This is a genomic window from Paenibacillus sp. S25 (assembly GCF_019454085.1).
In the GTDB taxonomy this organism is placed as follows: Bacteria; Bacillota; Bacilli; order Paenibacillales; family Paenibacillaceae; genus Paenibacillus; species Paenibacillus polymyxa_B.
Genome location: NZ_CP073683.1, coordinates 2,010,931 through 2,126,273, shown reverse-complemented (window position 1 = coordinate 2,126,273; position 115,343 = coordinate 2,010,931). Strand labels below are relative to the sequence as shown.

The window sequence follows — 115,343 nt, the reverse complement described above, 5'->3', positions numbered from 1 at the left end:
AATCAATAGATCAAACTGTCTGGCTGCTCTTTGAATAATATCCTGGTGCCCCATCGTCACGGGATCAAAGGTTCCCGGATATACGGCAATACGTAGTTTGTGCTCAATCATGATGGTCCTCCCCGTCTGATTCGCTGATGCCGAATTTGACCCCTCCGGCTTCTGTATGTTCTACGACATCCGACAAAGCATCGGCTGCAAAATGATAAATAGATAACGCCGTTTCGCCATAGACTGCTTTTCTGACCTGTTCGAACGGCCCGAAGCTTTCCGGATATTCATGCCCCGATTCATACTCCAGCACGATGATTGCATCTGAACGAAGCAAGTTCAACTCAGCCATACGGCTCATTAATTCATCTCCGTGTTTGAGACGATAGGGTGGGTCCAGAAAAACAGCATCAAAAAGAGCTCCACGTTTTGCCAGCACCTTGAGCGCTCGTCCGGCATCATTGCGGAACACTTCAGCCTGTCCGTCCAATCCAGTTTTTCGCAAATTTTCTTTAATGACATCAATGCTTTTGGATTCCATATCAATAAAAACAGCCTTGTCCATTCCCCGGCTAAGCGCCTCTATACCTAGGCCACCACTGCCAGCAAACAGATCAAGTGCGACTCCCCCATCAAAATAAGGACCTATCATGCTAAATAGCGCTTCCTTGACCTTATCCGTGGTCGGCCGCGTCCCTGTGCCGGGAACTGCCTTTAACGGCCTTCCTTTGGCACTACCCGATACCACTCTCACGATGAAACTCACCTATTTTCTATATGTGTTCATAACCATATAAGATTATGACGCTATCGTACCACATGCACCGCCGTTTGAAAAACTTAGGATGAGGCAGGTATAAAAAACCATTCCCTGGGCATCCTTAGGATATCGGCATTCAACCAATGTCGTAGACAACCGCGGAGAAGACTTACGTTTCCCCATAAGCTCTTCGTCCGGTTTCTCCTCTCCCATTCGGGCGCTCTTTAATGGAGCGCCTGATTTTTTTTGCATAAAAAGAAGCTGCTTAATAGCAGCTCTATGTATCATTTTTCTATTTCGGCATTTTGTTTATTTCAGCAGTTCCTCGGGTGTATCCCCTTGATAAACATACACGTAACTCGCCACTGATACAGCAAATGTTGCAAACATAGACAACGATGTAGCTAATCCATATACCATTTTCCTCATCATTCCACTCACCTCCTTCCCCGGATCAATGTTAGGCTTTGGACCAAAAAAGCAACAGCCACTACAGAAGAACCGATTACAAAATTAGTACATACAAGCAGGGAGGATAACAGTCGCAAGAGGGGATAAAACCGTACTGGAATGCGCGACTGCTTTTCAATTCTGGACGGAGCAAAACATAAAACGAGAATGAGAGCTATTCCGGTAAACAGGTTTGTCCACCAACTATTTAAGGCAATGCAGGATATGTAAGTAAAAGCTGCTGAGGTCACCAACACACATGCCATGCCCGTTTTCAAATGAATGCCTCCTGATATTTGGCGCAGTAGGGCGAAAGCGACGAGAATCGTTACAGCCTCTACCATCCGCCCCGTGAAGATTGAGGCGAATAGTGTTAACACGATGATCATGGATGCATTCAGAATGAGAGCAAGTGCATATTTAAGGACCGCGACAGAGGCCGGATGATCAGGCACAGTACGTTTGATCTGGTTAGCAAGTTTGAAAGCCATCGCTTCAATCATCCCGGTATTCCTTTCCGATTGCATAATAGATGAAAAATCCCGAAACCAGTGCAAAAAATATCATATTTAACCATACCTCGTTATAGTAGAGCACAATAGAAGTTGAAATGAGAGACAGGATAATCAGCGTGATGACAATTCCATATTCCTCTTTGAACTTTAGCTTCTTGAAATTAGGGGAAAAGCCTATCCCTTTTCGATACAACATCAATGAAATAAGCAGTCCTACTGCCGCGCTTACCACTTGTAGCAGATAGCCCTTCAAGGACCCATCCTGCAGCTCAGAAACCGGAAGGTTGCCGAACATGACTTTTAGGAATACCGACTGAACAACGGCATATGCAAAATAACCTGTAACCGTCATAATACCGGACCACACAATCGGAATCTTCACGACCGTAGCGAGTAAAAAAATAAAAAGCAGCATATTTACGACAGGCACCAAATACGAAAAGGAAAACTCCTCTCGGAGCATATAACTTTGCAAATTCATAATCAGGTTAACAAAAATGGCCTGCCATAGATAAGGGGTCATTTTAACTTTAAAAATACTCAAAATCAGCGCAAAAACAGCTACTCCCTCAAGCGTGGAGAAAAGCAAAAAGCCGATTGGCTTCAAAAGCATGCGTGCATCTCCTTTACAATTCCAACAAACCTCATCGGTGTATTCAAAAACTTGGATGTACATCGAATATAAAGGGCTGGGAGCTACTTTTCAAGAGGTCTTTTCAATTATTTCATAGATTTATTCAAGCACTTCAACCGAATGTTATCGGATGCTGTTTCAAGTTGCAGCTTAGGCAACACTTTCTTTGACCGAATCTCCCTGCTTGTGCACAGGCTTCATACGTGATATAAGCTTTTTCCCCCAACGGATACCGGGCTGTTCAATCCACGAGTAGGTAAACCAGGATAGTCCAATGGTGAATAGCAACGTTATGATAAACATAAGTGTGAGGCTGACTAGGGGAGCAAAAGGTAGTTTAACCTGTACGATTAGTCCCAGAACCAGCATATGCGTCAAATACATGCTGTAGCTAAGGCGGCCGATCCATGACCACACCCGATTAAGCAGCCACATCGGCTGCCAGTGATACAAAGCATACGCCCCCAGCAGCAACCCGACACCTATGAGATAATCGGTCATGCCTCCAAAAAACGCAAATAGCACAGAAACAAGCAGCAAACTTCCACTGACCCGGTCTATACTTTTCCAATGCCGTTCGTCTTTCCAAATGAAAAACAACAATATACCTAGCCCAAAGACAGGCAATTGATTCGGAAACCATAAATACAGATAGTGCCCCCATAAAGAGTGATTACTAATCCATGGATATTGAACAAATACCGTATTTAACCCGAAGCTTACCACAAGCGCCATCACAACAAACCAGGTCGCATGGCGGACTGATCGGATCAGCTTAAATAATAGGGGGATAAACAGATAAAACATACATTCCACCGCAATAGACCATTCCACACCAATAATGCTGTTGATCCAGTACGGATTCAGACCATTCAAAAACAGGACATGAGCTGCGATATTGGCGGCAGTGACTCCCTCCTGATCTCCAAGCCAGAATCGTGGACCTGTCCCGTTCACAACTAAATAGATTCCTAACATCACGTAATACAAAGGAGCAATTCGAAAAAAACGACGCAACAGGTAAGCTGAAATTCTTTCCCTCTTGTCACCCGAACGTCTGCTCAAGGATAAAAATAGCGTAAAAGCGCTGGCCATATAAAATAAAGCGACACCTTTAGCTCCTATACTCAAGCCTTTTTGCAACCATCCGTTTAATCCGTCCACATGCTGGCTGACATGCACAAGTAATACTCCGATAATAGCCAGCGCCCTCAGCGTATCTACAAATTGCAGCTTGTCATCTTCCATTTTCCCCTTGGCTTCGGGCATCGTATCCCTCCATAACAATCTCGAATGATACATTTTGTATCTATAATACACAAAATGTATCACTAAAGTAAATATCTCTGTTATGCAAAAAAACACCCTCCGTCCGCAAAGAAATGCGGCCAGAAGATGTTCATTTTGTCCTTGCTTAGTCAGCTCACGCAAATGAGTATGGGCCAATTGGCAGTGACTTTATTTCAGGATTTTGCAAAATTCGATTCCAGTCGCTCCGAAGTGCAAGATATAGACAAAAAGCATTTCGATCTATATCTTGTTCATCGGAAGTCGCTTATGGGATTTTTGCAAAATCCTCATTTGTTTAAATGAAAAGGGACGGTCGTTACGATCACGTCTTTATAATTAATCAAATAAGCTCTCATCAGTAAGCTGGTCTGATTGTGTAGAATATTTTCCCACCAGTGCTTGGTGATGAATTGTGGAATGAGAACAGTGATATGGTCCTCGTCTGCTTTTTTCCACTCTACTGTATCGATGAACTTGCGGAGCGGATTAATGATGCTGCGATAACGGGATCTCAGCACTACCAAACGTATGCCCACATCCCACTCTTCCCACTTCTGTTCCATTTTTTGAATCGCTTCATCATCCACACCCACATATACGGCAACCACATTGTCCGACAAGGTTTTGGCATAGCTGATCGTATTCATAACGACTCGCGTAATACCTGCCACCGGAATAATAATCGTATTGCCTTTCACCATAGGTTTATCCTTGGTAATATCAATGCGCAGTTGTTCAGCCGTATTTTTGTAATGCCCGTTGATCTTCATAAAGAAATACAGTACCAAAGGCAGAAAGATAAAGACTACCCACACCTGGCTAAACTTAGTAAAGATAAAAATGAGCGTAATCGACAGCGTGGTCAGCATCCCAACCGTATTAATAGCAAGCTTGACGATCCAGCCTGGCGGTTTGAGCCGGATCCAGCGAATCATCATGCCAAGTTGCGAGAGCGTGAACGGAATAAATACCCCTACGGCATAAAGCGGGATCAGATTTTCTGTGTTGCCGCCAAATACGATGACCAGCAATGCCGAGAAGATACTCAGAAACAGGATACCATTAGAGTATCCGAGTCGATCTCCACGAACCATGAACATGTGCGGCATGTATTTGTCCTTCGCGAGCATAAAAGCAAGTAATGGAAAGGCCGAATAGGCTGTATTCGCCGCCAAAAACAAGATGAGCGCCGTTACGCCCTGAATGATGTAATACATCACACCACGCCCGAAAGTGGCGTTTGCAATTTGCGAAATGACCGTTTCATGCGGATTAGGACGAACACCGTACCAATAAGCCAGCAAACTAATTCCGATAAACATACATCCGAGAATCAAACCCATCATCATTAGTGTAGTTGCTGCATTTTTGGCAGCTGGCTTGCGGAAATTCGGAATGGCATTCGAGACAGCTTCTACCCCAGTTAACGCCGAGCAACCCGAGCTGAACGCCTTCAGTAACAGGAACAGGCTGACGTTAGATACCGTAGCTCCAAATTGCGGTGCTGCAGCATGAGCTCCCCCTGCCACGTAATGAATGATACCGCTAATAATCAAGACAAAAATGGCAACAACAAATAAATAAATCGGTACAGCCAGCACCGAGGCAGATTCTGTCACTCCGCGCAAATTCATAATAGTCAAAAAGATAATCATAATCAAAGCAATGGCAATCCGATGATCATGTAACGACGGGAACGCAGATGTAATGGCATCTGTACCTGCCGATGAGCTAACCGCTACCGTCAGAATATAATCGACCAACAAAGACCCACCTGCAATCAGGCTGGGACTCTTTCCCAAATTATCCTGTGCAACAATGTACGCTCCTCCGCCACCAGGATAGGAAAATATGGTCTGTCTATAGGACAGGATCAGAATGATCAGCAAACCCAATACCGCAATGGATATAGGAATGGAATACCATAGGGCAGCGAAGCCAGCTGTAATTAAAACCAGCAGAATTTGCTCCGTTCCGTAAGCTACAGAGGACAAGGCATCTGAGGACAGAATGGCCAGTGCCTTGAGCTTATTCAGTTTCTCATCTTCAAGGGCCGTCGACTTTCGCGGACGACCGATTAATAATCTTTTGACTTTACTCAGCATTTCGTTGACTCCTTCTTTGGATGAGGGTTTTGCAAAAGAACTATGGATCTTATGTTTATTATGTCACCTACACATCAGATTGATGAAACAAATGAACTATTATTTTATACTCCCTCATCCTGAAAAAAACAATAAGGAATGCTCCCTAAAAAGAGCATTCCCGAGTAAGAAAGAGTATTTCGATAAAATACCCTTATGAATACAGTAATTTGAACCTTTCCGGGGTAATTCCTTCAGCACGGCGAAAAGTTGCCACAAAATGACTGGCATCTCGGAATCCTACTCGCTCCGAAATCTCCTTTACTGTTAATTGCGGATATTCCGTCATCATTTCCTTGGCCTTCCGCAGCCGAATTACAATCAGATAAGCATAAGAAGTCACACCAAACGCTTGCTTAAATAATGTATTTAAATGGCGGGAGCTGACATTCATCATAACTGCCATATCACCCAGGCCCACATCAGGACTGGCATAATTTTGCTCCATAAAGGCCAGTACAGGGGTTAAACGTTCCACATTATGGGATAGGGAAGGCATCGAGCTATGTTGTCCATGTTTACGCAGTAGAGTCAGAAAACGATACATATTGGCCGAAGCATCTAATCCAGACAAATCACGTTCACTAACCATGGAATGGAGCATAGTTTCCCCATAGCTGTGCAGCTCGCTATCCGGGTCCCAATGATACCCACGCGTATGCTTCAATCCCAGTGCAGTCAATACAGCAGCGGCGATGGGGCCGTCAAATGTAATGTATAACGTTCGCCATACCTTGGTCGCCCGTCTGTATGCATGGGATTCCCCAGGTAGCAGCAGAACCCCGGACTGCTCTCCCAGACGGAAGGTCCCCCCTTTAAATGTAAACATCCCTTCACCGGACACCGTCTGAATCCAGTGAAAGCACGGATAGCCCTCTGGACGGGACACATCCTCCTGCCTGCTGTTAAATCCGATACTTTCAATAAAAAGGGGTAAAGAGTGCTCACGCGTAGTCAGGAAAAATCTTAAATGATGGGGAGTTAAAATCATAAAAAGCACCTCCGGCGTATGCGGGTATGTATTTCACATGTAGATCCATATTGTTATATACACGTTCATTTTATTATATTTAAAAGCAGTTATTTGTATTATAAGATAGAATTATTCTTATATACAGAGGTGATTGACATGATAAGCAGCAAACTTCCTAAAGTATTTTACGGTGGAGATTATAATCCTGAGCAATGGGATGAGGCCACGCATCAGGAAGATTTACGGATGTTCAGGCAAGCAGGGATTGATATCGCCACGGTCAACGTATTCTCATGGGCCAAAATTCAGTCCGATGAAATCACATATCATTTTGAATGGCTGGATCAATTGATTGACAGTCTTTATGAAAGCGATATCTTCGTTTGTCTAGCTACTAGCACGGCAGCGCACCCTGCTTGGATGGCTACCCGCTATCCCGACGTTCTCCGGGTGGACGCTGACGGACGGAAGCGGAAATTCGGTGGCCGCCACAACTCTTGTCCGAACAGTCCAACGTATCGAAAATACGCGGAGCAGATGGCTGACCGAATTGCAGAACGATACAAAAACCATCCCGCGATCCTCGTGTGGCACGTGTCCAATGAGTACGGCGGGGATTGCTATTGTGATAACTGCGCGGCCGCATTCCGGGTGTGGCTCAAGCAAAAATACGGATCACTGGAAGAGCTAAACCGGGTGTGGAATACTTCCTTCTGGGGTCACACCTTCTATGATTGGGATGAAATTGTACCGCCAAATAATCTGAGCGAGCATTGGGGAGAAAATCACTCCTGCTTTCAGGGCATATCCCTCGATTATGCGCGCTTCAATTCAGACAGTATGCTGGATTGCTACCTACTGGAATATAACGCGATTAAAAAACATGTTCCCGATGCCGTGGTAACAACCAATCTGATGGGCTTTTTTAAGCAACTGGACTATTTTAAATGGGCTAAGTACATGGATATTGTATCTTGGGACAGCTATCCCGGGGCCAATACTCCGATAAGCTATACGGCGATGGCGCACGATCTGATGCGCGGCTTGAAGGATGGTCAACCCTTTATGCTGATGGAGCAAACACCGAGCCAGCAGAACTGGCAGGCGTATAATTCGCTTAAACGGCCCGGCGTTATGCGGTTATGGAGTTATCAGGCAGTCGCGCATGGCGCGGACACGGTCATGTTCTTCCAGCTTCGCCGCTCGATCGGCGCTTGTGAGAAATTCCACGGGGCCGTCATTGAGCATGCCGGGCATGAGAACACACGTGTATTTCGCGAGGTGGCACAGCTTGGCAGTGAGCTTAGCGCATTAGGCAACACGCTACTTGACGCGACCGTTAATGCAAAAGTAGCCATTTTATTCGATTGGGATAATTGGTGGGCTTTGGAAAAATCAAGCGGCCCTTCTGTCGCCTTGAAGTATATGGATCAGGTACACAAGTATTATGCTCCCCTCTTCCGGCGGAATGTACAGGTAGACCTGGTTTCTGTTGATGCAGATTTCCAGAAATATGATCTCATTATCGCGCCTGTACTCTACATGGTCAAGCCGGGTACCGCCGAGAAGCTGGAACAATTCACAGAGCATGGCGGCACCTTCGTAACGACCTTTTTCAGTGGCATTGTAAATGAAACCGATCTGGTCACAACCGGAGGATATCCTGGTAAACTGCGTAACTTGCTTGGGATCTGGGTGGAAGAAATTGACGCGCTTCTGCCGGAATCACACAACCGCATTGTATTGAAAGAAAAGATGGGGGTATTACAAGGTGAATATAAATGCGGTCTGCTCTGCGACTTGTTGCATAGCGAAGGCGCCGAGGTACTGGCCGAATACGGCGATGATTTCTATCAGGGCATGCCAGTGCTGACACGCAATCGCTTCGGTCAAGGTGAGGCATGGTACGTTGCTTCAGATCCTGAAGAGACTTTCCTTGATGGCCTGCTGGACTACATTTGTGAGCAAAAAGGGATTCCATCCCTGCTGCGCGCTCCTGCGGGTGTAGAAGCCACTGTACGGACCAAAGATGGAAAATCATATCTATTCGTTCTGAATCATAACGCCCAGACGCAGCAATATCATTTGGATGATCAGAAAGGGAATGAGCTGATCAGTGGTAAATACCTGGAAGGAGATATTTCTATTGAAGGCTACGGCTTTCAAATACTGGAGCTATCATAATCACTCAGATTTGACTCATGCAGTTCAGCTTGCTGCATAAGTCAAATCTAGGTATCAAAGGAGTTCATCATGAAACGACTGCTATGGATCGGCAGCTTATCTTATTTTTTAATCGGCCTGGCACACGTGGTTGTAGGCTCCCTACTGCCTGTGTTGTTAGAGCATTACGGTAGAAATTATACGGATGGCGGAAGTCTAATCTTCGCTCAATTTTCCGGTTTTCTGGCTGGAGTCCTGCTGTCGCCGTGGCTTGCCCGGAGTTTCGGCAAACGCCGAAGTCTGGTATTCGCCCTGCTCCTGCTGTGCGCGGCGGAAGTGCTCTACTCATTGTTGCCGCCTTGGGGTTGGCTATATGCCGTCGGGGCAGCAGCCGGGTTTGGCTTCGGTATGGTAGAAACACTCATTGGCACTATTATTATTAGCGGTATTACTCAAGGAACGGGCGCGGCTATGAGCCGTCTGGAAGTCTTTTTTGGGATTGGTGCTTTGGCTATGCCCGCTATCGCCAGCCAGCTCATTGCTCTCGGTTGGTGGCGATTGGCCTTTCCCATCATTTCCATGTTTGCAGCCGTCACCGTCATAGCTTGGCTGCGCGGGTCCTTCGGCACGCTGGACGCTGTATTAGACCAACAGGAACACCAAGGTGATAACCATATGCGTTCCACTAACTCACCCAAATCCCCCACGGTGGAGGCTTCTAAGGGTAGCCCTATAGGCAATTGGAAGCTACTTGCACTATTTATCGTCTTTTTCTTTATCTATGTAGGGACAGAGATGAGCCTGGCTAATTTCCTGCCCTCCATGTTCATCGAACGGCTGGGTCTCACACAAGCCGAAGCAGCACTTAGTGTCACCTGCTTCTGGTTAGCAATGGCTACCGGCCGGTTATTCACAGGCTACATTGCCGATCGATACGGCTACGGTGTCTTTGTCGCCCTGAGCTCGCTGGCAGCGACCGTGCTGCTGTGCGTGTTCCCACTGATCAAAGGCACTGCCGGCGCCTTTATCCTTATTGTACTGCTGGGGCTGGGCATGTCCGGCATCTTCTCCATCGCACTTGTTTTTGCCAGCAAAATGATGCCGGGTACAGAAGAATCTACCACTAGCCTGCTTATCGGCGCAGGTGGAGTTGGGGGAGCTCTGCTGCCATTATGGCTCGGAAATAGCATGGATCGTGGTGGAGCAGTCTCTTCGGCGTGGTTGCTGGCAGGCTTCGCCTGTATCCTATGCCTGCTTGGGGGCATCTTGTACGCCCTATATGTGCGCAAAAAACGGCTTCATACCGCTTCATCATGAGACACGTCTCTACGGGCGCCTTTGTCTGTTCCTTGGTTGTCATCCAAGTGCACATTCAAAGGTGCTTTTTTACATACTAGACGAATGCACCTTGTACAGTAGCCCGTTTTTAGTCAAAATAGATCGTTTCCTATGAATCACAGGACAGATATCCATGCCTCCTCTAGATGAATGGAGTAGTATACAACAAACCATATGGAGGTGTTTGTATTGGGTCATCCTGAATTAAAACGGAAAAAAGGCCGTAAAAAAAATGTTTTTGTCCGTGCCTGGTTTGATAAGTTAGAAAAAAAGTTTGAGGAGAAGCCCCCAAAGAGAAAAGTCCGCTCGAAACGGAAAGGGGTTGGAAAAGATATCATCGTCAAAAAGCAACTTGTAAGTGTGAATATTAATCATGGCGCTTTAGGGGCTGAAGGGGATCCTGGAACCATAGGTGATTTAGCACAGTTTGGTTATATTTATAACGTGAAGCCCCAAGTTGTTCCGATTGAAGGGGATGTCATTTTGGATACGAACGGTATACTTACACCTGGAATTGCTCATGTTCCAGGAACTACACAGATTGCTGTATCCGATGCTGGAAAATATGAAGTTCACTTTTCGGTGTCCGGTGTGGAACCTAACCAATTCGCCATCTTTATTAATGGCGCACTGGCTGTGGGAACTGTATACGGCTCAGGAGCCGGGGCACAACAGAACACAGGGCAAGCCATCCTCGCTCTGGCATGCGGTGACGTCCTTACTCTGCGAAACCATAGCTCTACTACTGCTGTTACCCTGCAAACACAAGCCGGAGGGACTCAAGCCAGCATAAACGCTTCTGTCCTCATTAAAAAATTGAGATAGGCGTGAACTCCCGCAAAGTCTCAGTGTACTAAAAAGGGTTTATCCATACAGCGAGGATAAACCCTGAATATTTTTTAAAAGGCCATAATGATCCCTTTGTCATTGGCATACATTGAACTAATCCCTCTGGTGGACACAATATGAATATCTTTAAATTGATAGCGTTTCTTCAGCGCATTCATTAATTTTTCCGCCAGCCCAGGATTATTGCAGTGAGTAATGACGATGCTTTCTCCTTCGGTAGCCCGGCCACTTTTTTCAATAGTATCTGCCAGCTTTTCGATAATTTGATTCTGACCGCGTGCTTGAGTAAAAAATGCAATATTCCCGTCACCATCCGAGCCTAAAATAGGCCTGATATGCAAGAGTGAAAGTATCTTTCCAGTGATTTTATTCATTCGTCCGTTCTTAACCAAATTATCCAGATTTTCTAAAACAAAGTACGTTTTCATCTTGCTGATAAAGCTCTCCAAGGAAGAAATAATTTCGCTTTTATGATACCCCTCGTCAATCAACTTGCGTAGTTTTAGAGCTAACAAGAGCTGTCCAGCCGAAGCGCTTTTCGAATCAAATACATGAACATCCGCCCCCTCTTCTTCCGCCATATCTTTTCCTACCAATGCACTGGAATACGAACTGGACAGGTTGCTGGATAACGTGATGGCAAAAGAAGTATGCGCACCTTGAAAGGCTTCCTTATACAGCATAGGTGACGGTGATGCGGATCCAATTTTGGTTGTACAGGCTTTCATTTCTTCCATAAACTGAGGCAAGTCCAATGTGTCATCATCTACGAAGCATTTATCTCCCAGCGTCATATTTAACGGAATCGTAATAACTTGCATCTCTTCTCTAAGCTCTCTCGTTAAATCACAGCAGCTGTCTGCTATTATTTTATATCTCACCCGGTACACCCTCACATTATGTTATTTTTCAATAGAACCCGCATTCATAATACTCAAAGAAAGCTCAATTAACCGTATAAATTCCTTCACATTCTTCTCACCCAGACCTACTACAAGCGCTTCAAAATAACCTTCAATTCTCTGTTGCTTCTGTTTGATCAAGGATTCACCATCTACTGTGAGCCTTACACACATTCGTCGTCTGTCATGCTCAGACATTTCCATAGTCACATAGCCTTTTTTCCTTAATCCCGTAAGCGTTGCCGTAATTCTTGATCTGGATACATGCAGATGATCGCTGAGTAAGGAAGGATTAATTTCATCATCCCGATGCTGAACTAAATATTGAAGCACATGGTTTTCCCCCTGAACAAGCTCCGTCAGGCTACTGAATAATTCCATGTCATAAATCCGGTTAACGGATTCTCTCAATTCTTCCCTTAGTTCATAATCTTTCATAGTGAACCTCCGCAAAACACATAATACATACAGTTAACTATTAATACTATGTACTATAATGAATTGCCCACAATAATAACAATGAAATATTTGTGAATTTTTATACTTTATGCCCCCTTGAATGTCCAGTAGCAGGAGGTTTTATACTGTGGACTGTAAGACAACCAGAGGAAACAACAAGGAGGGTTTAATTTTATGAGGTTTTTGGAAATGTGTTATATTATCATGAATATTATCATGCTCGGTTGGTTTCTATTTGCTCCAAAGAAATCACCGCGAGGATTATGGGCTGGTGTCGGCCTCTTAATTCTATTCCTGCTGGCACATGGACTAATTGAAGGTTTGCGTTGGCCCATGATTCCAGCCTATCTGATGACGTTATTCTTCGTTGTGTGGATTGCTGTACATCGCAGAGCTCTTTCTCATTGGGTACGAAATGCTTTAATTACGACACTTGCAGCTTTTTATGCGGTTATCACCGTCGCTTCTCCTCTCCTATTTCCCGTTTTCGCTTTCGAGAAACCTACAGGTCCATACCCCATAGGAACGGTATCCTACCATTGGACAGATGATACACGTGAGGAAACCTTTACTTCTGCACCTGGCGATAAACGTGAACTCATGGTACAAATCTGGTACCCAGCCAGTTCGACCAGCAAGGGAAGCATAGCTCCGTATCTGTTGCATTCGGATGTGTACGCACAGGCGCTGCATAACGTTTTACATCTGCCCAAGCTACTGTTTACAAATTTGGAGTTCGTTAAAACACATTCTGTTGAAAAAGCCCCCCTGGCTGATGCGGAAGGCAAATATCCGGTACTTGTTTTTTCACATGGATTACACGGGTACAAAAATCAAAATACCTTTCAGGTCGAACAACTGGCTAGTCACGGCTATATTGTGGTAGGAATTGATCATACGTACAACAGCGTGGCTTCCGTGTTTCCAGATGGTCATATCGCGAACTTTGAATCTCAAGGAAAAGAAGGATTTGAGCAGCTCCAATTTACTCATATGGATAAACTCAATCAAGGTTGGGTGAAAGATGCTTCATTTGTAGTCGATCAAATCGAAAAGCTATCCAAGCATGATCCAGATCAGCGTTTTACAGGACGTATGGATCTTGAACGTATCGGCATGTTCGGCCATTCTTTCGGTGGAGCTACTACGGTGCAAATGCTGATGAACGATCCAAGAATTAAAGTGGGGATCAACATGGACGGCGTGCTATATGGCCAACAGCGAATCCCGATTGACGGACTGAATAAGCCCTTTCTGATGATGAGTGCAGAGGACACACTGAATGGCGCTACCACTCTGAGTGATGCATATATTGCTTCGATGGGTACAGACAGAACACAGGTCACCAACTATTACAAAGAGGTCGATGCCCGATATTATTCGGTAGCCGCAGGCGGGAATTACTGGTTGAAGTTAAAACAGGCTAAGCATTTAAGCTTTTCAGATATGTATTTGATTTCACCCTTATTTGAATGGATGGAGGGTGTCGATGTACGCAGTACGCACCGACTGATTAATACTTATACACTCGATTTCTTTAATCACTATCTAAAACAGCAACCCTTCGAACGAATAGAGCAAGACATAGGTGACCATCCTGACTTCACGTTAGAGAAAGGCTGAATAACTGTTCAGCCTTCATCCATGTGCTCAAGCTTCCACTTCATTCCTTGAAGCAATAGAGCAATGCCTTCAACAATTAAGCTCCATTTCGGATTTAAGATTAAGCAAAGTTTATTAAAACGCTGAATGGGTTCAGGTACAGCATCCAGTGCATGTGTGGCATAATGACGGAAAAACGACGTTTTATCCTTAACTTGCTCTGTATTTGCATACAACATGACATAATCTTCGACTATGGCTTGTACGACAGAACTATTCACAGCTAACTGCTGTTCCAAAGCAGCCTCTACCCGAATCCGAATGTTCTCCATGTTTTTGACCCATGTGGCAGCATGAACTCGTGGCTGATGCACCATATTAAAAAAAGGAAGCTCGCTGCGTTCCAAATCCGCCAAATACTGAGGATCGTTAATCAGCTCCTGTAATTCATTCCAAGCTACTGTCTGCTTTGCCGATATTTTCACTTCATTTAAAATATACTTATTAAAAAAATACAAAAACGTGTCCCGCCATTCCGGTGGGACTTTATCCAAAAAGCCGGGCTCCTCCATTTTGTCCAATATAAATTGACTTCGCCTTTGCGCATTAATCGTCAAGGAGTCTACCAGATCGTTCATAAAACGTAATGAATCGCCTGTACGTCCATCCACTTCATGTTCTTTAGCTTGTCGCAAAATGGATATCATATTTGTATATGTTGCAACCTGTGTTTCCAAAGCCTCGATTTGCCAGTCTAGTGCCTGGGCAATATGTATTTCTCCAGATATCATTTGTCGTATATCTTCAACAGCAAAATCCAAGTAGCGCAGGGTTGTAATCAGCTTCAAGCGCCATATATCTTCCAGCGTATATAGTCGGTGTCCTCCTTCCGTATACTCTGAGGGCTTAAGTAAACCAATCTCATCATAGTAGCGAACCGTTTTCACAGTCGAACCAATCATTCTAGCGACTTCCCCAATGGAATGCACATGTTCACCTTCCTGTCTCATCAAGTTTGGCTCATTTCAATTTAAATCGTATATTCTACCTATCCCAATTGACCCTAAACAACATTTCTCTAAGCAAAAATATTGCAGACATTGATTTAACTGCTTATAGAAAGAACCCGGATTTTAACGATAAGCACTACACCATAGTATATTATGACAAAATAAATCGTATAAAGGCTAGTTTTGTATATCCCAATAATAACAAGCAGGATCAGATTGTTGTTTGGACTATATTAGAGAAGTATTAACATTTACAAGAAAAGGCCAACCACTAAATACGGGTTGACCTCATCATTTAAAGAATGACTTACGTTTCTAAAAGAATATGAACTGACTTTACAGCACCGTTTTAACCGTGTCTTGGACTTGTTTTAGCAGTCCTTTATAGCCATCTTCATCAAGGTAGCCGATACTTCCAAGCAGCAAGTGACCGACAGATTTAATTCCAACGAAATCAAAAATTCCCGTATCTGATGTGATCTTCAATCCTGCGGTCATACCGATTTCATCGTAGATCGCGTTGGGAGTACCATGTGTATTCACGATAAAACCTTTTTTACCTGTAAGCAGCTTATTAATCCCTTCCGCACCAGCCGTATATGCAAATCCGTATGCAAATACACGGTCAACGTAACCTTTCAGGATGGCAGGAAGACCTGTCCACCAGATGGGAGAAATAAAAATAATCGTATCCGATTGTGAGATGTATTCCTGCTCCACTTTGATATCAGCCGGAGTTTTCCCTGCTCTCATAGCGGCAGTATCCTCAGGTTTTAACACAGGTTGAAAATCAAGGGCATATAGATCACGTACAACGACTTCGTCACCTTTTTCTTTCAGAGTATTTACAACCGTTTCGAGTATCGCGTGATTAAAGCTTTCTGCGTTAGAGTGAGCATAAATAATAAGATGTTTCATTTTAATAACCTCCAGATGTTTTATTGTTATTTTGATATTAATATAGATATCTATACATTTACTTAAAAAATTTATAATCTGTTTTTTACATGCTCCAGCAAATATTCCAGTTGTTCTTTTTCTTCATCTTTGAGACCACCATAGATGGTTTCTTGCAATCTATTGGAGATCATCTCAAATACAGGCTCTATCTCTCTTCCCTTATCGGTCAGAAATATCAGGGTAACTCGACTATCTTCCCTTTCTTTTTTTCTTTCGACATACCCCAACTTCACTAGCTTGTCGATCAAAACAGTGACAGTGGGTTGCTGACGAGAAATTTTTTGCGTCAATTCCTTAATGGAAAGCCCGTCCTTTTGATAAAGGAACATTAGAATTCCACCATGAGTAGGAACAATTCCTTCAATTCCATTCGATTCGAGCTCAGACACAATCAATTTATTGATCGAGTCTCTAATGGTTCCTATCAGTGCAGCTGCATTATTTTTTAACATACAAGCATTATTACATAGACATCTATATATATCAAGTGTTGGTTTCAGTCTGATCTGGTTTTAGCATATGAATGATTCAAAGAACTAGGATTAAAACACTTGAGTGCCCAAGAAAAGAAAACTTTAGAGCAAATATGACTTAATCTAAATGGTTCATGGTGGACTACTATCAGACGCATAAAAAAGCCAAAACACCAAAGTTCCTTACCTGACTTTGAGTATTTTGGCTTACAGTGTTTATTTATGAAATAAAGAGGTATTCGAAGTATGATATGTTTTAGTTGAGCGTTTGAAGTACCTCAGGTGTAAAGGTTTGAAGATCATGAATTCGGCCTTCACGTATTTTCGTAGCCCATGCAGGATCGCCCAGAAGCGCACGCCCAACAGCTACCAGATCAAATTCATTGTTGTCGAGCCGTTCCAGAAGTTCATTAATATCTTGGTGTCCTGCCCCTTTCCCTTCCGTATAACTTACAAAATCCTCATCCAGACCTACAGAGCCAACCGTAATCGTAGTTTTTCCAGTCAGCTTCTTCACCCATCCGGCAAAGCTCAAATCGGAGCCTTCAAATTCAGGTGCCCAAAAGCGACGTGTCGAGCAATGGAAGATGTCCACGCCCGCTTGTACCAACACATTCAGGAATTGCCCCAGTTTATCCGGTGTATCGAACGGTTTTGCGTTGTAATCATTCATTTTCCATTGGGATAGGCGCATGGCAATAGGGTAGTCAGGGCCAACCTCAGCACGAATAGCTTCCACAAGCTCAATGGCGAATTGAGCACGTTTTATGATATCGCCACCATAGCGATCCGTACGTTGGTTCGTTCTCTCCCAAAAGAATTGATCAACCAGATAGCCGTGTGCTCCGTGAATTTCAACGCCGTCAAAGCCTAGTCGTTTTGCATTCGCAGCTGCATCGACATAGGCGCGAATGACCTTGGCGATTTCTTCTTCTGTCATCGGCTCGGTTACTTTTTTTCCTTCCAGGTTCAGCCCTGATGGACCAATCGATAGCGCTTCGGGATTCGGCTGAGATCCCAAAGGACGAGCCATCCCCATATGCCAAAGCTGTGGAAAAATTTTGCTACCGACTTCATGAACCTGTCTGACCACTTCAGCCCAACCGTTTAAAGCCGCTTCTCCATAAAAATTAGGTATCCTCGGCTCACTTGTTCCAGCCGGATGGTCAATTACTGCACCTTCAGTAATAATAAGACCTACATCATTCTCAGCACGACGGCGATAATAAGCGGCTACATCCGGTCCTGGCACACCATTTGGTGAAAAAGCGCGGCCCATTGCCGGCATTACAATACGAGTCTGCAGGGTCAGATTATGAATGGTATAAGGTTGAAATAAAGCTTCTGTTGAATGGACATTTTGCGGTTGATTACTCAAGGATTGTACCTCCTCATTTTCTTTTATCGCTTTTTAGCAATTCTATAAAAGGCTCGTGCACCATCAAACGGGGTGCAAGTGAAATGTTAGCAATGTTTAATTTATCATTCAACCGACAAAATGTTCATTCTGTTGCTTAACCAAAAGGGTTATAAAATTGTTGTATAACTAAACTCACTTGTTGACAAAACAACACATGTTTATAATGGGGGAATCATTTAATTTACCTGAAAGGAGTGTCTTGAGGATGCCTGGTGTAACCTCACCCAACCCAAACGATCCGCGCGTCATTCGAACACGTAGATTAATTCTCGACGCATTCGTTGACCAATTAAATAAGAAAGACTTCTACACGATTACGATCAATGACATTACCCAAAAAGCCACCATTAACCGTGCCACGTTCTATGCACATTTTCAAGATAAATATGCACTGCTTGAAACCCTTTTGTCAGATGCATTTTTGGAGTATGTTATCAAGAGGATTGATGCTGAGGCACGTTTGTCGGAGGAGATCATTCAGAAACTTATTCTTTCGTTATGTGACTATCACGACTCAAGTAACCAATGCGTTCATAAATATAATTCAGTGGCACCGATCCTGGAAGAACATATTAAGAATCAATTAGAGCAATTCATACTTCAACTCATAACAAGAGAAGCCAATAATACAGACCAAAGAACGTTAGAACTTGCCGCGACCATTCTAAGCTGGTCCATTTATGGTGTAACCTTTCGCTGGAATGTGGAAGGAAAAAAAGAGTCTCCTACAGATTTAGCCGAGAGAGCTGTGCCTTTAATCTTCAATGGGGTTGTCTTATCTCTAGTCTCACAAATCTCTTAGCAGAAAATGCGAATAAAAAGGGCCGTTCCCAGTGTACTTCGATCAGTTCCTGGGACAGCCCTTATAGTATTTAGTAAAATAATTGCATCTTTTATTTAAAGAATTTTCTTAAACATCTCGATAACTTGTTCTTTGCTAGGTATGAACGGATTGCCCGGAGCGCAAGCATCCTTCATTGAGTTCTCGGCAAGCAGATCCAAATCCACTTCATTTACACCTAGTTCAGAAAGTTTGGAAGGAATCCCTACTTCCTTCGACAGGTCTTTGATTCTTTGGATTACATAGTCTGCGCATTCCTTATCGGTTTTCCCCTTATCTTCAAAACCGATGACCTTAGCGATGGCACGAAACTTCTCTGGTACATGCTTGGCATTCTCCTCCTCCACAATCGGCAGCAGCATGGCATTACAAACACCATGAGGCAAATCGTATACGCCGCCAAGCTGATGCGCCATCGCATGAACATAACCCAATCCGGCATTATTAAATGCAAGTCCTCCCAAGAAAATAGCGTATACCATTTGCTCACGTGCTTCTATATCATGACCGTTGCTCACTGTACGAGCCAAATGATTAAAAATAATCTCTACTGCTGCCAACGCAGTCGCATCCGTTACAGGATAGGAACCTGGCGTAACCAAAGCTTCAATAGCATGGGTCAAAGCATCTAGTCCTGTAGCTGCCGTTAATGCGGCGGGTTTGTCTACCATCAGCTCAGGGTCGTTGACCGAAATCGTAGCTACACTATTCTTATCAACCATAACCATTTTGACCTTGCGCTCTTCGTCCGTAATGACATAATTGATCGTGATTTCAGCCGATGTTCCTGCTGTGGTATTAATAGCCACAATAGGAAGCGATTTATGCTTGGATTTATGAACGCCCTCATACTCGGTTATATGTCCCCCGTTGGTAGCAATAATGCCGATTCCCTTAGCCGTATCCTGTGGTGATCCTCCGCCAATCGAAATTAAAAAGTCACATCCGTTTTCTTTCAGAAACTGAACACCATCATGTACATTTTTACAGGTCGGATTTGGTTTTACTTCATCGTATACCGCATAGTTCAATCCAATATCATCCAGCAAAGATGTAACCTTGCCTGCAATGCCACTCTTCATCAAAAATTTATCCGTAACGACTAGAGCTTTGTTTAAATTCAGTTCTTTTATATACGGCCCAACTTCATGCAAACAGCCTGTTCCCATAAGATTGATAGATGGTACAAAAAATACATGTGCGCTCATATAAAATCGGCCTCCTAAAGGATTCACTTCTTGTTGCCTCGCTAACTACGGAATTATTCTCCAAAGTGAAACATTTCACATTTATAATGTTATCTTTATTTTATTTTGGTGTCAATAATAAAACACAGATATTTGTTTGTTTTATTTTTGTTTGTTTTGTTTTTTTAAATGAATCCAATATTTGGTACACAACTAATCGGAGGAAGCCTCGTACAACTTAGATGAACACATTAACAACGAGGTGATGACAGCATGACAATCAACAAGGGAGTATTGCTGGCTCTGCTGGCAGTATCGCTGCTCCAAGCAAACCCGTCTTATGCGAAGTCGGTACCGCTGACTCCGGTGACGACCGTTTATGTGGATGACCACCCGCTTCAGCTTGTCGCCCAGCCGCTGCTGCTAGACGGGACAACGCTCGTCCCCATGCGTCAGTTGTTTGAGGCGCAAGGAGCTGTGCTTTCCTGGAACAGATTCAGCAAAACCGTAACAGCAACCAAAACCGACACGGTGCTGACCTACCACATCGGGGAACTCGCTGCCACCCTAAACGGCAAAACGCTGTCCCTGAATGTTCCGGGACAGATCGTTGAGGGCAACACGATGATTCCACTGCGTTTTGTGAGCGAAGCACTTGGGAGCACAGTGAAGTGGGATGCCCTTACCCGGACAATCCGGATTGCCTCCAGAGACGATTTTTTCACAACAGTTCTTTCCAGGGTCAACCTGCGCAGCGAACCAGATTCATCGGGAGCTTCCCCTTCCCTGCGGCTTATTCCAGCCAGCGAAAAGGTTCACGTCATCCGCGAAGTCAATGCTCTCTGGCTGGAAGTGCGCACTAAAGACAACCTGACTGGATACATATCGGCAAAACCAAAATACAGCGACTATTCCAGCCCATCCCTGGCGGAACGGCAGGGAGATGAACTCATCGCCTACGGAGAGAAATTTCTCGGTACCCCTTATGAATTCGGCGCAGCAACCGGACAGACTTCGACCTTTGATTGTTCTTCTTTTGTGGGGGAAGTGTTCCGGCATACGCTCTCTATCGACCTCCCCCGTGTCTCTTACGATCAGGCTAAAGAAGGGCGGGAGGTCGGGCTGAACGAGCTGCGCAAAGGCGACCTGCTGTTCTTCAGCGCACGCGGGCTAGAGATCGGCCATGTGGCTCTCTATGCAGGGAACAACAAATTGCTGCATACATTCTCCAAAGAACGCGGCGTTCATTTTGACACGCTTGACGATAAATGGAAGAAACGTTTCGTAACAGCGCGCAGGCTGTTTTAGGACGAACCAGATAGTCAATAACAGTATGCTATTCCAGTCCACATTCATTATCTTCTAATTGCCTTTTGCCGGACGCTCCCTTGTGGATTGCGTTCAGGCGGCAAAAGGTCGGGATTCATTGTAAAATGGAGGTCATAACGTTTAAAGGCTACGATCGCTTAAAAAATTGGAATGAGGTATTAATCGTTTTGAAATACTAGGCAGAGTCTTCTTTTGACTATAGACAGGAGGAATAAATAATTATGCAATTTGAGACAAACCGGCTCATTATTCGTGATATTTGCAGATCTGATTGGGAAAGTATACATACGTACACGTCATTGCCTGAAGTTACTAGATATACAGCCTGGGGACCGAATACAGAAGAAGATACAAAGGCATATATAGAACAAGTTCTAGCTTCACAGCAGGAACAGCCACGACAAGACTACGAACTAGCCGTTTGTCTGAAAAATAATGGAATCCTGATCGGCGGTATGGGTATTCATGTCAAAGATACTAATGCAGAATTGGGTTACGTTTTGAATCCAGATTATCAAGGGAAGGGTTATGCAGCAGAGGCAGCACGAGCGTTACTAGACTTTGGATTTAGCACACTTGCTATCCACCGTATTTATGCAACATGTCGACCAGAAAACACGGCTTCTGAGAAGGTTATGCAACAGATCGGAATGCAACGTGAAGGTTTGATGCGTGAACACTGGTATTACAAAGGCGAATTTCATGATTCATATCTGTACTCTATTCTTGCTGCGGAATATAGCAGGACATAAAAGGTATTTTTTATATCTAAATATATTATTGTATTTTTCAACAGACAATTACTCCTTGAGAAACATGTTGCTGCGATAAAATGATAGTTAAATCATTTAATGACAAATAGGTTTGAGGAACTTTTCTGAACGATATAATTTTTATTAAGGAGGGAACAACATGGAAGCTTTTGCAGAATATTTAGCGCATATTGATAACCCCCAACATCGGGCCCGAACGCAAGAGGTTTTGGCTTGGGTAACCAAGAAGTTTCCAAATTTAATGGCAAAAATTGCGTGGAGTCAGCCTCTGTTTACGGATCACGGCACATTTATTATTGGCTTTAGCGTAGCCAAACATCATTTGGCCGTTGCCCCTGAAAAGGCAGGGATTAATCATTTTTCTGAGTTAATTGTACAGGCTGGCTATGATCACACCAAGCAGTTGGTACGTATCCAGTGGGATAGTCCGGTTGATTTCTCATTACTTGAGAAAATGATCGAGTTTAATATTTTGGATAAGGCAGACTGTTCAACCTTTTGGCGGGAATAAAAAAAGGTTCCTTTTCTCGTAAAACTATACATCGAGCATCACAAATAAGTATTTTTCTTCTCGCCCCCTCTACCATCCTTCCAAATCTCATCATGCTAATGACCCTTAAAGTGACCCTATGCTATAATGTGGAAAGTATGGATTGTTACATGCACAGGAGGATTGGAGCAGAATGATTGGGAAATTTTTAATTTTCTCTCTACTATGGAGTTTGCTAGGCAACCCGTTTTTGGCGATGCTCGTACTCCTAATTGTGATCTATATATTGGATCGCAGCTTTGTCGGTGTATTGCCCAGCATCAGCAAACCATGGAAAAGAAGACGCAATGCCGCTCGATTGCGCCAACAGATTGCGCTAAACACCAACGATGTGGCTGCCAAGTTCGATTTGGCTCGTATCTGGATCGAAAGCAAGAAATATCCTCAGGCTTTGGAGCTGTTATTGGAAATTCAATCCCGTTACGAAGAATCAGCAGACTATTGGAACGCACGGGGAACGGCTGAAGTACACACAAACCATCTGGAGGATGGAGAACAGGATTTACTGAAAGCACTGGACATTAACCCGCGGGTGCAATACGGTGAGCCTTATTTGCATTTAGCCGCTGCTTTCAAAGAACGTGACGTAAATAAGTCACTTCATTATCTGCAGCAATTTCAGGAGATTCAGTCTTCTTCCAGCGAGGGCTATTATCTGACAGGCTTGATGTACCGTATGCTGGGACGCAAGGATGAAGCCACTGTAGCCTTTAACCAGTCCATTGCCGTCTATCGTTCCCTGCCCAAATACCGCAAACGAAATGAGCGCAAGTGGGCTGCGCGCAGCTTATTCCGTAAAATAATCGGCTAAACAGCACGCCTACTAATGCAAAGAAAGAGGTTCATGATGGTCAGTTGCTACTGCCATGATGAACCTCTTTCTTTTAATATACTTTGTCCGATCCAAAGCATCCTCTCACGCTCACCGTAACGGCGCATAACCAAGCCGATTCAGCTCTTCCGCAATCACGCGATAACCACGACTGTTCGGATGCACCCGGTCTAACGAAAGCAGTGCCCGTTCATAGCCCTCAAATGCGGGATAAATGTTCGCCACCCGGTAATTGGGTCCGCCCAATGTATAGAGAAACGAGTTGTACTGGCGCACATATACTCCCGCCTCCCTTACCTCTGGAAAAGGATTATATAATCCCACCATTCGGATGATAAATGGCTCACGCTGACCAGACTTTATCTGATACAGGGCATGTACAATTTGGCGTACATGTTCTTTTGTGTGATTCAGCGCTTGCGGAATGGAGGAACCCGACAAGCCGGAACCTCCAGCAAGTGCGCTGATGTATGGGCGCAGATCATTCCCGCCGATCGTTACCGTTATAAGTTCAGCCCGGCTGAGCGCCGACCGAAAAAGCGGATTGTTGCGGACCATTGACAGCAACTCCTGCGATGTCAGTCCGTTGATTCCCAGATTCTCGTAACTGACTGGCGTACGGAGATGTCTTTCTGCCATTCGCCGATAGATAGGTACAAATCCGCCGCTCAGCAACGTCCCCGCACCTGTTGTTAAAGAATCTCCAATCGCTGTATAGTGGTACGCCAATGAAACCCACCTCCCTCTTTCTACATAACATATCTTATGTAGAAAGAGGAACGCAGGACCCGGAGATTCGCTTATTCTTCGTCTATTTCATATATACAATGGAATTGCCCACCATCCGGCAAATCCTCTGATCCATATACGGCAAAGCCCACATTGCGGAAGAAATCTGCCCCCTCCGCATCCGTGTCCACAGTAAGCCGTTTCGGATTACGCTCCTGAATAAGCGTAAGCAGCATACCTCTGGCATATCCTCTATGACGGTTTTCAGGCAACACGGCCAGATGGCGAATTACGGTTGTTCCATCCTCCTGCTCCTCAAAACCAACAATACCTACAATAAGTCCTTCATCTTCTACACCGAACAGCTTCCAGTCATCCGAGGCTTGATAGGTACGTAAAGCTGCTTCTCCGCGTTCAGGATGATCCAGCACAGCGTAGGTTAACAGCTCCAGAACCTCCTCACGATCTGAATCTGTTTTTATATTTTTAAACATTGTTTGTCGTCTCTCCTTAATATCCTGAAATTAGGATTACCTCTAATTCTCCATAATAAGCAACGGCCAGTTATCAAGCCACTGCTTCTCAAACACACGCTGACGAAAAGCCGTTGTGTGACGAAACAAAGGGCTTTGCCGTACCCGCATATCCAGCAGATCTTCCAATCCATGCGGACAAATGACCTCTATTTGATCCTTGTCATTCAATCTAACCGCCACAGCCGTTGCCGTCTCTGGCCAGCGGCTCATCGCATCCTCTATCGAGGAATAAGGAGCCTCTCCGTTGCGAATATGCATCCGAGCCTGATTTTTGACAGACCAGTTACGTCCGGCCTGCTTACGGTTCAAGGACAATTCTAGATACTCATCTCGTTCCTCTAGCGTATTTTTCGGGTCAAAGTAAATAACATCAATATCGTTTAAAGGTGTAGCAGTTGTATAGCCATGGAGCTTGTCCCAAACCCGGTTACGTACATAGCCTGCGGCAATACATCCTTGCGGCAACTTCAGCTCTCGCACATAGCGCAAGTCTTGCAGTACCTGCGGATCATTCATATATTGTATGATTTGTAGCACATTTTCTTCCGACTTCATCCTGCACTCAACTCCCTTTTTATGATGACAGTTGCTGCACCGATTCTCCTCCTTGAGCCGCGATCCGTGCTGTACGCTGCACCAGACGTCGGCGTGCGACCAGAAGGAACGGAATGCCAATCACAACCGACAGGGCAACCGGAACAAAAACGGCAAGCGGCGCCGTTTGACCATAAATATCCAGCAACCAGCCACCAAATAAAGGAGCTAGCACGCTTCCCAAATTATTAAAGCCGATTGTACCGAAGTAGGTCCCTTTATATTGAGCATCTGCAATTTGGTCAATCAGTACGTCCAACATCGTGAACAATAACACTTCACCAACCGTAAACAGCACCATATCCAGTATAAACATCCAGCCTGAGTTTAGCATACCGCACAGCAACAGGCTGACCGCAATACATATATTCCCTGCAATCAAGGAATTTACCGGGGAAAATCGACTTGCCAGTCGCACCAGCGGATATTGAAATGCCAAAACACAAACCGCGTTGACCGTCAGCATGTATGTAAACCATCGAGTTCCTTCTGCGAAGGATAAGGACAAGAATTGAGGCATTGTAGAATTGGAATGAGCATAGCCCATCACACAAAATACCGTTCCCAGCAAAATCGGCATAAACACCGGATCACGGCTGGCTGTACGGAATGCCTCGCCCATCCGCAGTGGAGCCTCTCCCGCCGTTGTACCTATATGCAGATCCGATGCATACCGGGCAAATTGGATCAACAATAGTACCCCGTACAATGCGTACACACCAGCAGCTACCATAAACGGCGTACCCGTGGATGCAGATCCTAACATTAAACCAAGCAACGGCCCTGCCACCACCCCAACATTAATGGCCGCATATCTCATATTGTAGATAAGCAGTCTTTTCTCCTTCGGGGTTACATCTGATAACAGTGCCCGTGAGGTTGGCTCGAACAAGGATCTGCACAGTCCATTCAGAGCATTAATGACAAAAAAGGCCCAGGCCGCTTCCGCCAACGCAAAAGCAACGAATACAAGCGCCCAGCTCGCAATGGACACCAGCATCACCTTACGTCGTCCGATTCGATCTGAAATATATCCGCCGTAAAAGCTGGCAAAAATGCCGACCAACGAGCTAACCGATACAATCACCCCCGTATGAAAGGGGGACACCCCTAGTCGAGTGGTAAGGTAAATAGACAAAAACGGGATACTCATGGATGTCGCCATCCGTCCAAAAATAGTACCGACAATAATCGTCCAAGCCAGCGGGTGAATGGAACGCAACTGTTCTTTCATATATGTCTCTTACGTCCTCCTTCCGCGTGCAAGTCTAACAAGGGGGGAAACTGTCTAGCACTGGTGAATATAGCGTTCCAGCTCTAAACACGTTGCTTGATAGACAGATTGGAGCGCAGACAACTTCGCTTTCGCATTCTCAAGTCGGTTCTCCCGTGCAAGCTGTTCAATATCGGACAGCAACGAGGACAAACGCCCGACACCCAGACTCACACTGCCTGATTTCAACTCATGAGCAGCCTCTACTACTTTTGTGGCTTCGCCCGCAGCAGCCAGTTCTCTTAACCTATTGATTTTGGTAGGTGTATCACTAGTATACATTTCGACCAATGACTCCAGTAGTCCCGTGCTGCCATCCTCGTCCAGCAGCATAATTTCACGTATAACTTCCTCATCCAAAATCGGCTCGGTTTCCGGCTTTGGAAGCCATTTGACAAGCTTTTCAGAGAGCCTTTCAATCGTTACTGGCTTCATCAAGTAATCATTCACTCCAACCTCCCGGCCCCGTGCCTGATCCTCCTCGGACACATTTCCGGTCAAAGAAATAATCGGTACAGGTAGTTGCTGGTTTTCTGCTTCCCGCTGGCGGATCGCTTTCGCCGCATCATGACCATTCAGCAGAGGCATATGATGATCCATTAGAATACAAGCGTAGGATCGTTCGGAGGCCGCTTTTACAGCAGATTGTCCATCCTCAGCAAAATCAATATGCTGAAATCCCAAGTGGTTAAGCTGTAATTGCACCACCTGACGATTTACCCGATTATCCTCAGCCACCAAAATAGTTTGAGAATGACTATGCTCACGTAGCAACTCGCTAAATACCTTCAAATCACCAGTTTCATGCTTCTCCATTTCGTCTGCCTGCTCCGATCCTTTCATGAAGGGAATTTCAAACCAGAACGTCGAGCCTTGGCCTTCTTCACTGACGACCCCAATTTCTCCCTGCATGAGTTCCACAAATGAACTGCATATCCATAGCCCCAGACCCGTTCCTCCATATTGGGATGCGCTTCCTTCACCGGCCTGTACATAGGGCTGAAACAGCTTATTCTGATCCTCCGGTGAAATCCCAATACCCGAATCCTGCACCTCAAACCGAACACGTTGGGAATCTTTTGTTTCCTCCACTAATTTTGTTCGAACGATGAGCAATCCTTCACTCGTAAATTTATTCGCATTGTTCAACAGATTGAGCAAGATCTGCATGATCCTTGCCGAATCTCCCTCCAGATGTTCTGCCACACTGGTATCGGTCTCTATACTCAATCGGTTACCCATCTGATAGATTTGCGGCTCCAACAACTGAGCAACGTGGCTCATAATCGCCTGAACTCTGACGCTTCCGATCTCCAGTTCCATCTGTCCTGCTTCCACCTTGGAAATATCGAGCAGATTATTAATCATGTTCAACAACAGGGAGGCTGACTCACGTATCACACCGATGGCCTGCCGTTGATCTGGGGAAAGTTTGGATGAACCTAACATTTCGATCATTCCAAGTATTCCATTCATTGGCGTTCTGAATTCATGACTAACCACAGCCAGAAAAGTGCTCTTTAGGTCATTAGCCCGTACCGCTTCTTCCTTCGTCCGTGTTAATTCCGCATTACTTTTGGCAAGCTGACGCTGCAGATTGACCAGTTCGTTGTTCATTGATGAAAATTCATTCAGCAGCTTTTCTTCCTCAGCCTTGCTTTTCACAATCTCATCCGTTAATTGTTCGACCGTTTTCCGCAGGACAGCCATTTCTGCTGTCGGTTCCTTCATATTAAAAGGCCCCCTTTACAAAATGACTTACAGGTTCACAAATCTAACCTTATTTCCTGAGCGAAAGTAAGTCCCCTGCAACCTCCAGCGCTTCCTCCGCACCTGGCGCGTATCCGTCCGCCCCTACTTCCTGCCACAAGTGGGAATCGAGATTAAAAGGTAAGCCTCCGACCATAATTTTCACATGGCTAGTCGTTGGGTCTTGCCGAATGAGAGCAATCAACTCTTTCACTAAATGGACATGGTAAGCCATGGTAGCTGAGATAGCCACTACATCCGCCTTGTAACTCACAATGGCCAGAAGCAGACTCCGGTTAGGTACATTAGCGCCTAAATAATACGTATCCCAACCATCCATTTCAAATATATCTGCCAGCATACGCAGACCAATTTCATGCTGCTCACTGCCTACACACGCCGCCACGAGGCAGCGTTCCTTACTTCCACTCCCCATCCATCTGGGGTACAGGCTGGAAATAATAAATTGAGTCGCGGCAGTGCAAAAATGCTCTTGACCGACGGTGATTTTGCCTTCATGCCATAGACGGCCTATTTCATATTGCGAAATTTGAAATATATATTTATACGTATGTTGAATAGAGATACCCTCATCCAGCAAACGGACGATCCAATCTAAAGCCTGTCTGCGATTACCTGAGAGTAAATATTCTAAATATTGAGCCACGTCAGCAGCATAGGGATTATCATCTGTAATAAAAGAGGCATACTCCTCTTTCTTCCCAATTTGCTGTATCCCCAAATCCAGATGCTCCAGCACCATGGTTTTATCCGTATGATCGAAGTGCTCTACCAACGTCTCCTGGATTAATCTGAAATTGATGCTCAAATCTTCTTGGGTTATGCCGAAACCCTCCAGAAGCTTTTTTAACCAGGAGACATACTGTGTAAATAAAATAGGGCTGTTCATGATCACACTTTCAGCTAAATAGTTCAAACTATATATAGAATCCTGTTTTGTCTTTATTTTACCGTTATCCCCAAAACGCTGCAAAAGATCGGGCTGTAATTCGTATTGCTTATGGGTAACTAATTCAGCCAAAGCTCCTGCTTGCATCAATAGCGATTCACCTGCGGTATATTGCTGTATACTCATGTACAGCTCCTTCCCCGACAAGGTATTGTATTCGAAACAGATACTGGGGATTTGTTCCAGACGTGACTATTAGACAATTATACCTGATTTGCGTCTCTACATTAACCCTACTCCCCAAAATACGACAAAAAAATAAAATACCGAGAAGTCGGTATTTTATCTAAAAGCAGTTTTAACCTGCACACGCACAATTTATGATCCGTTACTCTTTTGCCCCTCAGCCATTAGTCCAAGCTTTTTTAACAGATGAATAGCCTGCTCTTTCTCTTCCACAGATAAGCCATCTACGGTCTCCATAATGACACGATGATGCTGCGGGAATATTTGCTCAAAGAAATGACGTCCATCATCAGTCAATTCTGCATAAATCACACGCCGATCATCTTGTGATGCACGACGGGTAAGCAAGTTTTTTTTCTGAAGTTTATCTACCACGTACGTAATATTCCCACTAGAGATTAGTACCTTTTCTCCAATCTTCTGCAAAGGCTGTGGTCCCCGATAATACAGCAGATCAAGCACTCCAAATTCTGTTGTATTTAATCCATGACTATGAATGTCCCGATTCGTACGGGACGTGACCGAATTATAAGCACGAGCCAGAACAACGAACAAATTAAGTGCTAAGTCCTGATCATCTGGTTTTACAGACATATTAACAGCCTCCGTTACTCATATCTTTATTCAAAGATATCTTAATTGTGCACTTTTGTCAAGTTTAAGCGTTCCTTTCCCTGCTCTTACGTCCTATAAATGGAGTAATTACCGTTTATTATGTGAAAGTTACAGTTCATTATGTAAAAAAAGCCCGCTCTCAGCCAGTCTTAAAGCACTGATCCAGAGAGCAGGACGATTATGTTGTTATCCCTAACTTCTTACGTACAAATACGTAGGCAACACGGCCGCATAATACTCCCAGAACATTCAGTATGATGTCATCTACATCCATTGTACCTGCGCCCAGCAGCATTTGGGACACCTCAAGAATGACCAGTGCGATCACTATCGTTAACAACAGACTACCTATACTTCGCATGGACACCCAAATGATAGGCACAAGGATACCGAAGGGAATAAATACGCCAATATTACCGAGCAAATTAACACCCCATACCCGAAAAGGAAACGACTCCATTGCCCGCCAGTATTGCCTAATCGTATCAAACGGAACAATATTATACGAATACGGGGGTCCTGGTCGTAATGTACGACCAAAACCGAGAAACATCCAATATAATAGAAGCCCTGTATATAAAATCAATAACATCAATGCCACATGATGAAGCAGGCGGGTCCTAGACATTACTTGTTACGGACGTCGATCTGTCCATTGGCCCGTGCGATAATAACCTGGTCCGCCATATTAATGAACAATCCGTTATCGACTACACCCGGAATTTGATTCAAGCGGATTTCCAACTCCTGCGGATTCTCAATCGTACCATAGCGACAATCGGCAATATAATTACCGTTATCCGTAAGGAAGCGCCCGCCGTCTTTCATACGCCATTCTGCTTTACAGCCCGTCCCCCGCAAAGCCTCCAACGTCCACTCACTGGCAAAGGGTACGACCTCAACGGGTAAAGGAAATGCACCCAGCACCTTCACATCCTTGGACTCATCGACAATAATGATTAATCGATCGCTATTGCTTTCCACAATTTTCTCTCTCAGCAGGGCTCCGCCTCCACCTTTCACCAGTACCAGTTGCTCGTTCACTTCATCCGCACCGTCGATGGTAACGTCAAGCCTTCCAATCTGATCAAACGGAATGATGGGAATTCCCAGCTCCCTGGCTTGATCTTCCGAGGCTTGGGATGTGGCTACAGCCTGTATATGTAATCCTTGCGCTACACGCTCACCGATTTTTTGAATAGCCCAAAAGGCTGTCGAGCCTGTACCAAGTCCTACTTTCATGCCGTCCTGAATCGCCTCAACTGCTTTTTCGGCCGCTTTTTGCTTCAAATTCATTATCATCTCTCCCGCTATATAGGCTAGTATTGATCATCATCCATTTTATAAGAGAACGCTTTATAATAACAGAGACAGCTTTTTACCATAACAAAGGCTGTTTTCATCGTGTTCATACTCCCCAAACCGTTCAATAGGTTCGTATCCCCGTTTGGTATAGAGAGCAATCGCTTCAGGTTGAGCCGCTCCGGTCTCCAGTTTAATTCTTACAACTCCCCGTTTGCTGGCTTCCTCTTCCAAAAAAGATAATAGACTCACCGCAATTCCTTGTCTGCGATAAGAGGAATCGACATAAAACCTTCTGAGCTCCATTTCTTCCGCATCTATAGGCCTAAGCCCTCCACAAGCCACCGGTTTTTCGTCCACATACACAACAGCGAAAACCATTTCTTTAACTTTCGGATTGGAAAAATCGACCAAGTAAATTTCGTCGGCAGGATACCTTTCCAGCAAGTCCTCATCCAGCCTTTGAATCAACTCATGCAGATCCTCATGATTACTCTCAACCTTTAAAATCGTAAGCTTGGACATTCTTCTTATCCCTCTTCTCTTTACATGAATATAAGGACTCATTTCGCAAACAATTCACAAAAACCGCGATAAATCAAGCATTTCCAATGTCGAATATGAAAAATGTCCCAAATTGATAAGTGCATTTGACTCTATTATAAAGTATGATGGTTTCTGTTGAATAGTTGCTTATGGACTGTAATGAAGTCGAATTTCAAGTAGAAGTATAAATTGGAATATACTGAAACACAGACAGCGTTTACCTATTAAAAATTAATTTTTTATTGTGTAAGGTATTCATTTCAAGGGCTTTTCGTACGACATATATATAGGGATATCATACTTGTCTATAAAAGGACTTAAGACCTATTACATAAAATTCAAGGGTCTATTATCTCGATTAATATGTTTGTAAGGGGAACTTGATTATCTCATTCGATAAGCGGTTCAACACCATATACAAAAATACAACCAGGGAGTGGAACATTTTGAAAAAGTGGAGTAGCTTATCATTCTTCACCAAAAACTTATTATTATCCTTCTTCAACATCGTATTGATTGGGCTAGTCCTTATTGTGTCCAGTTATTTGATCCAACGTACGATTTTGATAGACCAATTGCATGGGCAAGTGGAAAAAATCACATTGAAGTGGGCCCAAGGCATTAATTCCGATGACGTAACCCAAGCGGTTCAAGAGAAAAATTATGATGGACCCGTTCAAACCAAACTCCGCGCGTACCTAGATAACATCATGGCGACGAATCCGAATATCTCTCATGCCTATATTTTCGGTACGGAGCTCGAAAATGGCAATTTAACATCTATTGTGGCGATGCCAACGGATCTCAGAGAAGCATTTGAAAAAGATAAGCTGCTCGTTGGCTCCATGTACGAGCAACCCAATGTTGTGGCAGTAGGCGTAACCGGTATGCTGGACAGTGGCAAACCAACATTCACCAGCTTCTACGATGATTCTTTTGGTACATGGACGACTTTGATGACTCCGATTAAAGATCCAAGTGGCAAAATCTTTGCATATTTTGCAGTCGATGCAGATGCCGGTGCCGTACCTGCTGGATTGACCAAGCTGCTCATTAGCGGCGCTACCATTTTAGTGATTTTCCTACTGATCTGCCTGGCGCTTCAATATTGGGTTGTGAAACGCACGCTGTCCCCGATTAAGCAACTGATGTACGGTATCAGTGAAGTAAGCAGAGGAAATCTGGATGTTCAAATTCATGCAGGTCATGATGATTTGGGGCTCGTGAATCAGAACTTCAACGATATGGTAAGTCATATTAACAGCATTATGACCAAAGTGAAGCAGACAACCGATGAAGTCAATGAATCTGCCAAGGAATTACTCGCAATCTGCGAACAAAACGGAATCAATTCCAACATCATCAATCAAAACATCAGTGAAATCACGGAGAATATCCGTTCGCAGGAAAAAGCAACCGGTGATAGTGCACGTGCCATGTCTGAAATGGCTTCGGTAATTCAAAATATTGCCACAAGTTCTTCCAATGTTGCGGAGGAAGCCAATTCGGTTGAGAAACGTTCTAATGAAGGCAACGAGATTGTAGGTAAGGTATCATCCCAAATGCACTTGATTACCGATACAGTAACCAATACTTCCCGTATCATCAAGTTGCTGGACAGTCGTTCGCAGGAAATTGGCAATATCATCAGTACCATTTCAGGCATCTCCAGTCAAACCAACCTGCTCGCTCTGAACGCTTCTATTGAAGCTGCACGCGTTGGCGAAGAAGGTAAAGGCTTTGCCGTTGTTGCCAGTGAAGTACGTAAGCTGGCAGAACAATCTGCGGATGCAACCAAACAAATTACGTCCCTGATTGAAGAAATTCAAAGTGAAATCGGACAAGCTGTGAAGTCGATGGAGCAAGGAAACGTTGAAGTTCAAAATGGTATCGTCGTTGCCGGACAAGCAGGCGTGCTGTTCAATGATATTCTTCAAGCAACTAAAAATGTAGCATGGCAAATCCAAGAAGTCTCCAGCGCTACTGAGCAAATATCTGCGGGTACACAGGAAATGACAGCGACAGCAGACGATCTTTCTGCCACCGTAACCAAAACAGCTAATAACAGTGTTCACATTGTGCAAACGGTGGAGGAACAAAAAGCTTCCTTGGATTCGATCATTGATTCATCCCATAAATTGACGTCTATGTCTGAAGAGCTTCAAGAAATTACATCTTATTTCAAGATTGCAGACACCAACCGTACCAAATCATAATAACCATTTATCGACTCCAAAGTTTATTTCATAAGTAAATCATTCAGTAATGCCTCCCTCCTGTTCATGCATTTGAAGGGATCGGAGGCATTTACTGAGTTTACCATTTATATTCAAACATCATACATTCAGGAGGTTAGCGTAATGGCTTCATTACTACAAAACAGCACACAGACAACCCCATCCCCATTCCTAGTTCCCTTGGATTATGCACGTATACAACGCAAGCATACATCCTCTACTTATCAAGTAGAGTTAGAAGCGTCCATCTCGGAACAATTAAATCAGCAAAAAACTGCGGAAGACAAACAAGCGTTGCTCTTATCAGCATATACTGCATGGGTATATCGCCTATCCGCAGAAGAAGAAGTTTCTTTTTCTACTTTTGTGCCGCAAACCGGTCTGCTTACAGCTTCGCTGACAGTCGAAAAGGAAACGACTTTTCATGAACTAGCAGGCTTATTTCAGGAGATGCTCCGTGAGCCTAATGCATACCTTGCGGAACCACAAGCAGATACTTCATTTTCGGCAAATCTGCCTACGGACAGCGGTGTAGAATCCCGTATTATGGACTGGGCTGTTAGTGAACACAACGGCGCTTATCAAATACAGATACGTTATGATCAATCACTCTTGCTGGAAACAACGGTTGTCCGATACGCAGAATACTTTGAAACCCTTTTGCGTGGCGCGCTAACCAACAGCCATGCACTTGTGAATTCAATTGATATATTATCGGATGCGGATCGAGCTGCTCACGAAGCTTTAAATAATACAGTCGTGAAATATCCTGAGCACCAAACTATTCATGGTATGTTTGAGGAGGCGGCTTCACAATACCCTGATCGTCCGGCTATTGCTTCACACACTGGAGAGTACACGTACCGTGAGTTGAACGAACGTGCTAACCAAGTCGCACGTGTCTTGTTATCCAAAGGTCTTACCAAAGGTGAATTCGTGACTATCTTCATGGAACGGAGCTTAGAGACCGTCATTTCACTGCTTGGTATCCTTAAAGCCGGAGGCGTATATGTACCTGTTGATCCCGCCCACCCCGCTGACCGGAGTAGCTACATTGTCGAAGACACGCGTTCTCCTTTTGTCTTAACAACTTCCGCACTCATGGAACAAGCGACCGAACTGTGCGGTTCCATTGAGACGGTAAAAGAAATTTTAGCGATTAACGGGCCACTGGCAGGCTATGCTGCAAGCAATCCGAACGTTAATGTAAGTCCGGATGATCTAGCTTATGTCATCTATACATCCGGCTCTACAGGCAAACCGAAAGGTGCCCTGATCGCTCACCGCGGTGTCGTTAACCTAGGAGCTGTCGTGCAACGCGATTGCGACATTACACCTCAGGATGTATTGACCCAATTTGCGACCTACAGCTTCGATGCATCCGTTTGGGATACAATTGGAGCCTTGTTTTACGGTGCCAAATTGTACTTGCTGTCTTCCGAAGAACGTGTATCTGTTGAAGAATTCGCTGAAGCCATTGCACGTACAGGCACGACGATTATTACCATTTTGCCGACCGTATTCTTTAATCAGCTATCTACGTATTTGTCAGACGAAGGCTATCGCAAACTCGCTAAGGTACGGATTGTTACCGTGGCAGGCGAAGCGCTGTACGGCTCACAAGTTCGAGCGTTCCAAAGCAAATTCGGTACAAATACCGACATCGTAAACGTATATGGACCGACCGAATGCACCGTAGCGACGACGACCCATCGGGTCCGTGGTGCTGTGCCTGAGCATGTCGTCAATATCCCAATCGGCAAACCGATTTACAATTACAAAGTATATATCGTTAACGATGATAACAAGCTCTGCCCTGTCAATATTCCGGGTGAAGTATGCATTGCTACTCCTGCGTTGGCCCATGGTTATCTCCATCAGCCGGAACGTACAGCCCAATCGTTCGTGGACAATCCTTTTGTTCCGGGTGAAAAAATGTACCGCTCGGGTGATATCGCCAAGCTGCTGCCAGACGGTACGATTGAATACGTAAGCCGCAAGGATTCGCAGCTCAAAATTCGAGGAAATCGGATTGAAATTGGAGAAATTGAAGACCATTTTTCCAAACATCCAGGTGTTCAGGACGTCGCTGTAGTAGCCGTCAAAGATCACACAGATCAGAACATGCTAGTTGGCTATTTCACCACTTCGGATGGACAATCCATTCCACAGGACGTTATTCAGTCTTATATTGGGGGCAAGCTGCCTTCGTATTTTGTACCAAGCCATGTCGTTCATCTGGAAGCTATGCCAATTTCACCAACTGGTAAGATCGATCGCAAAAAGCTGGCCCTGCGGCCACTACCGGAAGCGTCTGATCATTCATTTGGAGGGGAACCTCTCCGAGAAGGAACCGAAACACTTATTGCCGAAGCATGGACTCAAGTGCTTGGTAAAAATAACATTGGCGCTACCGATGATTTCTTCCTGATCGGGGGCGATTCGCTTCGTGTCATTCATGTGCTGGCTATTCTAAAGCCGCGTTATGGTGCGCTGCGCATCGGAGACTTTTTCCGCTACAAAACCGTCCGTGAGCTTGCTGAATACGTGGAACAATTAGGTGCGGAACAAACGCCGCAACGCAAGCCACTCGCGATTCCTCAAGAAAAAATGGACTTGAATGAGCATCCTATTGAGTTGTCTGGTGCATCTGACTTAGCCGAAGTCCGCGACTTGCGCGTGATCTTGTTGACCGGAGCTACAGGCTATCTGGGCTCGCACATTCTGTATGACCTGCTTCAACGGACAGAAGCCAAAGTATACGCGATGGTACGCCCTTCTCAGGACGGTCCATCCGGTATCGAGCGTATTCAGTCTGTATTGACGGGATATTTTGGACAAGATATCTCCAGCTTGGTCGAAGGACGGGTAAAGGCTGTCTATGGGGATCTGGAGCAAGCTGATCTTGGTCTCTCTTCCGTCGACCGCCATATGCTGGAGCACCAAATCGACGGCATCATTCACAGCGCCGCTGACGTTCGCCATTTTGGTGATTCGGCAGCTTTCGATCGCACGAATGTGACCGGTACACTGGAACTGCTGAAAATTGCCCAAGCCAAGTCGGGAGTGTCCTTCCATCATGTCTCCACTATGGGGATACCGGAGGATCTTGCAAACGAAGGAAAATGGGAGTCGGCATTGGAGCTTTCTGCCTTCCCAGACGAATTGAACGTGGACAACCTGTACACCAACAGTAAACTCGCGGCAGAGAAGCTGTTGTTCCAAGCAGCTCAAGCGGGTACGCCTGTCTCGATCTATCGCGCGGGCAATTTGACAGCCCATTCGACCAACGGACGCTTCCAGCGAAATATCGACAGCAATGCTTATTATCGTATGATGAAGGCGATGCTGCTGCTGGGCAAAGCGCCACAAGCCGATTGGCATACGGACTTCACACCGATTGATTACGCCAGCCGTGCTATCGTAGAGCTGTCCGTTCATCAAAAAAGCGCAAACCGCATTTTCCATATCTGCAATCCGAACCCACTGCCATATGATGAACTGATCGCTATGGTAAACCAACTCGGTTACGCAGTAGAAACCCTGCCTTTTGACGATTACAGCGCTTGGCTGCTGAATCCGTCTTCGGGCATTCAGGAGGATGCACTTCACCTTGCTATGGGACAACTGGAAGGTGACGGAGCCAAGGATTCAGCTTACCGTTACGGATGCTCTGTAACCACAGCTCTGCTGGAACAAGCTGGCGTTCAATGCCCGGCAACCGACCTGGATTTTATTCAGAACATGATCCAGCATGCCGTCGAGATCGGTTACTTCCCGACCTCTTCATCGGTATCTGTAAAAGCAACACAGAGGTAACAAAGTTGTGATATTTCTCCCGCATGTTTTCGGTATGATAGACTAGATTTTGCTAGTTTCATATTTAGTTTAAACCTCTATACTTTCAGAATTTTTTACATGCGGGGGATGTCATTCAATGAAACACACTTTTTTTAAAAGAACATTGCTAATCATAAGTTTGTTGGCTATTTTAGGAATTTTGCTGTATGAAGCACGTAGCATATACCACACACCTACAGTTAAAGGGACTCATCGTACACGTACAGCTAATGCAGATCGACTGGTGCGCCATTTATTCTCACTGACGCCTACGCCAGATAAAGTTTATTACCAAAACAAAGTCATTGTCCTGATGTATCATGAGGTGACCAAGACTCCACCTGATCCCGGCGCTCTCAAGCTTAGTAATTTAACGAGGCAATTGGACGAAATGAAAGCTAATGGCTTCCACTGGATCACGATGAAAGAGTATACGGACTTTATTTTACATAAAGCCAAGGTTCCTGATAATGCGGTACTCATGACATTCGACGACGGCTATGAGTCCTTTTATACGGACACTTTTCCCGTGTTGAAAAAGTACCAGGTACCGGCAACCAATTTTCTCATCACGTCCACGATCAGCAATCCCAAGCACATTGGTATTCCAAAGCTGACATGGGATCAAATTCATCAGATGCATGCCGAAGGTATTGATTTCTACAATCATACCAATGACCAGCATGCTTACGGATACTCCAACACAGCGCGCACCAAACAAAAGCCGCTTCTGATGGGCCCGGTGTATTCGAAAAAGCTGGGGCGAATGGAAACAGAGGATGAGTTCAAACAGCGGGTTTATACCGACTTGGACATGGCTGACAAGAAGCTGTTCAAGCATCTACACAATGATCAGAATGTACTTGCCTTCCCTTATGGTGGGTATACCAAGGAGACGCTGGAAATTTGCCGTTCCTTGGGAATTGACGTTACATTCACAGTCAAACGGGGGATTAACTCGCCAGGGCAAATGAACGGCTATCGAGTCAACGCAGGTGGAATACACAATATTCCAGAAGTATTGGTGCAATACATGAAGGAAGGTGCTCCTCTTCGCCCACTTCCTTTTGCCCAAGGTCCCAACAAGGTATCCTAAACATTGGCTAGCTTAATGAAGGATAAAAAAGAACCTTTAAAACCATTTATGTCGTGGTTTTAAAGGTTCTTTTGTTGTATGAGATGTAGATTAGGGCCAGATGCGAATTGTCGCGATAACTGCCAGATGTACCGGGTAAAAGCTACGCCACAACCAGCGCGGTACCCGACTATAAAATCCGCTTTCTCCAGTTGCAAAACATACGATCAGAATGCTGGACAGCAGACTAAAGTGTTGGACATTCGCGTGATGCACCATATCATACACTACGTTCAAAACAAAATGGGCTGCAATCATCATGTATGAACGGGTGTATCGATAAATGAGAACCAACAGCAGTCCATAGGCTCCGTAATCCATCTGGCTGAGCTCCATAACCAGAGCTGAAAGGACGTACAGACCCGTTACAGCCGTCCAATGCTTCAAGTGGGATGCAGCAGCCAGCGCGAGCAACGAGGCCAATAGCGTCCAGATTACGTTCGGTCTAAGTACATCAAACGCCAGCACATAGGGCACCTGAGAAATCAGAGCCAGTCCGAGTAGACGGAGCATATAGCTCCGAATGTCTTGGGTATGAGTATATCCCAAATACAGCGCGTACGCGTAGATTGGAAAAGCAAGCCTGCCGGCAATTCTCCAAGCTGGATCCGTCCGAAAAAACACAAGTCCGACATGGTCAATCAGCATCGTCAGCATGGCCAACCAGTACATACAAGGCCCCCTTATTCATGTTTTACATTTTTTCTTTTGTCAAGCTTAGAATGGCGTTCATGATGTCCGTTTTCGTAACCCGCCCTACCAACCCCCGAATTGGAGTTGAGGAGCTACATCGCTCGTCCATAACTGGAAGACAATTGACCTGATGCCGAATCAGTTTCGATATCGCTTCCAGTAAAGTGTCTTCTGGAGCAAGCGTCGTCATTTGGGCCCGGCGCGTCATTGCCATGGTCACCGGGACGGTGTGAAGATCGGTATGCCCCAGCATGACCTTCAGCAAATCCTTGCGGGTAACAATTCCAATGAGCTCCTGCTCCTCCCCTGTGACCATCAGCGTGCCTGTATTTTGCTGAAACAGCATCAGCACCGCATCATAGGCGGTAGTGTCACCGGAAATCAAAATCGGATCACTAAGTATATCCGCCACAGTCAGCTTTTTGAGCATATTGCCGATATGACTATCATATTTGGGGTAACGTCCTGGCAGGTAGCCTACCTTCGGCTTGGCATCCACCAGCCCGAGCATAACGAGCAGAGCAAGGTCAGAACGGAGAGTCGGACGTGTCAGTCCCAGTGTTTCAGCAATTTTATCCCCCGTAACAGGTGCCAGACGCCGGACAATATCAACAATTTCCTGCTGTCTTTCAGACAGTTGAATAATGATTACCTCCTTATGGAGTGGGGTAGTATATATTATAAGTGAGCATGGATCGTTAAATTTCAGCATCTTCCGACAATTCATCAAATTTTAATCATACACTGCTTGTTTTCAAATTTAAAATGTGTCACAATTAAGAATGTAATACATACTAATTATAAGTTTAACGTGTGCAATATGCTACATTTAAATGAACTATTGTACATCGCATGTGATATGTATTATGTATTATATAAACCTGAGGAGGAAATCAAATGAAATTTTTCTTGGATACTGGTAACATTGAAGAAATCAAACGTATTGAACGTTTGGGTCTGGTTGATGGTGTAACAACGAACCCTTCACTGATCGCTAAAGAAGGTCGAGTGTTCAAGGAAGTCATTCAGGAGATTTGCAGTATCGTTGAAGGTCCCGTAAGTGCTGAGGTTATTGGTCTGAAGGCTGAAGATATGCTCAAAGAAGCTTATGATATCGCCAAGTGGGCACCGAACGTGGTTATCAAGCTTCCTATGACCGAAGACGGCTTGTACGCTTGTAACGAGCTGACCAAGAACGGAATCAAAACGAATGTAACACTGATTTTCTCCGCGGCTCAAGGTTTGATGGCAGCCAAAGCTGGCGCTACTTTTATCAGCCCGTTCGTAGGACGTCTGGATGATATCGCTGTTGATGGTATGAAGCTGATCCGTGAACTGAGACAAATTTTGGACATTCATGGTCTGAAATCCGAAATCATCGCCGCATCCATCCGTAATATTAAGCATGTAGAAGATGCTGCTCTGTCTGGTGCACACATTGCCACCATTCCAGGTTCCTTGCTCCCTTCTCTGTGGAAACACCCACTGACAGACAGTGGTATCGAACGCTTCCTGAAGGACTGGGAAACCGTACCTAAAGCTTAATTCGCCAGTCATGGCAACCGATATTATATCAACCCAAACAGCCCGTATTTTACGGGCTGTTTTTTGTTTTGCTTTAGTGATGGCAGAACCCAAAACGCTGCACAACTTTTTTTGACAAAATAACTTGTTGTTCATATAATTGTTATAACAACTAATTAATTTCAAAGTAATTTATGTACGGGAAATAGAAAGGAGTACCTATGAATAACTTGCCTCCCGATTGTTCCATTGGGATGTTGCTCGGGATTACTCACCGCAAAATGAGTCAGCAGCTCTTGCAGCGTCTCAAACCTTATGATATTTCCCCAGAGCAATGGTCGGTTCTGTACCAAATCTATCAGGCTGAGGGTTTAAATCAAAAAGAAATTGCAGCTAAGGCCGTGAAGGACCAGCCTACCACGACTCGAATTATTGATTTGTTGGACAAGAAGGGCTGGGTACGGCGTGTGAATAGCCCACAGGATCGTCGGGCCTATTTGCTTCATTTGACTGAATCAGGCCGACAGCTGGTGGAGGAGACTCTTCCTGTCGAACTTGATGCCAATCACGATTTTGTAAAAGGAATTTCCTTGGCCGATCTGAAGCAATTCCGCCAGACTCTTTTACAAATTCACGCCAACATGACCGAATCAGAAAAACAAGGAGAGAACGATTAATATGCAACAAGGCAAGCAACCTCTTTGGACCAAGGAATTTATCGTTCTTACGGTTTCCAATTTATTTTTGTTTCTGGAATTACAAATGATCTTATCTTCCATTCCTTCTTATGTGAAAAATACATTCCACGCCAGTTCCGTTCAGGTGAGTCTCGTTACCACCTTATTCGCTTTAAGTGCGATTGCAGCACGACTCTTCTCAGCCCGTATGCTGGAAAAAGGACATCGCAGTACCCTGATCTTCGTGGGACTGCTATTTGCATTGGCAGGAACGCTGGGGTACAGTGTTTCACCAACGATTACAGTGCTTCTGCTCATGCGGATGTTATTTGGGATCGGCTTCGGTATGAGTAGTACGGCCTTTCCAACGATGGCCTCTGACGTCATCCCGCCCAAACGTCTCGGTGAAGGAATGGGTTTCTTTAGTCTGTCCACCAGTCTAGCGATGTCGATTGGGCCAACCATCGGCATTTCGATGCTGCAATACGGGAGTTTTAACCTGCTTGCCTATACGACAGCAGCTGTAATTGTTGTGATATTCCCATTGGCTTACTGGCTGATTCGTACACTACCCAAGGGGCACATCGAACCACCTATGGTTCCTTTGGAAGATGGGCGAAAACCGGCATTTAACCGTAAATTGTGGATTCCCGCTTTGTTGAACATGCTGATGTCTATCACATATGGTGGGTTACTCGGCTTTATGGCGCTTTACGGGGATGAAGCAAATCTTGCGCACCCGGCCTACTTTTTCCTGTTTAATGCAGTATCCGTGCTTATCGTGCGTCCCTTCTCAGGCCGTATTTATGACAAAAAAGGGGCAAAAGCACTGCTCATCCCCGGCTCCCTGTTTTTAATTGGCGGTCTGATCCTACTTTCCTACGCGCACAGTGATGTCTTCATGTATATGTCTGCTCTTTGCTACGGTATCGGGTTTGGTGTCATGCAGCCCACCCTGCAAACCTGGATGATTCAGGTCGTGTCTCCTAAACAGAGGGGTATGGCAAACGGTATGTTTCTCAATTCCCTCGATTTCGGGATTGCAGCCGGAGCGCTTATGCTTGGCATTATCGCCAAAGCAAGTGATTATGCGTGGATGTACCGTCTTTCCTCGCTGTTTATTGTACTATTCTTATTAATCTATGTCATACAAATCGTCGCAAGCCGTAGGCCTAAGACGCATGTCCCTCTAGAAGGGTAAGAGGATCAACAACACCCGTTGCCATGGTTTCATGAACAACGGGTGTTTTTTCTTTATTTCGCAGGAGTTTTGCTTCTTAGTTTGGAAGAAAGAGGCTTTTCTCGGGCCACCCCTGTTAGCTCCTCATTTACACTCATACGGTCACTGGATTTGTCATCTGTGGGTTCATCCTGCTTGGGTTTGACCGCAAACAGCATCAGCAGAGCTGCAATGCCTCCCACTGCGGCCATCACTCCAAAGAGCAGACCATGTCCACTGCGACCCAACAGCAAGGAAACAACCGGAGGCCCTAGCGATACCCCGACAAAGCGCATGCTGCTGTACAACGAAGTAATGGTTCCGCGCTCCTCTTTTTCAATTCCCTTCGTAATCAGGGCATCCAAACAAGGCAATGCGAGCCCAATTCCGCCGCCCCCTAACGTAAACAACCCAATGACCGCATAAATATGTTGAAAAAATCCGAGAATGGCAAAGCTGATCGTCAATATGGCCAAACCGCTAAAACCGATCCATTTCATGCGCTTTTTGTGCTTACCGATAATCTTGCCTCCTACATAAGAGCACAGACAGAGGGAAATAAGCGGAATGGCCAGCACAAAACCTTTCCAGACTCCACGGAGGTTGTAACGACTTTCTAGTATGTCGGATAAGTAGAACAAGACGCCAAAAATGACAAACATGCAAATACCGCCCATAGCAAAAATAGCATAGAGCCAGCGTCCTTTTTCAGCAAGCACCCGCTTTACATTTCCCACAAACTCTCGAAACATAATCGGTTGGTTCTTACGTTTGGGCACATGGATCAGCCAAAGCACCAAAATGAGCGAAATCAGACAGAGGCCTGGAATTACTGCCAATGGCATAAACCATAGAACTGCTCCCAACGCGGCACCGAGGATCGGACTTAACACTTTACCGAATGTGTTGTAGGTCTCGACGACGCCCAGGTTCTTGCTGGCCTCATCCTCGTTCTCGTACAGATCACCTACAAGCGGAATGACTATAGGAAAAGCCCCTGCCGCTCCCGCACCCTGAAGTAAACGGCCTCCAATAATGGTCCAGTATGCTGCCGAATCGTGAAGCAGCCATGCTCCCGCCGCAGAAATGCCCCCTCCAATCACAGTCAGAATCAGACAGGGAACAATCACCGCCTTACGGCCAAATCGGTCGGAGAGATAGCCCGCAATCGGTATCAGTAAAATGGCCACCACCGCATATACTGTAATCAACATGCTAATCCGAAAAGAACTTACATGTAGCTTACGTCCGATTTCCGGTAAAACAGGAATCAGCATGGAATTACCCAGCGTCATCATCAGCGGGATGGAACCTAACGCAAGCAGATTCCCTTTATTTTGTTGCATCCCGTTACCACCTTTGCAAAAGTAATAACACAGCTGTTCTGATTCGTTCAACAAATGTTATTGTGTTTACATTGGTGGGGATTTATGCGGTTACACTTTAAATCCACCGACTCTTGCATTTAGCAGTTGCGACATATCAGACAGTGTATGAATGGATGATGCAATTTCCTCCATGGAAGCCAGCTGCTCTTCAGCAGCCGCACTGACGCTCTGGGTTCCCCCTGCCGACTGCTCTGCTATTTCACGAATACGTTCTACTGCTTCCACCATTCGCTCGGAACCGCCTGACATCTGTTCTACAGACCGATTTACACTGTGAATCTGTTCGCTGACCAGTTGAATGGAACTTCCAATCTGACGAAATGCGGTTTCTGCGGATTGCATAACCTCTACGCCAGACTGCACTTCAACCGTCCCTGTCTGCATACTGGAAGCCACATTTCCAACATGCTCCTGAATATTTTGCACAAATTGTGTGATTTCTGCTGCTGAAACCGATACCTGCTCGGCCAATCTTCTTACCTCAGAGGCTACAACTGCGAATCCTTTGCCCTGCTCTCCGGCTCTTGCCGCTTCAATCGACGCGTTGAGCGCCAGCATTCCTGTCTGTTTGGCTATTCCGGTAATAACAGCTCCAATCATGCCAATCTGTTCGGCCTGTTCACTAAGTGAACGTACAGCACGTGCAGAGCTGTCTACACTTTCGCTTACCTTCTCCATCTGACGCATAGCCTGACCTATAGATTGTTCTCCTGCTTCTGCATCTTTAGCGGCTGTATCAGACAATTCATACACCTGCTGGCTCGTAGCTGCAATATGCTCCAGTTCGTGGGCTAGCTCTTTTACGGTATCTGTAGTTTGTGTAATATCATCGACCTGATGCTCCATACCAGCCGCTAGCTCTTCCATTACACCGGAAGTATGACGATTGGCCTGATTCATTTCCTCTGTACTTACGCTAACCCGCTCTGCGGTTACGGTTAATGTACGCGCCGTATCCTGAGCGTCCACAATAATACTACGGAACCCCTCAATAAGCTTGTTGTAGGAGCTTGCAATCATACCAATTTCGTCTTTGGACGTAATATCCAGTCGGCTACGCAAATCTCCCCCACCTTCAGACATTTCCAACAGCTGCTCATTCATATGGTGTAATGGACGAATAGAACGAATCAAAACGATGGATTGAACAATACTGTAAATGATAACTAGAAGTCCTACAATACTCGTAATCAAAGATGTATTCGTCATCGTTTGGTGCGCTTGCTGTACTTTCAGCATTACCATATCTTCTTGAGCTTTGACAAAGGCTACTACCTTGGTATCAAGTTGCTTACGCAACACCCGTTCGTTTTCAAAATCATCGAGCAAATCAGAAAATGGCGGGAAAGCATCGTCTCTTGTACTCTGATACCCCGCTGTAGTCAGTAAACGATGAACTTGATTCATGTAAGTATTAATCCCCGTCTTGAGATCAGTCATCTTTTTCTTAGAATCCTCATTACCTGTATTAAGCAGAGCTTCTGTCTCCTGTAGCAACTTTGCAACTTCACTTTGCTTGTTTCCGATCTCTCGCCCGTACTGTTCATCACGAGTTAGCAAATATGCCCGCTCATCATTAGATATGCCGTTTAACAAAAATTGAAGAGACTTCGAGTTATACGCAATAGCCTCTTCACGATTCATAATATCCTTGTACTCATTTTCACTATGTACGCTTAAAATGTAATTGGTCAGCAGCATAGCTGCAATCACACTCGGAATCAGTATCGCGCTAAGAATCATTTTGGCCTTAATTGTTAAATTCATGAATCGGTCCCCCAGTTATTTCTGAATAAAATGTCCAACTTACTATATATCGTTTTATTCGATTGTTTTTTTGAATGAAACAGAAAAAGTGTATAGATTTCTAAATATATTTGTGTCTATTCAGTGAACATATATATCTTTTTTAATATCAAAAAACAAAAAAATTCAAAATTAGTAAATGAACTGTTTTCAGTTTGTACTCTTCGAATTTCGGACCATTAAAATGATATACTATGTATTGCTATGCCATAAGCCTCAAGGAGGATCTGCATGAAAAGTCTGAAACTCAAACCGCTTATTCACGTGCTTAACGAATTGGAAACCCGCAGCTGCCTTATTGAGCAGCAGGGTAACATGATTATGAATTACTATCGTGAACCTCAAATTGCTAATGAACTCTATAAAATAAATTCCTGTACCAAAAGCGTGATTTCCGCATTAGTTAGTATCGCTATGGACCAGCAACGGGGACCGAAACCGGAGACGCCGATCCTCGAATTCTTTCCCCAGTTGGCCACAGATAGTGATTCTCGTAAGCGTGATATTACGATTGAACATCTGCTGACGATGTCCGCAGGCTTTAACTGGACGGAATTTGGCGGACAAAATTCTTTTCCTACCATGAGCAAAACATCAGACTGGGTGCAATTTGTGCTTTCACAGCCATTATCGGATGTGCCAGGTACGCGAATGGAATACAGTTCTGGCTGTTCTCAACTTTTGGCCACCATACTACGTAATGTTTCTGGACAAACAGTTGCTGAATTTGCCGAGCAGCAATTATTCCAACCGCTCGGTATCGAAAGCTATCATTGGGAAACCGATCCTCAGGGTACTCATACGGGTGGATTCGGACTGCATCTCAGGCCGATGGACATGCTCAAATTCGGGCGGCTTTATCTGAACCAAGGAGGCTGGGAAGGACGGCAGATCATCCAAACAGAGACAGTCCGATATTCAACCCGTCCGTTTCTTCCTGCTGCCAAACCACAAAAGGCATTTTACGGCTGGCACTGGTGGACTTCCTCCTTTTCAGATAAAACAGAGATAGGAACTGAAACGGACTATTTTTATGCTCTCGGCTTTGGTGGGCAATATATTGTTGTCGTCCCATCGTATGACATGGTTGTTGTCGTTACCGCTGATAAATTCAAAAAGAAACGGACTCCTGTAGATATTTTCCGGCAGTATATTGTACCGCTGCTACTTCAGCAGAATGAATAGGAAAAAATACCGAAGCTAAAAGTTGCAACTGGTCTCTATCAAAAATCTGAATCAAAAAAGGGCTTGCCTATTGGATCAGGCAAGCCCTTTTTTGCATATAATTGCTACATTATGACATACTTCATCCACTTTCTAGCGCCTTACCTAGCCTAAGTGAATAGTAAGCTCTTGCTGTCGGCTGGAAGCTGGTGTAATGATTACCCCCTGTTCTCCCGACTGGCTGCTGCCTTCCTCCACTTGAACAGCCTCGTGGATACCGCGCAGGACTATCGACCATGGTTTAACAGCACCTTCTGCCTTCACCGTAATGACAGAATCCTTGCGGCTAGCAGTAACCGTTAGCTCTTCTTCACCTGACGTATTCACGATAATCGTTCGAGCCTGTTGCCCCTCACCAAGTTCAAACAAATGAAGCGCCACTTGATCAGCATAATCATAATCCGGACGACTGTTCTCATGACCTATTGCCAACAGTGTGTTCGGCTTCACGAGCACAGGCAAAGTTGTAAAATCATGATGCTCGTTAACCCAACGACCACCTGACACGCTCTCATTCGTAAGTAAATTTGTCCACTTACCCTCTGGTACATAATACTGCACATTGCCTTCTTTATTAAAGATCGGGGCTACCAAAATGGAATCTCCCAGCATGTATTGCAGATCCAGCGTTGCACAGGTTGGGTCCTGCGGGAATTCCAATACCATAGCCCGCATCATCGGCAGTCCCTTTACTGAGGATTCCACAGCAGAAGGATACAGGTATGGCATTAGCGAGCATTTGAGTTTTGTAAAGCTGCGCACCACGTCGACTGATTCTTCATCAAACAGCCAAGGCACGCGATAGGATTCGTTTCCATGCAGACGGCTATGGGAGGACAAAAGTCCAAATTGTACCCACCGTTTGTACACGTCCGGCGCAGCCGTTAACTCAAAGCCGCTAATATCATGGCTCCAAAAGCCGAAGCCGCTCAAACCAAGCGACAAACCGCCTCGCAAGGATTCCGCCATCGACTCATACGTCGACGAGCAGTCTCCGCCCCAGTGAACCGGGAACTGTTGCCCCCCGGCTGTAGCGGAACGCGCAAATAACGCGGCTTCATTTTTACCCAGCTTTTCCTCCAGCACATCAAATACAGCCTTGTTGTACAAATGCGTATAATAATTATGCATCTTCATTGGATCAGAGCCGTCATGATATACCACATGGGTAGGGATGCGCTCGCCAAAATCAGTTTTAAAGCAATCCACCCCCTGATCTACCAACACCTTCAGCTTATCCTGGTACCAGGCGACTGCAGCCGGATTCGTGAAGTCAACCAGCCCCATCCCCGCCTGCCACATGTCCCATTGCCACACACCACCATCGGCAGTTTTGACCAGATAGCCATTCTCCATGCCTTCATCGAACAAAATGGATTTTTCCGCAATATATGGATTGATCCATGCACAAATTTTGAGGCCCTTTGCTTTCAATCTCTGCAGCATGCCTTCCGGGTCTGGGAACATATCTTGATCCCACTGGAAATCGCACCATTGGTATTCCTTCATCCAGAAGCAGTCAAAATGGAATACCGAGAGTGGCAGATCTCGCTCAGCCATCCCGTCCACAAAATGGTTCACTGTCGCTTCATCATAATCTGTCGTGAACGAAGTGGTCAGCCACAAACCAAAGGTCCAGGCTGGTGGTAATGCAGGCTTACCCGTCAGCTTGGTGTAATTGTCCAGTACCTCTTTAGGGTTAGCTCCACCAATAATAAAATACTCTAACGATTCGCCGGAGACGCTAAACTGAACCTTTGATACATTTTCCGATGCAATCTCATAGGATACCTTTTCTGGATGGTTGACGAACACACCATACCCTTTATTAGATAGATAAAATGGAATGTTTTTATATGCCTGCTCACTGCTAGTCCCGCCATCTTCATTCCAGATATCAACCACCTGGCCATTTTTTACGAACGGAGTGAAACGCTCTCCAAGTCCGTATACGTACTCACCGATGCCCAACTCCAGCTGTTCCCGGAAAAAAGGCTGATCCTGCGGGTCTGTAATATAGCCTGGTCCCCGATGTCCGCTGCCTGTGACTTTGCGATCCTCGACATAAAAGCCTACATCCCAGCTCTTCCCACGGCCGACTCGCACACTCAGATCGCCGCTTTTCAGTACCGCTACGTCCTCATCCACCGTAATGTCTACCTCTGTTGGCAAGGTGTGAATTTCAAAATTCGGTCCCTGATGGACCCGTCCCTTATGGTGGTTCAGACGCACCTGAATGACATTCGGCATAGGCGAGCTGTAGGTCGCTTTCAGCAACGCTCCGTTCAGCGTATCTCCTTTATGCTCGATCCGGTGGGTCGCTGCATATACCGTCATGGAAGCATCGTCCGTCACAATATCACGGATTTCAGCAGGATTTTGTATTTCATAGCCCTTGCGAACCATCCAATAGCCATCAGTAAATTTCATCTGTTTCTTCCTCCGCTTCAATCTTTATTTTCTTAATCCCAAATCGCTTGTTGGATTTTTTCGAAATTCTTACTATAATAATATTGATTTATGTAAGGGTTTACTTCGTTTATTTTGACGTATTGTATCAATATTTTGATGTTTTCTATTTAAATCAGTTTGCGGAAAAGGAGTCATAGAAATGCAAAGAGAAATGTTGCGGGAAAACCGCATTCATGGCAATCCCATGTACCCAGTCAGCGTATACCCAAGCGTGGAGCAGTTGAACGGAAATAGTATACTGGAGTCTCATTGGCATGAAGAGATGGAGTTTATCATAGTCGAACAGGGGAGCGCCGTATTTCAGACGGATATGGTCTATACGGAGGTGAACGAAGGTGAAGCTCTTTTTGTCAACAGTGGTGAGCTTCACGCCGGTTATTTACAAAAAAGCTCTCGTTGCGTATTTTCTGCGGTGGTGTTTCACCCCGACATGCTGCACAGCCGCACGCAGGATACGGTGCAAACGCAGTTTATTGACCCATTTATCAGTAAAAAGCTTGTTCCTCCCCCTCACATTCGCGGCGTGCAGCCCTGGGAGCAAGAGGTGCTGGCTGCATTGCGACACATTATCACCAGCCATGAGCAGAATGCGCCTGCCCATGAACTGGCGACCAAGGCGCAGCTCTATAGCATGATCGCCTGTCTGTACCCACACATGACCCCCGCTAACGGAGAGGATGTGATTATGGCGGGGCAACGCAATAAAGTTGAACGGATCAAAAAAGCGCTGGCGTATATTAACAGTCATGCTCATGAGCCTATACGTTTACGGGAGATCGCAGATGAGATTGGAATGAGTGAGGGGCATTTTTGCCGTTTTTTTAAGCAAATGATTCAGAAAAGCCCGGTAGAATATATTAACTATCATCGGATTCAAAAGGCTTGCAGGTTGCTGGAGCAAAGTGATCGCAAAGTGGTTGATATTGCGCTGGATGTTGGTTTTGACAATCTAAGCTATTTTATTGCGACCTTTAAAAAATGGAACAGCCTGACCCCTTCGCAGTACCGTAAGCAGCACGAAGTAGATCAGGCGCTTGCTGTCCCTTATATAACAGACTAATATGCATAAGATAAATCATTTATTTTTTTTGGGCTTCATAAATACTAAAATTATTTTTCTTCCTTTTAACTTAGTAAATATGTAGCCAGCTACGCCTCCTAAAACAGAGGGAATTAACCACCCTAACCCTACATTATATAATGGAAGAAGATGAGTGAAAAAATCATTAATTACATTAATTTTTATTCCAGCAGCATTCAAGCCATCAAATAAACTAATGATAAAGGTTAATATCAAACTGCCTTGATATACTTCTGACTTTCCTTTAAATACGGGATGTAAAAAAGTTAAAAATATCAGAGAAATAGCAATAGGATATATTGCCATTAATACTGGCGTTGAAACCTTAATGAGCTGTGTTAAACCTATGTTGGCTACAAGGGTACTAAATATAGATAACATGAGAGCAACTCTTTTGTAAGAGATTTTTGGAAATAATCCATGAAAAAAGGAAGAGCAGGAAGTGATAAGCCCCACACTTGTCGTTAAACAAGCTACTGTAATCATTAAGCCTAATAGAATAGAACCATATGATCCAAAATAATAGGAGGAAACCTTAGCTAACACCTCAGCGCCATTTCCTAAAACACCCAATTTTTCAACGCTAGAAGCTCCCATGTATGAAAGAGACGTATAGATAAAAGCTAAGAGTATAACCGCAATTGCTATCGCTTTGGCACATATGATCATCAACTCTTTTTTGGAAGTAACTCCTCTATCCTTAATTGCATTCACAATGATAATTCCAAAAATAAAGGCTACAAGAGCGTCCAATGTTAAATAACCCTCTTGAAAGCCTTTGAAAAAGACATTCGATGTATAACCCTCCGCAGGTTCTTGGAACTTTCCTATTGGGTGAATAATAGCTACAATCACAAGTAATCCAATGAATGTCAATTTAATGGGTGTTAAAAACTTTCCGATTACATCAATAATTTTTGTGGGATTAAGTGATAACAAACATGCAACTGCAAAAAAAAGGATAGTAAATACAAAAAGTGCGACAGGATGATCTGCATTGTTTGAAAAAAAAGGTTTTACTCCAATTTCAAATGACACACTACCGGTTCTAGGAATCGCATATAAAGGCCCGATGGCTAGATAAAGAATGGTTGTAAAGACAATGCCGAATACAGGATGTACACGACTCGCTAAAGTCTGCAAATTGCTTTTGCCCGAAAAAACAAAGGCTGTGACGGCTAGTAATGGTAAGCCAACTCCGGTAACCAAGAAACCCGCATTGGCTATCCATACATTCTTTCCAGCCATTTGCCCAAGCATAGGTGGAAAGATTAGATTCCCTGCACCAAAAAATAAGGCAAATAGCATTGATCCTATAATGATAATAAAGGACGCAGAAACACTTTTCGACATAATAAATCCTCCAACTACGAATTCACAACATTTTGTTTTTATTCGTTTTCTCTTTAATTTGTATAATATATGTTAATAGGGACGTAGCCCATTGTTGCATCCAAAGAACGGTATCTGATTGCCTAGAGTATGTAATCTGGTGCTTTTCACAAATAATGCTCAGTTCGATCTAAGTGACCAGCACCAATCAGGGACAGCCATCCGCTCCCCCCTTCTGACTAGTGTAGGAAAGTTTTTAATCAACGTAAACATGGCAACTATAAAGACTGCCGTATCCTCCATTTGCACCTACTTCTATCTGGATGTTAGCAATGTCTATTGAGCCTAGTGATAACCTGTGCCTTTAGGGTGAGTGGGTTTCGTCTTAACTCGTCGTTACACAATACTCTATATACGATCACTGTTTCAAGTAACTTTGTACTTGCAAAATGAATCATTTCATCCCCTTGCTTTTACAATTATGATGCTACCCTATGTTTCTCCTCCTACTTAGTGAGCTTAATGAACTATAAGGGAATTTTACACTTAGGACTTATTTCTTACAATACGTAGATGTAGTTACACACACCCGGTAGGTCTCGTAAAAGTTTTTAATTAGTTCAAACACCCATGTAACAGCATATTTTCATATTACCGTCATATCGCTTACATCAAGAGCTGCCTGGTGCTTTGGGATAAGGAAAGTGAGTTAACTCTCAAGCGTTCGCTATGTTAGATTTCTTTAAAATCATCACATTCTTCATCTCTGTTCGAAAAAGTAATACATAATCTGTTTTGTATATTTTACCATATATAATCCATATCAGGATCGACTGTTTTATTTGAATTATCAACTGATTGTAATAAGCACAGGAAATCTTGGGAAAATGCCCTATGGAATCATCTAAATAATCCTTACAATTAATAGTATAGACATTGCATATTGACGTTGTATACCATTTGAGCCGCTACAATTTAAAGGGGTGCTTAAACATGATGAATTTGGCAAAACGTAACTATTGGTCTTTGAGTATTTTCAACTTCGCTTATCTGTTTACATGGTCTGCTGCCATGTCTTTTTTTGTCATTTGGCTGGGACAAAGTCTAGGAATTTCAGAAACCTATACGGGATTTCTATACGCGGCTAATTCAATCGTCGCCTTGATCATGCAACCCCTGTTCGGTTACTTATCTGACAAGCTGGGCTTGAGAAAACATCTGCTGTACATACTCTTTACAATCCTTTTGCTCGTCGGACCCTTTTTTATCTATGTGTACGGTCCATTGCTTCAAACGCAGTTCGTCATTGGTGCCATTGTTGGTGCGCTATTTATCGGCCTGGTATTTAATGCAGGTAACGGTGTCGTCGATTCGTATATGGACAAGGTTTCGCGTAAATATGGCTTTGAATACGGACGGGTTCGTATGTGGGGTTCGCTCGGATGGGCGGCGGCTACTTTTGTTGCTGGACGGGTCATCAATATCAATGTAAATCTGACCTTCTGGATTGCCTCAGTATCTGCTATTGTTGCCATGATCTGCATCTTCCTGACCAAAGTCGAAATTTCCGGACAGGAGCAGCAGAAAACAGAATCGTTGAAGCTAATTGATGTGCTGCATCTCGTACGTACCAAAAAGTTCTGGTTTCTTATGCTATTCATGGTTGGCGTGACCCAAATCTATGAGGTATATGACCAACAGTTTGCCACATACTTCGTATCACAGTTCAGTTCCAAAGCGGAAGGAAATCAATTCCTTGGCGATTTGAGCGCTGTGCAAGTTTTCCTGGAATTTGTGTTCCTTTTCGTTACCCCTTGGTTTGTGAACAAAACGACCGCCAAATGGGCATTAATTATTGCCGGGTCGATTATGTCTTTGCGTATTATCGGCTCTTCGTTGCCATTCGGTTCCATATGGGTAGCTGCAATGAAGATGATTCACTCCCTGGAGAAACCGCTTATTCTGGTAGCCATCTTCAAATATATTACCGTTAACTTTGATCAGCGCTTGTCCTCCACTATGTACCTGCTGTATTTGTTTATGGGCTCCCTGGTGGTTTCCATCTTCTCGCCCATTGTGGGGCATATGTATGAAGTATTAAATTTCCCGATTACTTATGTAATTCTGGGTTCCATTGCAGGCCTGTTCACCATCATATCCTGCTTTACACTGACAGCAGACAAGAAGAATGGGGAGCGGTATCTGGAGGAACGCCGTAAACAAGATCTGAAAAGAGCAGCCAAAAAAGCTGAAGCAGTACATTCGTAATCTAATGGTTTGAGCTTAACAAAACAGCGGCAGTCTAGGACTTGTTTTTCTCGTCCAAGGCTGCCGCTCTTAACTCCAGTTGATTTGAAGTTATTTTAAATCTTGAATACCGACACCGTTTGATTCATCTCTTCCGCCCTCTTGGCAAGCATGTTAGCACCTGCAGACACTTCCTGCATGGATGCAGTAGTTTCCTCGACTACGCTTGCGACAGTTTGAGTAGAATCTGCTGCACGTTCGGAGATTTCAGCAATTTTCTTCATCGATTCCACCATAGAAACGGTTCCTTCATTTACGGATCTTGCTTCTACAGCCGCAGTGTCCACCTCACCACTCACTTCTTCAACGGCACCTACAATCTCAGAAAAAACGTTACCTACACCTTCGACAAGCATCATGCCTTCATTCAGAGATTGAACACCTTCATTCATTGAAATCACAACTTCATCTGTTCTTAAGGCAATTTCGTTGACAAGAGAAGAGATCTTGCCCGTTGCCTCACTTGCTTGTGCCGACAGATTGCGTACTTCAAAAGCAACAACCGCAAACCCTTTTCCCTGCTCTCCCGCCCTCGCAGCTTCTATACTCGCATTTAGTGAAAGCAAGTTGGTTCGAGCTGCTATATCACGGATCATAGCTGTGATCTGTCTGATCTCCGCAGACTTTTCACCTAGAATATTTACCACTTCAGCGGATTGAGTTACCTTGGTATGCACATCTCTTATTTGAGAGACAGTCGAAGACATTTGGGTTTTCCCGTTGTTTGCTTTTTCTTGTGCTTGGGTTGTGAGATTCGCCACATTCACAAAGCGATTGGTTATGTTCTCTACACTTTTAGAAACGTCTACCGTGTAATTCAGCGTTTCAGCTATATCTGCAAGCTGTGTCTGAGATCCCTCTGCAACTTGAGTGGCACTTACAGCTATCTGCTCGGTAGCGATGCTTGTCTGTTCCGCACTGGCCGTTAACTGTTCAGCCGTAGAGGCAACCAGTAAGGAATTGTCCACAACTTCCTTTAAAAGGTTGCGCAGCGAATCGCACATTTCATTAAAATCAGATGCCAGTTCCCCAACCTCATCTTTTGATCGGACTCTAAGGGGTTCCACTTGCAGGTTCCCCCTGGCTACCAGCTTCATCTGTTCCGCTATCTTTAATATGGGCTTAGTGAACGATTGAGCCAGTAAAAAAGAACCGATAATGCCAAGGATTGTACATATGATAGTCAGAGAAATCATAAACAGTTTACCTGAATGGTAGGAATCACTCGATTGATTAGCGGCATCCGTAGCATACTGCTCATTGAGTAGCTTCAATTTATTAACGTCGTCTAATGCCGCCTTATAAATTGCAGTGTTTCCATGTATGATCATGTAGGCCATCACTTTATCGTTTTCCTCCATGGCAGCGGAAACCACTTTAAGATGGCGAAGATACATTGCCCACTGACCATAAAAGTTGGTGAACAGTTCTTTTTCCTCTGCAGTAGAGGCTAAACTTTGATATTCATTTACACTCTTATCCATTGAAGCAGTAGCTTTGGTTAGTTCCTCTTGATAAGTGCTGCGAACAGCCGCATCCTCTTCAAGTATCAATCGAACGGTGAGTCTATCGATTTCTGTAATCTGCTTATCCATACCCTGAAGAAGAATAACCGCAGGTAAAGACTTGTTATTTACCTTATCAGAAGCCTCCCCCATTTCCGACATCTTAATGACGCCTATAACACTTGAAAGGGAAAGTACGATAACCAGTATGAGCGCTGCACTAATTATTTTTTTCTTTAACGTTAATTTAAACATCTTTATCTTCCTCCCGTGACTGGTCTCGTGTCATCACTGCTGAGCTTTCCAATATATGCGTATTTGGCGCAACAGCTCAGCCTTATCTATCTTTCCACTGATGTAGCTTTGGATAGATGCTCCTGTGATGGCCCCATGATCAGGTGGAAGGGTTGCCATAAACGGCAGCGTCTTTCCGCTTGACATATATGACTTGATCGATTTACTCAAGGGATCGGTAGGCTCCAAGTCAATATTCTTGAACGCCGGTATAACATTGGCCTTGTTAACCAAAAACTCTTGTCCAGACTTTTCGTATACCAGCCAGTTCAAAAACTTCTTTGCTTCCTCTTGCTGCTGAGGTGTGGTAGTTTTGGAGTCGATGAATATATACTTTGTCACACCGACTGTAATCTTAGCATTGTTAGGATCATCCGTATTATCGCTTAATGGAAGGGGCAAAAAGCCGTACTCCTCATTTGCTGTATCATTGCTCTTAATTCCGGCCCACGCCCAGTTGCCCATAAACCAAAGCCCTACCTCGCCCTCTCCCAAAGCTTTGGCTCCATCGTCATATGTACTGTCCAAAGGCGATTGCTTATTGATGCTATTTTCCTTGAGCAGGTCTAAAGTTTGTACCCATCCAGACATTACATTATTTTGGGACATATCGATGGAGTTGTTCTGCATACCTTTAACAAACTCTGAAAAACCCCCAGGCTGAACAGAATAAGACAAAGCTAAAAGATGAGAGCCGAGAGACCAGTCCATTGGCGAAAGCATGACCGGTGCTACTCCCGTCTTCTGAATCCTAGCCATTAATGAGTTCAGGCTGCTTCTGCTTTTTACCGAGGAAGCATCAAAAGAACCCCCTGTCGCTTTGTCCAACACTTTCTTATTGTAGATTAATCCGTAGCCTTCCACTGCGAATGGAAATCCCAGCACAGCATCGCTTTTCTTAACAGTGTCAAGTCCATTTTCTATTGTGTCGGCTATCCACTTTTCTTTACTTAAATCAACGGCCTTATCTAGAAATTGCTGAGTGTCTCCCGGATCAAGCATCGACATGGTCGCTGCACTTCCTGAGCCGTACATCGACATCAGCTTTTGATATGCAGACGTTCCCTCTGGAGCAGTTATAATTTCTAAAGATACTCCGAGGTGCTCCTGATTGTACTGTTTTGCTACTTCTTCTAATTGAGTTTTTATTTCACTTTTGGAATTCAAAAGTGTAATCTTGGTCATCTGCTGTGATACTGGTGAGGCTGAACAACCTATAAACATCATTAAACATGCTAGAGAAATCGCAAATTTTAGCTGTATTCTCATTAACTTTCCCCCTAAGGATTTACTTTGATAAATTTTATGAATAATATTCAATGTTATCGACATAATTCCCCAGGAAGATTAGAAGTTTCAAGTTGGTAAATGTAGGAATTTAATTAAATAGTACAAACTGGTTGTTACGTCAAGTTAACAGACAGGACAGCGCAACGATCTTTATCCAGTTGCGTCTTAATATGGGGTAAAGTTGCTGCGCAACAAATTAAACCAAGAAAGGAGCAATCATTTATGAAAAAAGCTTTCTTTGGGGCTTTTCTTACAATTTTTTTATTTATTTCATCGTCCACTACTTATGCAGCAGAAAATCAAATCAAAGTTGACGGTGTGACTACTACATCCGATGTGAAGCCCGAAATGAAGAACAAACGAACAATGGTACCTCTACGTGTTATTAGTGAAAGTTTGGGGGCTAGCGTCGAATGGTCCAATTCCGAGGTTATTCTCGCTAAAAGCGATATGAAAGTGAAATTAGCAATAAATAGAAGCACCGCGGAAAAAAACGGAGAAAAGATACTGCTTGATGTAAAACCATACACGAAAAATAATCGCATATATGTTCCACTTCGTTTTATTGCAGAGACGTTTGGCTGTAATGTCAATTACAACAACTTTGCAGTGAATGTTGATACTAAACCATTGTTCATAGACGGTGTACAAGTAAAAGCATTGCAATATGAATACCATATGTTTATGGGCGGCGTAGTTCAGCAAATTAATGTAAATGCATTTAATGAAACCATCTATAATATTTTTGCAAACAAAATAGGTGAAAAGGTTGAAGCACCTGCAAACTACTCTTGGAGCTTCACTATTGACACATTTGGGTCTTATTATAAAAATGCACAATATGATTTCTTAGACCAAAAAGGGAAAAGCTTAGTTCGTTTTGATATTTATTCTTTAATTAGTCCTGTTCCATCTGAACTTTCAACAGAATATCCAGAGATTTTAGTTCATGACGTATCGAAAGATGAGTGGTATTTGTTTAACGATACCGCAAGAAAATCCATTAATCAGTTAATGTTTACCGCTGGGAAGAACGGTTTTCTGAAGATTATAAGTAACACAACTGTATAATGTGATTTTTTCTTATTACACTTTTTTCGTCTCCAAAAGATAAAAGGCAAATTCCCAGCTGAACATGCTTCACACGGGTTTGCTCTACAAACCTGTTCCAATCCTGCTCTATAATCGAGGCATGATGAGCCATCTTTTCTAATGAACGATAATAGGGATGCATCTGCTCACCGCTCCTTGACTTTTATAGGAATCGTAGATAACTTTTTTGGCTTCGTATATGAAAAACAGGGGTTATCCAACAGGTCTGGGCAGACCTGTTGGATAACCCCCAGCGACGTGTTCTATCAGACTTCCGCAGCATCCTCTTCCATGAAAAGAGATACCTTGCGGATGCCATCCGCTCCGATCACGACAAGCCCCTGATCCGACAGACGGATTTCAGGGATAACGACCAGTGCGAGCAATGACAGTGTCATCAGCGCGTTGTTCAGCATGCAGCCGGATTGCTGAAGCGCCCGGCTGATACTTTCGGACTGCGCAGCCACCTCTGCAAACGGAGCTGGGGACATCAGCCCGGCGATAGGCAGCGGGAAGCGCGTCTCACCCGAGGCGGATACGACGACCACGCCACCACGCAGGGCAACAGCCTGCTTTGCCGCCTGGGTCATGAGCTCGTCATCATTACCAATGACGAGCAGGTTGTGGCTATCATGCGCGACGGTCATGGCAATCGCAGCCGGCTCGGTGAAGCCCACACCTGTTACAAGGGCAACCGCGTGACTGCCACTGGCATGATGGCGCTCAAAAACGGCTATTTTGCACAAATCCTGTGCAGGATCTGCCGTGACTTCTCCATTACGGACCGGAACGGTCATCCGCACTTCCTTCGTGTCCACATGATTTTCCGTAACACGAATCACCCGTACAGGTACATTCCCCTCCTGTACTGGAGCCGCAATGCGAAAATCTGCAGCACTCAGCTCTCGTCCTAGATGGACCGTGTCCATCACTTCCGCAGGATACACGAAGCCGTCCCAATCGGCGACCATTTGACCGTGCTCGGCCACCAGCTGGCCCGCTGCGATGGTAGCCGTCACATTCACTTCGGCCAATCGGCCATCAAGCAAAATAATGTCGGCAATCGCACCCGGAATGATCGATCCGATGTCCCGTGCCACGCCGAAGCGCTCTGCCGTATTCAGCGTGGCCATCTGAAACGCGGTTACGGGCTTGACGCCCTGTGCAATGGCATGACGCACGACGAAATCCATCTGCCCTTCATGGAGCAAGGATTCTGCGCTGCGGTCATCCGTTACCAGCATCATGCGGCGCGTGTCGAGACCCATTTCCGTGCTGGCTCGGATCGTCTCGGCCACATCATGCCATGCGGAGCCTTGCCGCATCTTGGCATACATGCCGAGCCGGATACGCTCGGCTACATCCTCGGGCGTGACACACTCGTGGTCGCCCGTAATTCCCGCGGCTGCATAGACCGGCAGCCGCCAATCATCGGAGGCCCATGTAAAATGGCCATCCGCCACCTTGCCCGCGCGCAGCGTGGCCTGAATTTCCCCGATCATCACATCGTCTCCATAGACGACACCTGGGAAATTCATGACTTCGCCCAGCCCGATCATATCCGGGCCCCAGCTTAACGCCTCTGCGACTTCCGCCGGGCCGAAGGAGGCACCCGTCGTTTCCAGCTCCGGACCTGTGGAAGGCACGCAAGAAGCCACCTGCATGTAAGCAGCCAGCGGTGTCGTGCGTGCTTCGTCCAACATCAGACGAAGCCCTTTTAGACCCAGTACATTGGAAATTTCATGCGGGTCAAAAAAACCACCCGTCACTCCCAGCGGCAGTACAGCCTTAGCGAACTCAGTTACGGTCAGCTGTGTGCTTTCGATGTGACAATGTCCGTCTAGTAACCCCGGTGCCATATAGCGGCCTTCCGCTTCAATGATTATGGTGTCTTCTCCAATCGTATGACTGACGTCCCCACCGACGTAAGCGATACGAGAACCTTGCACAGCAATAGACATGCCTGGCAGCAATTCGCCCGATACCACATTGACCAGTGTTCCTCCGCGGATCACCAACGATGCCTTGCGCTCTCCTCTAGCTGTAGCTACCAACTCGGGTACACAGTCCGCCAGCGGCGGGCGTTGAAATACACTCTTCATGTCCATTACGTTTGTAACCTCCGTTTATGCTTCTTACCTGTTTTTCTTATTTGCTTATGTTACTGGAATACGCTCCATAATGCCAGCCAACTCTACATCTATTCAAGCATCGCATGGGTTTCTAAGGTATTTGCCCCCAGCTGATTGCCAATGTCCTCTCTATAGAACACGATCACTTTCTCCCACTTTGCGGGTATACGTATCCGAATCCCGTAAACTCACGAATGGCGTAATCTCCCCTATGCTATAAATATGCAGCAGATGCATCGCTCGCGTACAGGCGGTGTAGAATAACTTACGCTCACTCTCACGCTGGTATTGTTTCGCTGACCCGTCATAAATCAGGACCGCATCGAATTCCACGCCTTTTGCCAGGTAGGCCGGAATGATATGAATCCCCTTTTCGAAAGCAGGCGTTGTTTTCTTAATTAATTTTGGCTTCACTGACAGCTTTCCTTCCAGCGCTTCGTAGGCTGCCGCGCTTTCGTCAGCATTTTTACAAATCACCGCGATGGATTCATAGCCTTCCGCCAACAATTCTGTGACATTCCCAGCTATCCGTTGATGCAACTTTTCACGCGAACGCACCTCGGTTACAAGAGGCTTCTCACCCTTACGATTAAACGGTACAATGTGCTCTCCCCCAGCGACCATCCCCCGGGTAAATTCCACAATCTCCTGTGTTGAGCGATAGCTTCGTGTCAGGGAAATCATTTCGGTCTGATCTGCACCATACAAATCATACAATGGCTCTGCATCCTGAAGCACCGAGGCATGGGCATAGATAGCCTGATTAAAATCACCCAGTGCCGTCATTTTAGCCTGTGGAAATAAGCGCTTGAAGAAAGCCAATTGGAATGGGGAATAGTCCTGTGCCTCATCAATAAACACGTGACGGATGTTGCTATTAGAACGGAAACCCAGCATCAGCTCACGCAAATATAAAAAGGGTGTCACATCCTCATACGCTAACTCCCCAGCCTGAATTCGTTCCAGAGTTTGTCGACTAATTTCACCCCAGCTGACGGGCAGCTCTACATGATTCGCCAGTTGGCTCAATAGCGTCTCGTTCATAAACAGCTCGCTGTAGAGCCGGGTCGTATCTACGAAGCGAAGCGCCTTAATCCATTTGCGCAGGGGCTTTAAGCGGTCACTGACCACCATACGCGCCAATATTTCTCTTTCACGCGTAAAATCGTCGAAGGTATCGCCCTTATTCTTAGATTTACGGCGCATGCGGTTATAGGCACGTTGATAATCCTCCGGCTCCATCAGATCCATCTGTTGATCCACCCATGGGGCGGAGCATTCTTCCTTACCAAAGCGGGCCAGCTCTTTGAGCATCCAATCCCGCAGCAGTTCCAATCGGTTCGCCAGCCGCACCGTAGAGTCGAATTCATAAAACTTGCGTGCCATTTGCTCTACTGAAACCACCTCACGTCCCTGAAAGCGGATGGGTTTAAAACGCATTCCCTCCTGTTCCAAATACGTCTTGTAGCTTGTAATCACATGTAAGAACGTCTTGGACGACTTAAAGCGGATACCCTCCATCCTGGCTTCATACCCAGGCTGTAACGACGCTGAAAGCACATATTCCAGCTGTTCAAATGGATCTTCTAACTGAAACTCCCGGCCCAAACGCCGCTCCAAATATTCCTGAAACGTGGCCTGAAGCATATTTTCCTCACCCAATTCAGGCAATACTGTCGATACATAACTGTTGAACATCGGGTTAGGCGAAAATAACACGACCTGATCCGCTCGTAAGCGATCCCGGTACTTATACAGCAAATACGCTACTCTCTGAAGCGCAGCAGAGGTTTTGCCACTTCCTGCCGCCCCCTGAACAATGAGCATCCGGCTTCGATCATCACGGATGATGCGATTCTGCTCCTTTTGGATGGTAGCGACAATACTTTTCATTTGAGCATCCGAGCTGCGGCTCAATACTGCTTGAAGAAGTTCGTCTCCAATCGTCACCCCTGTATCGAACATAAAACGGATCTGTCCATCACGGATCGAGAATTGACGCTTAAGCGTGAGTTCCCCTTCCATCTCCCCTGCCGGGGTCTTATATGAAGCGGGCCCCGGCATGTTATCGTAATAAAGATTGGAAATAGGCGCGCGCCAGTCGTAGATCAGAAACTCCTCATCTTGATTATCCAGCAGGGAGGCAATCCCCAGATAAACACGTTCCGCAGTCTGCCCTTCCTCAGCAAAATCAATGCGTGCAAAATACGGTGAATCAAGCAACTTTTTCAAACGACCTAACGCCTCTGTAGAATGCTTGTGTCTTCGTTCCCGCTCAGACAAAATCTCAGACTGCTGACGCAAACTGGTGGACGTCTCGCCCACATCATCTGCCTCACTGAAATTGATCGTTACCTCATCCCAGAAGTCTTTACGCATATCGACGACATCTCCGCGCACAGAACCAACCTCTGTCTCTAGCTTCCGAATACGCCCGCTAATCACTGCGGTCACATCTTCTACTCTTCGTTGTTCTTCATTCCATTGCTGTTCAGTAGTCACTGACATCGCTCCTGTTCCGTTTCCTCCTGCTCCACGCAGGGCTCCCTTGCGTACAAACTATGCTCTATTATGGACCCGGGCATACTCGCGGCATCCCCCTGATCCGGGAAAATTGACTAAACCTTTGAAGCATGCTATAATGTAAAAAGAAGTGTAATTCACAACTTATGCATATGTTTTCACCATAAAACAGAGCATCCTCTATTGTATCAAGTTCGGTCCCTGTTCGCAACCAGCGGGCTTTTTTTGTGCGTTCTGGCAACCTTCTATTAACCTGTTCTTACATAATTGAATTCATTACATAAAAAAGCGACCAGCCATCTGATTGATGAATGCGGTCGCTTTTCTTTTAGAAAATTCGCCTATCTGCTCTCTTCCACAGGATGAATATGATCGGCCAGTCTGCTCAGCCTCTCCAGCTGATGACCATAGTCGTACATCGCCGCAGCTACAATGGAAAGCCGCAGCATCCCCTCCTGACAATGGTCAAAACGTGTAATCGCATGCTTCATAAATTCGCCGTTGGCTTGCTGAAACAATTCACTTTCGTCCTCATTCGGTTTTAGCTTATTTTCGAATTTCAGTAGAGCATGCTCGTGAAAACGAATCAGTAGCTCCAGATGACTGTCAAAAAAAGCATCCGTTCCCTTTGGCCGTAAAGACTGGAAGTAGTGCCTTTCCACTGCATCCAGTACCTCATATCCCTTGTGCAAACTTCCGAGCATTTGTTTGTATACTACCATTTGTCTCGTTTGACTAAACTTAGAGCGCTTGAGCTTCTTCTGCTCTTCCTCGAACAAATGATATTTGTCCGACAGCGATTTAATGGCTCCCTCCAAATTTCCTTTTTCCTCTTTAAAGACAGACTCCTTAATCTCATCGGAAATGGCAGTACGTAGCAACAAAGACATGCTGTTAAATACATTTTGAATCTGATTAATAAACTGCCTTTTCGGTTTCGGGGGAAAAACGCTAACATTGATGACAAAAGCAGACACAATCCCAATCAAAGTGAGCGCAAAGCGGGTCACCGCAAATTTCCAGTCCCCTGAGGCTTCCATTACAGAAACAACGGTCACAAGTGTCAATCCAACCGTATCAGCCATATTTATTTTCAGACATATCATAAGCACCAATACACATACCAGTCCGACTGCAATCGGCTCATTCGAAAATACCATTCCGCCCAGCAACGCCATGATTGCACCTAGTGTGCTTGTTTGGAGTTGATCCAGAAAATAACGCCACGACCTATATATCGACGGTTGCATAGCAAAAATAGCGGCTATCGCTGCCCCCACAGGCGAATGGGTGTTCAAAAGCGTGCTCAGAAAAAGGGCGAGCGTCACTGCGATTCCCGTTTTTAACACCCGTGCTCCAAAAGCCAAAGCCATCCCTCCTGCTTACCTTTCAAATTTATTCATACCGAATTACTATAATGAAAATTCAATGTAAAGTCCATGCTTTATTATTACCCAAAACAATCGGAGATCAGGAATATTTATGAAATGTACAGTTCCTGATAGAATACATATCAACAGAATTAACTTATTTGCAACAACGTCACAGGAGGAACTCATCGTGTCATGGATTAGCAAAATGTTAGAAGAGCCCCGAAAGTGGCCGCGTAATATCCGATTGTTTTTTATGGCCAATCTGCTGTACCAGATGGGTACAGGCATGTTTTCTGTGCTGTACAACCTGTATATCCAAAAACTTGGCTTTGACGATGATATGAACGGCCAAGTGGTCAGCATGCAAGCGCTAGCAACGGCGTTGCTGTTCATTCCGGTCGGATTTTTGGGGGATCGGACGAGCCGCAAAAATATGCTGGTCATCGGCGCGTTATTCAGCGGTCTGGCCTTTCTCGCCCGTACCTTTACAGATACCAGCGGAAGCATGTTGGTATTTGCCGTAATCTCAGGTGTATTCGCCGCCTTTATTCAGGTGCTGGCTGTGCCTTTTTTAGCGGAAAGCATAAGTAAAGCCCAACGTTTAAAAATATTCAGCTATTACTCAGCTCTTGTACTGGCAGCCCAGGTCCTGGGCAGCTTCGGGGGTGGTGTACTCGCAGATGGGCTGCAGACGTGGGGAATCACACCGCTATCCAGTCTGCGGGTTGCTCTGTTCCTTGGAGGAATGGCAACATTGACCGCTTTTATTCCTCTATTATTCATCACAAAAACTACGGCAACCTTAGAAGCACCAGCTCCTGCCGAATCTTCACCTCAAACAGAACAAGTACATACGCCGCACAGTACATCCGATATCCCTGCCTCGGAGACGCCTGCTGCTGCTTCTGATCGCCGGGTTATTGGACAATTTGTTCTTGCCCAGTTTTTTCTTGGACTGGGTTCAGGTCTGGTCATCCCGTATCTTAATTTGTATTTTACGAACCGCTTCTCCGTATCGCTCAGCGCAATGAGTTTACTGATTGCACTCGGCCAGCTCATGACCATCCTCTCCATGTTGATCGGACCTACCCTCGGTAGCCGAATTGGACTGGTCAGAGCTGTAGTTGGCTTCCAACTGCTTTCGCTACCGTTCCTTCTCATTACAGGCTTTACGAACGTGCTATGGATCGCTTCCATCAGCTTTCTATTCAGGCAAGCGCTAATGAATGCAGCCAATCCGCTGCAAACCGCCATTCTCGTCGAACGTGTGTCAGATAAAAATCGTGGCATTGCCAACTCCATTCTCCAGACGACCTGGATGCTAGGCACCGCAGGTATGGGACCTGTACAAGCCTATTTAGTTACAACTTATGGCAACTACTGGGGCTATGCCATCACATTTAGCATGACAGGTGTTTTCTATATTTTGTCTTCCCTCGTCTATTACAGAATGTTCCGAGAAAAGCGCCCGTCCGCGGGCCAGCTTTTACAAAACCCGGCAAGCCCGTAAACAAAATCATGACACAATAAAAGCCGGAGCCTCCAAGCGGACTCCCCTGGAACGTCATAGGATAAATGAGAATGGCGGAGGAGGAATGAAGGCATGCTTCGAGTTGCATTATTTACGGATACGTATACGCCTGACGTGAATGGCGCTGCTCTGACCCTGGAACGATGGGTTGGCTATCTGGAGACACATGGAGTATCTACGCTCGTCTTCGCACCGGAGGCAGACCATCATCTGCCCTCTGGGCCGGGTGTGGAGCGATTTCGAAGTATTCCCTTTTTATTGTACCGGGAATGCAGACTTGCGATCCCCAACGCCAAACAGATCAACGAGCGTCTGTCAGCCTTTTCCCCGCATTTGATTCATGTCGCTACTCCGTTTAACCTTGGCCTCTATGGAACAAGCTACGCAGCCAAACACCATATTCCACTCGTCGCCTCATATCACACCCACTTTGATAAATACCTCGAATATTACAAGCTTCGCTGGCTTGAACCTGCGTTATGGAAATACATGCTCTGGTTTCACAGACATTGCGAAAGGGTGTATGTCCCTTCTCAATCAACCATGGAATTGTTGCGCAATAAAGGAATGGGGCAGCTCGAGATCTGGAGTAGAGGCATTGATACTGACCGATTTCAACCAAAGGTGGACCGGAATGCAGTATGGAAGAAATGGGGCGTTCATGCAGATGCATTTGTTATTTTGTATGTGGGCAGGCTTGCACCGGAAAAGGGGATAGACACGTTACTGGATTCCTATCTCCAGTTACCCGACGACGTCCGCGCAGCCTCTGTGTTGGTCATTGCAGGAGATGGTCCATTGTATAAGGTCAAAACTGCAGCGGATATAGGAGTGCCGGAGCATGCAGTCCACTGGCTTGGTTTTGTGAAAGGCCCGGAATTAGCTGAACTCTACGCCGCAGCCGACGTATTTCTCTTCCCTTCCACCACGGAAACCTTCGGCAACGTTGTACTGGAGGCTATGGCGAGCGGTACACCTGTGGTCGGTGCCAATGAAGGCGGGGTAAAAGATAATCTAATCCATGGAAAAACAGGGCTATTGTGTCCTTCTGGGGACGCCGCTGCCTTTGCCAAAGCTGTACACCTATTGTACGAGGATGCCTCACTTCGCGATTCGATGTCCAGAGCGGGTAGAGCCTACAGCCTGGAGCAGACGTGGGACCGTATTTTTGAGCGGCTACTGGACAGCTACATGGACGCAGCAACCCTACACCTTGACAGCCGTCCCATGACGCGAATGTAGCCTTCAAAAACAGCGAAATTCCAGATAGCATGTAAAGGCGAGGTAAATAAATTCTGCTAATACCTTAATTGTTTCAGCAGCTTGTTATGTACCCCACTCAACAAAATCACTGCGGTCAAGGCACCGATGAACGCAAGAAGCATATCCCATTGGGTATCCCATACATCTCCTTGTGTGCCCAAAAAGGCTTCTGCTGCCGTTCCGGTTGCCTTGGCTACAGCAAACTCAATCAGCTCGTACACAGCGCTGATCGCAAGACACACACTAACCGTGAGGAAAGTGAGCCAGCTCCCGCTTCCCAAGGCCGTTTTACGCAACAGCACTTCCCTGACAATGAGTGCAGGTACAAAACCTTGTACAAAATGCCCAAGTCGATCATAATAATTGCGCTCCAGTCCGAACGTATCCCGAATCCAGTTGAACAGTGGCATTTCGGCATAGGTATAATGTCCACCGACAATCAGGATCAATGCGTGCAGCCAGATTAGGGTGTATACCAGATTGGTAAACCGAAATCTACGGTACAAAGCCGTCAGCAGCACAGCTCCCAAAACCGCCGGGAGAACTTCCAGTACCCATGTAAAATAATCCGCCGGGCGAATCAAGGACCAAATGAGGGCAAGCGCCAGCAATACAAGTAAAACAAGCGGGTAGCGATCATTTTTAGACCATGCCGTTGCCTGGTTCATCTTCATTCCTCCTCAGCCCAAAGCTCTAGCCTTCGTTCGTTACGATATGTTTGACACGCCCAACCTGTCCGTCTGCCAAACGCACTTTGATTCCATGCGGATGACGCGGGGAATTGGTCAAAATATCTTTCACCGTTCCGCGTGTCAGCTTACCGGTTGGCTGATCCTTTTTAAGTACAATATCTACCTGAAGACCAGCGCGGATATCGGATCGATTCTGTCCGTTCATTGTAGCTATTCCTCCTTTATTTTTACATTTTTTGATAATATTCAGCCACTCAGCTACAATTGAATCACCAGCGACGCCATTCGTCCTGGCGGTTGTTCCCCATCCAGACTACGCACATCGTGGATACATAGCTGACGAGCAAAATGACGAATACCATCCCACTAAACTCCACAAAATGAGTACGTTGCAAGGAGTCTGCCCATATGGAAGATACCTGTGCATACAGTTGAGAGGGCGCAGAAACAATATCCCATGTGTTCCCTCGAAAGAAACGGCCAATGTAAATACCCAGGCTGCTCAACAAGAGTACCGCCAGCATAAACAGCCAACTAACAAGCCCACCACGTGCACGCTGTACCAATTGTCGTACGGATTCGAGCGATACAAAACCCATTGTCAGGCCAAGTACGGCTACCAGCAGCATTCCCAGTACATGATTCCAAAAGTACGGATTTCCCCAGAAACGTTGCTCCCCGAGAAATGGATATCTGGCGAATACATGCAGCAAATCTGTGATCAAATAGGGTGTATTGGGATAAAAGAAAAGCCATGCCGCCCCCGTAACCCAGAGTAAAAATGTTCTCGTTCCCCGCCTCCACGAGCTGTACATTACATCAAGCAGTAGCGTCAACAGCATAGGAATCCAAGCCAACATCATATTCCACCAAATAAAAAGATAAGGGCGGCCCCCTGAGGGCAGTCGCACGTTAATGATCCACAATGTACTGATTACGGAGCATAAGGCCAGTGCTAAAAAAACATAGAGTTTTAGTGGATAATTTAACGATCTTAAACGGGCATACATATGTGTCTTTCCTCCTTGTAACCGTCCTGCCTTCCTGACGTTCCAATTTACACCTGTTCTGGACAGTGTACACCACAATGGCTTCAAGCTCAATGGAAGCGCTCTACCCCTGCATAAATGAACATAAAAAAAAACATCCGTTCTCCGGGAATTGACCTCATCCCCGAAAAATAGATGCTTACTGTGTTTTAGACTTCACTCACAGGTAAAGGCGACATACGAATGCGGATCGTCTGATCAAACGGAGCCATCCAGTTGACCAGCAATGTATGGAAATTGATGGGGAGAGTGGCTCCCCTTACCGAATTAGCCATATGCTCTACGGTTGTTCCCATCAGCTCAAACCACGCATTCCCAGATTCATAGCGCGCCATACCACCAGTCCAACATTGAACCGTTTCGTTAACCAGCCGGTATTCCCCGCAAGTGAAGCGTCCTTCGCGCCCAAAAATAAAACTAATCTGTGTCATGCAATCTACTGGACCCTCTGAGCGAAAACGAAGCGTCCACACATCACCCTGACGATCCACATCGACCCGAATTTCATGCTTTTGTTCATGGGTTAATGGCCGTTTGTGATGCGGAAGCAAGTACCACGGACTGACTTCCTCCTGCGCGGTAGGCGGCAGATCTAAGGTCGCTACAGGGCCATAATAACCTTTGACCTGTGTGCCCGACAAAGTCCAACCATGTTCGTGAGCTGTCAGCTTCTGCATGGGTACAAAACCAGGCGAGAAATACGATGCAGCCTGAACCGCCAATAATCGTGCATCTCCGTGCCGCAACGATAGGAACGATGAAGCCTCGGTCATCAGCGTGGCACTGGTATCCTCCTGCCGAAATCGAACGACTGGCGCTCCAAAGTCCGTATGCAGTCGGCTATGATAAATCTGCTGGTGATGGCCTGCCTCATCCATTCGACTCAGATAGTCAGCCCTTGGGAAGTCTCCGTTCAGTAGTTGGTTATAGGTGACAGGTAGTATAGCTGACGATACTTTACGAGTTTGCAAACGCGGATCTAGTAAAAAGCGCACAGCCGCATTGATAGGAGCACCGCCAGGATGATCCATGACTTGAATAGCGGCGACAGCCATCGCTTCAAATATAGCGTCCTCATCCTCTGTAGCCAGCATGGCATATGGTAGAAGATAAGAAGATAGGTTCATGACCACCCCAAAATCCTGTCTCCCTGAATACTCTGTGACCACTTCGCCATCAGGATGGACAAGGTACACCATCATGCGTAAATTACGGCGTACCGACTCTAGTAGCTCCGGCAGTTTTAATAATCGGGCAGCATGAATCAGCATAATATCGCTAACAGCATTATAAATTCCGTTGCTGCGCTCCGTCCATTCGCCATCTGGCGTCCCATCCAGCCCTTCGGCTAGCCAAGCCTCGGCCCGCACGAGCGTCTCGGGCAGGTCAAACAGCTCATGTAGAAATCCCAGCGCAGCACACAATACCCAACGGTGATTTGGCGTATGGCAACCTCCGGTCAGCATGACCGGAATCGTCCGCTCCAGAAACAAGCGGATGGCATCAATCACCCGGCGCAGCTCCAGCCAGTCGTCACCAACCAGCAGCTGATAGACCTGGGCGTAGCCTACCACCACGAACGCTGTATCCGGTGGCGAGTGGAAATTGGTCCAGCCCGGTGAAATAGAACCGTCCTCATGCTGCACACGTAGCATGTACTGTGCAGCCAGCTCCAGTCGGATGAGTACATCCTCATTGCGATAATATGCAGAATCCGGATTGACGAGCGCTGCCGCCCAGATCGCCATTGCGGCAGGAGTCCCGACCGAATGATTAGGCCAAGCGATTCCATTCTCATCATCAGTCACTCCGCCGTAATAACGGCTGTCAGCATCCAGTACCTGATGGTCCATACCTGGTTTTACCCAGGCATCGTTGATCGCTACGATTTTACTATACATTCCTCTCAACCCCTGTAATATGCATAATCGTTTATCATCCTTGCGGCTGAAGCTTCGCTATCTTACTTGTCAGCAACTCATGGCTACGTTCAATATCCTCCGGCTGACAAGCTGCTTTCAGCTCATAAACCTTAATAGGGGCCTGCCGGATAATATTCACGAAACGATCGAAGAACTCCAGATCACCACTATGAATATAAGGGCACCAGTGATCGGATAATCCAATGGTTTCATGAATATGAACACCGAGAATATAGTCGATCATTTCATTGGCTTCCTTGGCGTTGTCGTACAGTCCCATTCGGTCCATAATCATACCGTGGCCAATGTCATACCACAGATAGACAGGTGCACCCTTCAAACGATCTATAATCGTCTTTGCCTCCTGCAACGTAGGCATCTGATAGCAGCGTGAACGCGTTTCAATGCCAATGGCTACATCATATCCCTTGGATGCGATGCGGTCACACACTTCTTCCAGACTATCACGGATGCGTTGTACATAGTGCCCACTCAGTGAATTCCGACGCTCCAGCATTTGGCCCCATAACGTTTGATAAGCAGCAGAATCCCTGCCCTGCTCATTGAAAATATCCTCTAGTTCCTCACTGATATCATATGGAAATGGAACCTCTCCGGGATGCACAACTACCGCTTTTGCACCATAACGATGCGCATATTCAGCAGATTGCACCAGCAGCTCTATCGCACGTTGTCGCTTGCTTTCATCGTCAAACCCGAGCAGAACGGAATCCGTGCCGTAATCCGGGTCTGGTGTATGAGGAAATGTATTATGCACACTCGATATGCCGATTTCTTCCCGCTCAATCATAGGCTCAATCGTCGTCAGCATTTCCCGGGTAATGTTATAGTTCAGCTCCATCCTGCTAAAGCCCAACTGACGGATTTCCTCTACAAGTTCTCGGCCGACCGTATGCTTTTTAATATTCCAACAGGTGGAAAAGGAATATTCCCCCTTCGCCTTCATTGTCATCATCCTTTCACCGCTCCCACCATCACGCCGCTGACAAAATATCTTTGCAGCCACGGATACACTAGCAGAATTGGAACCGTTGCAAAAATGACACTTGCTGCCTTCAACCCTTCGGGCGTAATTCTTGCGCCACTGGCTCCTTCCAGCCTGGTTAGCTCGGATACCATATTATTTTGAATCATTTGATACAGCTTGAGCTGTAACGGGAACAAATCGGGGTTTTGAATATACATCAGCGTATCCTGAAATCCGTTCCAACGGCCTACACCATAAAACAAGCTTAATGTCGCCAGCACGGGCAGGGACAGCGGCAGTACAATCCGAATCAAAGTGCCGAACTGGCTGCTGCCATCAATTTCTGCTGCTTCTCCCAAACTTTCCGGAATCCCGTTAAAAAAAGAAATTAGAATAATTAAATAAAACGGACTGATCAGACCGGGTAAAATAAGGGACCACATATTATTCAACAAATGTAAGTCGCGCACCAGAATGTATTCAGGAATGATGCCGCCGCTGAAAAACATCGTTACTACAATGATGAACATAATCGTTTTACGACCTCTTAGGTGTTTCTTCGTTAATGGATATGCTGCGATAATTGTCATTAACATGCTCAGCACTGTCGTGATCACCGTCAGCATGACCGTAAACCCAAGCGAACGGATCATGCTCATATCGGAAAAGACCTTTCCGTATGCTTTTAAATTGAACTCAACCGGGAACAAAGTAACTTCCCCGGATGTAATGGCACGGTTTGAGCTAAAGGAAATAGACAAAATGTGAATAAACGGGGCCAAGCACAGCAGTACAGCCACAGCCACCAACACGGTGGTTACGATATCAAAGGTGCGATTTGCAGTACGTTCACTCATCAGATGTCAGCTCCTTTACATAATACTTTCATCTGTCAGTTTCTTGGAGGCATAGTTAGCGCTTAATACGAAGATGAGACCAACCACAGCCTGAAACAGGCCCACCACCGTAGCCAGCGTATATTGCCCGGACTCCATCCCGATGCGATATACAAACGTGCTAAGTACATCGGAATAATCTCGAACTGCTACATTTCCAATTACATAAGGACGATCAAAGCCAATGGTGATCATATTACCCAAATTAATGATAAGCAGCGTTGCAATTGTCGTTTTCATGCCAGGGATCGTAATATACCAAATTCTTTTCATGCGTCCTGCACCATCTACCTCGGCAGCTTCGAACAATTCCCGGTTAATCCCGGTCAAGGCTGCGAGGTACAAAATCGTTCCCCAGCCTGCACTTTGCCACACCCCTGTCAGCAGGTAGGTGAGTACCCAGTCATTTTTATCTGTCAAAAATGGAATCGCCTGAAACCCCAGTGAAGTAAGCACATTGTTGATCATGCCGGACTGCGTACCAAACACCTGGTACACAATCCCGCCAATAATCACCCACGAAATAAAATGGGGAACGTACAAAATCGTTTGTGACAGCTTTTTAAACCAGACTACTTTCATTTCATAGAGCAAAATCGCCAAGATTAAAGGTGCTGGAAAAGATACCAGCAAATCAAGCAGGTTTAGGACGATGGTATTGCGCAGCGTTCGATAAAAATCGTCCATACGAAACACTTCTCTAAACGCATCGAACCCGATCCACTCACTCCCTGTAATTCCCTGAAAAAAGTTAAAATCCTTAAACGCGATCTGTACGCCCCACATCGGACCATATTTGAACACAATGAAGTAGGCCAGGGGCAGCACAAGCAACGCGTATAATTGCCAATATCTGCGGAAGTAAACGTTCCCTTTCATGCGCTGTCTCCTCCTTTACTTTCCGCCTTCTTACTTGCCTGTCATGGCCTTATAAGCTTCGGTACGCTCATCCAATATCGCTTGACCACCGCTCACCATATAATCCTTCAACGCCGCTTCGAATGTTGCATCAAACTGCGCCGGAGGCACCATCACAGATTTAACGACCATTTCGTCAAACTTATCCAGCAATGAGTTACTGTATTTGGACTCGGCTTTAATCGGATGGTCAAATTTCACTGGTGAAATTGTGTCCGTGCTGGAAATATCCATCGCCTTGCGAACATCCTCCTGGAATTGGGACGGCATGCCCAAAACAAAGGCTTCCTTGTTTTTGTTATCGTCTCCTGCAATCTTGCCATTCGCAATAATGACCACATCACCCTGATTATAGATACGATCCTGCGCTTCTTGTGTCGGTTTCTCCTTGGCAACTGGAATTCCGTCTTTCAAGGTATAGTTCTCGCCTTCTACACCATTTTGCATATCAAGCAGCACTTTCTCGGAAGACATCCAGTCGAGATACTTGATCGCCTCAATCGCATGCTCACTGGATTTAGGTACCATAATGTAGAGTCCATTGGATGCAAATTCTGGCTTGGCGTGTTTACCCTCACTGTTGGTATAAGGGTCCATTGGAGTCAGCTTCGCTGTGGACTGGTTAGCCAACAGATTCGGATAGGCGGAGTCATTATAATAGATGTTGTCGTAATCTTCACTGAAAAAACCGGTATTTCCGCTTTGAATATCCTGAGTCAGCTGTTTTTTGTCCTTATCCAGACCAAAGTCCTTGCTGATCAGATTCTCATTGTAAAGCTTGTTCATAAACTGAACTCCATCCTTGAATCCAGGTAGCAGGATTGGATAGTCACGGGAACCCAGCTCTTGGGTTAGCGTATATTTCTGCTCATCTGTCACTGGCTTAATAAAAGACCACAACAGCGGATCATATTGCCCCGGCTCCATCGTCATCCCCAGTGGAATTACCTTGCCGCCGGTCTTGCCAGGGTCTTTTTCCTTGAACGCTTTTAGCGTGTTGTATAGCTCATTTGTCGTTTTAGGAACAGGCATATTCAGCGTATCGAGCCAATCCTGGCGAATAAAAGAGGAATATTTTCCTAATATGGTACGCTTGCCGGGAATGGCGAACTGCTTGCCCCCCACCTGACCGTAGCTGAGCGTATCTTCACCGAGGAATTTTTTAAGATTTGGGCCGTACTCATTCAGCAGAGGGGTCAAGTCTGTCAGTCCACCCTGCTCCGCATACCGTTCAAAGGTTCCAGAATCATAAGTGAACACGATATCAGGTACATCACCACCGCTAGCCATCAGAACATTCAGCTTGGTTACTTCTTCGGAGCGCTGAACGGGTACGTACGTCAGATCAATATCGTTGGGTTTGCCAAAGTTTTCTTTTGCATATCGGGTTAAATAGCTGTCAGTAATGGTATAGCCCTGAGGTGTATTGCCTCTGTCAAAAATTTCAACCTTCAATGAACCAGCCTTGTTTCCGGTAGCGGTCGAAGCCTTGTCCGCCTCACCCGACGAGCATCCGCTCAATACAATCGACAGTGCAACCGTAGCTGCAAGCAGCAGACGAAGCTTCTTCAATGTTCCTCCAGCCTTATTCCCACTCATTCCTGAACACCCCTTTGTCTGCTTTTCCCGTTCGTCGCCTCTTCTGATGAGGAGGTTATGACATTTCATGCATCGGCATGAGTCTGTCCCTTTTGATCCGGGATGTGCCTTAGTATGACATGACCGCAGGAAAACTGACAATAAACTAGTTTCCCAATCATAAACCGGTTGATTGAAAGCGTTTGCTGAATATGATGAAGCGCTTACTTTTATTAAAAATCACTATTTTCCTGTGAATAAACCATTTTCTTTATTCGTTCCGTGTGAGCTATAGTTCCATATCACGTGATTTAAAAGTTTTTCACACGAAAAAAAGAGCATCCTCACCCTCATCAGGGATTCGATGCTCACACTACATTTTGTTAATTTCAATGAAATACTAACGTCACTACTCCTACTGTGAAGTCTCTGAAGGGAGGCTCATGGATAGCTTGCGTACCTTCCCAGTTTTCCCATCCTTACGGCTACGTGATACATAAACCATCATTAACGCCCCCAAGGTTGCACTGATCAGACACGCCAGGTTCATTAATTGCGGCCCTCCAGCGTGAAGAAGAAAGCCATTTAACAAATTACCTACAATCCCTGCCAGCCCGGCAAATACCATATTGAACACGCTTTGTCCGGTCGCTTGCATATCCTTTTCAGTTACATGTGAAACATACTCGACTGCTGCGATGTAGAAAAAACCAAATGACAATCCGTGCAGCACCTGCACAGCAATCATAACGGTAGGGTCGGGAAAAGCTAATTGAATTCCCCATCGAATCATATAAGCGACTGCCCCTAGCAAAAGAGTTCTCTCTAACCCAATCTTTCGAATCACTCGTGAAGCGAGCAGCATGGAGGGGACATTCGTAATGGACGCAATCAGCAGAGCAACCCCGACCAAACTCGTAAGTCCTCCCGACATCTTAAAGGCCAATACAAAATAGGTGTTGAATGCGGTTAACGTCTGATTTACTAAAAAACTGCCCCCTAAAAATATTAAAAATGTCCTGTTGCGGATCAATTGACCAATGCCGTCCGAAAACGATTTGCGCAGCACGAGATCTTCCTCCGTATTTTTCGGCAACGCCAGCGCAGTCAGGGCCGCAAGACTGTTCAGCACCAAAAAAGGCACCCACATCATAGTCACAGATAACAGCGATACAAATAGCCCCCCGGCGTAACCGCCCACCGCGTTGCCTATACTCGCCATAAATCGTATGCTGCCATAGGTCGTTCCTGCCTTTTTGGCCGCTACAATCGCATAGGAATCCGCAATCGGCGCCTGCGTTGCCGTAAATATTGCCATAATGGAATACACAAGCGCCATCAGAACAAAACGCTCCGACTGATAACATACAGCCATAATTCCCGGAACCGCTACACTCAAAATGAGCACCAGCCGCATTTGACGATATTGATCCACAATAATTCCCCATATCGGCTGAACCAAAATGGATACCAGCGTACCAATTGCCATCAGAACACCGACACTGCTGCTCGTTAATCCATTCTGAACCAGCAGTAATGTCAAATACGGATTAAACATGCCCCCTGCCAAGCCAATAAACAAATAGAAGCTTCGTAGCTTCAGCATTTGTGAGCCTACCATCTGGAAACCTCCCTGTTGTTTAGCGTACCGAGCTGTCCAGAATCGTAGCCAATGCTCCGATGGCCCCGGCTTCATTACCTAGACCAGCAGGTACAATAGTACAAGGAATATCCGTCCATAAGGCTACTCTTTGCCGAATTTCATCCAAATAATACGTGTTACCTTCTGCTACACCGCCACCTACAACGATCATTTCCGGGTTCAGCAGGCTGATCACATTCGTCAAAGCCATCGCCATATGCACTAGTGCAGGCTCTAAAATCATCCGTGCTTCTACATCCCCTTCGGACGCCGCTTGCAATACATGTCTAGCCCCTACCTCGTCCCTGTTTCCTCCTGCTAGCCGGATCATGTGTGTACCTGGTATGCCAGAGGCGAGTGCTGATTTTACACTGCGCGTTATCGCCGTACCCGATGTTAAAGATTCGAACACACCGAACTCATCCGTCCCCTTCTGTTTTGCTGCTTGCCGTGCCTGTTCCTCGCCTGCAATCCAATAAGCCATTTCACCTGCTCCGCCTGCGGCTCCCTTATACATCTCTCCATTTAAAATAAGGCCACAACCGATACCTGTTCCCACCGTTATCATCATCACATGCCGTAATCCCCGAGCTGCCCCTAACCATTGTTCTCCCAAAGCAGCCATATTCACATCATTATCCAGCATCAAGCGACCACTGTATCGGTGTGCAACAATAGATCGTATACTTTCATGCGCATTACCACCATGCGTACTGTCGCCATGTATACGATCTTGAACACTCCACGGGATTGCCGGGGCGTGGGTAATCGTTCCGCTATCGTTATCTACCACACCGGGGAAACCGATGCCTATGCCTTTTAACTGTGCCAGCGACAAACCTTCCTGTTTTAGACAATGTTCCAGCTCCTCGAATAAACTCTCAAAGAAAAAATGGGCATCCTTCGTATGAATCGTTGGAAATTTATGCCTCACCACTACTTGCTGTTCCGCTGTACCGATACAGATCAGCGTCTTCGTCCCGCCAACATCAATGCCTGCGGCCCAGCCGGAAGCCTTCGGCTCATCCCTGTGTTGCTTTTGTACATACATGTCCGCCATAGCCATCCTCCGTCATTCCGGTTCGCCATCATGCCTGCCAATACATCGGCTGTTGACGCCCTGTAGGTTCAAGATATGGACATAAGTATCGCATTTGAACACCTGTGCCGCAATAAACTAAATTCCGCCCCATAAACTGACGCGCTTTACTCCCCCTTTTAATGAAAAACAAAAAAGGCGAGCGCCTATAGCGCTCCCCCTGTTAATGAATCCTCCGGTTTTAATCTCAGCTTGCGATAATCTCCCGGCGTTACGCCGACTACCCGCTTAAATACCCGCCCAAAGGTAATCGAATTGGCATAACCAACCTGAGTCGCAATATGTTGAACTGTTTCGGTCGTATTACACAGCATTTGCTGGGCATGATTCATACGGAGCCGAGTCAAAAAATCGACGAATTTCATAGCAAATTCTGTTTTAAATAGATGACTAGCATATTTAGGTGACACATCAAAACGTTCACTCAAATGATTTAACGATAAATCCGGATTCGTATAGTGCTCTTCAATATATTGCTTCATTTCGCTAACCATAGCCCGGTAGCTTTTGGTTTCACTGGCGGCAACATAAGTCCGATACACAGTGGTCATGTGCTCTAACATCAGCGCATGCATCACAGCCAATGAAGAAGCAGACTCGACCTCACATTTCCATCTTTCTCCTTCCGGCCCGTTAAAATACCGATCCAGCGCCCCTGATACATCCTTCATCTCACGCATTTCCCGTTCAAGCAGCTCTTGCATCCACTGCATTACCGTTAAAATATCTCCATCCTTCATCTTGTCTGTTTCCATCGCTTCAAATAGTCCTTCCAGCTGTACACGCCAATCGTGGCTCGCCAGCCGAAAAGAACGAATCGTCTCCGAAATCAGCGGCAAATATGAGTATAATGGAATGTCATTGGCCTGCGGAACCTGATCACTGGTCACAATATCACGCACTCCCAGCGTTAACCGGTACCGTAGGGCAGAAATGGCGGACCGATAAGAATCCTGAATATGCTCTAACTCGTGAATCTGGCCGCCAATCCCAATCGTGAGCTGTACACCCAGATGCCCATGCAGCCACTCACAGCCTGTTTGTGCCATTTCTTGCAGCTTCACACTCAGTAAGCCTTCCCCATCGCCTACCTCTTTCCGCAATAAAATGGAGATTCTTTCGCGACTCATCCATTCTGCCCAGCCCTGCCATCCATAGGTAGCTGCTAGTTCCTGCACCACACCAAGCAACGACAGGCTTAGACGCTGATCTTCGCCCCCATGATCCTCTAAACGCCTGCTACTTGTTGGTGTGCCGTCTGCTGTCTGTGGCAGATCCAGATCGTGTAGCTCTACCACCATGACAGCATAGACCAGAGTAACACCTCTCTTCCCGCCATCCGCAAAAGGAGAAAGATCATTCAGCCGAAGCTCTACCGTTTCGGTGCCTGTACCTTCCATAAGATCAAGAAACAGCTGCCGCCGCCGAATGAGTATATTCGCATGCTCCTGCTGTTCATAATCGATCGTTTGCCGAATCAGACTTTGCAACGCATGATCAATCATCCACAGCTCGTCCTTGTTGTTTTCCTCACCCGGACGGCTGGGCAGTTGTTGAATACGCTGCATCATCAGCTGAATTGGCCTGTAATTTCTGCGGGTCACATAAATAATGTAGATCACCGCTAATATAACAACAGCCAATCCAACTACAATCCAGACGTAAGAGATAACAGACACCCACTCGAACAACTGTCCGGCACGAATACCACTTTCAAAACTCCATCCCAGCCGGGGGGACATCAGATGAGTCAGTTGCTGCCCATCCTCTGCTTTTACAGCATCTTCTGTACCGGATGCAGCTGGATAAATAGTTTGACCGCTAGCATCATTAATCACCAGATAGGAAACTGTCGGATTCGTCATTTGACCAATCATTTGCTGCAATGGATACACACCGATATTGATTACCAGCAGCCCTTGTCCTCCAAAAGGCAACGGGAGGCGCTTATGCATCGAAATCACACGTTCTGACGTATGTGTTCCCGGCTCCGTCCATTCCCGCACAGGTGACCACTGCCGATCCTCCGACCGAAGAGCCTGCTCAATATACGGATAATCACCGAATGTCAAAGCATCCTGAAGTCCACTTCTCGTTAACACCGTGTGATCCTTCGTTCGATAAATATAAACGGAATGTACCAGTTCATGATTATCCTTAAGCGCGCGTAGGCTTCCAACTAGCCCATACAGCATCGTGCTGCCACTTTGCGCCTGCCCATTCAGAAAAGAACCATAGCTCTTGTTCGTCTCCGCCTCGCTTAATACGTCCATTTCTACCTTTGTCAGCGACTTCTCCACACTGTCCATTACAAATCCGGTTGTAATCCGATTCGCCTTTCCAGTTTCATTGCGCGATATTTCGTTTACAATCAGGAAGGATAAAAAAATGAGGATCGACACCGTTAACATAAAAATCGGGAAATAGGAAAAAAGCAATCTCCTGTACCAGCTCTTTCGCATCATGTCCTCCCCCCTGCCGCCTAATGCTTTCATGACCCTCTCTATAGGGATCGTCAACACTAAGCATACTCGTGATGTCAGTTTTAATACGGCTTTGATTATACTTTGAACCTATTCTACCAAAATTAGATGCTAAATAGATAGATTTCTTACAAATGATCTGTTATCACTTAAGTCGAAAGACCTCTTTTGTCATGTATATTAACATTATGAAAACGCTCTACATATCATAAAAATAAATTTATATTATAAAAAAAGCCTATCCATCATCTACTTAAAGACGGATAAGCTTTTACTGCTGTCTAACCTTGTATCCAATTGACCAATGAATGTACTGTCAATGTACCCGGCGCAGCTGCCACAAATGCTGATGAACCGTTGCGCAAGGCCAAGAATTCCACTGTTTTAGGAATACCGGGAGCCAGATCCAGATGGTTGTCGCTGAAAATACCTTCCTGCTCTGCCGATAGCCACACGTGTCTGGCAAGTACATCCGAACACAGCATGAATCTGCTGCCTCCGCTTCCCTGAATCTCTGTCACTTCAATTTTTGCCTGCGGTAAATCCATCTCTTTTGTGTCTGCAAAATAAATTTCACCAGAGGCCACCTGTTCACCATTTTGCGTCAGACGCGCGACCAGCATATGCTCCGCCCGGTTCAGGCCGCTCAGCCATTTGTCGATAGGCAGTATATGTACAATTCCTGCACCGCCTGCTGGTTGCTTTACCTTAACATTCTCTTCACGAATAGCCTGGCTGCTACGGATATGCAAAAGCGTCAGCCGCAACGTACCTGATATCGGTTCCAGTGTATCGTTGACCAGATGCAGTGCCTTATTCCCCTGTTTTGTATCTGTTGCACTCAACAGCACATCGGCAAAGCTGCGCTTAGCCGTATATTGGAGCGCCTTCCAACGACCAAAATAGTCCATACTCGACCAGGAGGCAACGGGCCAGCAATCATTCATTTGCCAGTATAATGTTCCCATGCAATAGGGCTTGTGACGACGATGCGCCTCTATAGCTGCTTTCATTGCTTCTGCCTGTAAAATTTGGCTCATGGGAAGAAAACTTGTAAAATCCTTTGGCTCTCGCATGTACCGCCCCATATATTCTTTAATCAGACGATTGCCCGCATCGTTCTTCTGATGTGCCAGCATCACCGCAGATTCCAGCTCCAAATCCTTCTCTTCCGCATAAGTACGAACGGACTTGTATTCAGGAAAGGACTGAAAACCATATTCACTCATAAAACGGCCCACATGTACATGGTAATTCTCAAACGGCTCAGACGCATGCCATACACCCCAATAATGAATATCACCTGCAGTTGAAGACCGATGGGCATGCTGGTTCCGATCTCTCGTCAGGTCAATCAGCGGGGAGGAGGGCCAATATGCTGTCTGCGCAGACCAGGTGTGCACCGCTTCCGGTAGAATCCGATGAAAGAGCGTTTCATAATCATCCCACAGGCGCTCCCGTTGCTCAGGTGTGTAGTCCTTTTTCCAGCCCCAGCCTCCGTTCTCTTCATAATGCGCCCATGCAGAATCGATCTCATTGTTGCCGCACCATAAGGCAATGCAGGGATGATGACGCAGCCGCTTGATATTGTCCTCGGCTTCCTGTGCAACATTGTCCATAAAATCCTCATCCCCTGGGTACATGCTACAGGCGAACATAAAATCTTGCCACACGAGCAAACCGTATTCATCACAAAGCTCATAAAATACGTCTTGTTCATAAATACCGCCACCCCACACCCGCAACATATTCATATTCGAGGTTGCTGCACTGGCAATTTCATACCGATATCGTTCCATCGTAACTTCAGTGACAAAGCTGTCATTCGGAATATGGTTAGCCCCTTTTGCAAACACTGGAATTCCGTTCAGCTCAAAATAAAAGCTCTCTCCTGCTGCATCCCGTTCACGTACAAGACGGATGGAACGCAGCCCCGTTTTTACTGATTTTTCCGCAATTACAGCTCCTTGTTCTTGTTCCACCAATTCGGCCACAAACGTATATAGATGCGGCTCCCCCAGCCCACGGCACCACCACAGCTTTGGCTTCTTCATCTCCAGCTCCAGCTCCACCGTCTGCTTCCCCTTCAGCAGCTGAACCGGCTTGGACCACACCTTCCCGTCAGCGGAAATACGCAACTCGGCATCTCTAATCTCATCTGCATTTTCGATCTCTACCACTGCCATGAGTTTAGCCCCTACCGAGTTCACCTCGTCCTGTCGAATAAACAAGTCTCTCACGATCAGACCAGACCACGCTTCGATCCGGACCTCTCTCCAGATACCGCTCGTCACCAGCCTCGGTCCCCAATCCCAACCATAGTGGTAGGGAGCCTTACGTGCGAAAACGCTTACCTTTTTGTCGAACAAACCACCTATCTCGGACTGATCATTGGGTGCAGGGAGTCCATATCCTAAGCTTTCCAGCTTGGGTACATCTTCAGCAATCGGAGAACGAAAACTAATTTCCAGCCGATTTCCCCCTTGCTGAACAAATGCCTTCACATCCTGTCTCCATACCCGAAACATATTATTGGCTGACAAGACAGATTGACCATTCACTTTTACATCCGCGTATGTGTCCAGACCTTCCAACACCAACTCTACACATTGACATTGAAGCTGATCTGCATTTATCTCAAAATGGGCTTCATATATCCAATCCTGCTTATCAATCCACTGTACCTTCATTTCGTTCATACCGATAAACGGATCAGGAATTTTGCCATGTCGTAAAAGATCGGTGTGCACACAACCCGGCACTTTCGCGCTGAGCCACTCATCACTTTGTGCTTCCCTAAACCTCCAGCCATCCAACCCTATCACATTAACCATCGTCACAAGCCTCCCTATAAGCATGATTGGGAACATCTGGATTTTTCAGTAACATAACAAAAATAACATTAAGCTAACAAAGTAGTCAATTGTTTTTTTGAACAAATGACAAAATACAAAATAAAAGTCGCCCTCTGCCCCTAAACAGGCTAAAAGCGACCTCCTTCGTCTTCACGGTGTATGGTGTCAAACACGTATCTGGACATTAACTATATGTGATTGTGCTGATGGAACGCTCACGGTCATCATTTTCCCGACTGATCCGGGGTGCATGAACTTCCCTTACGAATAGCTCAGCATGTAGCAACTTTTTCTCGACAGGCGAGTCCGGGTTCGTTATACGCCACAACAACTGGTCCACTGCACGCATTCCCAGCAATTCCTTATCCACTCTCACCGTGGCATAAATCGGCATTTGTTCATTCGTATCGTCAAACCCAGTCACTCCGCAACGCCTTGGAACGTCAATTCCCTTTTCTTTCAGCACATCCACGACCTGCGCAGCAGTCACATCATTAGCACATACAAAAACCTCAGGCAGTTCGTCCTCAGACAACTTGTCCATTTCCTCAGCAAGCGCCTGCGCTCCTCCGTGAAGAAGGGCTTTATTCTGCCGCAATTCTACTCCGCTCATTTCCAGTGTGGAACGACAAGCTTCCCAGCGTTCGTAGAAACTGTGAGCGTCATCAATATGACCCACAAACTGAAAGCGGGTATAGCCCCTGCACAGCAAGTCCTTCATTAATTCACTCATGCATGTGCGATTATCTGTAAACACCGTATCACTTAAAAATGCAGAATCCCAATGATCTACCATAACGACCGGAATACCCATCCGATAAATGTTCAGCAACAACGAAGTTGAAATCGTCCCTACTGTGATAATCCCTTTAATCGCCTCCGGGTTCAGTAGAGAAAACGTATCTTCAGTCGAGGGCTCCGTTAACGTGATCATATCCATACCCTTACGGTTCAGACGCTCGGAAATCCCTTCAAATACAGGCCCCCAGTACCTGGATTCCCTGTTCTGGTACCTAATATTCGGAAATAACACTAGCACGGTACCCGACCATTCTCTGGGATCTGTGTCCCGAGGCTCTACCCCTGTCATTTTGGGATGACTGCGAAAATAGCCCATCTGGGCAGCAAGCTTGACCAGAACCGCCCTTGTTTCTTCACTTACACCGGGTTTGCCTGACAGTGCACGCGAAACAGCGAACTTTGAAACGCCCGCCGCATCCGCAATTTCTTGCAACGTTACTTTTCCACGCATCTTCTCACCCAACCCTATTCGGAATCTTTTTCTACCTTAACCTTTCTAATACACGGGTGTACCTATAAACTGGTACCATCGTAGCATACTTTGTTTTAGATCATCAAATGATAGATTTGTACAAATCCACACCCTCCACCAAAATATGTTTGCTTAATAAAAAAACAAACCGCATAACAAACAATTATAAATAACTTGACGCGAGGTTTTTTATTTCCTACAATTTACTATTGAAAGCACTTACATTGTGTAAATCATACTTATTAAGGGGGATTTGCAAATGTTCATGAACAGGTCGGTACGTCAGAGCTCCATCCTGCTCCTGTCTTTGCTGCTGCTCGTTACAACGGGCTGTGCGAACGGAACAGGCAGTAAGGCAGAAAAGGAAGATCCTAATGACACCAGCCCTATTACATTTACTTTCTTTGGCGGTGATTCCAGCTCTAACTGGAACAACATGAAGGATGCTGTCGGGCAGGAAATTATCAAGAAAACGGGCGTTACGCTAAATGCTGAACATGCTGTCAATGGCCGAGGCGAGGAAAAGTTTGCTTTAATGGCAGCGAGCGGAGAGTATCCAGATCTCGTGTACCCCAAATCAGACATTGGCAAGCTGGTTGATGCCGGGGCACTCATTGACCTAACCGACCTCATTGACAAATACGGTCCTAACATTAAGAAAGTGTATGGAGACTATTTTAATCGTATTAAATATAGTAGTGAAGATCCAGCCATCTACACGATCCCGACCAATTTGGGTGTGGATCACATCGCGTTTGATGCACAAGCCGGCTTCGAAATCCAGCATCAGGCACTTAAGAAGCTTGGATATCCTAAAATCCGCACCGTTCAAGATTTTGAAAAAGCACTTAAAGATTATGTCGCCAAATACCCTACCACCAATGGCCAGCGAACCATCCCCCTATCACTTGATGCCGAAGACTGGAAAATTCAAATTACAGTGACTAACCCGGCTGTTACTGCTACAGGTGGACCCGACGATGGCGAATATTATATTGATCCTAAAACACACAAAGCCATTCTTCACTACAAGCGCCCAGAAGAACGTGAATATTTCCGCTGGTTGAACCATATGTACAATGAAGGACTGTTGGATAAGGATACTTTTGTGCAAAAAAGTGATCAGTATAAGTCCAAAATCGCCGCAGGCCGTGTCATCGGACTCATTGATCAGGAATGGAACTATCAAGATGCCGAAAATGCGCTCAAGGCAGCAGGTAAGGATGAATTCACTTACGCCCATTTTCCAGTCACTTTAAATGAGAAATACGAGGATCATTCCCTCCAGCCCATTGGCTTCGATACCGCATCCGGGATCGGAATTACAACCTCATGTGAAAATCCGGTGCGAGCTATCAAGTTTCTGGATTTTCTGGCCTCCGACGAAGGACAAATTTTACGCAATTGGGGAATTGAAGGCCAGCATTACAACGTAGAGAACGGCAAACGAGTCATTCCGGCGGATGTGCAACAACGTAAAAACACCGATAATGCTTCTTTTAGCAGAGAGTCAGGAATCGGTTTGTACTGGATATGGGGGCCACATTACGGCGATAGCGTAAAGGACCCTTCTGGCAACTATTACACAACCAATTATCCGGAGATGATTACCGAAAATTATAGTCAAGCCGAAAAAGAGTCCCTTCAGGCATACAAAGCCCATACGTGGAAAGACCTGTTCCCGAACGAAAAGGATTTTCCGGTAAAAGAGTGGGGGGCTGCCTACAACATGCCCGTTCCGACTAATACGAATTACAATGTTATTTATCAGAAGTCACAGGACATTGTACGCAAACGGATTCCTGAGGCCGTACTCGCCAAGCCAGATCAGTTCGACGCTGTGTATGACCGCATGCTCCAAGAGCTGGATCAGGCGGGTGTGCCAAAAGCTGAAGAAATCTACACTGGCCTAATCCAAAATCGCCTGAAACTGTGGTACGGTGAAAAATAGGGTTTGCTTTTTAATGAAATATTATAGGGCTGACAGACAATGCTGTTCAGCCCTTCTACATTAACTTTTACATTAAACATTCTGTTTGGATTCTTTTCCTTTCCAAGAATTACTTTTCCCTGAAACACGATTGACGTAAAACAATAAAATGATAGGAATCAACGCAATCCCGCCACACATCACCCAAGATATTTGAATAGGTGTTTGATCGGAAGACAAATCCGTAAAATTACGACTGATGATACCTGTCACGATTAAACCTACGCACATGCCTAATTGTGAAATCGCAGAATCCAGAGATAGTAGTGTAGAACGATACTCATTAGAGATTCTTTTGTTCAGAAAAATTTGTTTGGCAACCGGATACATGCCGCGCCCAATTTCATAGATTAAAAAGGTAAGCAGTACAGGATAAAATGTGTTGAACGCACCGGCTAAAAAGAGCCATATCCCAATCATACCGCAAGCATACATGAGTATATGTACATCTCTGTATCGTGCTCCTAGCTTTCGAACCAGGTAACTTCCCAAAGTCATACATAGTGAATACCCTGCCTTGATAAACCCCATAATCCAAATCCCTTGTTCAGAAAGGCCAACCAGACGTGGCTGTTGAAATGTATTCCCCGCCGAGTTCGAAAAGCTGATAAATAAGCCAATCATAAACACAATCCAGATAGACTTATTTTCAAAACCGATACGGACACTTTCTCCGATAATCGTTTTAATACGGGTAGTAGACGTCTTTCGATGAGCAATGTTCTCCTCATCCATATAAAAGAAACATAGAAAAATGCATACAATAATAGATAAAATACTGGCCGCCCATGGAAGTGAATAGTTAAAAGTTGCGAGGAAGGCTCCCAACAGACCACAAATAAATCCCGAAATATACTGTATACTGTTAGAGGTTGTAAAAAGAACTTCCATGGGCTTATCACTATTTTCCACAACCCATGATTCCAACGAACCTGATTGTAAACATATAGCCAGACCCCCAAAGACTTGCGCAAACACAAGCACCCCGATATGATCTGTCCAAACGAACAACACACTATAGAGTAGAAAACAACAAAGTCCCAAAATAACAGAAATTTTTCTTCCATACTTATCTGCAATAGCCCCTGTGGGTATCTCAAACAAAAAAATACTTACAAAGAATACAACTAGTAAGAAGTTTGCACTCTGCAAAGAAAGTCCTTTAGCTAATAGAAAAAGGATAAGCGTAGTCCCCGTGATTTCACTCATAAAAAATTGAAGAAAGCTGACAGAGTAAAATAGCTTATGAGGTTGCACTCTTAGGATTCCGTCGTTTGCTCTGCAGCCTCATATTCACTTCGCAAAATCCCCATCTGAATAATGTCATAGTATCGCCCTTGCCTGAATAGCTTTTCCCGCAGCCACCCTTCCTCCTTGAAGCCGCATGCCAAATAGCAACGGTATGCACGTTCATTGAACGCATAGACCTCTAGCTCCAACCGATTCAGGTTCAGAGCATGAAATGCAAATTTCTGTATTAGGCGAATTGCTTCCCGACCGTAGCCTTTGCCCAGGTCACCGTCACGTCCGATCACAATTCCAAGGGTGGCGTGCCGATTCACCCAGTTAATTTTAAATAAGTCCAGTTGTCCGATATAGTCCAGTGTGTCTTTATGCGCAATGACAAAACCTTTGATCTCGGGGTTGCCGTCAATCATCATCTGTACAAAGGATTCGCTATTCACCTGTGAATGCGGATAAATAAACACGTCGCTTAAACCACGTGTGATTTCCGGGTCATTGACCCATTTTCGGATAGCTGGTATATCTTCTTGACGGTATTCTCTCAATACTATTCGTTTTCCAATGATATGCGGCATCGTAATCTTCCCTCCAATTATGTATTTGTTTTGGCAATACTACTCCCTGCCAACACCTTTACGCTTCCATTACTCTCACAAACTCCAGAAAACGTGTACCTTTATAATGAAGCTCCCCACGATCCCCGATCACAATCATACCAAAGTCTGTATCCTTCACCTCCAGCTCCATACGCTCACCCCCGTCAAACTCAAAGGTGATATAATAATATGTCGAAGCTGAAAAATCGCCTGATCCCCCACGCACTCTCGTCCGTTTATCCACAACCTTACATGAACGTTGTACCCGTTCGGCTGCTTGATTGGACAGGCCCGCTCCTATCGTTTTGACAATTCCCATAATCATTACAATAGCAATGAGTCCAAATACGATAAAAAAGATCATATTAAACGATTGAAATTCCATAAAATCATTTCCCATCTGCTTCATCCTTTCTACAGTAAAATGTAAATTTTCCATTCTATTGCCCATTGACAAATCGTACATCTTCACCCTCAAAAACTCCAATACTTTTTTAACATACTTACGAAAAAAAAGTTCTTTCGCTCTTTTCCGTACCCCGCTTGGACTTATACCCGATCTGGGTCCGCTGATCCCCTCTAGACCGATTGACAAAACTATATATAGATATAAAATAGAGAATGTACTCTAAATATAGTGTAAAAAACGTATTTATGCCCGATATCTTGAAGATACAGGTATGAAAATACATGTAAATATAGAGTCAAAAATTTTAAATGGCACAGCCAGCAAGGGATTCCAGCTATGATGGATCTCGGGCAATGCCGTTTTCTTTTTTCGTTAATTGTTTAAGGAGGTTGCATACCATGCTGATTGCATATGATTCCAAGACCGGCAATGTAAAAAGATTTATAAACAAGCTCAAGCTTCCAGCGGTTCAGATTGAGGAGCAAATGACTATAGAAGAACCTTACGTACTTATTACATATACAACCGGGTTTGGGCAGATACCTGAGAGGGTATCTTCCTTTTTGAAAAAAAATGCACAAAACCTTGTTGGTGTAGCTGCAAGCGGCAACCGTAACTGGGGTGAGAAATTTGCCAAAAGTGCGGATTTGATTGCCGACCACTATAATGTCCCCGTAATTAGTAAATTTGAATTATCTGGAACGTTCGGAGATGTAGAGCGTTTTAAACAGGAGGTGAGCCGAGTTGCGGCATATTGAATTGAACAACATGTTGATGAAACGCGATACAGACGGCTTTTTCCAATTGGAAAAGGACCAAGAGGCTGTAGCAGAATTTATGAAGGAAGTTCAGGAACGGAGTTTGAAGTTTGCTGACACAGCCGCTCAAGTGCTGTATATGATTGAGAATGATTATTACGAAAATTTCTATAACAGCTACACGGCTGACGAAATTAATGATATTTTCCATATCACTCATAGCTATAATTTTAAATTTCCTTCCTATATGGCAGCATCGAAGTTTTATACTGACTATGCAATGAAGAGTAACGACCGTAAAGTCTATCTGGAACATTACCCTGACCGGGTTGCTGCTGTCGCGCTGCATTTAGGACGCGGTAACGCCGATACGGCACGCCTGTTGTCCCGCTCGATGATGGAGCAACGTCTCCAGCCAGCGACACCAACCTTCCTGAATGCAGGCAAAAGCCGCCGTGGGGAATTGGTATCCTGCTTCCTGCTCGAAATGGACGACTCCCTGAACTCAATCAACTATGTGCTGAACACTTGCATGCAGTTGTCCAAAATTGGCGGCGGTGTTGCCGTTAACCTGTCGAAGCTGCGGGCACGCGGTGAAGCAATTAAGGGTGTAGAAGGCGCAGCAAAAGGCATAATGCCTGTGCTGAAGCTGATGGAAGACGGCTTCTCCTACGCAGATCAAATGGGACAACGTAAAGGTTCTGGCGCAGCCTATTACAACATTTTCGGATGGGACGTGCTTGAGTTCCTGGATAGCAAAAAAATCAATGCTGACGAAAGAGTTCGTCTCAAGACCCTTTCTATTGGATTACTGGTACCAAACCGCTTTTACAAGCTGGCTCAAGATAATGAACCGCTGCATGTATTTGCTCCTTACAGTGTGTTCAAAGTCTATGGAACGCATCTGGACGACATGGATTTGGATGAAATGTACGACACGCTGCTCGCTGACGATCGGGTGAAGAAAAAAATAGCGATGAGCGCACGTGACATGCTGACGAAAATTGCCATGATTCAGTTGGAGTCTGGTTATCCATATATCATGAACAAAAGTAACGCGAACCAGGCACATGCTCTTAAAAACGTGGGTCAAGTCAAGATGTCGAACCTATGCACGGAAATCTTCCAGTTGCAGGAAACTTCCGAAATTACAGATTACGGACAACAGGATACTATCCGCCGGGACGTGAGCTGTAATCTGGCTTCCCTGAACATTGTAAATGTGATGGAACATGGTAAAATCCGCGAATCCGTTCATGAGGGTATGATCGCGCTCACCTCAGTCAGCGATATGACCCAAGTAGCTAATGCACCAGGTGTTGCAAAAGCGAACCGTGAAATGCACTCCGTCGGTCTGGGTGTTATGAATCTGCACGGCTACTTTGCCAAAAACAAAATTGCGTATGAAAGCAATGAAGCAAAAGACTTTGTCCGTACCTTCTTCATGACGATGAACTATCATTCCATCGAAAAGAGTATGGAAATCGCGAAAGCAGCTGGACAAAGCTTTTATGGATTTGAGGAATCGGATTATGCGACAGGCGTATATTTTGACCGATACCTGAACACAGATTATCGTCCGACAACTGCACGTGTGCAAGAGTTGTTCAAGGGCATCTATGTTCCGACTTCAGCGGACTGGGACAAATTAAAAACAGATGTGATGAAAAATGGCCTGTACCACGCCTATCGTATGGCAATTGCGCCGACTGCTAGCATTTCGTACATTCAAAATGCAACATCCAGCGTCATGCCGATTGTTGAGCAGATTGAAACCCGTACTTATGCCAATTCGACGACCTACTATCCAATGCCTTATTTGCAAAAGGATAACGTGTTCTTCTATAAATCCGCTTATCAAATGGATCAGTTCAAAGTGCTTGATCTGATTGCAGAAATCCAGCCTCACGTGGACCAAGGAATTTCGACCGTGCTTCATGTGAACAGTGACGTGACTACGCGTCAGTTAGCACGTTGCTATCTGTACGCCGCACACAAAGGACTTAAATCGTTATACTACACACGCACCAAAAAGCTGTCTGTGGAAGAGTGCCTCACCTGCTCCATCTAAAAGCATAAATGGTAACAAGCTGTAGTATAAAAATTAGATTTTGAATAGATTTCTATGCTTTGCATTAGAAGCTGTATCCAGCGTGTGGTTCAGACCTTTACGGGACTGGACAAGACCCTCGCGGATACAGCTTCCGTATGTCAAGCATACGATGATTCGCCTGCACTATTTCAATGTGTGTTTCCAGGGAATCTCGCAAGCTGAAGGGAGAATGCTAACAATGACAGGTATACAAGCTGTAAACTGGAATCGCTCGGATGATGATTTCACACTGATGTTCTGGAACCAGAACATTATGCAATTTTGGACGGATGATGAAATCCCGTTGTCTGACGATAAAATGTCCTGGGTAACCCTCAGTGATATCGAAAAAGAAGCCTACATGAAGGTGCTGGGCGGATTGACGCTACTGGATACCATTCAAGGCGGCGTGGGTATGCCGCAAATTATGGAGCATGTGGACGGACTGCAACGCAAAGCCGTACTAAGCTTTATGGCGATGATGGAACAAATTCATGCCAAGTCGTACAGTAGCATCTTTACAACGCTAGCTTCCACGGAAGAAATTGACGGTGTATTCCGCTGGGTGGAAGAAAATCCACATCTCCAAACCAAGGCAGAAACCATTCGTCAGTATTATATGAATATCCACACACCCAAAGACCTGTATCTCGCGATGGCAGCGTCGGTGCTGTTAGAAAGCTATTTATTTTATAGCGGCTTCTTCTACCCTCTTTATCTGGCGGGCCAGGGCAAGCTGACATGCAGTGGAGAAATTATCGATTTGATCCTACGGGATGAAAGTATTCACGGTGTGTACGTAGGTGTACTGGCACAGGAGATTTATGCAGAATTGGCCGAGGAAGAACAACGTGATCTTTACCAGACGCTGGTAGGCTTGCTCCGCTACTTGCACAATAACGAGGAACAATACACCGAGCAAATTTACACTCCTATTGGACTCGTAGACGATGTGAAAGTCTTTTTGCGCTACAACGCCAACAAGGCCATGATGAACTTGGGCTTTGATCCACTGTTTGAAGAAGAAGAAGTTAATCCCATTGTATTCAACGGCATCAGCACCCACACTAAGCAGCATGATTTCTTTTCTAAAAAAGGAAACGGCTATGTGCGGGCGATGAATGTAGAGCCGCTGACAGATGATGATTTTAATTTTGGCGTATAAGCACAAATACATGAAATTAATTTAGCAAGGTGATCTATGAAGAGCCATCCGCATGCAGATGGCTCAGACTGTAAAAACATAGGGTTTCAGAACTTGTCCCTAAGTTCTGAAACCCTATTGCCTAAAGAAAGTAGATAGTTTACATATTTCAGGATTTTGCAAAATTCGATTCCAGTCGCTCCGAAGTGCAAGATATAGACGAACTAAACCATTTCGATCTATATCTTGTTCATTGAAAGTCGCTTATGGGATTTTTGCAAAATCCTCATTTATATTCGTTCGCTTATATAAAACTGGTATTGCCGCTGCTATAAGGATCATACCCATAAAAGCGGGTGCGGCATGACCAAGTGACACATAGATTTGACCCCCAATGATAGGCCCAATCATTCTTGCTAAAGCCTGAAAAGATTGACTACCTCCTTGAATCCTTCCTTGTTCACTAGAATCGACAGACTTGGAGAGCATCCCATTGAATGAAGGCCCAAAGATCGAATCACCAAAACCAAATATAAACATTCCAGCGATAAAAAGAGGATAGAATGAGAACAAAGTAGATAGCGCAATAAGACTGTAGCCTATAATCTCCGAAACCATTCCAAGAATGGTTATCTGTTTATCATTAAGTTTTATCAAAAGCTTTGGCATGATGAAACCTTGTGAAATGATGTCTTGGAAGCCCATAATTGAAAACATAAGTCCGATTAGTGCAGGCTTCCAACCGAAGGTATCCATTGTAAATTGTGAAAAAACGGCCTGTAAAGATCCGTTGGGTATCCAAAGTAAGAACGCCGAGACAAGTAGCCTTTTTAAGTTTTTCATGGAAAGTATGTTTGCAAGCTGTGTAAATGGATTCAGTCTTACAAAGGTAATCTCTTTCAGTCTATGTTTCTTGGCGAGGCTCTCCGGCATAAAAAAGAATCCATAAACAACATTCAATAAAGTTATGATTGCTCCAAAATACATGGGTACAGAATAACCAAACTTGGCAAGTAATCCGCCTAGAGTTGGGCCAATGACAGTGCCTACACCTACAACCGCACTCACCCATCCAAAGTATTTGGTTCTCTGTTCTGGAGGAATGATGTCTGCAAAATATGCGAAGATCGTGCTTATGCTCCCGCCTGTTATACCTTCTATTACACGCCCAGCAAATAGTACCCATAGAGCTCCTCCTATGCCAAAAACCAAGTACCCGATTGCGGAACCCAAAAGGCATACTAAGAGCAATGGACGACGGCCATATTTGTCACTCAAAGCTCCAAGTACGGGGGCCGCAAAAAACACGCAGAAAGCATAAACAGAGGTCAGCAACGTGACAACGATAGCTTGTTCTCCCGGATTGCTTATATAAGGCTGTACTAAGAATGGGACGACAGGTGCTATGATACTGAAGCCTATTCCGCAAAGAAACACAGAGATAAGACCGAATATTAAAGCGTGTTTATCTACAATTTGTTCTGTGTTCTGTTCATTGTGTGATCTAAATTTGAACACTTAAATTCTCCCCTTAAAAAATTTGTCATTTTACTTCCTCGGAAGCAAAAATATCGTATCACATTTTTGCTTCCTCGGCAACAAAATAGTGGCAAAAAAAATGCAGCCCGTTCTCAATAGAGCCCGGCTGCCTGTGGTTTGATTTTCATTATTCAAATTTATTCCGACTTAATATCTATACCCTGTTTCTTTATTTCTGCATCCAAATGACTACTATACTTTTCCAGGAAGCTAATCATACTGTCAAATTGTTCCTCGGTTACCTGCTCAAATACGGCTTTATCCCGCTCTTGAAACTCTTTGTGCAGTTCCTCATGGATTTTATAAATTACTTTCCCTTGCTCCGTAAGCCTATAATAGATTTCTTTCTTGTTATCCGGCTTCTGGTAGCTTTCGATAATGCCTTTTTTTATGAGCTTCTTAGTTATTTTACTTATGGCACCGCTAGTCATATAAAGGGACTCCGCAAGTTTTGTCACGTTGGAATCTACATTTCTTTCAATGTATTCGATGCAATGTACTTCAGAAGACTTATAACCCTTAAGACTGTCTTCCATCTTATCCTTATTAAGCCAAACCATCTTGTTATATAAGTCCCTGAAACCCATTATGACCTGTTCTTCTTTGTTCATAGCCTGTCCTCCCACCCGTTGGTGCATTAACAACATAATATAATATATTTTTGTTTCTATTTCAACAATAATAAAATCATTATTTATTCTAGGAATTGAACTATACGTAACCATACTTTATGTATGTATATTTATTTTTCAGACGAGGACATACACGCAAAAAAAACGGCCAGATCGCTAAAGTAGCGGAATCAAGCCGTTTTCCATTTCTTAAGACCGAGCCTCTGTGAACATTTGAAAGGTGACACCAAACTTGTCTGTTACATTCCCATAAGCGGGACTAAAATGGGTTTCCTGCAAGGGCATCCCCACCTGTCCTCCTTGCTGTAGAGCATCAAACATTTTTTGAGCTTGCTCCACACTATCGGTTGTAATACAGATACTCACCTGATTCCCGCTGCTAAACGGTGATCCGGGAAAGGTATCAGAAAACATGAGCTCTGTCTCACCCACTTTAAGGGTAGCATGTCCCACACGTTCCTTGACCTCTGCGGGAATGGGAAAATCGGGGTTTTCCGGCATTTCCCCAAAGGTTTGAATAAAAAGCAGTTGAGCATCCAATGCCTCTTCATAAAATTCGATTGCTTCTTTTGCATTTCCATCCATCGTGATGTAAGGAATCAAACGTTTGGACATCTTCAACACAGCTCCTTTAATTCGAGGTGTTTACCCAGCCATTTCTCCTGTATTATATACAAAACTTGTAAAGAAAAACAAATCTGTATTCTTAGCTTTCATGCACCTGAACGCCAAGCTGCTTTAGCTCCTTTATCGCTTCCGTAACGTTACGCTGTGGATGAAGCGCAGAGATCATCTGTGCAGTGATCGGAACGCCGTTGAAAATCTGGCTTACCACCCCTAGAGAAATCGGCAACTCATAGTAACTTTCAGCCCAATCCTGATATTCCTCCGGTGTAACTATAATTTTCCCCAGCAAAAAGGATGCGCCATCGTCATATGCCTCAGGAATGTTCGCATTGCCCATACGCCACTCCTTATCTTCCGCTTCTCTCCACATACAAAAGGTAACGTCCTCCTTCTCCAGGGCTTCGTCTTCCAAAAGCTCCATCATATCATCAGGCACACCGTCGTACATGCCCGGCCAGACCTCATATTCGCCTCTCGCATGAGGACTTACAGGGGATTCGTGGTCAAAACCCTTCAACAGCACACCTCCACGCGTCCATAGCATATGAATCGTATCTCCAGCACCGTTGTTCACCTCACCCAGGCATACATCAACAGACCATTCAGACTGCATACGATACGTGCGTAACCAATCTTCTGGGGACAATATAATGTCCAGCGCTGACAGCATCATCATTCTGTCTTTTAAACCATTCGGCGTTACCTGTGCATCAAGCATCATATTCTTCATCATTCCTCCACCTTGTCCATGCGTACTAAGAATTCATCTGTCCCTGCCTATATCTTTCAAGCTTCGCCCGCTCAACCACCTGCCGAATGAATGGTCCTTTGGCTTCGGTATACGCTGCACGGTCATATTTGAATTGGTACGCCAAATCTTTTTTTAAAGTATCATACGCTCGCAGGCTATCAGGATGCGCTTTTAAGTAATCTCTGAACAATAGATGGTTTTCCCAATGCTCACCTTTATACTTGTAAATATGCAAGTGATGAGTCCCAGCTCCCCATTCTCCACGGCGAAAGAAAGCTCTCTCTGGAAAATCAGGCTTATGTACATATTCATATTGGAACCCTTGTAGACGCTCTCGATGTTCGGACTGAAGACTTGCCAACTCTTCTACTCCAACCATAATATCAATAATAGGCTTGGCTCCCAGATTAGGAACGGACGTACTACCGATATGCTCTATGCCGACACATACATCTTTGAGAGCCTCTACAATTTTCCTTTGCTCTTGCATATACTCTTCAGCCCACTGCGGGTCATACCCGGATATTTCCACCTGCAAGGACATACATGAACACACCTCCACTAGCTTTCTAAAAAATGCCTTCCAATCGTGCTTGGCACAAATCAGAAGGCATTCTCTTGTTCAAATTAAAAATCATTCAGCAATTCCAGCCCTATTATTCGGCTTCTCAATCACGATCAGACAGGTACTGTCTGGCAAAGGAACCCGCTGGCCCTGCTCATCCATGAGCTCAACACGGCTGGACAACGCCTCGGCATAGCCCTCCTGTAAATAGTGGCGGCTCACCCGGATAATCGCTTGTGATCCAAGTGTGTTACGGATACACTCTTCATACTGTGACGGGGTAAAATAACCAAACTGCTCCTGCACTTCATGCACATAGGCTTCCGCCCCCCATGTATAGGTATATAGAAATTCCATCGCATCGTTTACTGGCAAAACAGCTTCATGCTCCCCCACACGCTCTATTTCAATGTGGCGGCCTGCAAAATCTTGCGCATACCGCATCAGCCATTCCATTCCATCCGGCTCCAGGAATCGAATTCGTCTGCGCTGCTCTACTGGTTCGGTCATAATACCGTCACGAATGATGATACGCCCGCCGGGTGCAAGCACACGATAGGCGCTCTGCAAAGCAGCCTCCACCGTTTGTGGATTGAACCGAATTCCATCTCGTTCGATGTAGGAATAGAGCTCGTGAAGAATCGAAGAGAAGATGACCGTGTCCATGCTCTCCGTTTCCACATATTCCTCCAAACGGAGCGCATCTCCTTTGATGACATCCCAACGATGGCGCTCCAATTGCTTTTTACGTTTAAGTGCCTCAATGACATTCACAGAAATATCAAGACCTAATGGCTTCGCATCTGGTCTTTCCTGTTCGATCAGATCCAGCAGCACGCCCCCGCCGGGTCCAATATCCAGTATGCGGGTTCCCGTCACGTAATCTAAAATGACCCTTTTGTAATCTACGGTCTGGTTCATATCAGTAAGATACGTTTCCTCATTGTGAAAGCGATCATAAGCATCACGCCGTAACCCGAACAGATCGAACAGCAGCAGGACTGCTTTGTCATACAGAGGCGTTTTTTCTGCTTCAATACAAAAATCGATTAGTTTCTCAGCTGCAGATGAAAATACAAAATTAAAAAATACAGTACTCGGCAGCTCCTCTTTATGCTCCACGATCACACTCAAATGAGGATTATGCTTCCGCTTCCCTTTTGAGATGTCCTGCCAGGACAGTGCACTTAAATATTTTTCTATCATTCGTTTTTTGTATACGTTAATTTTCTTGACACCACGATAGTCATAATACATCGTATTCATAAGCGATTCGAAACTGATATGGCGAACGGTCGCAGGCTGTTCCTGCCCCGTCCCATCCCTCAATGTGAGTAAGAATACCTTTACCAGTTCTTGAAGTGAAAAATCCTGCAAAGCTGATTCTACATACCAAAGTGTCCGATTCTCCAACGGAGCCAGCGCCTTCTCTACATTCAACTCCTGCTCTAGTTCTGTGTAAGCCTGCTCGAACGGCTCTCCTTCATGAATCGAAACCGACCGTAATCTCTCCAGTCGCTCCTTTACACTCCAGACTACAGGTGCGTTGTCCCATGCAATCCAGCCGATCAGCTGCTCTACTTCACTGCGTACTTGGTCCCATAATGCAGGTTCTACCCCGGCGATAATACACTCGTTCAGGGCCCGTAAAACAAGCTCCAGTTCCTCAGAGCTCAGCCAGCCCTTACGAGTAATTTCAAGTAGCAGTCGATTTTCCGCAAAAGGAATTTCTCCCCGTATATATTGCCCGATCAATCCATGCGTCTCAATCAGAATTCGGGTCATGCTATTGCGCGGGTACGCAGGGGACTCCGCTTGGGCCTGTCTGACATACAGTTGGGAGGAGCCGATGTTATGTACAAATAAATTAATGCCCTCATGCTGCCAGCGTAGCCGTTCGCGGACTGTACCTCCTTTGGCTGTCTCAGACCACACCAATACATCCTCCAGTAGCTCTTTAACCCAGAATGACAATGGAAGTCCGTCCAAAATAAGCAACGTACGCTCCACGTAATCCAGTACAGGATTGGCATCCTTTAACTCACCTATAGATCGAATGCGTTCCAAATTTACAATACGCTCCTCAGCCGAAACAAGCAGCTTTAACCAAGTCGGTGTATCCCAGGCCAGATCATTTTCTTTCCTGTAATTAGCAATGGCTTTTAACGATTGCAGCATTTTTCTCACCTCGTGTGATTGGGATTCGGTATGCACAGGAGACTTTGGATAGGACATTTGGATAAAACCTTGTATATATTACACTTTACCATACATTTGTAGCTTCCATCTCGTGGAAAATATTAAACATTTGTATCAATCAACCGCTTGACATACTTGCCAAACGCATACATTACCCCCAAATGCACTTTGGCCTGTGTATATTTATAAATAAACCAAGGTAGCGATGGCACATAATCATGAATGGCTACGACACAAATATTTGTACCGGGAATTTGCAGGAACTCAAGCCTGCCGCGATGGTCTTCCTTTACAGTGGCAAAAGTACCTCCTGTGATTCGATAGAGTGCAAACTCAGAGGTGCTCTGCGCACGGTCATAAATCATTTCTAACAACGGCTTTCGACTACCCAAGAGATACAACTGATAAGTATCCGGGCCTCCTGTCTTGACACGCACCCAAGGTTTTGCAAAGACCGGAAGCCAGGCCAAATAGCGTTCCCCGGCCCATATTGCATCCTTACCAGGCGGGAGTTTGATCCGTTGCACCGAGCGTACATCAGATTTTAATGATCGAATTGCTGACTTTAACGGCTTTTTGGACTTGTTCTGGGAATTCTTTTTATGCCGATATTCTTCTTCCTGCTCGAGTGAGGTTCGAGCTGCCTTGTCAAAGGAAATCTTCCCATCGCTGATGCCTTGAACCTTATGTTTCCGTTGCGCCACCATCGGATGAGCCAAGCTTTCGATCAGCGGATAAGCCATCTCTTTGGGGGCTCCAGTCACTAGTGTAACCCAAAGGCGGGACAGTTTGATCGTCAGCAATGGCACATTAAAAAAGCGACGCTTTTTATCCATTATTTCTGCTGTCCTTTGCATCATTTCTCTATATGTCATAACCTCCGGCCCGCCTACATCTATAATTTGTTCATCTAGAGTACGGTTGCCGATGCTCCGATCCAGCACATTTAAAATATCCTCCAATGCAATTGGGTGGGTCTTGGTTCGAGTCCAACGAGGCAGAATCATGACTGGTAATCTGCGAACGAGCTTGACCAAAATTGGAAACGATGAACCCTGTGGGCCGACGATCAAGCCTGCACGAATTGTGGTTACAGGTACTCCAAAAGACTTCAATACACGCTCAACCTCCAGACGGCTGCGTAAATGTCGGGATAGTTCATCGTCACTTGTATGCTCGGGAAGGATACCGCTCAAGTATACAATCTGCTTCACCCCGTTATTACGCGCTGCCCGGGCAAAATGCTCTGCCAAAATCACATCCATATCCTCAAATGTTCCTTGTGTCAGCTTCGCCGAGGGCAGCATGGAATGAATGAGATATACGGCATAATCCGCTCCTTGCAATCCTTGATTTGCATCCTCCATGGAAAAAAAATCACACGAGCGCCATTCCACGTGCTCTGTATTTTCACGCTGATCTCCATTACGGGATAAGGCAATGACATCTGCATGCTCAGTCAGCCTCTGCAGCAGATTATGCCCGATATAACCACTGGCGCCTGTCAGTGCAATTCGGGATCTGCCTTTTGGATACAATGCTTCACGCTCCCGCTCTACTTGTCTTATCTCAGGTTCCGGTCGATACTGCTCATCTACACTCCTTTGTCTGTCATTACGTTGCTGCTCGTTCACTACACACCGCTCCCCACTCGTTATCACGCTCTGTGTTTCACATACCCTAATTTACAGTACCCGTAACAAGCCTCATGACAAGACATGGAAACGTAAACTAGACAGTGCCACCCCAGACAAATCAAATGACCGTAACTTCCATATAAGGAATTACGGTCAGCCTGTTTACTTCCATATACAGTTTAACGGGGCGACTCCCACTACCTCTATCTTCCGAACTTATCATTCTGCACTTCGTTAACCTGTCCAAAAAATACCTGCTGGATCTATTTCTACCTGTTCGAGCTGTTCTTCAAAGCATGGATTAGGTGCAATCTCTTTTACACGCTGCCAGCTTTCAGCCTCTTGCCGGGCATATACATGCCAATGATTTTCTTCCCAGCGAAATTGGACAATGTCCGTGCGATCCCACGACTCAGTTTCATTAGAAGGCCTTTCCTCCGTCAAGATCAAACAGTTATCCTCTATTTGATAAATGAGCCGCACGTCAGAACGCACGTAACCTGGCACCTTTAGCGCAATATAGCCATTCAGCAGGTATTCAAGCTTTTTAACGGTAAACGGATCAATCCGCTCGTTCACGAGATTTTCACCCCTTGATCAATTCGTAAATATTACGATTTAAATATAGCAGAAACCGAAGTTTTTGAAAAGAGTCCTCCTTACCGTCCCAAAAGCAAAAAGATATCCTCCAGCCAGAAGGCTCAGAAGATATCTTATTACTCTTGTTATACGCAGCCTAATCATAATTCCCTATGATTTCTAGAAAGTTACAGTGCCACTGTGTAACACGTCAACCATCTATAATAGATTTCGCTTATTTATCAACAGAAACGCCATCTGGTACTGGAATACCAAAATCAGGTGTTCCATCTTCCTTCCAGTTGAACGGCTGAACACGTGTATGACGATTCGGATCATACAGCGGGTCACCTATAATTTCCTTGTAGTTCCGGGCGTGATATACGATTACATCGCTACCGTCAGCAGCAACCGTAAAACTGTTATGACCTGGCCCGAATTGTCCTGTTTCCTCATTGGTGCAGAATACCGGCTCAGGTGATTTCGTCCATGATTTCGGATCAAGTAAATCCGCATTCTCATCTGCTGTCAACAGGCCCATGCAATAATTGTGGTCTGTGGCGCTAGCTGAATAACTGATAAAGATCCGCCCGTTCCGTTTCAGAACCGCTGCTCCTTCATTCACCTTAAAACCGATGATTTCCCAATCATACTCAGGAGTGGAGATCATGACCTGCTCACCGTGCAGCGTCCATGGATTGCTCATTTCAGAAATATACAGATTAGAATTACCGACGATGTCCGGGTCCTTCTGAGCCCACACATAATACAGAACTCCATTATGCTGGAAGGTTGTCGCATCGAGAGCGAACGTCTCCCAACGGGTTTTGATCTGTCCTTTTTCCACCCATTCCCCTTCCAGAGGATTAGCTGAATCATTTTCCAGCACGAACATCCGGTGGTCGAACAGGCCTTCCTTCGTTTCCGTTGTACGAGCTGCTGCAAAATAAATGTACCATTTGTCGTTAATATAATGAATTTCCGGTGCCCAAATGTTCGCACTTAACGGGCCCGTTTCATATTTGTGCCATACTGCGACAGGCTCTGCTGTACTCAAGCCTTGAATAGTACTTGCTCGTCGAACCTCAATGCGGTCATACTCTGGCACAGATCCGGTGAAATAATAGTATCCGTCACTATGCTTGTAAATCCAAGGGTCTGCACGTTGCTCAATGACCGGATTATTAAAGGGTACAGATTGATTCATGGTTTTTCTCTCCTCTATGTGTAGTATGTAGTTCATACAATTAATCGCTGATACGTTTTCCCCAGATGGAAATTCCCTTTTCGTTCATACCCGTGAAAATTAGAGTATGGCGACCGAGCTCCCAGTCCCATGAAGGGAGCAATAACAGTTCTTCCTTTGTCCCTTCGGATGAATCGCTCCAATCCATTGTTAGAGTACGCTTGCCATCAAAGCTCCAGTGACCTTCAAGAGAGCCGCTGGTTGCCCGCCCTCCATCTTCCAGACGGAGCGGTTCAGCTTCCACCTGACCATCTACTTCCTGCCTTATCACGATCCGCTCCCAGTTGCCGGATAATAGCCTTTTAGGGATATCCTGCTCCTTTTCACCCGCATACCGCTCAGGAGAGACGACCGGCCAGCCCTCTGCCGTCCATAATATTTTGCGTACATGCAGGTACGGCCAGCTCTTGTCCGTTTCTCCCCGCGCATGATGTACAATATAATAATCCGCACCGTCCTTCAGGACAGAATTGTGACCTGGCGCAACCCAGCCTTCTCCTTCGCTGAACCGATAACCGCCCAATACCTTGTTTCCAATCTCGTATTGAGGCAAATAGCTGGTATCTGCCATGTCACGTCCATTAATGTCCACATAAGGCCCTGTGATAGAATCTGAGCGGGCAACGCGAACATTGTAGTCCTCGAACAAAGAATCATACGAGACGAACAAGTAGTATTTACGGAACATTGGATTGTACACAATGTAAGGCCCTTCTACAGCACCGTCCTCAGTTGTCCGATCTCTGGCAGCGATATTTTTGCCATAGCCGGACTCTTTAAGCTTTCCAGTCAGGGGATCAAGCGGCGTAATGTAAATACCGCCGAAAAAAGAGCCGTATACCATCCATGGATTTCCCTCTGCATCCAGCACCGGATTGGCATCAATCGCATTCAACTTGTCATCCTCTCCCGTTTTAACGACCAGCCCCTCATCCTTCCAGGGGCCTTCCGGGGAGCTGGATGTCTGCAATCCGATCGCAGACCGTGTGCTGCCAAAGGTAGAAGCGGAGTAATACATCCGATAGGTATCACCCATCTTGATGATGTCCGGTGCCCACAGATTGGTTGCTGATGACCACGCCTCCGCTTCCTTTGGAATGCCGGGGAGTGCATACTGAACCCAGTTCCAGTGAATCAGATCAGTCGATTTGCGTACCATAACACCAGGTCTCAATTCTCCACCTGTCTTTACATCCGTTGAGTAGACATAATAGCCTTGATCTGTTTTGATAATCGCCGGGTCATGTGCATTGTTAATGGTCCAGCGCTGTTCATCGTTAATCGTACTTTGATCATACAAGTGATCGGGAGGCGGAGCCTGCGGATACACAGGGTCCGGAGTGTTATCCCCACAGCCGGATAGACCCAGCATGAGCAGCATAACCATAACTGTTATTCTCCTCCTTCCTTTATCCATTACATATTGTGACTGCCTTACATATTTCATCCGTACCCTCCAGATGTCAATTAGCCTTTGACACCCGAAATGGCAACCGATTCAATAATTTGTTTCTGGAAGATCAAGAATATAATCAGTACAGGTAACAAGGCTATAATCGATGCTGCCATGATAAGCGGATAGTCCGTCTGAATGGCGTAAGTCGCATTAAAATTCGCGATAACCAGTTGCAGTGTCTGCGTTTCTGGTGAGTTCAAGTAAATAATAGGTGCCAAATAATCGTTCCAAATCCCCATGAACCATAAAATAAGCTGTGCCGCAACTGCTGGCTTAATGAGTGGGAACGTAATCGACGAGTAGAGTCGGAAATAAGAACTTCCGTCAATTTTCGCAGCTTCGATAATGGCATCCGGTACACTAAGCAAGTACTGCCGCAGGAAGAAGATCATAACTACATTTCCGAACAAACCTGGAACAATCAGAGGCAAAAGTGTATCGACCCAGCCAAGTTTGGAAAACATCATAAACTGTGGAATCATAACCGTTGGGTATGGAATCATCATAGATGCGATGAGTGCCAAAAACAGTTTGTTTTTATGAGGGAATCTCAGCTTTGCAAATGCAAAAGCGGCCACACTGGATGTGAAGGTACCTACAACGGTAACACTTACAGCCACAATCACGCTGTTCTTGATCCCGCTTAACAAAGGTCCTGCTTCCCAAATTTCTTTATATTTACTGAAATTGAACACCTCTGGTATCCATACTGGTGGAAGTGCAAAGACATCCTGCTTTTCTTTCACCGAAGTGGACAGCATCCAAAGCAGCGGCGCGATCATCACAATCGCTCCAATCGCCAGTACAATAAAGATAATGGTATTGGTAACTTTCGTTTTTTGACTATGGGACATAATCAGACTCACTCCTTTCCGCGAAAATCAATCCCCATCAAAGGACGATTTTTCATTCATTTTGAATTGAATCAAAGTTACGATAAAAATGAAGATGCCGAGAATCATAGCCATCGCGGAGGCATATCCCATTTGCAGGTTTTTAAATGCCTTATCCCAAATATAAAAGACGATTGAGGCGGATGAGTATTCCGGACCCCCTGTAGGTGTCATAATGTTCATTTCAGTAAAGATTTGCGAACCACCAATGATATTAGTTACGACCAGGAAGAAGGTTACAGGTTTCACCATTGGCCATGTAATATTGCGGAACATCTGGAATCCGCTCGCTCCATCTAGCTCTGCTGCTTCATAATAAGAGCGAGACACGCTTTGCAGGGCTGCCAAATAAAGCAGCATCGTATATCCGAGGCCCTTCCAGACGGTCATGAGAATCAAGGCCGGTTTGACCGTATCCTTATCCATCAGCCAGTTAGGGCCTTTAATACCGAACAATTCGAGGAATTGGTTCACCAAACCGTAGTCTCCGTTGTATGCCCAGTTCCACATAATAGAAACGGCAGCCAATGAAGAAATAACCGGGATATAGTAAATCACACGAAATGTTGTCGTACCTGGAATCTTGCGATTCAAACCTAGTGCCAGCAGTAAAGCTAGTACAAGACCGATTGGAATACCCAGCATTAAGAAAAGAGTATTGTACATCGATTTATAAAAGAGCTCATCGCTAAATAAATCTTTAAAATTGTCGAGACCAATAAAGTTCATTTGTCCCAATCCGTCCCAGTCTGTAAAAGAGCCGTATAACGAATAGACAAACGGGAATAACGTAAAGATTAGCAGACCGAGAATAGGTGGAAGAATAAATAAGTATCCATATACCTTCTCTTTGCGGTAGAGATTAGATTTGGTTATCACAGGGCTCACCTCTGTTTCTAATTTGGAATGAAGATGATGTTAGCAGCATGATATTCAGCCACTAACATCATCCTTTTTTCCTCTATTTACGCATTATTTCTGTGATTTTTTCTCTTGCTCCACCGCTTTATCCAGCAGTTTCTGCATCTTCGGTTGTTCTTGTTTCACATAATCTGCCGCCGTAATTTTACCATCCAGCACAGGTTGAATATCTGTGAAGAAAATATCGTACCATTCTGCATTATACGTATAGTTGCCTGGTAATGAGCGTCCATAGTCATTTACGATATCAATAAATTCCTGTTTATTGTTAGGCTTGGTTTTTGTATCTTTGGACCACTCATCAGCCATGTCCAGCAGATTCGGAATTTGTACCTTGGCATCTACGAGCTGCTTCATTCCTTCTTTAGAAGTCGTCAGATAGTTAACCAGTTCAACAGCTTCATCCGGGTATTTTGTTTTAGAGGAAACGCCGATACCCAGAGAACCAATCCATGTTGCCGATTTGCCAGTCGATCCGGCTGGGAACGGCAGCAAATCATATTCGAACGGCAGTTTTTCAAATGTACTCATATCCCAAGGACCTACCGGGAAGAATGCCATTTCGCCCTTCATCCAACGTTGGTATGTGTCCAATGTTTGTGATTGTTCAATACCAGGTGTGATTTTATATTTGTTTTGCATGTCAGCAAAGTACTGAAGTGCTTCCGCAAATTTCGGATCATCAATCGTTACTTTAGTTTTGCTCTCATCCAGCCAATCAGCCCCATTACTCCATACAAAGGCTTGCAATGCCCACTGAACGTTAAAGCCTGTACCGTATTGATCTGGCTTGCCGTCACCATTGGTATCCTTAGTCAACTCTTGGCTAACCTTGATAAATTCATCCCATGTATACGGTTTGTCTTTGTCAGGCAAGGGAACGCCCGCTTTTTCGAACATCGTTTTGTTGTAGCCGAGTGCGAATGGACCTAAGTCCTTCGGCATACCGTAAATATCTCCTTGACCGGCCATTTTACCGTCATAGCGATACAAATCTATACCGTATTTCCAGATGTTATCCAGTTTAATATCCTTGTTCTTCTCAATGTAAGGAGTGAGATTCTTCAACACCCCACTGTTTACGTAAGCTTTCACATCTCCAGGGGCAAAGTAAAAGATATCTGGAAGATTGTTTCCTGTGATCGCAGCTCTTAGCTTTGTAGCATATTGATCCGCTGCCGTCACGACCATTTTAACTTTTACGCCAGGATGTTCCTCTTCAAATTTCTTAATTACTTCCTTATATGCCTTTTGTTCATCAGTTCCTCCTCGGAACATGAATGTCAGTTCCTTGCTTCCATCACTACTGGAACTTCCCCCACTACAACCAGCCAGTGCAGCCACCATTAACAACAGAACAACCATTGTTATTGCGAAACCTTTTTTCTTTATCAACGCGACCCCTCCTAAATTTAAATGAAACCGCATACATTTGGTGCTAAAATAACTTTATACCACTCGGCCTAATCTTTAACTGTGCGGTACACAACCCGTTGTTGATTGCCGCTGTGATTATCATCCCTCTCATGTACCATATAATTAACATTTTACTTTATCAATAATGAATTCGTTTACAAACAAAATATAGCATGCCCTTCCTCAGTTCGTCAATGTATTTTTCAATCTTTTTAAATAATTATAAAACATAGATTAGAGTGACATGGAAAGCAAAATTAAATCGTATTTAAGTTAATTTTCATCTAAAAAAATAGTAATAAAACTTAAATGCGATTCATTCATGAAGTAATCTCTAATTTAGAGTCTAATTCACTTCCCTCTTTATTTAGTAAAAAAAATTTACAAAAAAGCAGTTTACTTCTTTTTGATTTTATTTTAACATAAATCAAAGTAAAAATATAAGCGCTTACATCACAATTTTTATAGATAAGGATGGTCTATAGCTATGATTTATATTAAGGACTTAATGTCAGGGTTAGATATTTTTAAAGCACTGGGTTCCGAAATCCGCATTCAAATTCTCGAGCTACTTGCTTATCAGGGCCAAAGTATGAATGACATTGCAAACAAACTTAATTTGAGCAACGGTACCATTACAATGCATATTCGAAAGTTGGAAGAATGCGGCCTTGTGGAGATCAATACCGTGAGCGGCAAGCACGGTACCCGAAAAATGTGTTATTTGAACAAGGATAAGCTGATGGTAGATTTGCGCAGTAGAGAACAAAAAAATGTGTATGAGGTTGAGATTCGCGTAGGTCATTATAGTAACTACCAAGCGTCCCCCACTTGTGGATTGGTGACCCGAGACAGCATTATCGGCGATTTTGATGATCCACGCTATTTTGCAGATCCCGGGCGGCTGGAGTCGGAAATGATCTGGATGGCTGAAGGTTTTTTGGAATACCGCATCCCCAACTATCTGAAAGCGAATCAATCCTTTAAAGAAATTCAATTCTCCGCAGAACTGGGCTCAGAAGCACCCTGCTATTGTGAGGAATATCCCTCTGACATTTGTTTTCATATTAATGGTATCCCTATTGGGCACTGGACCAGCGCCGGAGATTTTGGAGAAGTGCCGGGGGTTCTGAATCCAGATTGGTGGCCACCGCATTTGAATCAATATGGTATGCTCAAATTAATTCGCATCAATCAGCATGGCAGCTTCATTGACGGGTGCCGCATATCCGAAGTCACAATAGACGATATTAACCTTAACTATAAAAGCGACATTACACTCCGTTTATCTGTAACCGATCAATCAGAAAACAAAGGGGGGCTCACTATTTTTGGCAAAAGATTCGGGAATTTCAGTCAGGATCTGCTTGTACGCGTACTTTACGATGTGCATGGGGAGGACAACACCAACTCCTGACACTCTACATGTAAAAAATAGGCCGAAGCCTGTATTCATTGAATACATGTCCTCGGCCTAAACATCCTGATCCTCACTTAAAGAGATATAGATCAATAAATAAAAAATGACTGCTATCCCAAACACCAGCCAGCAAAAGGACAGCAAATGAAGCCTTGGTCCTGCATGTACTCCCCATCTCCAAATATCCGCAAGGAGCACCAGTGGCTGCAATAATACATCCCAACTATTCCAGCGAGCAAATCTGCCAATATATACGCCTATGCTGGCCAGCCACAACAACACAAAAACTACAGCCCATGCGAGCCCACCTGAACAAATCCTCCTCAACATATGGTGGATTACCAATACACAAAGGGATGTAAGAAAAAGGCCAAGCCCTGCTGCTGAAAAAGACGTAAATAAGATTAACCAAAATTGTGTGTTCAACCAAAAACGTGTATCAGGATTCACATCGTAAAAACGAAACGCATGAAGTAACTCAGTCACCAAATAGAGAGCATTCGGCAGAAAAAACAACCATACAATGGAAGAGAAAAATAAAAGAATACTTCTCACTTTTGTACTTTGCAGTCTGGATAAAGCCATCATTCCCAGAGTGATAAAGACCGGAACCCAGGCCAGGAATATATCCCAATACAGAAATTGATACATCCTCGTTCCGCTTGTGGACTGTAAATACATAATGAGTCCGAAACAGCCCAACGTAGCTACAAGTAGCACTCCCAACAAACTGGGCAGCTTGTAGCCTTTCCTTCTTAACAGCAAGTTTCCATCTACCTCCTGCCTGAGTATGCGTATATACGTCTTTTTAAATCCTATTTTATAGCGCTTTCATACTTATAGAGAAAGCCTTTGTCTATTTACTCCACGTTTCGTATGTCCTCGGATACATGGTTTGTTATCGTCATGGCATCAAAGGTAACAGCACAGCCCTCCCCCACCGGGGATTGAGCAACAACTCCAACTTTTAGCTGGTTAGGAACATTCATACCAAAATATCTCGCCAGCTTCCAATGCTGACCGTCTGATGAATAATGGAATGCAAAGCAATTTCCAGCTCGTGCCACTCGTAAATACGGATTGGACACGTCCATCGCCCCAGAGATACAATCATCGGATGTATCCCGAGTGACCACACTAAGAATAGATGGAGTGCTTTCAAAATACTCAAAACATAGCTTAGCCCAGTGGGTATCATTCGCCATCAGCATCAAGCATCCTGAATCATAAGGCTGCTTCATATCCACACGGACCCTCGTCCATATTGTAAAGTCACCTTGAAGCGTTGTATGCAAAAAGGGTGCGGACGATTTAGTGGCTGCGCCTGACGGATCCCTAAAGAAATCTGCCTGTGAAGGTGCAGAAATTTGCAAAGAATTGGAATCATCGAATCTCCATTCAGCCGGCTCATTGATCCAGCTCCAATCCGCCGGCAAAACTTTACCGCTAAAGCGTTCAAATACGTTCATATGGATACCATTCCTCTCTGGCAATATAGTCATTTAACACATTGAAATCTGGGGCACAATCCCCTTGATACCACTATATACGTTATTTTCCAGTCGTCAATGATGATGATGTGTCTTTAAAGTTTATTAAAAAAAAGACTTGCCATCCTGAAATGTTGTGCTTATAATTACACCTAACTTGATACGGTAACAAATTTCAATGACGAGAACGAGTAAGCTATACAGCGGATTTGCAGAGAGTTGGGGCAGGTGAAAGCCAACATTCCGAGGGTAGCCGAACGCCATCTCTGAGAAGCGGGCTGAACCTGAAGTAAGCTCTGCCGCCTTTCCAGCGTTAACCGGAACACGTATTGATGGATACGTGAACAGAGTGTCATTTCCTATGGAATGAAACTAGGGTGGTAACACGGGTATAAACTCGTCCCTTTTACAGGGGCGGGTTTTTTTTGTTTTTCAAAAAGGAGGAAATCATCATGACAAATGTATCGACAGCAGTATCAATAACCGATTTTTTGACTCCAGCTGTACGGGAAATGCCACCTTCAGGCATCCGTAAGTTTTTCGAATATAGTACAGGCAGAAAAGATATTGTATCGCTTGGTGTCGGTGAACCTGACTTTGTAACCCCTCAACATGTCAGAAAGGCCTGTATCACAGCACTGGAAAATGGTAAAACATCATACACACCGAATGCTGGTCTTCCCGAGCTTCGTGAGGAGATTGCCGGATATCTGGAGAGCAGCTTCAGCACACCCTACAACCCGACAGATGAAATCATGGTTACCATTGGCAGCAGTGAAGCACTGGATTTGGCACTACGTGCCCTGATCACCGCACACGATGAAATACTCATTCCAGCTCCATGTTATATTTCGTATTCGCCCATCACGTTTCTGAACGGAGGACATACCGTAACGGTTGAAACCTCTGCGGATCAGCAGTTCAAGCTGACAGCTGAGGCACTCCAAGCCAAGCTGACTCCACGATCCAAAGTACTTATTCTCTGTTATCCGAATAATCCGACGGGTGGGGTGATGACCTATGAGGATTGGCTACCGATTGCCCGCCTGGTTGAGGAGCATAATCTTGTCGTCATATCAGACGAAATTTATGCTGAATTGACCTATGGACAGAAGCATGTAAGCTTCGCTGCTCTGCCGGGAATGAAAGAGCGCACCCTGCTCATCAGCGGCTTTTCCAAAGCATTTGCGATGACAGGTTGGAGGGTCGGCTACGTGTGCGGCCCAAGAGAGTTGATTTCAGCTATGCTGAAGATTCATCAATATACCGCCATGTGCGCTCCTATTATCGGGCAAATTGCCGCAATTGAATCCCTGCGTAACGGGCTGGAGGAAAAAGATCGTATGATGGAATCCTACAATCTGCGTAGAAAATGGTTCGTGGAAGGCCTATGTCAGACAGGACTGCCATGTCACGAACCAAACGGTGCCTTCTATGCTTTTCCCTCCATTATGCACACAGGGTTAAGCTCAGAGCAGTTTGCCAAGCGGTTGCTGGACGAAGAAGGAGTCATCACTGTACCCGGTTCCGCATTTGGCCCAGGCGGCGAGGGCTTTATCCGTTGCTCGTATGCATCATCACGAGAACAGTTGGAATTGGCTTTGGAACGCATCAGCGCATTCCTGAAACGTCTATAAATACGATCTTTCCTATCATGAAATGAACATGAGTACTGGATGAAAGTTACTTTAGCAGCTTCTGAATAAGCTTTTTCTGGTGTGCTGGCAAGCCTTCCGGCCATTCCCCTACACGGCAATAACAAATGTCGGAGATTTCGGCGCTTGGTCGGAAAGTACCCGGGAGTCCGGTCGTCCTAATCTTTAGGATGTCCGGTATTCAGAACGTTTTGCACAAAATCAGTCTTGGCCTCCGTGTATGCTTCACGATCATGCTGATTTTCCATCGCCAGCCGTCTTTTTAATACATCATATTGCTGAATCAGCTCAGGCTGTTCACGAAGTCGATTCCGAAACAATAGCTGCTGATCCCAATGCTCATCAGATTTCAGCATGAGATGCAGATGTCCCTTTCTTTGATCCTGTTCCACTTTAACCAAAAATCTTCTCCATTCCCGATCGTCCAATTCTGGTGGAACATAGTTCCAGCCTGCTGGTTGTAAAGCAGATACGATCTGTTCCAGTTGATCCCAAGATTCTAATTTTGCCATAATGTCAATAATGGGCTTAGCGGAAAGATTGGGAATTGCCGTACTTCCTATATGTTCGATTTCCGTCACCTTAAACGGCAGTAATAACTCGCGCAACTGGTGAATGATCTTTAAGCCCTGCTCTGACCAGGCAGGATCAGGATTCACTATTTTTACAGGCTCCGTAGCCCACACCGGCCAATGTTCCTGGTTTTGCTCCTCATGCATTCATGATCCCCCCTAATTTCCACGCATGTATTCTCTCATTCAACTATATCTTTTTGAATATTCTTAACACCATCTTGTAACTTACGGCTGTATAACTGAGCATTTTCCGCATCAAAACAAACAAAAATAATTTCATTCAAAGCTGCATATTCACGTACAAAACGTGTCACTTCCTGTATAGCAATATCCGCCGCCTTTTCTTTCGGGAAACGGTAGATGCCTGTGCTGATATTCGGAAAGGCGATGCTTCGTGCATTCAGTTCTAAAGCTAATTGGAGTGCATTATGGTAGCATTTAGCCAATAGCTCCTCTTCCCGATGTTCGCCACCATTCCACACAGGGCCGACGGTATGAATAACATATTGGGCATCCAGCTTGCCAGCTGTTGTATAGACCGCGCCTCCTACGGGACATCCACCCTGCTTGTTTCTGATACTTACACAATCTTCTAAGATAGCCGGACCGCCAGCCCTATGAATCGCGCCATCTACGCCACCGCCACCCAGCAAGCTTGTATTTGCTGCATTGACAATAATGTCCGCCTTACAACGGGTAATATCCCCTTGCATCACACGTATTTTCACGTTTAATAGTTCAATTTGGGTATTCATTGATCCTGCTCCTCTTCTAAAAATAAACTCGTTTATATAGTCATCTTATAATCTCCACAGGCAATTTCTACAATATCGTCATAGGTTTTCAGCATGAGGTGCTTTAGATTTTTCCCCCGTGCGCTTGCTATTGTAGCCAATAACGGCGTATCTATAAGCTCATCAAAGCTGCTGCCCTGCATATATTCCCGATCAGACAGGTGCAAAGCGACGTCCAGTTCAATCATGTTGAAGTAGTAGACTTCTGTGAATATTAGTTCGTAGGGTACAAAACCATCTGTTGCTTCCGTTGCCAGCCCCCCATTAATCTCTCCCTTCAAAACTAGCTCCTTCTTCGAATAATTCATATGCACATGGTCCAAATAGATCGCATCTCGTCCATACAATGCTCCAATCGGGGTTTGAACGGCCTTTATCTGTGGCATCCCTGCTTCTTCCCTTCATCTCTATTTCCCATCCAGTAATATAAGTAAAGTTGCAACCGCCTGATCTACAAAAGAGCGCGCTGGACGTGATTTCATCATCACGGTAATCCCGATTAACAAAGAGACCATCGTATGGGCCAGAGCTCGTGCGTCCATGCTAGCCTCCAGCTCTCCTGATCGTATACCACGCTCAAGGGTTTCCTGAAAGACGGCAGAAAGATACATCTGATGTTCTCTGGTTAAAATTTCAAATTTCTCATCATGAGGGGCTAGTTCTACCATCGCATTAATACAAAAGCATCCCTTATTAGACCCATTCTCGTACTCTTCTGCCACGATTCCTCCAAAAAAATTGTAAAACGCTTCTTTTACAGAAGAATTGCTTTGTAGTCTAGAGCGTACATAAGCAGCGTGGGATTGCGTATATTTGCGCAGCGCAGCTTCGAATAATTGCTTCTTGTCTCCAAAAGCAGCGTAAATGCTAGGGCGCTGAATTCCCATTTTGGAGGTTAAATCGCTTAAAGATGTAGCCTCGAATCCTTTTTCCCAAAAAATTTGCATCGCTGCATTCAACGCTTGATCTTCATCAAATTCCCGTGGTCGAACCATAAGCAGCTCCTTCTTTTCATATCGTTCAGTATATTAAGATTGTATGATCAGGAAAAGAAACTGTCAAATATGTACTGATAAACTCTTGACATTATATATATGCACGAGTTATATTGACCTAAATTCATTACATACCAATCGGTATATTATACTCAACGGTATGTAAATTACAGAAAGCGACGTGGTATGTGAAAATGAAGACGTCAGAAGAAAAAGCGGCACTCCTCCCTCATCAAACGGTAGCAAATGCTGCCGAAACAGCCCCCATTCCCTCCTTGTCCCGATCTGTGGCACTCTTGTTTGCCATAGCCTGCGGGCTGGCTGTCGCTAACATTTACTATGCACAGCCATTGCTGGATGCGCTGGCAAACGAATTTGGCATTACGCACTCATCGGTAGGCATGGTCATTACCATCACGCAAATTTGTTATGCGTTGGGAT

General features: G+C 45.1%; 99 protein-coding genes and 1 other annotated feature (2 of these 100 only partly in view). Of the genes, 28 read left to right on the top strand and 71 right to left on the bottom strand.

Annotated features, from left to right (window positions below; genetic code table 11):
• The 8 genes from coaD to KAI37_RS09305 all read right to left on the bottom strand — a co-directional run.
• Positions 1-111 carry the 5' end (the start) of a pantetheine-phosphate adenylyltransferase gene (gene coaD, locus KAI37_RS09340; protein ID WP_220031127.1) on the bottom strand. Its footprint begins 411 nt before the window's first position, so the window shows 111 of its 522 coding nt (coding positions 1-111); its start codon is at positions 109-111; the stop codon falls past the left edge of the window.
• Complete coding sequence (rsmD, locus tag KAI37_RS09335) at positions 104-745, bottom strand: 16S rRNA (guanine(966)-N(2))-methyltransferase RsmD (protein ID WP_071640444.1); 642 nt, start codon at positions 743-745, stop codon at positions 104-106. Before rsmD ends, coaD begins: the two co-directional genes overlap by 8 nt.
• A 315-nt stretch (positions 746-1,060) precedes the next feature.
• On the bottom strand, positions 1,061-1,183 hold the full coding sequence (locus KAI37_RS09330; protein ID WP_023988155.1) for a cyclic lactone autoinducer peptide: 123 nt from the start codon (positions 1,181-1,183) through the stop codon (positions 1,061-1,063).
• A gap of 5 nt (positions 1,184-1,188) precedes the next feature.
• Positions 1,189-1,704, bottom strand: a complete 516-nt coding sequence (locus KAI37_RS09325) for an accessory gene regulator ArgB-like protein (protein WP_071640443.1) — start codon at positions 1,702-1,704, stop codon at positions 1,189-1,191.
• A complete protein-coding gene (locus KAI37_RS09320; protein ID WP_023988153.1) occupies positions 1,697-2,329 on the bottom strand; it encodes a hypothetical protein in 633 nt (210 codons plus the stop codon). Before KAI37_RS09320 ends, KAI37_RS09325 begins: the two co-directional genes overlap by 8 nt.
• Positions 2,330-2,500: 171 nt before the next feature.
• Complete coding sequence (locus tag KAI37_RS09315) at positions 2,501-3,619, bottom strand: acyltransferase family protein (RefSeq protein ID WP_071640442.1); 1,119 nt, start codon at positions 3,617-3,619, stop codon at positions 2,501-2,503.
• 308 nt (positions 3,620-3,927) lie between these two features.
• Positions 3,928-5,745, bottom strand: a complete 1,818-nt coding sequence (locus tag KAI37_RS09310; protein WP_025718517.1) for an APC family permease — start codon at positions 5,743-5,745, stop codon at positions 3,928-3,930.
• A 193-nt stretch (positions 5,746-5,938) separates the two neighbouring features.
• A complete protein-coding gene (locus KAI37_RS09305; protein WP_071640438.1) occupies positions 5,939-6,775 on the bottom strand; it encodes an AraC family transcriptional regulator in 837 nt (278 codons plus the stop codon).
• A 138-nt stretch (positions 6,776-6,913) separates the two neighbouring features.
• Between KAI37_RS09305 and KAI37_RS09300 the strand changes: the two genes are divergently transcribed.
• The 3 genes from KAI37_RS09300 to KAI37_RS09290 all read left to right on the top strand — a co-directional run bounded on the left by KAI37_RS09300 (position 6,914) and on the right by KAI37_RS09290 (position 11,083).
• Positions 6,914-8,941 carry a beta-galactosidase gene (locus KAI37_RS09300; RefSeq protein ID WP_220031126.1) on the top strand — a complete coding sequence of 676 codons (2,028 nt, stop codon included), beginning with the start codon at positions 6,914-6,916 and terminating at the stop codon, positions 8,939-8,941.
• 69 nt (positions 8,942-9,010) lie between these two features.
• Positions 9,011-10,237: an MFS transporter gene (locus KAI37_RS09295; RefSeq protein WP_071640434.1), complete on the top strand. Its 1,227-nt coding sequence runs from the start codon at positions 9,011-9,013 to the stop codon at positions 10,235-10,237.
• A 210-nt stretch (positions 10,238-10,447) separates the two neighbouring features.
• Complete coding sequence (locus tag KAI37_RS09290) at positions 10,448-11,083, top strand: hypothetical protein (protein ID WP_071640433.1); 636 nt, start codon at positions 10,448-10,450, stop codon at positions 11,081-11,083.
• Positions 11,084-11,157: 74 nt separating this feature from the next.
• Here the strand turns inward: KAI37_RS09290 and KAI37_RS09285 are convergent, their stop codons facing one another.
• Complete coding sequence (locus KAI37_RS09285; RefSeq protein WP_071640432.1) at positions 11,158-11,988, bottom strand: DegV family protein; 831 nt, start codon at positions 11,986-11,988, stop codon at positions 11,158-11,160.
• Between the two features lie 21 nt (positions 11,989-12,009).
• Positions 12,010-12,447, bottom strand: a complete 438-nt coding sequence (locus KAI37_RS09280; RefSeq protein WP_220031125.1) for a MarR family winged helix-turn-helix transcriptional regulator — start codon at positions 12,445-12,447, stop codon at positions 12,010-12,012.
• A gap of 195 nt (positions 12,448-12,642) precedes the next feature.
• On the opposite strand from KAI37_RS09280, the gene KAI37_RS09275 reads away from it, so the two are divergent.
• Positions 12,643-14,091, top strand: coding sequence for an alpha/beta hydrolase family protein (locus tag KAI37_RS09275; protein ID WP_220031124.1), 1,449 nt, complete (start codon positions 12,643-12,645; stop codon positions 14,089-14,091).
• 8 nt (positions 14,092-14,099) lie between these two features.
• On the opposite strand, the gene KAI37_RS09270 is transcribed toward KAI37_RS09275, so the two are convergent.
• The 4 genes from KAI37_RS09270 to KAI37_RS09255 all read right to left on the bottom strand — a co-directional run bounded on the left by KAI37_RS09270 (position 14,100) and on the right by KAI37_RS09255 (position 17,891).
• Positions 14,100-15,080 carry a MerR family transcriptional regulator gene (locus KAI37_RS09270; protein ID WP_220031123.1) on the bottom strand — a complete coding sequence of 327 codons (981 nt, stop codon included), beginning with the start codon at positions 15,078-15,080 and terminating at the stop codon, positions 14,100-14,102.
• A 336-nt stretch (positions 15,081-15,416) separates the two neighbouring features.
• Complete coding sequence (locus tag KAI37_RS09265; protein ID WP_076292622.1) at positions 15,417-15,998, bottom strand: NAD(P)H-dependent oxidoreductase; 582 nt, start codon at positions 15,996-15,998, stop codon at positions 15,417-15,419.
• 71 nt (positions 15,999-16,069) lie between these two features.
• Complete coding sequence (locus KAI37_RS09260; protein ID WP_025718540.1) at positions 16,070-16,492, bottom strand: MarR family winged helix-turn-helix transcriptional regulator; 423 nt, start codon at positions 16,490-16,492, stop codon at positions 16,070-16,072.
• 277 nt (positions 16,493-16,769) lie between these two features.
• Positions 16,770-17,891, bottom strand: coding sequence for an NADH:flavin oxidoreductase (locus KAI37_RS09255; protein WP_220031122.1), 1,122 nt, complete (start codon positions 17,889-17,891; stop codon positions 16,770-16,772).
• A 247-nt stretch (positions 17,892-18,138) separates the two neighbouring features.
• Here KAI37_RS09255 and KAI37_RS09250 point away from each other — a divergent pair, with 247 nt between their 5' ends.
• Positions 18,139-18,735, top strand: a complete 597-nt coding sequence (locus tag KAI37_RS09250) for a TetR family transcriptional regulator (protein WP_023988140.1) — start codon at positions 18,139-18,141, stop codon at positions 18,733-18,735.
• 95 nt (positions 18,736-18,830) lie between these two features.
• On the opposite strand, the gene KAI37_RS09245 is transcribed toward KAI37_RS09250, so the two are convergent.
• Entirely contained in the window at positions 18,831-19,982 is a 1,152-nt protein-coding gene (locus KAI37_RS09245) for an iron-containing alcohol dehydrogenase (RefSeq protein WP_220031121.1), read from the bottom strand.
• A 252-nt stretch (positions 19,983-20,234) separates the two neighbouring features.
• On the opposite strand from KAI37_RS09245, the gene KAI37_RS09240 reads away from it, so the two are divergent.
• The 4 genes from KAI37_RS09240 (at position 20,235) to KAI37_RS09225 (ending at position 23,424) form a co-directional block, all read left to right on the top strand.
• Positions 20,235-21,269 carry a C40 family peptidase gene (locus tag KAI37_RS09240; protein ID WP_220031120.1) on the top strand — a complete coding sequence of 345 codons (1,035 nt, stop codon included), beginning with the start codon at positions 20,235-20,237 and terminating at the stop codon, positions 21,267-21,269.
• Positions 21,270-21,511: 242 nt separating this feature from the next.
• The gene (locus tag KAI37_RS09235; protein ID WP_220031119.1) at positions 21,512-22,042 is read left to right on the top strand and encodes a GNAT family N-acetyltransferase; all 531 of its coding nucleotides are present in this window, start codon (positions 21,512-21,514) and stop codon (positions 22,040-22,042) included.
• 160 nt (positions 22,043-22,202) lie between these two features.
• Positions 22,203-22,574, top strand: coding sequence for an iron chaperone (locus KAI37_RS09230; RefSeq protein ID WP_220031118.1), 372 nt, complete (start codon positions 22,203-22,205; stop codon positions 22,572-22,574).
• Between the two features lie 172 nt (positions 22,575-22,746).
• Positions 22,747-23,424, top strand: a complete 678-nt coding sequence (locus tag KAI37_RS09225) for a tetratricopeptide repeat protein (RefSeq protein ID WP_220031117.1) — start codon at positions 22,747-22,749, stop codon at positions 23,422-23,424.
• A 111-nt stretch (positions 23,425-23,535) separates the two neighbouring features.
• Here the strand turns inward: KAI37_RS09225 and KAI37_RS09220 are convergent, their stop codons facing one another.
• The 10 genes from KAI37_RS09220 to KAI37_RS09175 all read right to left on the bottom strand — a co-directional run bounded on the left by KAI37_RS09220 (position 23,536) and on the right by KAI37_RS09175 (position 31,924).
• Entirely contained in the window at positions 23,536-24,174 is a 639-nt protein-coding gene (locus tag KAI37_RS09220; RefSeq protein ID WP_104495981.1) for a GDSL-type esterase/lipase family protein, read from the bottom strand.
• A 71-nt stretch (positions 24,175-24,245) separates the two neighbouring features.
• The gene (locus KAI37_RS09215) at positions 24,246-24,668 is read right to left on the bottom strand and encodes a GNAT family N-acetyltransferase (RefSeq protein ID WP_104495980.1); all 423 of its coding nucleotides are present in this window, start codon (positions 24,666-24,668) and stop codon (positions 24,246-24,248) included.
• Between the two features lie 42 nt (positions 24,669-24,710).
• On the bottom strand, positions 24,711-25,265 hold the full coding sequence (locus KAI37_RS09210) for a nucleotidyltransferase family protein (RefSeq protein WP_220031116.1): 555 nt from the start codon (positions 25,263-25,265) through the stop codon (positions 24,711-24,713).
• Between the two features lie 19 nt (positions 25,266-25,284).
• Complete coding sequence (locus tag KAI37_RS09205) at positions 25,285-26,538, bottom strand: MDR family MFS transporter (protein WP_013309823.1); 1,254 nt, start codon at positions 26,536-26,538, stop codon at positions 25,285-25,287.
• Between the two features lie 54 nt (positions 26,539-26,592).
• Positions 26,593-28,308, bottom strand: a complete 1,716-nt coding sequence (locus tag KAI37_RS09200) for an ATP-binding protein (protein ID WP_220031115.1) — start codon at positions 28,306-28,308, stop codon at positions 26,593-26,595.
• A gap of 49 nt (positions 28,309-28,357) precedes the next feature.
• A complete protein-coding gene (locus tag KAI37_RS09195; RefSeq protein WP_220031114.1) occupies positions 28,358-29,422 on the bottom strand; it encodes a cobalamin B12-binding domain-containing protein in 1,065 nt (354 codons plus the stop codon).
• 192 nt (positions 29,423-29,614) lie between these two features.
• On the bottom strand, positions 29,615-30,076 hold the full coding sequence (locus tag KAI37_RS09190; RefSeq protein ID WP_220031113.1) for a MarR family winged helix-turn-helix transcriptional regulator: 462 nt from the start codon (positions 30,074-30,076) through the stop codon (positions 29,615-29,617).
• 199 nt (positions 30,077-30,275) lie between these two features.
• Positions 30,276-30,725, bottom strand: coding sequence for a VanZ family protein (locus KAI37_RS09185; protein ID WP_023988125.1), 450 nt, complete (start codon positions 30,723-30,725; stop codon positions 30,276-30,278).
• Complete coding sequence (gene rpiA / locus KAI37_RS09180; protein WP_076292612.1) at positions 30,725-31,393, bottom strand: ribose-5-phosphate isomerase RpiA; 669 nt, start codon at positions 31,391-31,393, stop codon at positions 30,725-30,727. The genes KAI37_RS09185 and rpiA overlap by 1 nt, the downstream gene beginning before the upstream one ends.
• Positions 31,394-31,453: 60 nt before the next feature.
• Complete coding sequence (locus KAI37_RS09175; RefSeq protein WP_220031112.1) at positions 31,454-31,924, bottom strand: GNAT family N-acetyltransferase; 471 nt, start codon at positions 31,922-31,924, stop codon at positions 31,454-31,456.
• Positions 31,925-32,391: 467 nt separating this feature from the next.
• Here KAI37_RS09175 and KAI37_RS09170 point away from each other — a divergent pair, with 467 nt between their 5' ends.
• From KAI37_RS09170 to KAI37_RS09160, 3 genes are all read left to right on the top strand, one after another.
• Positions 32,392-34,161 carry a methyl-accepting chemotaxis protein gene (locus KAI37_RS09170; RefSeq protein ID WP_071640392.1) on the top strand — a complete coding sequence of 590 codons (1,770 nt, stop codon included), beginning with the start codon at positions 32,392-32,394 and terminating at the stop codon, positions 34,159-34,161.
• Between the two features lie 144 nt (positions 34,162-34,305).
• Positions 34,306-38,001 carry a non-ribosomal peptide synthetase family protein gene (locus KAI37_RS09165; protein WP_220031111.1) on the top strand — a complete coding sequence of 1,232 codons (3,696 nt, stop codon included), beginning with the start codon at positions 34,306-34,308 and terminating at the stop codon, positions 37,999-38,001.
• Positions 38,002-38,119: 118 nt separating this feature from the next.
• On the top strand, positions 38,120-39,118 hold the full coding sequence (locus KAI37_RS09160; protein ID WP_071640388.1) for a polysaccharide deacetylase family protein: 999 nt from the start codon (positions 38,120-38,122) through the stop codon (positions 39,116-39,118).
• A gap of 90 nt (positions 39,119-39,208) precedes the next feature.
• Here the strand turns inward: KAI37_RS09160 and KAI37_RS09155 are convergent, their stop codons facing one another.
• Complete coding sequence (locus KAI37_RS09155) at positions 39,209-39,829, bottom strand: TraX family protein (protein WP_220031110.1); 621 nt, start codon at positions 39,827-39,829, stop codon at positions 39,209-39,211.
• A 22-nt stretch (positions 39,830-39,851) separates the two neighbouring features.
• Positions 39,852-40,562 carry a CBS domain-containing protein gene (locus KAI37_RS09150; protein WP_220031109.1) on the bottom strand — a complete coding sequence of 237 codons (711 nt, stop codon included), beginning with the start codon at positions 40,560-40,562 and terminating at the stop codon, positions 39,852-39,854.
• Between the two features lie 185 nt (positions 40,563-40,747).
• Here KAI37_RS09150 and fsa point away from each other — a divergent pair, with 185 nt between their 5' ends.
• From fsa to KAI37_RS09135, 3 genes are all read left to right on the top strand, one after another.
• On the top strand, positions 40,748-41,395 hold the full coding sequence (gene fsa / locus KAI37_RS09145; RefSeq protein ID WP_013309811.1) for a fructose-6-phosphate aldolase: 648 nt from the start codon (positions 40,748-40,750) through the stop codon (positions 41,393-41,395).
• 200 nt (positions 41,396-41,595) lie between these two features.
• Positions 41,596-42,051 carry a MarR family winged helix-turn-helix transcriptional regulator gene (locus tag KAI37_RS09140; protein WP_071640383.1) on the top strand — a complete coding sequence of 152 codons (456 nt, stop codon included), beginning with the start codon at positions 41,596-41,598 and terminating at the stop codon, positions 42,049-42,051.
• Between the two features lies 1 nt (position 42,052).
• Complete coding sequence (locus tag KAI37_RS09135) at positions 42,053-43,252, top strand: MFS transporter (protein ID WP_220031108.1); 1,200 nt, start codon at positions 42,053-42,055, stop codon at positions 43,250-43,252.
• A gap of 53 nt (positions 43,253-43,305) precedes the next feature.
• On the opposite strand, the gene KAI37_RS09130 is transcribed toward KAI37_RS09135, so the two are convergent.
• A complete protein-coding gene (locus tag KAI37_RS09130) occupies positions 43,306-44,616 on the bottom strand; it encodes an MFS transporter (protein WP_220031107.1) in 1,311 nt (436 codons plus the stop codon).
• 90 nt (positions 44,617-44,706) lie between these two features.
• Entirely contained in the window at positions 44,707-46,425 is a 1,719-nt protein-coding gene (locus tag KAI37_RS09125) for a methyl-accepting chemotaxis protein (RefSeq protein WP_220031106.1), read from the bottom strand.
• A gap of 270 nt (positions 46,426-46,695) precedes the next feature.
• On the opposite strand from KAI37_RS09125, the gene KAI37_RS09120 reads away from it, so the two are divergent.
• The gene (locus KAI37_RS09120) at positions 46,696-47,649 is read left to right on the top strand and encodes a serine hydrolase domain-containing protein (protein WP_220031105.1); all 954 of its coding nucleotides are present in this window, start codon (positions 46,696-46,698) and stop codon (positions 47,647-47,649) included.
• A 144-nt stretch (positions 47,650-47,793) separates the two neighbouring features.
• Here KAI37_RS09120 and yicI read toward each other — a convergent pair whose 3' ends face one another.
• The gene (gene yicI / locus KAI37_RS09115) at positions 47,794-50,118 is read right to left on the bottom strand and encodes an alpha-xylosidase (RefSeq protein ID WP_220031104.1); all 2,325 of its coding nucleotides are present in this window, start codon (positions 50,116-50,118) and stop codon (positions 47,794-47,796) included.
• 181 nt (positions 50,119-50,299) lie between these two features.
• Between yicI and KAI37_RS09110 the strand changes: the two genes are divergently transcribed.
• Positions 50,300-51,220, top strand: coding sequence for an AraC family transcriptional regulator (locus KAI37_RS09110; protein WP_220031103.1), 921 nt, complete (start codon positions 50,300-50,302; stop codon positions 51,218-51,220).
• A gap of 15 nt (positions 51,221-51,235) precedes the next feature.
• On the opposite strand, the gene brnQ is transcribed toward KAI37_RS09110, so the two are convergent.
• Positions 51,236-52,594: a branched-chain amino acid transport system II carrier protein gene (gene brnQ, locus KAI37_RS09105; RefSeq protein ID WP_220031102.1), complete on the bottom strand. Its 1,359-nt coding sequence runs from the start codon at positions 52,592-52,594 to the stop codon at positions 51,236-51,238.
• A 972-nt stretch (positions 52,595-53,566) separates the two neighbouring features.
• Here brnQ and KAI37_RS09100 point away from each other — a divergent pair.
• Positions 53,567-54,841 (top strand): oligosaccharide MFS transporter, encoded by a 1,275-nt coding sequence (locus tag KAI37_RS09100; RefSeq protein ID WP_076292603.1) that lies wholly within the window; start codon positions 53,567-53,569, stop codon positions 54,839-54,841.
• Between the two features lie 95 nt (positions 54,842-54,936).
• On the opposite strand, the gene KAI37_RS09095 is transcribed toward KAI37_RS09100, so the two are convergent.
• Together KAI37_RS09095 and KAI37_RS09090 are read right to left on the bottom strand one after the other, a co-directional pair.
• Entirely contained in the window at positions 54,937-56,640 is a 1,704-nt protein-coding gene (locus KAI37_RS09095) for a methyl-accepting chemotaxis protein (RefSeq protein WP_071640365.1), read from the bottom strand.
• 33 nt (positions 56,641-56,673) lie between these two features.
• On the bottom strand, positions 56,674-57,948 hold the full coding sequence (locus tag KAI37_RS09090; RefSeq protein WP_220031101.1) for an ABC transporter substrate-binding protein: 1,275 nt from the start codon (positions 57,946-57,948) through the stop codon (positions 56,674-56,676).
• A 243-nt stretch (positions 57,949-58,191) separates the two neighbouring features.
• On the opposite strand from KAI37_RS09090, the gene KAI37_RS09085 reads away from it, so the two are divergent.
• Positions 58,192-59,040, top strand: a complete 849-nt coding sequence (locus KAI37_RS09085) for a copper amine oxidase N-terminal domain-containing protein (protein WP_220031100.1) — start codon at positions 58,192-58,194, stop codon at positions 59,038-59,040.
• A 287-nt stretch (positions 59,041-59,327) separates the two neighbouring features.
• Here KAI37_RS09085 and KAI37_RS09080 read toward each other — a convergent pair whose 3' ends face one another.
• The 3 genes from KAI37_RS09080 to KAI37_RS09070 all read right to left on the bottom strand — a co-directional run bounded on the left by KAI37_RS09080 (position 59,328) and on the right by KAI37_RS09070 (position 65,089).
• Positions 59,328-61,169: an adenine deaminase gene (locus tag KAI37_RS09080; protein ID WP_220031099.1), complete on the bottom strand. Its 1,842-nt coding sequence runs from the start codon at positions 61,167-61,169 to the stop codon at positions 59,328-59,330.
• A gap of 153 nt (positions 61,170-61,322) precedes the next feature.
• Positions 61,323-63,701: an RNA polymerase recycling motor HelD gene (helD, locus tag KAI37_RS09075; protein ID WP_252508814.1), complete on the bottom strand. Its 2,379-nt coding sequence runs from the start codon at positions 63,699-63,701 to the stop codon at positions 61,323-61,325.
• A 356-nt stretch (positions 63,702-64,057) separates the two neighbouring features.
• Positions 64,058-65,089, bottom strand: coding sequence for an FUSC family protein (locus KAI37_RS09070; RefSeq protein ID WP_175405266.1), 1,032 nt, complete (start codon positions 65,087-65,089; stop codon positions 64,058-64,060).
• A gap of 187 nt (positions 65,090-65,276) precedes the next feature.
• On the opposite strand from KAI37_RS09070, the gene KAI37_RS09065 reads away from it, so the two are divergent.
• Together KAI37_RS09065 and KAI37_RS09060 are read left to right on the top strand one after the other, a co-directional pair.
• Positions 65,277-66,599: an MFS transporter gene (locus KAI37_RS09065; RefSeq protein WP_071640357.1), complete on the top strand. Its 1,323-nt coding sequence runs from the start codon at positions 65,277-65,279 to the stop codon at positions 66,597-66,599.
• A 93-nt stretch (positions 66,600-66,692) separates the two neighbouring features.
• Positions 66,693-67,862, top strand: coding sequence for a glycosyltransferase family 4 protein (locus tag KAI37_RS09060; protein WP_076292599.1), 1,170 nt, complete (start codon positions 66,693-66,695; stop codon positions 67,860-67,862).
• A 56-nt stretch (positions 67,863-67,918) separates the two neighbouring features.
• Here the strand turns inward: KAI37_RS09060 and KAI37_RS09055 are convergent, their stop codons facing one another.
• From KAI37_RS09055 to KAI37_RS08995, 13 genes are all read right to left on the bottom strand, one after another.
• Positions 67,919-68,551: a DUF2238 domain-containing protein gene (locus KAI37_RS09055; protein WP_071640354.1), complete on the bottom strand. Its 633-nt coding sequence runs from the start codon at positions 68,549-68,551 to the stop codon at positions 67,919-67,921.
• 25 nt (positions 68,552-68,576) lie between these two features.
• Entirely contained in the window at positions 68,577-68,780 is a 204-nt protein-coding gene (locus tag KAI37_RS09050; protein ID WP_013309792.1) for a YwbE family protein, read from the bottom strand.
• Positions 68,781-68,844: 64 nt separating this feature from the next.
• Positions 68,845-69,585 (bottom strand): DUF1361 domain-containing protein, encoded by a 741-nt coding sequence (locus KAI37_RS09045; RefSeq protein ID WP_069080066.1) that lies wholly within the window; start codon positions 69,583-69,585, stop codon positions 68,845-68,847.
• A 188-nt stretch (positions 69,586-69,773) separates the two neighbouring features.
• Positions 69,774-71,525 (bottom strand): hypothetical protein, encoded by a 1,752-nt coding sequence (locus KAI37_RS09040; protein ID WP_220031098.1) that lies wholly within the window; start codon positions 71,523-71,525, stop codon positions 69,774-69,776.
• A gap of 34 nt (positions 71,526-71,559) precedes the next feature.
• On the bottom strand, positions 71,560-72,522 hold the full coding sequence (locus tag KAI37_RS09035) for a sugar phosphate isomerase/epimerase family protein (protein WP_220031097.1): 963 nt from the start codon (positions 72,520-72,522) through the stop codon (positions 71,560-71,562).
• On the bottom strand, positions 72,519-73,391 hold the full coding sequence (locus KAI37_RS09030) for a carbohydrate ABC transporter permease (RefSeq protein WP_071640347.1): 873 nt from the start codon (positions 73,389-73,391) through the stop codon (positions 72,519-72,521). The genes KAI37_RS09035 and KAI37_RS09030 overlap by 4 nt, the downstream gene beginning before the upstream one ends.
• 15 nt (positions 73,392-73,406) lie before the next feature.
• Complete coding sequence (locus tag KAI37_RS09025; protein ID WP_220031096.1) at positions 73,407-74,309, bottom strand: ABC transporter permease; 903 nt, start codon at positions 74,307-74,309, stop codon at positions 73,407-73,409.
• A gap of 30 nt (positions 74,310-74,339) precedes the next feature.
• A complete protein-coding gene (locus KAI37_RS09020) occupies positions 74,340-75,947 on the bottom strand; it encodes an extracellular solute-binding protein (RefSeq protein ID WP_220031095.1) in 1,608 nt (535 codons plus the stop codon).
• 394 nt (positions 75,948-76,341) lie between these two features.
• Positions 76,342-77,547: an MFS transporter gene (locus tag KAI37_RS09015; protein WP_076292595.1), complete on the bottom strand. Its 1,206-nt coding sequence runs from the start codon at positions 77,545-77,547 to the stop codon at positions 76,342-76,344.
• A gap of 19 nt (positions 77,548-77,566) precedes the next feature.
• Entirely contained in the window at positions 77,567-78,628 is a 1,062-nt protein-coding gene (locus KAI37_RS09010; protein ID WP_071640339.1) for an ROK family protein, read from the bottom strand.
• A gap of 185 nt (positions 78,629-78,813) precedes the next feature.
• The gene (locus KAI37_RS09005; RefSeq protein WP_220031094.1) at positions 78,814-81,132 is read right to left on the bottom strand and encodes a helix-turn-helix domain-containing protein; all 2,319 of its coding nucleotides are present in this window, start codon (positions 81,130-81,132) and stop codon (positions 78,814-78,816) included.
• Positions 81,133-81,431: 299 nt separating this feature from the next.
• Positions 81,432-83,984, bottom strand: coding sequence for a beta-mannosidase (locus KAI37_RS09000; protein ID WP_220031093.1), 2,553 nt, complete (start codon positions 83,982-83,984; stop codon positions 81,432-81,434).
• Between the two features lie 205 nt (positions 83,985-84,189).
• Positions 84,190-85,257 carry a LacI family DNA-binding transcriptional regulator gene (locus KAI37_RS08995; protein WP_025723495.1) on the bottom strand — a complete coding sequence of 356 codons (1,068 nt, stop codon included), beginning with the start codon at positions 85,255-85,257 and terminating at the stop codon, positions 84,190-84,192.
• 280 nt (positions 85,258-85,537) lie between these two features.
• Here KAI37_RS08995 and KAI37_RS08990 point away from each other — a divergent pair, with 280 nt between their 5' ends.
• The gene (locus tag KAI37_RS08990; RefSeq protein WP_025723496.1) at positions 85,538-87,229 is read left to right on the top strand and encodes an ABC transporter substrate-binding protein; all 1,692 of its coding nucleotides are present in this window, start codon (positions 85,538-85,540) and stop codon (positions 87,227-87,229) included.
• A gap of 72 nt (positions 87,230-87,301) precedes the next feature.
• Here KAI37_RS08990 and KAI37_RS08985 read toward each other — a convergent pair whose 3' ends face one another.
• Genes KAI37_RS08985 through KAI37_RS08975 form a run of 3 tightly spaced genes read right to left on the bottom strand, consistent with a single transcriptional unit; the run spans position 87,302 to position 89,509 of the window.
• Positions 87,302-88,525: an MFS transporter gene (locus KAI37_RS08985; RefSeq protein WP_220031092.1), complete on the bottom strand. Its 1,224-nt coding sequence runs from the start codon at positions 88,523-88,525 to the stop codon at positions 87,302-87,304.
• Positions 88,526-88,527: 2 nt separating this feature from the next.
• A complete protein-coding gene (locus KAI37_RS08980; protein WP_220031091.1) occupies positions 88,528-89,088 on the bottom strand; it encodes a GNAT family N-acetyltransferase in 561 nt (186 codons plus the stop codon).
• Positions 89,089-89,146: 58 nt separating this feature from the next.
• Complete coding sequence (locus tag KAI37_RS08975) at positions 89,147-89,509, bottom strand: DUF2500 domain-containing protein (protein WP_025723498.1); 363 nt, start codon at positions 89,507-89,509, stop codon at positions 89,147-89,149.
• A gap of 407 nt (positions 89,510-89,916) precedes the next feature.
• Between KAI37_RS08975 and nrdI the strand changes: the two genes are divergently transcribed.
• The 3 genes from nrdI to nrdF all read left to right on the top strand — a co-directional run bounded on the left by nrdI (position 89,917) and on the right by nrdF (position 93,533).
• Positions 89,917-90,276: a class Ib ribonucleoside-diphosphate reductase assembly flavoprotein NrdI gene (gene nrdI / locus KAI37_RS08970; RefSeq protein ID WP_016819181.1), complete on the top strand. Its 360-nt coding sequence runs from the start codon at positions 89,917-89,919 to the stop codon at positions 90,274-90,276.
• A complete protein-coding gene (gene nrdE / locus KAI37_RS08965) occupies positions 90,263-92,347 on the top strand; it encodes a class 1b ribonucleoside-diphosphate reductase subunit alpha (RefSeq protein WP_220031090.1) in 2,085 nt (694 codons plus the stop codon). The genes nrdI and nrdE overlap by 14 nt, the downstream gene beginning before the upstream one ends.
• Before the next feature lie 220 nt (positions 92,348-92,567).
• Complete coding sequence (nrdF, locus tag KAI37_RS08960; protein ID WP_025723500.1) at positions 92,568-93,533, top strand: class 1b ribonucleoside-diphosphate reductase subunit beta; 966 nt, start codon at positions 92,568-92,570, stop codon at positions 93,531-93,533.
• 243 nt (positions 93,534-93,776) lie between these two features.
• Here the strand turns inward: nrdF and KAI37_RS08955 are convergent, their stop codons facing one another.
• The 13 genes from KAI37_RS08955 to KAI37_RS08895 all read right to left on the bottom strand — a co-directional run bounded on the left by KAI37_RS08955 (position 93,777) and on the right by KAI37_RS08895 (position 107,952).
• Positions 93,777-95,030 (bottom strand): MFS transporter, encoded by a 1,254-nt coding sequence (locus KAI37_RS08955; protein WP_220031089.1) that lies wholly within the window; start codon positions 95,028-95,030, stop codon positions 93,777-93,779.
• A gap of 158 nt (positions 95,031-95,188) precedes the next feature.
• Positions 95,189-95,662 (bottom strand): MarR family transcriptional regulator, encoded by a 474-nt coding sequence (locus KAI37_RS08950; protein ID WP_104495950.1) that lies wholly within the window; start codon positions 95,660-95,662, stop codon positions 95,189-95,191.
• Positions 95,663-95,872: 210 nt separating this feature from the next.
• Positions 95,873-96,298 (bottom strand): VOC family protein, encoded by a 426-nt coding sequence (locus KAI37_RS08945; protein WP_053325184.1) that lies wholly within the window; start codon positions 96,296-96,298, stop codon positions 95,873-95,875.
• 91 nt (positions 96,299-96,389) lie between these two features.
• Positions 96,390-97,043 (bottom strand): hypothetical protein, encoded by a 654-nt coding sequence (locus tag KAI37_RS08940; protein ID WP_258383058.1) that lies wholly within the window; start codon positions 97,041-97,043, stop codon positions 96,390-96,392.
• 22 nt (positions 97,044-97,065) lie between these two features.
• Positions 97,066-97,605 carry a GrpB family protein gene (locus KAI37_RS08935; RefSeq protein ID WP_071640321.1) on the bottom strand — a complete coding sequence of 180 codons (540 nt, stop codon included), beginning with the start codon at positions 97,603-97,605 and terminating at the stop codon, positions 97,066-97,068.
• A gap of 90 nt (positions 97,606-97,695) precedes the next feature.
• Positions 97,696-99,804: a class I SAM-dependent methyltransferase gene (locus KAI37_RS08930; RefSeq protein ID WP_071640320.1), complete on the bottom strand. Its 2,109-nt coding sequence runs from the start codon at positions 99,802-99,804 to the stop codon at positions 97,696-97,698.
• 122 nt (positions 99,805-99,926) lie between these two features.
• Positions 99,927-101,459: an NAD(P)H-binding protein gene (locus KAI37_RS08925; RefSeq protein WP_345945623.1), complete on the bottom strand. Its 1,533-nt coding sequence runs from the start codon at positions 101,457-101,459 to the stop codon at positions 99,927-99,929.
• A 237-nt stretch (positions 101,460-101,696) separates the two neighbouring features.
• A complete protein-coding gene (locus tag KAI37_RS08920) occupies positions 101,697-102,041 on the bottom strand; it encodes a DUF3024 domain-containing protein (protein WP_233901853.1) in 345 nt (114 codons plus the stop codon).
• Positions 102,042-102,276: 235 nt separating this feature from the next.
• Entirely contained in the window at positions 102,277-103,248 is a 972-nt protein-coding gene (locus tag KAI37_RS08915; RefSeq protein WP_220031088.1) for a glycoside hydrolase family 43 protein, read from the bottom strand.
• 40 nt (positions 103,249-103,288) lie between these two features.
• Positions 103,289-104,674, bottom strand: coding sequence for an arabinan endo-1,5-alpha-L-arabinosidase (locus KAI37_RS08910; protein ID WP_220031452.1), 1,386 nt, complete (start codon positions 104,672-104,674; stop codon positions 103,289-103,291).
• A gap of 80 nt (positions 104,675-104,754) precedes the next feature.
• A complete protein-coding gene (locus KAI37_RS08905) occupies positions 104,755-105,597 on the bottom strand; it encodes a carbohydrate ABC transporter permease (protein ID WP_071640315.1) in 843 nt (280 codons plus the stop codon).
• A gap of 27 nt (positions 105,598-105,624) precedes the next feature.
• A complete protein-coding gene (locus tag KAI37_RS08900) occupies positions 105,625-106,515 on the bottom strand; it encodes a carbohydrate ABC transporter permease (RefSeq protein ID WP_076292582.1) in 891 nt (296 codons plus the stop codon).
• 93 nt (positions 106,516-106,608) lie between these two features.
• On the bottom strand, positions 106,609-107,952 hold the full coding sequence (locus KAI37_RS08895) for an ABC transporter substrate-binding protein (RefSeq protein ID WP_029516750.1): 1,344 nt from the start codon (positions 107,950-107,952) through the stop codon (positions 106,609-106,611).
• 508 nt (positions 107,953-108,460) lie between these two features.
• Between KAI37_RS08895 and KAI37_RS08890 the strand changes: the two genes are divergently transcribed.
• Positions 108,461-109,390 carry an ArsR/SmtB family transcription factor gene (locus KAI37_RS08890; RefSeq protein ID WP_023988069.1) on the top strand — a complete coding sequence of 310 codons (930 nt, stop codon included), beginning with the start codon at positions 108,461-108,463 and terminating at the stop codon, positions 109,388-109,390.
• A gap of 57 nt (positions 109,391-109,447) precedes the next feature.
• Here the strand turns inward: KAI37_RS08890 and KAI37_RS08885 are convergent, their stop codons facing one another.
• Together KAI37_RS08885 and KAI37_RS08880 are read right to left on the bottom strand one after the other, a co-directional pair.
• Positions 109,448-110,158, bottom strand: a complete 711-nt coding sequence (locus tag KAI37_RS08885; protein ID WP_071640310.1) for a DUF1361 domain-containing protein — start codon at positions 110,156-110,158, stop codon at positions 109,448-109,450.
• Positions 110,159-110,253: 95 nt separating this feature from the next.
• Positions 110,254-110,862, bottom strand: coding sequence for a DUF1349 domain-containing protein (locus tag KAI37_RS08880; protein ID WP_220031087.1), 609 nt, complete (start codon positions 110,860-110,862; stop codon positions 110,254-110,256).
• A gap of 190 nt (positions 110,863-111,052) precedes the next feature.
• Positions 111,053-111,291 (top strand) — a binding site (T-box leader).
• 44 nt (positions 111,292-111,335) lie between these two features.
• Between KAI37_RS08880 and KAI37_RS08875 the strand changes: the two genes are divergently transcribed.
• Positions 111,336-112,520, top strand: a complete 1,185-nt coding sequence (locus tag KAI37_RS08875; RefSeq protein WP_220031086.1) for an aminotransferase class I/II-fold pyridoxal phosphate-dependent enzyme — start codon at positions 111,336-111,338, stop codon at positions 112,518-112,520.
• Positions 112,521-112,696: 176 nt separating this feature from the next.
• Here the strand turns inward: KAI37_RS08875 and KAI37_RS08870 are convergent, their stop codons facing one another.
• From KAI37_RS08870 to KAI37_RS08855, 4 genes are read right to left on the bottom strand one after another with little or no spacing between them, the layout of a single operon-like run.
• Positions 112,697-113,257 (bottom strand): GrpB family protein, encoded by a 561-nt coding sequence (locus KAI37_RS08870; protein WP_076292579.1) that lies wholly within the window; start codon positions 113,255-113,257, stop codon positions 112,697-112,699.
• 35 nt (positions 113,258-113,292) lie between these two features.
• Positions 113,293-113,868: an O-acetyl-ADP-ribose deacetylase gene (locus tag KAI37_RS08865; protein WP_220031085.1), complete on the bottom strand. Its 576-nt coding sequence runs from the start codon at positions 113,866-113,868 to the stop codon at positions 113,293-113,295.
• A 32-nt stretch (positions 113,869-113,900) separates the two neighbouring features.
• Entirely contained in the window at positions 113,901-114,293 is a 393-nt protein-coding gene (locus KAI37_RS08860; protein WP_076292578.1) for a hypothetical protein, read from the bottom strand.
• Between the two features lie 21 nt (positions 114,294-114,314).
• Positions 114,315-114,902, bottom strand: a complete 588-nt coding sequence (locus KAI37_RS08855; protein WP_220031084.1) for a TetR/AcrR family transcriptional regulator — start codon at positions 114,900-114,902, stop codon at positions 114,315-114,317.
• A 194-nt stretch (positions 114,903-115,096) separates the two neighbouring features.
• Between KAI37_RS08855 and KAI37_RS08850 the strand changes: the two genes are divergently transcribed.
• Positions 115,097-115,343, top strand: the 5' end (the start) of a protein-coding gene (locus KAI37_RS08850) for an MFS transporter (protein WP_076292697.1). It continues 989 nt past the right edge of the window; only the first 247 of its 1,236 coding nucleotides appear in the window; the start codon lies at positions 115,097-115,099; its stop codon lies beyond the right edge, outside the window.

Coding starts and splice junctions, on each gene's coding strand:
- KAI37_RS09330 (WP_023988155.1), bottom strand. CDS start 1,183: ATGATGAGGAAAATGGTATATGGATTAGCTACATCGTTGTCTATGTTT.
- KAI37_RS09325 (WP_071640443.1), bottom strand. CDS start 1,704: ATGATTGAAGCGATGGCTTTCAAACTTGCTAACCAGATCAAACGTACT.
- KAI37_RS09320 (WP_023988153.1), bottom strand. CDS start 2,329: ATGCTTTTGAAGCCAATCGGCTTTTTGCTTTTCTCCACGCTTGAGGGA.
- KAI37_RS09315 (WP_071640442.1), bottom strand. CDS start 3,619: ATGCCCGAAGCCAAGGGGAAAATGGAAGATGACAAGCTGCAATTTGTA.
- KAI37_RS09310 (WP_025718517.1), bottom strand. CDS start 5,745: ATGCTGAGTAAAGTCAAAAGATTATTAATCGGTCGTCCGCGAAAGTCG.
- KAI37_RS09305 (WP_071640438.1), bottom strand. CDS start 6,775: ATGATTTTAACTCCCCATCATTTAAGATTTTTCCTGACTACGCGTGAG.
- KAI37_RS09300 (WP_220031126.1), top strand. CDS start 6,914: ATGATAAGCAGCAAACTTCCTAAAGTATTTTACGGTGGAGATTATAAT.
- KAI37_RS09295 (WP_071640434.1), top strand. CDS start 9,011: ATGAAACGACTGCTATGGATCGGCAGCTTATCTTATTTTTTAATCGGC.
- KAI37_RS09280 (WP_220031125.1), bottom strand. CDS start 12,447: ATGAAAGATTATGAACTAAGGGAAGAATTGAGAGAATCCGTTAACCGG.
- KAI37_RS09275 (WP_220031124.1), top strand. CDS start 12,643: ATGAGGTTTTTGGAAATGTGTTATATTATCATGAATATTATCATGCTC.
- KAI37_RS09270 (WP_220031123.1), bottom strand. CDS start 15,080: ATGAGACAGGAAGGTGAACATGTGCATTCCATTGGGGAAGTCGCTAGA.
- KAI37_RS09265 (WP_076292622.1), bottom strand. CDS start 15,998: ATGAAACATCTTATTATTTATGCTCACTCTAACGCAGAAAGCTTTAAT.
- KAI37_RS09260 (WP_025718540.1), bottom strand. CDS start 16,492: ATGTTAAAAAATAATGCAGCTGCACTGATAGGAACCATTAGAGACTCG.
- KAI37_RS09250 (WP_023988140.1), top strand. CDS start 18,139: ATGCCTGGTGTAACCTCACCCAACCCAAACGATCCGCGCGTCATTCGA.
- KAI37_RS09245 (WP_220031121.1), bottom strand. CDS start 19,982: ATGAGCGCACATGTATTTTTTGTACCATCTATCAATCTTATGGGAACA.
- KAI37_RS09240 (WP_220031120.1), top strand. CDS start 20,235: ATGACAATCAACAAGGGAGTATTGCTGGCTCTGCTGGCAGTATCGCTG.
- KAI37_RS09235 (WP_220031119.1), top strand. CDS start 21,512: ATGCAATTTGAGACAAACCGGCTCATTATTCGTGATATTTGCAGATCT.
- KAI37_RS09230 (WP_220031118.1), top strand. CDS start 22,203: ATGGAAGCTTTTGCAGAATATTTAGCGCATATTGATAACCCCCAACAT.
- KAI37_RS09225 (WP_220031117.1), top strand. CDS start 22,747: ATGATTGGGAAATTTTTAATTTTCTCTCTACTATGGAGTTTGCTAGGC.
- KAI37_RS09215 (WP_104495980.1), bottom strand. CDS start 24,668: ATGTTTAAAAATATAAAAACAGATTCAGATCGTGAGGAGGTTCTGGAG.
- KAI37_RS09210 (WP_220031116.1), bottom strand. CDS start 25,265: ATGAAGTCGGAAGAAAATGTGCTACAAATCATACAATATATGAATGAT.
- KAI37_RS09205 (WP_013309823.1), bottom strand. CDS start 26,538: ATGAAAGAACAGTTGCGTTCCATTCACCCGCTGGCTTGGACGATTATT.
- KAI37_RS09200 (WP_220031115.1), bottom strand. CDS start 28,308: ATGAAGGAACCGACAGCAGAAATGGCTGTCCTGCGGAAAACGGTCGAA.
- KAI37_RS09195 (WP_220031114.1), bottom strand. CDS start 29,422: ATGAGTATACAGCAATATACCGCAGGTGAATCGCTATTGATGCAAGCA.
- KAI37_RS09190 (WP_220031113.1), bottom strand. CDS start 30,076: ATGTCTGTAAAACCAGATGATCAGGACTTAGCACTTAATTTGTTCGTT.
- KAI37_RS09185 (WP_023988125.1), bottom strand. CDS start 30,725: ATGTCTAGGACCCGCCTGCTTCATCATGTGGCATTGATGTTATTGATT.
- rpiA (WP_076292612.1), bottom strand. CDS start 31,393: ATGAATTTGAAGCAAAAAGCGGCCGAAAAAGCAGTTGAGGCGATTCAG.
- KAI37_RS09175 (WP_220031112.1), bottom strand. CDS start 31,924: ATGTCCAAGCTTACGATTTTAAAGGTTGAGAGTAATCATGAGGATCTG.
- KAI37_RS09165 (WP_220031111.1), top strand. CDS start 34,306: ATGGCTTCATTACTACAAAACAGCACACAGACAACCCCATCCCCATTC.
- KAI37_RS09160 (WP_071640388.1), top strand. CDS start 38,120: ATGAAACACACTTTTTTTAAAAGAACATTGCTAATCATAAGTTTGTTG.
- KAI37_RS09155 (WP_220031110.1), bottom strand. CDS start 39,829: ATGTACTGGTTGGCCATGCTGACGATGCTGATTGACCATGTCGGACTT.
- KAI37_RS09150 (WP_220031109.1), bottom strand. CDS start 40,562: ATGCTGAAATTTAACGATCCATGCTCACTTATAATATATACTACCCCA.
- fsa (WP_013309811.1), top strand. CDS start 40,748: ATGAAATTTTTCTTGGATACTGGTAACATTGAAGAAATCAAACGTATT.
- KAI37_RS09140 (WP_071640383.1), top strand. CDS start 41,596: ATGAATAACTTGCCTCCCGATTGTTCCATTGGGATGTTGCTCGGGATT.
- KAI37_RS09135 (WP_220031108.1), top strand. CDS start 42,053: ATGCAACAAGGCAAGCAACCTCTTTGGACCAAGGAATTTATCGTTCTT.
- KAI37_RS09130 (WP_220031107.1), bottom strand. CDS start 44,616: ATGCAACAAAATAAAGGGAATCTGCTTGCGTTAGGTTCCATCCCGCTG.
- KAI37_RS09125 (WP_220031106.1), bottom strand. CDS start 46,425: ATGAATTTAACAATTAAGGCCAAAATGATTCTTAGCGCGATACTGATT.
- KAI37_RS09120 (WP_220031105.1), top strand. CDS start 46,696: ATGAAAAGTCTGAAACTCAAACCGCTTATTCACGTGCTTAACGAATTG.
- yicI (WP_220031104.1), bottom strand. CDS start 50,118: ATGAAATTTACTGATGGCTATTGGATGGTTCGCAAGGGCTATGAAATA.
- KAI37_RS09110 (WP_220031103.1), top strand. CDS start 50,300: ATGCAAAGAGAAATGTTGCGGGAAAACCGCATTCATGGCAATCCCATG.
- brnQ (WP_220031102.1), bottom strand. CDS start 52,594: ATGTCGAAAAGTGTTTCTGCGTCCTTTATTATCATTATAGGATCAATG.
- KAI37_RS09100 (WP_076292603.1), top strand. CDS start 53,567: ATGATGAATTTGGCAAAACGTAACTATTGGTCTTTGAGTATTTTCAAC.
- KAI37_RS09095 (WP_071640365.1), bottom strand. CDS start 56,640: ATGTTTAAATTAACGTTAAAGAAAAAAATAATTAGTGCAGCGCTCATA.
- KAI37_RS09090 (WP_220031101.1), bottom strand. CDS start 57,948: ATGAGAATACAGCTAAAATTTGCGATTTCTCTAGCATGTTTAATGATG.
- KAI37_RS09085 (WP_220031100.1), top strand. CDS start 58,192: ATGAAAAAAGCTTTCTTTGGGGCTTTTCTTACAATTTTTTTATTTATT.
- KAI37_RS09080 (WP_220031099.1), bottom strand. CDS start 61,169: ATGGACATGAAGAGTGTATTTCAACGCCCGCCGCTGGCGGACTGTGTA.
- helD (WP_252508814.1), bottom strand. CDS start 63,701: ATGTCAGTGACTACTGAACAGCAATGGAATGAAGAACAACGAAGAGTA.
- KAI37_RS09070 (WP_175405266.1), bottom strand. CDS start 65,089: ATGGCTTTGGCTTTTGGAGCACGGGTGTTAAAAACGGGAATCGCAGTG.
- KAI37_RS09060 (WP_076292599.1), top strand. CDS start 66,693: ATGCTTCGAGTTGCATTATTTACGGATACGTATACGCCTGACGTGAAT.
- KAI37_RS09055 (WP_071640354.1), bottom strand. CDS start 68,551: ATGAACCAGGCAACGGCATGGTCTAAAAATGATCGCTACCCGCTTGTT.
- KAI37_RS09050 (WP_013309792.1), bottom strand. CDS start 68,780: ATGAACGGACAGAATCGATCCGATATCCGCGCTGGTCTTCAGGTAGAT.
- KAI37_RS09045 (WP_069080066.1), bottom strand. CDS start 69,585: ATGTATGCCCGTTTAAGATCGTTAAATTATCCACTAAAACTCTATGTT.
- KAI37_RS09040 (WP_220031098.1), bottom strand. CDS start 71,525: ATGTATAGTAAAATCGTAGCGATCAACGATGCCTGGGTAAAACCAGGT.
- KAI37_RS09035 (WP_220031097.1), bottom strand. CDS start 72,522: ATGATGACAATGAAGGCGAAGGGGGAATATTCCTTTTCCACCTGTTGG.
- KAI37_RS09030 (WP_071640347.1), bottom strand. CDS start 73,391: ATGAGTGAACGTACTGCAAATCGCACCTTTGATATCGTAACCACCGTG.
- KAI37_RS09025 (WP_220031096.1), bottom strand. CDS start 74,309: ATGAAAGGGAACGTTTACTTCCGCAGATATTGGCAATTATACGCGTTG.
- KAI37_RS09020 (WP_220031095.1), bottom strand. CDS start 75,947: ATGAGTGGGAATAAGGCTGGAGGAACATTGAAGAAGCTTCGTCTGCTG.
- KAI37_RS09015 (WP_076292595.1), bottom strand. CDS start 77,547: ATGGTAGGCTCACAAATGCTGAAGCTACGAAGCTTCTATTTGTTTATT.
- KAI37_RS09010 (WP_071640339.1), bottom strand. CDS start 78,628: ATGGCGGACATGTATGTACAAAAGCAACACAGGGATGAGCCGAAGGCT.
- KAI37_RS09005 (WP_220031094.1), bottom strand. CDS start 81,132: ATGATGCGAAAGAGCTGGTACAGGAGATTGCTTTTTTCCTATTTCCCG.
- KAI37_RS09000 (WP_220031093.1), bottom strand. CDS start 83,984: ATGGTTAATGTGATAGGGTTGGATGGCTGGAGGTTTAGGGAAGCACAA.
- KAI37_RS08995 (WP_025723495.1), bottom strand. CDS start 85,257: ATGCGTGGAAAAGTAACGTTGCAAGAAATTGCGGATGCGGCGGGCGTT.
- KAI37_RS08990 (WP_025723496.1), top strand. CDS start 85,538: ATGTTCATGAACAGGTCGGTACGTCAGAGCTCCATCCTGCTCCTGTCT.
- KAI37_RS08980 (WP_220031091.1), bottom strand. CDS start 89,088: ATGCCGCATATCATTGGAAAACGAATAGTATTGAGAGAATACCGTCAA.
- KAI37_RS08975 (WP_025723498.1), bottom strand. CDS start 89,509: ATGGGAAATGATTTTATGGAATTTCAATCGTTTAATATGATCTTTTTT.
- nrdI (WP_016819181.1), top strand. CDS start 89,917: ATGCTGATTGCATATGATTCCAAGACCGGCAATGTAAAAAGATTTATA.
- nrdF (WP_025723500.1), top strand. CDS start 92,568: ATGACAGGTATACAAGCTGTAAACTGGAATCGCTCGGATGATGATTTC.
- KAI37_RS08950 (WP_104495950.1), bottom strand. CDS start 95,662: ATGAACAAAGAAGAACAGGTCATAATGGGTTTCAGGGACTTATATAAC.
- KAI37_RS08945 (WP_053325184.1), bottom strand. CDS start 96,298: ATGTCCAAACGTTTGATTCCTTACATCACGATGGATGGAAATGCAAAA.
- KAI37_RS08940 (WP_258383058.1), bottom strand. CDS start 97,043: ATGATGAAGAATATGATGCTTGATGCACAGGTAACGCCGAATGGTTTA.
- KAI37_RS08935 (WP_071640321.1), bottom strand. CDS start 97,605: ATGTCCTTGCAGGTGGAAATATCCGGGTATGACCCGCAGTGGGCTGAA.
- KAI37_RS08930 (WP_071640320.1), bottom strand. CDS start 99,804: ATGCTGCAATCGTTAAAAGCCATTGCTAATTACAGGAAAGAAAATGAT.
- KAI37_RS08915 (WP_220031088.1), bottom strand. CDS start 103,248: ATGAATCAATCTGTACCCTTTAATAATCCGGTCATTGAGCAACGTGCA.
- KAI37_RS08910 (WP_220031452.1), bottom strand. CDS start 104,674: ATGGTTATGCTGCTCATGCTGGGTCTATCCGGCTGTGGGGATAACACT.
- KAI37_RS08905 (WP_071640315.1), bottom strand. CDS start 105,597: ATGTCCCATAGTCAAAAAACGAAAGTTACCAATACCATTATCTTTATT.
- KAI37_RS08890 (WP_023988069.1), top strand. CDS start 108,461: ATGATTTATATTAAGGACTTAATGTCAGGGTTAGATATTTTTAAAGCA.
- KAI37_RS08880 (WP_220031087.1), bottom strand. CDS start 110,862: ATGAACGTATTTGAACGCTTTAGCGGTAAAGTTTTGCCGGCGGATTGG.
- KAI37_RS08875 (WP_220031086.1), top strand. CDS start 111,336: ATGACAAATGTATCGACAGCAGTATCAATAACCGATTTTTTGACTCCA.
- KAI37_RS08870 (WP_076292579.1), bottom strand. CDS start 113,257: ATGCATGAGGAGCAAAACCAGGAACATTGGCCGGTGTGGGCTACGGAG.
- KAI37_RS08865 (WP_220031085.1), bottom strand. CDS start 113,868: ATGAATACCCAAATTGAACTATTAAACGTGAAAATACGTGTGATGCAA.
- KAI37_RS08860 (WP_076292578.1), bottom strand. CDS start 114,293: ATGCCACAGATAAAGGCCGTTCAAACCCCGATTGGAGCATTGTATGGA.
- KAI37_RS08855 (WP_220031084.1), bottom strand. CDS start 114,902: ATGGTTCGACCACGGGAATTTGATGAAGATCAAGCGTTGAATGCAGCG.